The 85,326-nt window shown below is 46.7% G+C and carries 87 protein-coding genes (1 of these 87 cut by a window edge); 47 read left to right on the top strand and 40 right to left on the bottom strand.

What is annotated here, in order from left to right:
• Positions 1–86 precede the first annotated feature (86 nt).
• The 5 genes from BEL05_RS06345 (at position 87) to BEL05_RS06325 (ending at position 2,557) form a co-directional block, all read left to right on the top strand.
• A complete protein-coding gene (locus tag BEL05_RS06345) occupies positions 87–290 on the top strand; it encodes a hypothetical protein (protein WP_217629848.1) in 204 nt (67 codons plus the stop codon).
• Positions 291–324: 34 nt separating this feature from the next.
• Positions 325–870, top strand: coding sequence for a hypothetical protein (locus tag BEL05_RS06340; RefSeq protein ID WP_069670633.1), 546 nt, complete (start codon positions 325–327; stop codon positions 868–870).
• 33 nt (positions 871–903) lie between these two features.
• A complete protein-coding gene (locus BEL05_RS06335) occupies positions 904–1,533 on the top strand; it encodes a hypothetical protein (protein ID WP_069670632.1) in 630 nt (209 codons plus the stop codon).
• Positions 1,502–1,987, top strand: a complete 486-nt coding sequence (locus BEL05_RS06330; protein WP_245686953.1) for a DUF2937 family protein — start codon at positions 1,502–1,504, stop codon at positions 1,985–1,987. Before BEL05_RS06335 ends, BEL05_RS06330 begins: the two co-directional genes overlap by 32 nt.
• A 96-nt stretch (positions 1,988–2,083) precedes the next feature.
• Positions 2,084–2,557, top strand: coding sequence for a peroxiredoxin (locus tag BEL05_RS06325; protein ID WP_028763700.1), 474 nt, complete (start codon positions 2,084–2,086; stop codon positions 2,555–2,557).
• A gap of 65 nt (positions 2,558–2,622) precedes the next feature.
• On the opposite strand, the gene BEL05_RS06320 is transcribed toward BEL05_RS06325, so the two are convergent.
• From BEL05_RS06320 to ompR, 5 genes are all read right to left on the bottom strand, one after another.
• Positions 2,623–3,474, bottom strand: coding sequence for a hypothetical protein (locus BEL05_RS06320; protein WP_069670630.1), 852 nt, complete (start codon positions 3,472–3,474; stop codon positions 2,623–2,625).
• Between the two features lie 85 nt (positions 3,475–3,559).
• The gene (locus BEL05_RS06315) at positions 3,560–5,527 is read right to left on the bottom strand and encodes a methyl-accepting chemotaxis protein (RefSeq protein ID WP_069670629.1); all 1,968 of its coding nucleotides are present in this window, start codon (positions 5,525–5,527) and stop codon (positions 3,560–3,562) included.
• 96 nt (positions 5,528–5,623) lie between these two features.
• Positions 5,624–6,361: a response regulator gene (locus BEL05_RS06310; RefSeq protein WP_028763697.1), complete on the bottom strand. Its 738-nt coding sequence runs from the start codon at positions 6,359–6,361 to the stop codon at positions 5,624–5,626.
• Between the two features lie 195 nt (positions 6,362–6,556).
• Positions 6,557–7,867: a two-component system sensor histidine kinase EnvZ gene (gene envZ, locus BEL05_RS06305; protein ID WP_069670628.1), complete on the bottom strand. Its 1,311-nt coding sequence runs from the start codon at positions 7,865–7,867 to the stop codon at positions 6,557–6,559.
• Positions 7,868–7,900: 33 nt separating this feature from the next.
• Positions 7,901–8,626 carry an osmolarity response regulator transcription factor OmpR gene (gene ompR / locus BEL05_RS06300; RefSeq protein ID WP_028763695.1) on the bottom strand — a complete coding sequence of 242 codons (726 nt, stop codon included), beginning with the start codon at positions 8,624–8,626 and terminating at the stop codon, positions 7,901–7,903.
• 404 nt (positions 8,627–9,030) lie between these two features.
• Between ompR and greB the strand changes: the two genes are divergently transcribed.
• From greB to BEL05_RS06285, 3 genes are all read left to right on the top strand, one after another.
• Positions 9,031–9,525 carry a transcription elongation factor GreB gene (gene greB / locus BEL05_RS06295; RefSeq protein ID WP_028763694.1) on the top strand — a complete coding sequence of 165 codons (495 nt, stop codon included), beginning with the start codon at positions 9,031–9,033 and terminating at the stop codon, positions 9,523–9,525.
• Between the two features lie 331 nt (positions 9,526–9,856).
• Complete coding sequence (locus tag BEL05_RS06290; RefSeq protein WP_069670642.1) at positions 9,857–12,202, top strand: Tex family protein; 2,346 nt, start codon at positions 9,857–9,859, stop codon at positions 12,200–12,202.
• Positions 12,203–12,416: 214 nt separating this feature from the next.
• Entirely contained in the window at positions 12,417–14,399 is a 1,983-nt protein-coding gene (locus BEL05_RS06285; protein WP_069670627.1) for an LTA synthase family protein, read from the top strand.
• Here BEL05_RS06285 and BEL05_RS06280 read toward each other — a convergent pair.
• Positions 14,396–14,890 carry a hypothetical protein gene (locus BEL05_RS06280; protein WP_069670626.1) on the bottom strand — a complete coding sequence of 165 codons (495 nt, stop codon included), beginning with the start codon at positions 14,888–14,890 and terminating at the stop codon, positions 14,396–14,398. The genes BEL05_RS06285 and BEL05_RS06280 overlap by 4 nt on opposite strands.
• A gap of 58 nt (positions 14,891–14,948) precedes the next feature.
• Positions 14,949–15,725 (bottom strand): pimeloyl-ACP methyl ester esterase BioH, encoded by a 777-nt coding sequence (gene bioH / locus BEL05_RS06275; RefSeq protein ID WP_069670625.1) that lies wholly within the window; start codon positions 15,723–15,725, stop codon positions 14,949–14,951.
• A 241-nt stretch (positions 15,726–15,966) separates the two neighbouring features.
• Between bioH and BEL05_RS06270 the strand changes: the two genes are divergently transcribed.
• A complete protein-coding gene (locus BEL05_RS06270) occupies positions 15,967–16,497 on the top strand; it encodes a ComF family protein (RefSeq protein WP_245686952.1) in 531 nt (176 codons plus the stop codon).
• Positions 16,498–16,515: 18 nt separating this feature from the next.
• Here the strand turns inward: BEL05_RS06270 and BEL05_RS06265 are convergent, their stop codons facing one another.
• The 7 genes from BEL05_RS06265 to hslR all read right to left on the bottom strand — a co-directional run bounded on the left by BEL05_RS06265 (position 16,516) and on the right by hslR (position 22,698).
• The gene (locus BEL05_RS06265; protein ID WP_028763689.1) at positions 16,516–16,998 is read right to left on the bottom strand and encodes an MgtC/SapB family protein; all 483 of its coding nucleotides are present in this window, start codon (positions 16,996–16,998) and stop codon (positions 16,516–16,518) included.
• A 137-nt stretch (positions 16,999–17,135) separates the two neighbouring features.
• The gene (locus BEL05_RS06260) at positions 17,136–17,336 is read right to left on the bottom strand and encodes a helix-turn-helix transcriptional regulator (protein ID WP_028763688.1); all 201 of its coding nucleotides are present in this window, start codon (positions 17,334–17,336) and stop codon (positions 17,136–17,138) included.
• Complete coding sequence (locus tag BEL05_RS06255) at positions 17,333–17,758, bottom strand: hypothetical protein (protein ID WP_069670641.1); 426 nt, start codon at positions 17,756–17,758, stop codon at positions 17,333–17,335. Before BEL05_RS06255 ends, BEL05_RS06260 begins: the two co-directional genes overlap by 4 nt.
• A 233-nt stretch (positions 17,759–17,991) precedes the next feature.
• Entirely contained in the window at positions 17,992–19,194 is a 1,203-nt protein-coding gene (locus BEL05_RS06250; RefSeq protein WP_069670640.1) for a dicarboxylate/amino acid:cation symporter, read from the bottom strand.
• Between the two features lie 394 nt (positions 19,195–19,588).
• Positions 19,589–21,130: a phosphoenolpyruvate carboxykinase gene (locus BEL05_RS06245; RefSeq protein ID WP_028763685.1), complete on the bottom strand. Its 1,542-nt coding sequence runs from the start codon at positions 21,128–21,130 to the stop codon at positions 19,589–19,591.
• Between the two features lie 207 nt (positions 21,131–21,337).
• Positions 21,338–22,198, bottom strand: a complete 861-nt coding sequence (gene hslO, locus BEL05_RS06240) for an Hsp33 family molecular chaperone HslO (protein ID WP_028763684.1) — start codon at positions 22,196–22,198, stop codon at positions 21,338–21,340.
• Between the two features lie 107 nt (positions 22,199–22,305).
• The gene (gene hslR / locus BEL05_RS06235) at positions 22,306–22,698 is read right to left on the bottom strand and encodes a ribosome-associated heat shock protein Hsp15 (RefSeq protein WP_139151833.1); all 393 of its coding nucleotides are present in this window, start codon (positions 22,696–22,698) and stop codon (positions 22,306–22,308) included.
• Positions 22,699–22,960: 262 nt separating this feature from the next.
• On the opposite strand from hslR, the gene gspC reads away from it, so the two are divergent.
• From gspC to BEL05_RS06175, 12 genes are all read left to right on the top strand, one after another.
• Positions 22,961–23,878, top strand: coding sequence for a type II secretion system protein GspC (gene gspC, locus BEL05_RS06230; protein ID WP_028763682.1), 918 nt, complete (start codon positions 22,961–22,963; stop codon positions 23,876–23,878).
• A 25-nt stretch (positions 23,879–23,903) separates the two neighbouring features.
• Positions 23,904–26,024 carry a type II secretion system secretin GspD gene (gene gspD / locus BEL05_RS06225; protein ID WP_028763681.1) on the top strand — a complete coding sequence of 707 codons (2,121 nt, stop codon included), beginning with the start codon at positions 23,904–23,906 and terminating at the stop codon, positions 26,022–26,024.
• Positions 26,017–27,588 (top strand): type II secretion system ATPase GspE, encoded by a 1,572-nt coding sequence (gene gspE, locus BEL05_RS06220; protein ID WP_028763680.1) that lies wholly within the window; start codon positions 26,017–26,019, stop codon positions 27,586–27,588. Before gspD ends, gspE begins: the two co-directional genes overlap by 8 nt.
• Before the next feature lie 3 nt (positions 27,589–27,591).
• Positions 27,592–28,812: a type II secretion system inner membrane protein GspF gene (gspF, locus tag BEL05_RS06215; protein WP_069670622.1), complete on the top strand. Its 1,221-nt coding sequence runs from the start codon at positions 27,592–27,594 to the stop codon at positions 28,810–28,812.
• Positions 28,813–28,879: 67 nt separating this feature from the next.
• The gene (gspG, locus tag BEL05_RS06210) at positions 28,880–29,314 is read left to right on the top strand and encodes a type II secretion system major pseudopilin GspG (RefSeq protein ID WP_069670621.1); all 435 of its coding nucleotides are present in this window, start codon (positions 28,880–28,882) and stop codon (positions 29,312–29,314) included.
• A 15-nt stretch (positions 29,315–29,329) separates the two neighbouring features.
• Entirely contained in the window at positions 29,330–29,908 is a 579-nt protein-coding gene (gene gspH, locus BEL05_RS06205) for a type II secretion system minor pseudopilin GspH (RefSeq protein ID WP_028763677.1), read from the top strand.
• Between the two features lie 90 nt (positions 29,909–29,998).
• Positions 29,999–30,370 carry a type II secretion system minor pseudopilin GspI gene (gene gspI / locus BEL05_RS06200; RefSeq protein ID WP_028763676.1) on the top strand — a complete coding sequence of 124 codons (372 nt, stop codon included), beginning with the start codon at positions 29,999–30,001 and terminating at the stop codon, positions 30,368–30,370.
• The gene (gspJ, locus tag BEL05_RS06195) at positions 30,351–31,100 is read left to right on the top strand and encodes a type II secretion system minor pseudopilin GspJ (protein WP_069670619.1); all 750 of its coding nucleotides are present in this window, start codon (positions 30,351–30,353) and stop codon (positions 31,098–31,100) included. The genes gspI and gspJ overlap by 20 nt, the downstream gene beginning before the upstream one ends.
• Positions 31,093–32,091, top strand: coding sequence for a type II secretion system minor pseudopilin GspK (gene gspK / locus BEL05_RS06190; RefSeq protein WP_394229749.1), 999 nt, complete (start codon positions 31,093–31,095; stop codon positions 32,089–32,091). The genes gspJ and gspK overlap by 8 nt, the downstream gene beginning before the upstream one ends.
• Positions 32,092–32,181: 90 nt before the next feature.
• Positions 32,182–33,369, top strand: coding sequence for a type II secretion system protein GspL (gspL, locus tag BEL05_RS06185; protein WP_069670618.1), 1,188 nt, complete (start codon positions 32,182–32,184; stop codon positions 33,367–33,369).
• Between the two features lies 1 nt (position 33,370).
• Positions 33,371–33,847, top strand: coding sequence for a type II secretion system protein M (locus tag BEL05_RS06180; RefSeq protein ID WP_028763672.1), 477 nt, complete (start codon positions 33,371–33,373; stop codon positions 33,845–33,847).
• Positions 33,848–33,869: 22 nt separating this feature from the next.
• A complete protein-coding gene (locus tag BEL05_RS06175; RefSeq protein WP_028763671.1) occupies positions 33,870–34,628 on the top strand; it encodes a type II secretion system protein N in 759 nt (252 codons plus the stop codon).
• 76 nt (positions 34,629–34,704) lie between these two features.
• Here the strand turns inward: BEL05_RS06175 and BEL05_RS06170 are convergent, their stop codons facing one another.
• Both BEL05_RS06170 and rsmD read right to left on the bottom strand, forming a co-directional pair.
• Positions 34,705–34,980, bottom strand: coding sequence for a DUF1145 domain-containing protein (locus tag BEL05_RS06170; RefSeq protein WP_069670639.1), 276 nt, complete (start codon positions 34,978–34,980; stop codon positions 34,705–34,707).
• A gap of 59 nt (positions 34,981–35,039) precedes the next feature.
• Positions 35,040–35,615 carry a 16S rRNA (guanine(966)-N(2))-methyltransferase RsmD gene (rsmD, locus tag BEL05_RS06165; protein WP_037428352.1) on the bottom strand — a complete coding sequence of 192 codons (576 nt, stop codon included), beginning with the start codon at positions 35,613–35,615 and terminating at the stop codon, positions 35,040–35,042.
• A 248-nt stretch (positions 35,616–35,863) separates the two neighbouring features.
• Here rsmD and ftsY point away from each other — a divergent pair, with 248 nt between their 5' ends.
• From ftsY to rpoH, 4 genes are all read left to right on the top strand, one after another.
• The gene (gene ftsY, locus BEL05_RS06160; RefSeq protein WP_069670617.1) at positions 35,864–37,483 is read left to right on the top strand and encodes a signal recognition particle-docking protein FtsY; all 1,620 of its coding nucleotides are present in this window, start codon (positions 35,864–35,866) and stop codon (positions 37,481–37,483) included.
• Between the two features lie 121 nt (positions 37,484–37,604).
• The gene (gene ftsE, locus BEL05_RS06155) at positions 37,605–38,297 is read left to right on the top strand and encodes a cell division ATP-binding protein FtsE (RefSeq protein WP_028763667.1); all 693 of its coding nucleotides are present in this window, start codon (positions 37,605–37,607) and stop codon (positions 38,295–38,297) included.
• A 10-nt stretch (positions 38,298–38,307) separates the two neighbouring features.
• Positions 38,308–39,273 carry a permease-like cell division protein FtsX gene (ftsX, locus tag BEL05_RS06150; RefSeq protein ID WP_028763666.1) on the top strand — a complete coding sequence of 322 codons (966 nt, stop codon included), beginning with the start codon at positions 38,308–38,310 and terminating at the stop codon, positions 39,271–39,273.
• Between the two features lie 227 nt (positions 39,274–39,500).
• The gene (gene rpoH, locus BEL05_RS06140) at positions 39,501–40,358 is read left to right on the top strand and encodes an RNA polymerase sigma factor RpoH (RefSeq protein ID WP_028763664.1); all 858 of its coding nucleotides are present in this window, start codon (positions 39,501–39,503) and stop codon (positions 40,356–40,358) included.
• 267 nt (positions 40,359–40,625) lie between these two features.
• Here the strand turns inward: rpoH and BEL05_RS06135 are convergent, their stop codons facing one another.
• The 6 genes from BEL05_RS06135 to BEL05_RS06110 all read right to left on the bottom strand — a co-directional run bounded on the left by BEL05_RS06135 (position 40,626) and on the right by BEL05_RS06110 (position 46,800).
• Positions 40,626–41,168 (bottom strand): hypothetical protein, encoded by a 543-nt coding sequence (locus tag BEL05_RS06135; protein WP_028763663.1) that lies wholly within the window; start codon positions 41,166–41,168, stop codon positions 40,626–40,628.
• A 150-nt stretch (positions 41,169–41,318) separates the two neighbouring features.
• Entirely contained in the window at positions 41,319–42,728 is a 1,410-nt protein-coding gene (gene menE / locus BEL05_RS06130) for an o-succinylbenzoate--CoA ligase (protein WP_139151832.1), read from the bottom strand.
• Position 42,729: 1 nt separating this feature from the next.
• Positions 42,730–43,773: an o-succinylbenzoate synthase gene (menC, locus tag BEL05_RS06125; RefSeq protein ID WP_069670615.1), complete on the bottom strand. Its 1,044-nt coding sequence runs from the start codon at positions 43,771–43,773 to the stop codon at positions 42,730–42,732.
• Positions 43,770–44,570: a 2-succinyl-6-hydroxy-2,4-cyclohexadiene-1-carboxylate synthase gene (gene menH / locus BEL05_RS06120; protein WP_245686951.1), complete on the bottom strand. Its 801-nt coding sequence runs from the start codon at positions 44,568–44,570 to the stop codon at positions 43,770–43,772. Before menH ends, menC begins: the two co-directional genes overlap by 4 nt.
• The gene (gene menD, locus BEL05_RS06115; RefSeq protein ID WP_069670614.1) at positions 44,552–46,255 is read right to left on the bottom strand and encodes a 2-succinyl-5-enolpyruvyl-6-hydroxy-3-cyclohexene-1-carboxylic-acid synthase; all 1,704 of its coding nucleotides are present in this window, start codon (positions 46,253–46,255) and stop codon (positions 44,552–44,554) included. The genes menH and menD overlap by 19 nt, the downstream gene beginning before the upstream one ends.
• Positions 46,256–46,371: 116 nt before the next feature.
• Entirely contained in the window at positions 46,372–46,800 is a 429-nt protein-coding gene (locus BEL05_RS06110) for an Lrp/AsnC family transcriptional regulator (RefSeq protein WP_069670613.1), read from the bottom strand.
• Between the two features lie 158 nt (positions 46,801–46,958).
• On the opposite strand from BEL05_RS06110, the gene yjeH reads away from it, so the two are divergent.
• A complete protein-coding gene (gene yjeH, locus BEL05_RS06105; RefSeq protein WP_069670612.1) occupies positions 46,959–48,221 on the top strand; it encodes an L-methionine/branched-chain amino acid transporter in 1,263 nt (420 codons plus the stop codon).
• Positions 48,222–48,258: 37 nt separating this feature from the next.
• Here the strand turns inward: yjeH and BEL05_RS06100 are convergent, their stop codons facing one another.
• Positions 48,259–48,870, bottom strand: a complete 612-nt coding sequence (locus BEL05_RS06100) for an energy transducer TonB (RefSeq protein WP_069670611.1) — start codon at positions 48,868–48,870, stop codon at positions 48,259–48,261.
• A 273-nt stretch (positions 48,871–49,143) separates the two neighbouring features.
• Here BEL05_RS06100 and BEL05_RS06095 point away from each other — a divergent pair, with 273 nt between their 5' ends.
• Positions 49,144–49,860: a methyltransferase domain-containing protein gene (locus BEL05_RS06095; RefSeq protein WP_081730675.1), complete on the top strand. Its 717-nt coding sequence runs from the start codon at positions 49,144–49,146 to the stop codon at positions 49,858–49,860.
• 15 nt (positions 49,861–49,875) lie between these two features.
• Here BEL05_RS06095 and BEL05_RS06090 read toward each other — a convergent pair whose 3' ends face one another.
• Both BEL05_RS06090 and BEL05_RS06085 read right to left on the bottom strand, forming a co-directional pair.
• Positions 49,876–50,331 (bottom strand): tellurite resistance TerB family protein, encoded by a 456-nt coding sequence (locus BEL05_RS06090; RefSeq protein WP_028763648.1) that lies wholly within the window; start codon positions 50,329–50,331, stop codon positions 49,876–49,878.
• A 95-nt stretch (positions 50,332–50,426) separates the two neighbouring features.
• Positions 50,427–50,945, bottom strand: a complete 519-nt coding sequence (locus tag BEL05_RS06085; protein WP_069670610.1) for a DUF2780 domain-containing protein — start codon at positions 50,943–50,945, stop codon at positions 50,427–50,429.
• A 164-nt stretch (positions 50,946–51,109) separates the two neighbouring features.
• On the opposite strand from BEL05_RS06085, the gene BEL05_RS06080 reads away from it, so the two are divergent.
• The 3 genes from BEL05_RS06080 to BEL05_RS06070 all read left to right on the top strand — a co-directional run bounded on the left by BEL05_RS06080 (position 51,110) and on the right by BEL05_RS06070 (position 54,688).
• Positions 51,110–51,823 (top strand): hypothetical protein, encoded by a 714-nt coding sequence (locus tag BEL05_RS06080; RefSeq protein WP_028763646.1) that lies wholly within the window; start codon positions 51,110–51,112, stop codon positions 51,821–51,823.
• Between the two features lie 90 nt (positions 51,824–51,913).
• Positions 51,914–53,338, top strand: a complete 1,425-nt coding sequence (locus BEL05_RS06075) for a DUF4145 domain-containing protein (protein ID WP_028763645.1) — start codon at positions 51,914–51,916, stop codon at positions 53,336–53,338.
• 69 nt (positions 53,339–53,407) lie between these two features.
• The gene (locus BEL05_RS06070) at positions 53,408–54,688 is read left to right on the top strand and encodes a hypothetical protein (RefSeq protein WP_245686950.1); all 1,281 of its coding nucleotides are present in this window, start codon (positions 53,408–53,410) and stop codon (positions 54,686–54,688) included.
• On the opposite strand, the gene BEL05_RS06065 is transcribed toward BEL05_RS06070, so the two are convergent.
• Both BEL05_RS06065 and BEL05_RS06060 read right to left on the bottom strand, forming a co-directional pair.
• Positions 54,678–55,025, bottom strand: a complete 348-nt coding sequence (locus BEL05_RS06065) for a hypothetical protein (protein ID WP_028763643.1) — start codon at positions 55,023–55,025, stop codon at positions 54,678–54,680. The genes BEL05_RS06070 and BEL05_RS06065 overlap by 11 nt on opposite strands.
• Before the next feature lie 152 nt (positions 55,026–55,177).
• Positions 55,178–56,158, bottom strand: a complete 981-nt coding sequence (locus tag BEL05_RS06060) for a LysR substrate-binding domain-containing protein (protein ID WP_069670609.1) — start codon at positions 56,156–56,158, stop codon at positions 55,178–55,180.
• A 118-nt stretch (positions 56,159–56,276) separates the two neighbouring features.
• On the opposite strand from BEL05_RS06060, the gene BEL05_RS06055 reads away from it, so the two are divergent.
• Positions 56,277–57,479, top strand: coding sequence for a multidrug effflux MFS transporter (locus tag BEL05_RS06055; RefSeq protein WP_069670608.1), 1,203 nt, complete (start codon positions 56,277–56,279; stop codon positions 57,477–57,479).
• A gap of 86 nt (positions 57,480–57,565) precedes the next feature.
• Here BEL05_RS06055 and BEL05_RS06050 read toward each other — a convergent pair whose 3' ends face one another.
• Positions 57,566–58,543 (bottom strand): hypothetical protein, encoded by a 978-nt coding sequence (locus tag BEL05_RS06050; RefSeq protein ID WP_069670607.1) that lies wholly within the window; start codon positions 58,541–58,543, stop codon positions 57,566–57,568.
• Between the two features lie 255 nt (positions 58,544–58,798).
• Between BEL05_RS06050 and BEL05_RS06045 the strand changes: the two genes are divergently transcribed.
• Entirely contained in the window at positions 58,799–59,401 is a 603-nt protein-coding gene (locus tag BEL05_RS06045) for a tRNA-uridine aminocarboxypropyltransferase (protein WP_069670637.1), read from the top strand.
• Positions 59,402–59,591: 190 nt separating this feature from the next.
• Here BEL05_RS06045 and BEL05_RS06040 read toward each other — a convergent pair whose 3' ends face one another.
• Positions 59,592–61,697, bottom strand: coding sequence for a putative bifunctional diguanylate cyclase/phosphodiesterase (locus tag BEL05_RS06040; RefSeq protein ID WP_069670606.1), 2,106 nt, complete (start codon positions 61,695–61,697; stop codon positions 59,592–59,594).
• 353 nt (positions 61,698–62,050) lie between these two features.
• Here BEL05_RS06040 and BEL05_RS06035 point away from each other — a divergent pair, with 353 nt between their 5' ends.
• Positions 62,051–62,350, top strand: a complete 300-nt coding sequence (locus BEL05_RS06035) for a hypothetical protein (protein ID WP_245686954.1) — start codon at positions 62,051–62,053, stop codon at positions 62,348–62,350.
• Between the two features lie 8 nt (positions 62,351–62,358).
• Positions 62,359–63,003 (top strand): class I SAM-dependent methyltransferase, encoded by a 645-nt coding sequence (locus BEL05_RS06030; protein ID WP_069670605.1) that lies wholly within the window; start codon positions 62,359–62,361, stop codon positions 63,001–63,003.
• Positions 63,004–63,019: 16 nt separating this feature from the next.
• Here the strand turns inward: BEL05_RS06030 and BEL05_RS06025 are convergent, their stop codons facing one another.
• Complete coding sequence (locus BEL05_RS06025; protein WP_175427324.1) at positions 63,020–63,727, bottom strand: flagellar brake domain-containing protein; 708 nt, start codon at positions 63,725–63,727, stop codon at positions 63,020–63,022.
• A gap of 245 nt (positions 63,728–63,972) precedes the next feature.
• On the opposite strand from BEL05_RS06025, the gene BEL05_RS06020 reads away from it, so the two are divergent.
• The 3 genes from BEL05_RS06020 to BEL05_RS06010 all read left to right on the top strand — a co-directional run bounded on the left by BEL05_RS06020 (position 63,973) and on the right by BEL05_RS06010 (position 67,410).
• On the top strand, positions 63,973–65,304 hold the full coding sequence (locus tag BEL05_RS06020) for a M16 family metallopeptidase (RefSeq protein ID WP_069670603.1): 1,332 nt from the start codon (positions 63,973–63,975) through the stop codon (positions 65,302–65,304).
• On the top strand, positions 65,301–66,749 hold the full coding sequence (locus BEL05_RS06015; RefSeq protein ID WP_139151830.1) for a M16 family metallopeptidase: 1,449 nt from the start codon (positions 65,301–65,303) through the stop codon (positions 66,747–66,749). Before BEL05_RS06020 ends, BEL05_RS06015 begins: the two co-directional genes overlap by 4 nt.
• A 175-nt stretch (positions 66,750–66,924) precedes the next feature.
• Positions 66,925–67,410, top strand: coding sequence for a hypothetical protein (locus tag BEL05_RS06010; protein WP_139151829.1), 486 nt, complete (start codon positions 66,925–66,927; stop codon positions 67,408–67,410).
• Here BEL05_RS06010 and BEL05_RS06005 read toward each other — a convergent pair.
• A complete protein-coding gene (locus BEL05_RS06005) occupies positions 67,400–68,449 on the bottom strand; it encodes a GGDEF domain-containing protein (protein ID WP_069670601.1) in 1,050 nt (349 codons plus the stop codon). The two genes, BEL05_RS06010 and BEL05_RS06005, sit on opposite strands and share 11 nt — an antisense overlap.
• A gap of 214 nt (positions 68,450–68,663) precedes the next feature.
• Positions 68,664–69,131 carry a tRNA (uridine(34)/cytosine(34)/5-carboxymethylaminomethyluridine(34)-2'-O)-methyltransferase TrmL gene (trmL, locus tag BEL05_RS06000; RefSeq protein ID WP_028763630.1) on the bottom strand — a complete coding sequence of 156 codons (468 nt, stop codon included), beginning with the start codon at positions 69,129–69,131 and terminating at the stop codon, positions 68,664–68,666.
• Between the two features lie 159 nt (positions 69,132–69,290).
• On the opposite strand from trmL, the gene BEL05_RS05995 reads away from it, so the two are divergent.
• On the top strand, positions 69,291–70,223 hold the full coding sequence (locus BEL05_RS05995) for a LysR family transcriptional regulator (protein WP_069670600.1): 933 nt from the start codon (positions 69,291–69,293) through the stop codon (positions 70,221–70,223).
• Between the two features lie 205 nt (positions 70,224–70,428).
• On the top strand, positions 70,429–71,022 hold the full coding sequence (locus BEL05_RS05990) for a cysteine dioxygenase family protein (RefSeq protein ID WP_069670599.1): 594 nt from the start codon (positions 70,429–70,431) through the stop codon (positions 71,020–71,022).
• A gap of 315 nt (positions 71,023–71,337) precedes the next feature.
• Here the strand turns inward: BEL05_RS05990 and BEL05_RS05985 are convergent, their stop codons facing one another.
• From BEL05_RS05985 to BEL05_RS05975, 3 genes are all read right to left on the bottom strand, one after another.
• Entirely contained in the window at positions 71,338–72,213 is an 876-nt protein-coding gene (locus tag BEL05_RS05985; RefSeq protein ID WP_083250311.1) for a glycine betaine ABC transporter substrate-binding protein, read from the bottom strand.
• A 113-nt stretch (positions 72,214–72,326) separates the two neighbouring features.
• Positions 72,327–72,770, bottom strand: coding sequence for a VOC family protein (locus BEL05_RS05980; protein WP_028763626.1), 444 nt, complete (start codon positions 72,768–72,770; stop codon positions 72,327–72,329).
• Between the two features lie 104 nt (positions 72,771–72,874).
• On the bottom strand, positions 72,875–74,011 hold the full coding sequence (locus BEL05_RS05975; protein ID WP_069670598.1) for an alkene reductase: 1,137 nt from the start codon (positions 74,009–74,011) through the stop codon (positions 72,875–72,877).
• Positions 74,012–74,123: 112 nt separating this feature from the next.
• On the opposite strand from BEL05_RS05975, the gene BEL05_RS05970 reads away from it, so the two are divergent.
• A complete protein-coding gene (locus BEL05_RS05970) occupies positions 74,124–75,035 on the top strand; it encodes a LysR family transcriptional regulator (RefSeq protein WP_069670597.1) in 912 nt (303 codons plus the stop codon).
• 272 nt (positions 75,036–75,307) lie between these two features.
• Here the strand turns inward: BEL05_RS05970 and BEL05_RS05965 are convergent, their stop codons facing one another.
• The 4 genes from BEL05_RS05965 to BEL05_RS05950 form a co-directional block, all read right to left on the bottom strand.
• Positions 75,308–75,886, bottom strand: coding sequence for a lipid-binding SYLF domain-containing protein (locus BEL05_RS05965; protein ID WP_028763623.1), 579 nt, complete (start codon positions 75,884–75,886; stop codon positions 75,308–75,310).
• Between the two features lie 125 nt (positions 75,887–76,011).
• A complete protein-coding gene (locus BEL05_RS05960) occupies positions 76,012–78,075 on the bottom strand; it encodes a S9 family peptidase (protein ID WP_028763622.1) in 2,064 nt (687 codons plus the stop codon).
• A gap of 80 nt (positions 78,076–78,155) precedes the next feature.
• Positions 78,156–79,046 carry a hypothetical protein gene (locus tag BEL05_RS05955; protein ID WP_028763621.1) on the bottom strand — a complete coding sequence of 297 codons (891 nt, stop codon included), beginning with the start codon at positions 79,044–79,046 and terminating at the stop codon, positions 78,156–78,158.
• Between the two features lie 84 nt (positions 79,047–79,130).
• Positions 79,131–79,520, bottom strand: coding sequence for a nitrous oxide-stimulated promoter family protein (locus tag BEL05_RS05950; RefSeq protein WP_028763620.1), 390 nt, complete (start codon positions 79,518–79,520; stop codon positions 79,131–79,133).
• 337 nt (positions 79,521–79,857) lie between these two features.
• Between BEL05_RS05950 and BEL05_RS21020 the strand changes: the two genes are divergently transcribed.
• The 6 genes from BEL05_RS21020 (at position 79,858) to BEL05_RS05915 (ending at position 83,945) form a co-directional block, all read left to right on the top strand.
• Entirely contained in the window at positions 79,858–80,616 is a 759-nt protein-coding gene (locus BEL05_RS21020; protein ID WP_069670596.1) for a hypothetical protein, read from the top strand.
• A gap of 227 nt (positions 80,617–80,843) precedes the next feature.
• Positions 80,844–81,131 carry a hypothetical protein gene (locus tag BEL05_RS05940; RefSeq protein ID WP_028763618.1) on the top strand — a complete coding sequence of 96 codons (288 nt, stop codon included), beginning with the start codon at positions 80,844–80,846 and terminating at the stop codon, positions 81,129–81,131.
• Complete coding sequence (locus BEL05_RS05935) at positions 81,128–81,427, top strand: DUF3630 family protein (protein WP_028763617.1); 300 nt, start codon at positions 81,128–81,130, stop codon at positions 81,425–81,427. Before BEL05_RS05940 ends, BEL05_RS05935 begins: the two co-directional genes overlap by 4 nt.
• An 8-nt stretch (positions 81,428–81,435) precedes the next feature.
• Positions 81,436–82,428, top strand: a complete 993-nt coding sequence (locus tag BEL05_RS05930; protein WP_175427323.1) for a serine/threonine protein kinase — start codon at positions 81,436–81,438, stop codon at positions 82,426–82,428.
• Positions 82,429–82,553: 125 nt separating this feature from the next.
• A complete protein-coding gene (locus BEL05_RS05925; RefSeq protein ID WP_028763615.1) occupies positions 82,554–83,165 on the top strand; it encodes a thiol:disulfide interchange protein DsbA/DsbL in 612 nt (203 codons plus the stop codon).
• Between the two features lie 567 nt (positions 83,166–83,732).
• The gene (locus tag BEL05_RS05915; RefSeq protein WP_028763614.1) at positions 83,733–83,945 is read left to right on the top strand and encodes a DUF1107 domain-containing protein; all 213 of its coding nucleotides are present in this window, start codon (positions 83,733–83,735) and stop codon (positions 83,943–83,945) included.
• A 23-nt stretch (positions 83,946–83,968) separates the two neighbouring features.
• Here BEL05_RS05915 and BEL05_RS05910 read toward each other — a convergent pair whose 3' ends face one another.
• Positions 83,969–84,175, bottom strand: a complete 207-nt coding sequence (locus BEL05_RS05910) for a cell division protein ZapB (protein WP_028763613.1) — start codon at positions 84,173–84,175, stop codon at positions 83,969–83,971.
• Between the two features lie 588 nt (positions 84,176–84,763).
• On the opposite strand from BEL05_RS05910, the gene BEL05_RS05905 reads away from it, so the two are divergent.
• Positions 84,764–85,326, top strand: partial view of a DUF1223 domain-containing protein gene (locus tag BEL05_RS05905; protein ID WP_069670593.1) — the 5' portion only. It continues 214 nt past the right edge of the window; 563 of the gene's 777 nt are visible here — the first part of the coding sequence; it begins with the start codon at positions 84,764–84,766; its stop codon lies beyond the right edge, outside the window.

The raw sequence follows: 85,326 nt of genomic DNA, 5'->3' as shown, positions 1-85,326 counted from the left end.
TGACCGAAGCACAACAGCTCATGTTAATAGTCCAGGATGAAGTGCAGCTCGATGTGAAGAGTTTTTAGATAATAAAGATATCGGCTTTGTGCCGTGAACAGATGTTAGCCGAGATAAAAATCCACATCTTCCCGTTCACTAAATACGGCATCATGGTTGAGGGTAAAGAGATAAAATTGATGCCTGGAATGGCGGTGACCGCCGAAGTGCAAACGGGCAAGCGACGAATCATCGAGTTCTTTATGGCGCCGTTACTTAGATACCGGCAAGAGAGTATTAGGGAGCGTTAAGTATGAATTTCAACAATAACCTATCGAGGCGGCCATGATCGGCATTTTAACATTTATTTTTCTAATTTTTTTCGTGTTTTTTGTCCGTTGGTTTGCCAAGTGGTGCACTGAATTTGTGCCCGATGGCCCAGCGAAACGTTATAGCTTTTGGGGCGTGATAGCAGCATGTATGTTCATCCTCTTAGGCGATGAGGTCATAGGTGGTATTCAATTTGGTTACCTATGTTATGCAGGTCCCGGACTGGAAGTGTTAGTGGATGATCTTGAGGGACGAAAGGTAAAAACAACCTCCGAGAGGACAGAGCTCAATCTGACCCCAATAAAAATAACTGAAAATCTATATACAACTTATGACGTTGACACTAACGAGGTTGTCTTTAAATCGGTTGGGTATAACGGTTATGGCGGCTGGTTAGCGCATTGGATACATTTTAATAGCTTTAAGGATCCTTTCCTATTTGATGGTTACTGCGGGCTTGGTAGAGAAAAAAGGAAATTGATCGAACTGCATAATATGACAGATGTAAATTACACAAACCCTGTTGGGCAAAGTCTAGCGGAATTAAGAATTAAGAATTAAGAATTAAGAATTAAGAATAAGGGACTATAAATTATGAATATTACGGAAGCCTTCAAGAATGCATTACTTGCTGATGCGACTTATGCCATAAAGGGAAGTATAGCGACTGAACCAAGTACTTTATTGTCAGAACTTACCGAACGACTCGGTTCAAGCTTGGCCCACTATGTTGTCGATAACTTTGACATCGACTTCAATTCAATTATCAATACCAGCGAAATTCTCGGCTCAGGATTCGATGCCAGTGTCTGGACTGAAAAGGCCTCAGGTAAAACTACAGGTAAAACCTATGTGGCACTGCGAGGTACTGATTTTAATATACAAGACTTACTCACAGATAGTTATTTAGCTTTATCTGGCGGTGCACAAGATCAAATTGCCAGCATGGTTAACTGGTGGTTAGCCAGCACTACCCCAATTGGTGAACAAGCTCTTCAGATTAAATATCAGGTCACAACGACAACCAATTTCATTAATTGGGTGGAAGCACCATCGATTGAGGGAACAGGGACACTTGCAGGTGTTAACAATATTTCAGTGACCGGCCACAGTTTAGGCGGCCATTTGGCTTCGGCCTTTACCCGTTTATTTGGCGGCCAATGGAATATTGAGCATACCTCAACCTTTAATAGTGCCGGTTTTACAGGTTCCCGCTTTTGTTGACCAATATGGGCAACGTTTGCAAGCACATACCATAGAGGCCAAGCATAGCTTAGCGGAGTTTCAGCGTGATGCCGACCGTTTCTTTGATGGTGATATAGAAAAGCTGATTAGCCATTACCAACAAAACCCCGATGCGGTGATTAATGCGGGCGGTGAGAGTATTCATACAATTTACCTACGCTATCAACACTTAGACAGTGCGCTCAAGCAGTTTAATCAAACCGCCTACAGTGGCTTTCGGCAGGTGGCATTTGAGCCGTTAGCGGATATACGGAGCGAAGCGTGGCACAACTTTACCCACACTATTATGCTCGACAGCCGTGCGATGACTATTGGCTTAATGCTTGGGCTTTTACTGGCTATGCTGTGTGAATTGCTTTTGGTGGGCGCGGGTAAGTGTTGCGTGAGCGTGTATCGAGGCGTATTCAAGCCTAACGCCACCATCGAGGGTTAAAACAGAGAGTATCCACATGGTTAGTCAGTGTTTGTGGTGTTCATTTAGGGCTATGCTGTAACCCATTATTGATAATGTTACGTTAAGGATTGAGCAATGATCGAACAAGGACAAAAATTACCCGCCGCTACTTTAGGTCAGCTGACTGCAGATGGCATGGTCAACCATGATGTGAACGAACTGTTTGCCAATAAAAAGGTGGTGCTGTTTGCCGTGCCTGGCGCCTTTACCCCTACCTGCTCAGAAGCACACTTACCTGGTTTCGTGGTGCTTGCCGATGAATTTAAGGCCAAAGGGGTGGATATTATTGCCTGCGTATCGGTTAACGATGCCTTTGTGATGAAGGCGTGGGGCGACGCACAAAATGCCAGTGAGTTGATGATGTTAGCCGACGGCGATGCCAGTTTTACTAAGGCACTGGGGTTAGACATGGATACCGCCGGCTTTGGTGGGGTACGTTCACAGCGTTATGCTATGGTGATCGACAATGGCCTAGTCACGACCCTTAATGTTGAAGCGCCTAAAAGCTTTGAGGTCAGCAAGGCAGAAACCGTGCTGGCGGCGTTATAATTGGATTGATGTAAAAAAGGGAGTCTAGGCTCCCTTTTTTATGACGAATGCCTAAGAACAAGGCTTTAGAAGTAATGCACATATTCCATAGCGACACGGTACAAGGTGTCTTCAAAACCTAACAGGTCGACTTCGTAATCGCGGCTGATATATTGGCTAGTGAAGTGAAGCAAATTGTTCTCGTTGGCTAGTGGTGTCACCACCCCAAACGTGACTCGGTCCATGGTATAAAACTTATCAGCATCATAAGCCCAACGCCCATCGTAGCGGCTATAATTGGCGATAAGCTGAACACCTGTGTGGCCAAAGGTATAGCTGTTTTTCCACTCAAAAAAGTAGCCCATGCCTTGGCGTCCAAGCATCTCTTCGCCTTGTCCCATCTCTTCGCGTGGCCAATCGTCATCTTTCTCCTCTTCACTATACGCTAAGCCTAAAATCAGCCCGACATCGTAGAAGTTGGTTTGGCCAAAGCGGCGGTCCAGTGACAGGCCTGCAACGGCCAGTTGCTCAAACTCTTCTAGTTGCTGACTATTGTAGTGACCTTCGTAGCGGGCATGTATGCTAAGCAGGTACTCATTGTCTTGACCAAAGCTAGTGAAAGGGCGTTGATAGTTAAATTTGAGATCGGCAGAGTTACGAAATCTGTCTTCATCATATTTTTCAGAGTCGCGTTCATAGTAGTAAGTACCACGCACTCGAAAGTAGTTTTGATCGAGTTGATAGCTGTTGTTGTACCTGAGGTCATCCCAAATCAATGATATGCCACCGCCGCGTGACATTGAGCTAAATGCTGAATCTGGGTAGGATTCGAGACCTGCAATAATCGACGCTGCAAAAGGTGATTGTTCAGTTGAGGCAAATGCGGTGGTGCTCAAGCCTGCGAGAAGAAGGCTAGCAAAGAGTTGAGTGATTTTCATAAGGGATCCATCCGATGCAATTGTTATGATCATGCGATGATTATTCAAGCATATTAACACACTGCACGTTTAACATCAGGTGAGATTACGCTGCCTGAATTAATCTACTTTCATCTTTATTAACAATGCCTAAACTAGATTCGATGTCATCGACGCCTTGGGCTACTTCATTGGCGATCACCTCGCTTTGCGCTGCCGTTTGCAGCGCGTGGCGTTTAAGGCTCTCCATCGCCGTGGATAGGGCGTCTAAATGGTGCACTTGGTTGGTGCTATAGTCGCTGCCCTGTTTGGCCGTTTCTGTCATCTGTTGTGCTTGTTGCTGCACCGTTTGGGTAACCTGCCACAGAGTTTGTGCGCCTTGGGTCTGTTTTTGACTGGCATTTTCAATGCCTTTGACGCTGTTTTCTAGCTCACCGTTGGCGTGAGTTAACTGGCTCAGAATGGCCATGATCTCTTTGAGAGATATTTGGGTGCGTAGAGACAAACTGCGTACCTCATCGGCCACCACCGCAAAACCACGCCCCTGCTCACCTGCTCTGGCGGCTTCGATGGCTGCATTAAGGGCGAGTAAGTTGGTTTGTTCTGCGATGTTGCCAATGACGTCAATAATGGTTGATACATCACTGACCGAAGTACTTAAGCTTTGCAATGAGGTATGACATAGGTTTACCGCATGTTGGGTTTCTTCGGCTGCATACAATACCGCTTTGACCTCGGTTTGACTCGCCAACATCTGTTGCAACGTTTGCTGCGCGTTGGTTTCAACTTGGCGAGAGAGTTGGCTAACATCACGGGCTAATGTACGGACCTCTTCTGTTTGTGATTGGGCGGTGTCGACAATGCTCACTGTGATATCACTGCCTTGAGTTAGCTGAGTGATTCGCTGCACCAGCTGTGATAACGAAGCTGAAATAGCAGCAATTTTTGAACGTTGGTTTTCATCTTCAGCTTCAAATCGATCAAGCAGATTATTGAAGTGTCCGGCGATTTGTCCCGTTTCACAGCGTCGTTGTATGGTTAAGCGGTCACGGTTATTTGATTCGCTCAAACGCATAAAGGCCGTGTTTAAATGTTTGAGTGGCTTAACCACGCGCTGTTGTTGTAGCAGCAGATAGACTAAGGCAAAAAAGGCGAGCAGGCTCACGACCGTATATAAGATGTGTTGTAGGTTTTGTTTGAGGTGCTGATTTTGCGCCTGTTGAGCCAAACCTAGAGTGAGTAGTTGCTGTTCTACATCGGTAATGGCAGCCATCATGGCCGTTTGCGCTTGTTGGTTGCTTAGCAATAGATTATCGGTATTAGCGACCTCTTTGCGGTAGCGGGTGGTTAACGAGAGCAGCTCCGAGTAGTCGTTCTCGCCGATTTCAATCTGTTCTTCCTCTTCATCGCCTAAGGCAAATTCATCGGCGGCGACGATTTCGTATAGACCCAATAGTGGCAAATTGGCCAGCTTGTCATGCCATACCTCCAGTTGGTCAAGTTGCGTGCTTAATAGTGATTTTAAGCGTTGGTCTTTAGCTATTAAGTAGCCATCAGTGAGTTGAGAAAGTTGGTATACCAAAGGTGGCAGTTCGCGTGTTAGTGCCAGATATTGCAGGGCTAATTTGGGGTGTTGCTTAAGGCCTAAGTTGGCATATTCGGATAGTTGCTGATTGATGCTGAGCATCTCAGATTCCGCATGGGCAAGCAGCTGGCGAGGGTTACCAGCCAACTTGCCTGCCGCGCGAAATTGGCTATCGAGGTGGCTGATAAACTGTGCGATAGATTGTGAGAGTTGTACCGCGTCGTGATGAGAGATTTGGCCGATCTGCTGTTGAATGTCACTCAGCTGGAGTTTGGCATCATTGAGTTGTTGGCTGTTACCTGAAGTTAAATAGCCTTCGAGTTGGCGCCTTATCTCCACTAAAAAACGTTGCTGCGCCACAGACAATAAAGCGGTTTCCTGCTCTATGAGTTGCCGTTGTTGATTACTCCATATAACCACGGATGCCAGTAAAGCTGCCAGCAGTAATAGTGTGGCTGAAGCCCACAGCGATAACGTTGAAATTTTCATCATGACGCGCCAAGTTCCATTTTGCGCCAGCGTATTACGTCAAGGTTGCAGTTTAATGACAAGGGTCAGCTTGTCATGTTGACGGCTCGGTTAGGTTTAGCTCGCCATCGCTTTGCGCTTTATGCTATCGGGTATAAAAACGTAACCTAGACCCCATACCGTTTGGATAAAGTCTGGGTTCGTGGAGTCTATTTCAATAAGGCGTCGCAGGCGTGAGATCTGCACATCGATAGCGCGATTGGAGCATAGGTGCTCGCGGCCACGGGTCAAGGACGCCAGCTTTTCTCGAGACAGCGGCTCGGTGGGATGTTTAGCAAAAACTTGCATGATGGCAAACTCACTACTGGTTAGTGCTATGACGTTTTTGCCGCGATACATCTTGCGAGTAGAGAGGTTGAGAGTGAACTCGCCAAAATGGATCTCGTCGCTATTTTGCTTCGGAGTCAGGTTAACCCTAGGTGCTTTACGGCGGATCACCGCGTGGATTCGTGCCAGTAATTCACGTTGATTGCAGGGCTGCGGTAAAAAGTCATCGGCACCTATCTCCAAGCCTATGATGCGATCGATTTCATCACACTGGTTAGATTTGAGGACGATGGGAATATTGTTGTTGGCTTGTCGGAGTCGGCGACAGATAGCCAGCCCATCTTCACCATTGAGTTTGAGTTCGAGCAGTAATAAATGAAACGTGTCTTGTTCCAGCATACTGTCCATCTGTTTTCCATTGCTGGCACAAAAGACTTCAACACCTTGCTGGGTAAGATAAGCGCTAATCTCTGTTCTCGTATCGATATCGCCATCGACGATCAATACCTTAGATGATAACTCTACCATAAAGCATTCCTTTGTAATGGTCCGCAACTGCTTGCGTGATGCAAGTCATTCCTGATTGACTTGCATTGTGACTGATATCTCTATGTCATAGTTATGCCATGTGTAATGAGATATTAGTGTTGTAACATTTAGCAATGGGTAAATCAATAAATCATTATTTAACAGTTGATTAGCGTTTACTTATTCCTTTATAACTTATTCTAGGGGTAACCAAACTTGTGCGTGCAAACCACCTCCTTGGCGGTTGGTCAGTACCACTTTCCCCTGATGGCGATCGACAATCCGTTTGATTATCGCAAGGCCTAAACCTGAGCCAACACTGCCACGGGCGGTATCACCTTGAGTAAATGGCTGGAATAGATTGGGGATTTGCGCGCTTGGTATGCCGGGGCCATTATCTTCAACGCTAAAGCCGACTCGGCGTCCATCGTAGTAGGAACTGAGTTTGATCCAGCCATCACCATAACGGAAGGCATTTTCCACTAAGTTACTTAAAATGCGTTTAATGGCAACTGCTTGCATAGGGATCTCGGGGCAGTCAGCTAATTCAACAACTATCTGCCCCTCTCGGTTTGCTTCAGCTTGTGCCACATCTTCAATGAGTGCGTTGATCTGTCCCTGTTCACGTACGCTCTCCTGATCTTGCCTGATGTAGGCAATAAACTGATTGATAATGGCGTCCATATCTTCGATGTCATGGACTATGCCATCTTTTAGATACTGGTCTTCCTCAACCATCATCTCTGATGCTAAGCGAATACGGGTGAGAGGGGTGCGCAGATCATGGGAGATGCCAGCCATTAACAGTGCGCGGTCTTGCTCTAACTGCTGCATGCTCAGAGACATCTGATTGAAGGCATTGGTCACTTCGATAATTTCAGTAGAACCACTGGCTGGGAGCGGTTCTGGGTAGTCCCCGCGAGAAACGGATATGGCGGCACGTTGTAGCCGTTTGAGTGGCTTATTTTGCTTGCGAGCAAACCACCAACCGCCCGCGACACTGAGCGCGCCAATGACCATTAAATAAAGGGTAAGCGGCGATAAGCCAAATTCGTTAAACCCAGTGAGGGGAACCTTTATCCATACAGAGGGCGCCTGCGGGGGACGGATCCAAATTTCAAACTCTTTCCCCTGAGCGATGCGAACTTCAGCTTTTCCACCTAAGTGCTCCGACATTTGTGCTGACAGCAAGCTGTAATAAGTGGCACGTTCAATACCCGCTTCACGAGCTTGCTTTAGGTTGTAGATCTCCATGCCGTCGTCACGCACTTTTGCATTCAGCGCATCGACCATGGTTAAGTGCTCGCGGCCTACATCGATGCCATCGACAAACAGTAGCTTAACTTGGCGGGCAATCAGTTGGTTTATTTGTTGATAGGTAGGCTGAATAAAATAGACTGCCACCGAAAGGTAGGAGACCAGCTGATTCACCAGCAACAAAGAGCCAATCAGTAATACTGTTTGGCTAAATGCGCTGCGTGGCAGAAATCGTTTTAACCACTTCATTTATCGCGTTCCGACGCCTATTGGACGATGTGATTATCGACGTGCGGCACCATCTGGCACAAACACATAGCCGAGTCCCCAAACCGTTTGAATATAGCGAGGGTTAGCAGCATCTTTTTCGATAAGTCGGCGTAGACGTGAAACTTGCACATCGATGGAGCGTTCGAGCGCAGAGTAGTCGCGGCCACGAGCAAGGTTCATTAATTTGTCGCGCGAGAGTGGTTCTCTAGGGTGGCTTACTAAGACCTTGAGAACGGCAAATTCGCCACTGGTCAAAGAGATCGCCTCTTCACCATGATACATTTCGCGAGTCGCTAAGTTGAGGGTAAATTCGCCGAAACTAATCTCCTCCTCTTGCTGGGTCGGTGCACCTGGAACTTCTGGGGATTGACGACGCATAACCGCCTTGATTCTGGCCAATAGCTCTCGGGGATTAAAGGGTTTCGGCAGATAATCATCAGCGCCTAACTCTAAGCCGATAATACGGTCTACTTCGTCACCTTTGGCAGTTAGCATTACAATGGGAATGGTGTTGCCATTTTGACGTAAGCGGCGACAGATAGATAAACCATCCTCGCCAGGCAGCATGAGATCTAATACCAGTAAGTGAAAGTTTTCACGTTCGAGTAATCTATCCATCTGCTCGGCATTAGCGGCACTTCGAACCTGATAACCCTGTTCCATCAGGTAACGCTCTAGTAAGGCTCTGAGCCTCATATCATCATCGACGACGAGAATCTTAGAGGTTTCTTGTCCCATGCTTTTTATCCCTTATTTCAGTGCGAGAGGCCAATAAAAGCCCCCCCAACTTGCTGATATTCATTATTAATTTTATATGCTCGCTTAATATAGCTGTTTTGCCGCTTAAAAGACTAGCGCAACTTTTTGTTCGCGAGGCAAATGAAACAAATTTTACATCCTGATGCATTATTTAATGCACTGAAAATTATAGCTTATTATCCAAATGTTTCCTGAAAAAAGCTAAATTGTAACTAAATCGGAATTGAATAAACCGATTGTAAATCGTGATTTGAAATTGAATCTGCTCAGGTTTGCGGGGGATTCGCCTGCTATTGCACCGCTAGGCTATTGTCTTTATCAGTGTGCTATAGGTATTATCTGGCCACGAATGGCAAGCAATACCGCTGCAATGCAAGAGAGTCATGTCAGAAAATACTAAAGCTATGCTGATCACCCGTGAAGGGTGGCAAACGCTCGACAGAGAGCTGAAATACTTGTGGAAAGAGTACCGCCCTGAGATCACTAAAAAGGTCCAAGAAGCGGCGGCGCAGGGTGACCGTAGTGAAAATGCGGATTACACCTATAACAAGCGGCTACTAAGACAAATTGACAGCCGGGTGCGTTACTTGGTCAAACGAGTAGAGGATTTACAGATTGTTGATTATTCGCCTCAGCAAGAGGGGAAAGTGTTTTTTGGTGCTTGGGTGGAGTTAGAAAACGAAGCCGGTGATCTGGTTCGTTATCGCATTGTGGGTAAAGATGAGCTGGACACTAAGCTTGGTTATATCACTATTGATTCTCCAATGGCTCGCGCTTTGATTGGCAAACAAGTTGACGACGAAGTCGTGGTGAGAACGCCTGCTGGCAACAAAGAGTGGTACGTCAATAAGATTCAATATAAGGCCTTTGACACCTAAGCCACTTATCTTTTTTAACTTATATAGTCTTTCGCTTTGGGCTTAATAGCGCTCGGCCATTGATGTTGAGCAGGGCAGACGGCATTAGGTCGAAGTGCCGCCTCTTATCAAGCCAGCGACGCAGAGCAAAACCTGCAAAAGCTCAAGGGTCGCACAAGTTTCCGAAACCGGCTGACGAAAAGTGGCAGCAATGTTGCCTTAAAGCGGTCGCTATCATTGATAACAGAAAGCCTGTATTAACAGGCTTTCATCATTTTTGAGAGGGCAATAGCGTACAACTTCGGCTATGCCTGTGTTATCTTTGGCGACACTGAAATCTATCAATCTAGGCATGACGTATTCTATGCACAATATTGCACAAATCATCGCTCAGGAACTCGACGTTCGCGAGCAGCAAGTGACCGCAACCATTACGCTATTGGATGACGGCGCAACAGTCCCTTTTGTGGCGCGCTATCGTAAGGAGGTCACAGGTGGTTTAGATGATACCCAGTTACGCACACTCTATAGTCGCTTGGGCTACCTGCGCGAACTCAATGATAGGCGCAAGGTGATTCTGTCTAGCATTGACACCCAGGGGAAGTTAACACCCGCATTACAGGCTGCCATTAACGGTGCCGACAGTAAAACACGTCTTGAAGATCTGTATCTTCCATTTAAGCCGAAGCGTCGCACTAAAGGTCAGATTGCGATTGAAGCGGGTATTGAGCCATTAGTCGATAGGTTATTGAACGACCGCCAAGCCAATATTGAGGCTGTTGCCAGCGAATTTATCAATAAAGCTGCCGGCTTTGATGATTACAAAGCCGTACTCGACGGCGCGCGCTTTATTCTGATGGAACGATTTGCCGAAGATGCAGAGTTGCTGCAAAAAGTACGTCGTCACCTAACGGGCTGCGCGGTACTGGAAAGCCGTTTAGTCAAAGGCAAAGAGAAAGAGGGAGCTAAGTTCAGAGATTACTTTGAACACACTGAAAAGTTGACCCAAATTCCATCGCATCGTGCATTAGCTATGCTGCGCGGTCGTAATGAAGGGGTGTTGAGTATCAGTATGAATGCCGACCCCGATACTGAGGCTAAACAGGGCAGTTATTGCGAAGTGATTATCGGTGAACACTTTAACCTCAAACTGACTGATAGCGATGTCGATCAATGGCTTAAGCAGGTTGTGACTGCTACGTGGCGGATTAAAGTTGCGTTGCAGATGGAGACTGAATTTATTAGTAAGCTTAGAGAGCGTGCCGAATCTGAAGCGATAAACGTATTTGCGCGTAATTTGGGCGACCTGCTTATGGCGGCACCTGCGGGGGCTAAGGCGACATTAGGTTTAGATCCTGGCCTTCGTACTGGCGTGAAAGTGGCTATTGTTAATAACACCGGCAAGTTGGTGGCTCATTCCACTATTTTCCCTCACGCGCCACAAAATCAGTGGGAGAAATCACTGCGCACTCTGTCTAATCTAGTCAAAATGCACAAGGTTGAGCTGATTGCGATTGGTAATGGTACCGCCTCGCGTGAAACCGATAAGCTGGCCGGTGAGTTGATTGCCACTGTGAAAGCAGAGATGCCACACCTGACTAAGATCATGGTGAGCGAAGCGGGGGCATCGGTCTATTCGGCGTCTGAGTTAGCCGCGGAAGAGTTCCCTGAGTTGGATGTCTCTATTCGAGGTGCGGTGTCTATCGCACGTCGCCTGCAAGACCCTTTGGCGGAGCTGGTTAAGATTGAGCCTAAATCAATTGGTGTGGGCCAATATCAGCATGATGTGAGCCAGAGTCAGTTGTCCCAGTCGCTTGAGGCCGTGGTCGAAGATTGCGTAAATGGCGTAGGTGTTGACTTGAATATGGCCTCAATGCCACTGCTGGCACAAGTGGCAGGATTAAATAAAACCTTAGCGCGTAATATCGTCGAGTATCGTGACCAGCATGGGCAATTCTCTAGTCGTAAGCAGCTGCTCAAGGTTGCCCGTCTCGGGCCGAAAGCGTTTGAACAAGCGGCGGGGTTCTTGCGTATTGCTGATGGTGATAACCCACTCGATGGCAGTGCTGTTCATCCTGAGGCTTATGCGTTGGTTGAATCTATTGCCAAGGCACAACAACAAGCCGTTGATAGTTTGATCGGCAACAGCGATCTCTTAAAACAAGTCGATGCCAAAGCCTTTGTTACAGAGGCGTTTGGTTTGCCAACTATTACCGATATCTTGGCTGAGCTAGATAAACCTGGACGCGATCCACGTGGTGAGTTTAAAACCGCCGTATTTAAAGAGGGCGTGGAGGAGGTGAAGCACCTCAAGCCTGAAATGATCCTAGAAGGAGTGGTGACTAACGTTACTAATTTTGGTGCCTTTGTGGATGTTGGGGTGCATCAAGATGGGTTAGTGCATATCTCATCACTTACCGACAAGTTTGTTAGCGATCCCCATACCGTGGTTAAAGCGGGTGATGTGGTGAAAGTCAAAGTGATGGAAGTCGATGTTGAACGCAAGCGGATTAGCTTAAGTATGCGCCTCGATGAGAAGTTGTCAGATAAAGCCAATTTGCCAAGACCTGCCCAGAACAAAACTCATAAAGGTGGACAAGGTAAGCCGCAGAAGTCTTTTAACAAGCAAGCGAAGGCGCCAGCCAATGCGGCCATGGGCAATGCGTTTGCCGATGCATTCGCGAAATTGAAAAAGTAGGGCTGCCAGAAAAGTTAAAGCCGAGTCATGATGACTCGGCTTTTTTGTCTCTCATCGTGGTGAATGAGTCTTGTCCGTTCTTCTTTTTAGCTTTCCTTTTACAATTTTAGAACTTCTTGTTTGTTTCTATGTCAAACTGTCACAGACAGTAACACCAATAAAAAAGTGCTCCGTCTCGAGAGCGTAAAATAACAAATATATTGCTAGGAAAATCATGAGTAAATTAGCATTTAGTTCTAAATTAGGGCCATTTCGTGCCATTATTTATTTTGGCTTGATAGCACTTGCTATCACCACCTTAAGCCGCATTGGCTTAGGTGTTTGGCAGGCCGATCGGGTTGCAGCGGTTGATGGTTGGTCCCATCTGTTGATTCAAGGCTTGCGTGTCGACTTTGCGACACTGTGCTGGTTATGGGGTGTCGCGGCACTAGGCACCGCAATTTTTAGTGGCGATCACTTCGTTGGAAGACGTTGGAATCAGTTGCTGAGAGTCTGGCTGACCCTTGGGCTGTGGTTAATGGTTTTTTTGGAAATTTCAACGCCCTCGTTTATTGAAGAATATGGCTTACGTCCAAACCGTCTCTATATCGAATATTTAATCTATCCCAAAGAAGTTATCTCTATGCTTTGGGCTGGACGTAAAGGCGAGCTGCTTTTAGGTTTTCTGGTCAGTAGTGTCACCTTGTGGGGCGGCTGGAGATTAAGTGGCCACTTACTACGACATGTCACTCAGCCACGTTGGTTATGGCGCCCTGTTCTCGCACTGCTAGTGATTGTTATTACCTTATTAGGGGCCAGATCGAGTTTGGGGCATCGTCCGCTGAACCCCGCTATGGTTGCATTTGCCGATGATCCACTCGTTAATAGCTTGGTGATTAACTCCTCCTATTCACTGTTTTTCGCTATCGATCAGATGAGCAATGAAGATAATGCCGCTAAGGTTTATGGCAAGCTTGAGAAACAACTGATCATTGATACGGTTCGCAAGGAGAGTGGCCGTCCACTTGAGGCGTTTACCTCAGAGACCTTGCCGAGTGTGACGTACAACCCGGCGACTTATCAGGGCAAGCCCAAAAATCTAGTGATTATTTTACAAGAAAGTTTAGGGGCGCGTTTTGTGGGTCACCTCGGCGGGTTGCCTTTGACCCCAGAAATTGATGCATTAGCGCAACAAGGTTGGGCCTTTGACAACCTCTATGCCACCGGCACGCGTTCGGTACGTGGAATTGAAGCGGTTACCACTGGGTTTACCCCCACACCAGCGCGTTCGGTGGTCAAGCTAGGTAAAAGCCAAACTAATTTCTTTACTATTGCAGATCTGCTTAAGCAACGCGGCTATGAAACACAATTTGTTTATGGTGGCGAGAGTCATTTTGACAATATGAAGAGCTTTTTCTTAGGCAATGGCTTTAGCAATATTGTGGATGAAAAGAGTTATAAAAACCCAGAGTTTGTTGGTTCTTGGGGGGTATCGGATGAGGACTTAATGCGCCGTGCTAACCAAGAGTTTGAACAGTTCCATCAGCAAGGTAAGCCGTTTTTTAGCTTAGTGTTCAGTTCGAGTAATCATGATCCATTTGAGTTTCCTGATGACCGTATCTCTCTTTATGAAGAGCCAAAGCAGACACGTAATAATGCGGCTAAGTATGCGGACTACGCTGTGGGTGAGTTCTTTAGGTTAGCCAAGAATGCCAACTACTGGAAGGACACCATTTTTGTCATTGTGGCTGACCATGACAGCCGTGTGGGCGGTGCCGATTTGGTGCCGATATCACGCTTTAGGATCCCTGGTATTATCTTAGGTGATGGCATTACTCCTAAAAAGGATGAGCGAGTGGTTAGCCAGATCGATCTGGCCCCCACTTTACTGTCACTGATGGGCGTCTCGGCTAGCTATCCTATGTTGGGGTACGATTTAACTCAGGTTGCTGACGATTGGCCTGGGCGTGCGTTAATGCAGTATGACAAGAATATGGCCTATGTACGGGGAGATAATGTGGTGATCTTACAGCCTGATCGCGCCCCTTCTGGGTTTAAATATGATTTCGCTTCACAGAAGCTATCGCACAATGAGCAACCAGATGAGATGAAGCAGGCGGCACTGGCTTGGGCACTGTGGGGCAGCATGGCTTATCAACAACAACTCTATCAAACTCCACCGTTGGCACAGCCTACAGAGCAAACGACCTCGCCTTAGATAAAGGTCGATAACGCAGGTTCGCCCTTGGGGTGAGCCTGTTGCTGATAGAAGTGTGACACATGAGCGGCGACCGTCTCATAAAATGAACTGGATTGTTCTGGCTGGGTAGTCGGTGCCTTAGTTAGAACTGGGCGAGGTTCGGCTTGTGGGCTGCGAATATCTCGCCGTGCAAGTGCAGGTTTCATCATCAGTGGTCGAATGATGGCTGGTGCGGCTTGTTGCGCCTGATTTTGCTGCTGTTTACCCTCTTGCTGTTGTTGACCCGCTCCCTGCTGTTTGGCCTGCACCTTTTCATTGAGCTTTGCTTGAATATGGGCTTGATCGGCGCTGCGCTCATTTTGCGGATTAAATGAGCGCTCTTCATGGCTTTTAGCCAGCTGCGGGGCGGGGATGATAGGTGGTCGCTGCTGACTTTCTACCCGTGCAGAGTCGGTCGCGGCATTGGTTGTCGCGATGGGGACCTGAGGATAGTTGGTGACCACTAACATAGTTTAACTCCAGCTGTAATGCTTAAATAATAAACAATTTTTCAACTAAGTTAAAGTGCTATCTAGGCAAGGTTGCCAGCCAATCAGTCATACCGGTTACAAATTCGCGCTTGTGTGAGAAAAACGGCGCATGAGAGGCTTTAGGCAATACCAGATCGCTAAAGGCTGCCTTAGTTGGCATCAATGGCTGTACTCGACGTGAGACCAACCCGTCTAAGCGTCCCCATACTCGAAACCAAGGCAGTGTTAGCTCATTGAGCTGCGGCCTTAAGTCGACATCGGTCAGCATGGCTAACCCTTGTTTTAACGCAGTTGCATCGGGTAACGGTTTTGCCATCACCAGATCCCTGAGTTGCTTGATATCTTGCTTGGCTGTTTCACTACCCATGGCTTGAATCGCCAAAAAACGCTCGACCATTTTACCTAAGTCGCGGTCTAACTGGTTGCCAAATTGCTCTAAAACCTGTGGTGGAATACCTGGCCAGCCCTCATCATCTCGAGCCATAAAGCAGGGTGATGAAGCGATAGTGACTAGCGCCACGACCTGCTTGGGATAGCGCAGCGCTGCACGGGTGGCGATTAAGCCCCCTAGTGACCAACCTACCCATATTGCCTGCGACGGAACCTGCGCCATAATGTAGTCAACCCAAGTATCTAGGTCTCCCTCTATGGCTGAACTGTTACCAAACCCTGGCAGATCCACATAGTGAATTTGGTAGTTTTGCATTACATCATGGAGCGGATTAAACACGGCACTGTTAACGCCCCAGCCATGGAGCATGACGATTGGTCGGCCTTGTCCTATAGTTTCAATATGCAAGGATTGCTGAGTCACTAAAATGCCCTTATCTAAATGGAATTTATCTTGGTGGAAACGTTGGCGACAACTGCCGCATGTTGTACACACCTTATTGCTCGCTAGTCTACCTAATCGGTGTTTGATCTGCCATCAGCAGGTGAACCCTCCTCATCACGGGATCTGTCATATCAGCTTGACTGCCAGCCTCTATGCCGAGCCGACCTGTCTTGGCTGTGGGAGAGCCCTAGTGATACAACAGCGCTATTGTGGATCTTGTATGGCAAATGCCCCGTTGGTGGTTGTGGCGCCATGCAGTTATCACGATGGAGTGGGTGAATATGTTGCCGCGATGAAGTATCAAGGGCAATTTGCAATACTGCATGCGTTAGTGACTGCTTTAATAGAGCGTCTTGAGGCGCTTGAAGCTGAAGGGATAGTCGAGCGGCCTCAAGTATTATTACCTGTGCCGTTACATTCAAGCCGCTTACGTGAGCGTGGGTTTAATCAAGCTTGGATTATAGCCAAGACTTTGAGTCAGCGGTTACAGATTCCGCTTGTCGATGATGCCGTAATGCGGGTGGCTAATACCCGTCCACAGGCGGGATTAACGGGTAAACAGCGACGTAGAAACCTAGAGGGAGCTTTTACATTAAAGCGTCACTTTCACTACCAACGCGTGGCAATTATTGATGATGTGGTCACCACAGGAACCACTGCCAACGCACTAGCCAAACTGTTTGAGTCGCGCTATATCCATGTACAAGTGTGGTGCCTCGCAAGGGCGGAAGCCCCACACTTGCGTGATTAGCAGCGCGCTCATCCTAGGCTAGTAGCCGTTACGTCGCCAGTTACGGTACTTGGTATGCACGCCGCGCGTAAAGGCTGAAGAGTATTCTTCGAGCAGATCGACACCATAAAGGATAGATACCACTATGAGCGAAAGTTTAATGGCTATCCAAGGATCGATCACGGCAATGCAGACACCGATGGCAGCCAAAGACCATATCGCTGCCGCAGAAGTGACGCCTACGACAACTCCCTCTTTCGCTAACATGACCCCTGCACCGAGGAAGCCTATTCCCGTCACCACTTGACCAATAATCCTTGAGGGATCAGACATGCTGGTGGCGACTGACATTGATGCGGTAATAAATATATAAGTACCTAATACAATTAGCGATGAGGTTCTAATACCGACGGGTTTTCCACGAAGCTGTCGTTCCAAACCGATAATAATACCGCAGGCAATAGCACAACCTAAAGACTCCCAGGTAAAAGGAGCGATTGTAAACAAGGTGTCAATATTCATGCCGGTAAAACCCTATAGAGTGACCAATATAACCGCTCACTACACGGTCTTGTCGCGATGAGAGAGCGGGAAAATTTTCGGCGATTTTAGTTTAAAACATTTAGCTGTCAATAGGATTTTGAGTCGTTGGAGTGCAATTACATTGACTGACTGTCATCGAAAATCTCTTCGATAGGCAGTTGGAACAATTTGGCTATTTTAAAGGCTAGCGGCAAACTGGGATCGTACTTATCTTTTTCTATCGCATTAATTGTTTGTCGTGAGACGTCGAGTTGGCCAGCAAGATCGGCCTGGGTCCAGTTGCGCTGAGTGCGCAATAGTTTGAGTTGATTCTTCATCCGTAACGTACTCTGCCTGAGATAATGCCTACCATATAAGTGATGGCGAGGGTGACGATTAAATAAGAGGCTTTGAGATCGGGAAGGATATTAGCGATGTCCAGTACCGAATATGATGAAAAGCCAACGATCGTCACGCCCACCGCTAACGCCAGTGCATCCAGCTGTATTTTGCGCTCCATCTCATCGAGTTGGGTTAAAAAGCGCTTGAAGGCCAGTGTCATCAAGATACCTATGCTGCTGTGCAGGATAAACAGGGTGGCAATTAACCAAGTGGCTGGTACCGGTGTTAGCTTTAATAGGTAAGTGGTCAACACTAAGCTCCCCGCCCACATTAGTGCCAAAAGGTTAACTTTGTTGGCATTTTTAATATCTCTGGCTGGCAGTCCTTTGGCACAAATTGCATCGAATATGTTTTTCATCATAACGTCCCTCTTAGTGGCTTTAAAAGTAAAGCTTATTTGACATTAAAGGTAGTGTTTAACTAAACTCGTGTCAAGTGTGTTTTACATAAAGATTGGTTTGCTTTACATTTTTTGGTAGCAAAAGTAGCGTGGCATCTTAGCGGGAGAGCGGCAGCTTATTGTGGGAGTTATGCTGTGAGGAAACTGGGTGGACACGTATTCGCTAGCGTCCACCCAGTGTTTAGCTGTCATTATTTGCCTTGAGTATATTTATCCATGATGAGGGCACAGGCGGCGTCACCCGTGATATTGAGTGAAGTTCTGATCATGTCAAAGATACGGTCGAGTGCGAACAAAAGAGGTAAGCCATCGATGGGAATTCCTGCTGCAAGCAGTACTGCCACGACTAAAAATGAAGGGCCAGGTACACCCGCTTGGCCGATTGCCCCTAAGGTGGAAGTGAAAACAATTGCGGCATAGGCTGTAATCGAAAGATCGATGCCATACATTTGTGCAAAAAACATAGCGACTAGGCCGTAATAGATAGCGTTACCACTCATGTTTATGGTTGCACCAAGCGGCAGCACAAAAGAGGCAGTGGCTTTAGAAACTTTGAGCTCGTTCTCGCAGGTTTCCATATTAACTGGCAGTGTTGCCATCGAGGAAGCCGTAGACAGCGCCATTACCTGAGGCTTTTTCATGGCTGAGATGAATTGCTTGGCACTAACCTTAGAAAATAGCTGTACTATCAGTGGGAAGAAGAGAAAGCCGTAAATTAAAATGGCTGCCACAAAGACGGCAAATAACTTAAACACTACTTCTAAAGCATCAAAGCCAAAGGTACCAACAGAGTCTGCCATCAGGCCAAATACCCCAATAGGAGCAATGAGCATCACGCAGTTAATCATCCATACAAACGCATCGACGATAGTGTTAAGCGTAGCGAGGATGGGTTTAGCTCCGTCACCCTTTACTTTGGTGAGTGCGATACCGAAGAAGATACTAAATACCAATATTTGCAGTATGTTACCCCCGGTTAACGATTCAAACACATTGGTGGGGATCATGCCGATAAAGGTATCCATGACACCGGGTAGCGCACCATGTTCATTGGTGACCACCATCAAATTTTGACCCGAATGGGCGCTAAATTCTATGCCGCTACCAGGTTTAAATAGGTTACCCATGAACAATGCCAATGAGACTGCGATGCCTGAGGTGACAATAAAAAATCCAAACGTGCCGATACCGATTTTTCCAGCTGACGGGCTGTCGCCAAGACTTGCCGCACCAGAGATGATGGACACTAACACCAGCGGGATGACTAACATCTTGATTAGGTGAATGAAGATGGTGCCGAGTGGTGCAAAGATGCTGGCATCTTCCCCCATGATAAAGCCGACCAGAGCACCGATGATCATGGCGATCACCACCTGTACGCCGATATTGCGCATGAGTTTGTTCGTTTTATTCGCCACGTTGGCCTCTTAGTTAACTGAGCAGTGAATTGGGTAAAAGTATAGGGTTAAAGTTGATGACTTTGGCGGCGTTAAACTAGCATGTTGCCGATATAGAAATTGTGAATAGGTGCGGATCCTTCATTTAATTATGGTAAAGATCGGTTTTATGCTGAATTTATTATGCTATTGATAAAAAAATGGCGTCAAAAATAAAGATTGCTCAATATGCATGGTGCTTAAGGGGGAGGTATTATGGAATCGGCAAAAATGCTCTATTAATGGTCAAAAAATAGTGATCAAAAAAATCCCAACCAAGTAAACTTGATTGGGATTTATAACACTCGTTAACCTTGTTTCAGGTCATTTAGCCTTGATGTTGATTAAGAAGTTAAGCCTTAGGGCCTGCACTCTTAATTGCATCAGAAACATCGTATTTAACGAAATTTGCCGCAAACTCTTCTGCTAGTTGCTGGGCATACTTGTCATACTCTGCTTTGTCAGCCCAAGTGTTTACAGGATTCAGTAAGTTGCTATCAACACCTGAAATAGTCACAGGGACTTCGAGGTTAAGTTTGTCGATATGCACGGTCTCAACATCTTTCAACTCACCACTAACGATAGCATCGACAATTGCACGTGTAGTTGGGATATCGAAACGCTTACCCACACCATGTGGCCCCCCGGTCCAACCTGTATTCACTAGGTAAACCTGACTGCCAAACGATTCTATACGCTTCATAAGTAGTTCAGCGTAAACACCCGCTGGACGTGGGAAGAAAGGCGCGCCGAAACAGGTTGAGAAGGTAGACTGAATAGCAGAGGTTGACCCCATCTCAGTTGAACCGACTTTAGCTGTATAACCCGACAGAAAGTGGTAAGCCGCTTGCTCTTTGGTGAGCTTAGACACTGGTGGTAAGACACCAGATACATCACAGGTTAGGAATACCACTGCATTTGGCTCGGCGCCACGGTTTTCCTCTTTGCGTTGAGCGATATGCTCAAGCGGGTAAGCGGCACGGCTGTTTTCAGTTAGGTCAGTGTTGCTGTAATCAGGTACACGATTGTCATCCATGGTCACGTTTTCTAGCACGGTGCCAAAACGGATTGCATCCCAAATGACGGGCTCATTTTTCTGACTAAGGTCGATACATTTTGCGTAGCAACCGCCTTCGATATTAAATACGCCACCAGGTGCCCAACCATGTTCGTCATCACCGATAAGGAAACGCTTAGGATCGGCTGATAGGGTCGTTTTACCTGTGCCAGATAGACCGAAGAACAAGGTGGTGTCGCCATCAGTGCCTACGTTTGCCGAGCAATGCATTGGCAATACGCCCTTTGCTGGCAATAGGAAATTTTGCACTGAAAACATAGATTTTTTCATCTCGCCTGCATACTTCAAACCTGCGAGAAGCACTTTACGGTCGGCAAAGTTGATGATAACGGTTGCATCAGAGTGAGTGCCATCACGTGACGGGTCACAAGTGAAACCTGGTGCGTTCATGATCTGCCAGACAGGCTTGTTTGCCGCGTTAAACTGCTCTGGTACGATAAACAGGTTGCGGGCAAATAGCTGATGCCAAGCCGTCTCTGTGGTTACATTAATTGGCTGATAGTGCTCTATGTCGGCACCCACTTCTAGTTCAGAAACAAAGGTTTCTTTGTCTGAAAGATAGGTTTCAACTCGATCCCAAAGTGCGTTAAAGGCATTCATTTCAAATGGCTTATTTACTGGGCCCCAGTCGATATCATTTTCTGAGCTTGCTTCTTTGACGATAAATCTATCATTGGGTGAGCGGCCTGTGCGTTCACCGGTTTTTGCCACTAATGCACCATTCGCCGTTAGCTCTCCTTCGCCACGAGCGAGTGCAAACTCAATGAGTTGTGCTGTTGAGGGGTTTTTATGAGTTTGCTTAGATCCATCCGCCATCTGTAAGGTCTCCATCTTTTGAGTAGGTTAAGTTACCGATCTATGCCAGCTTGTTATTGTTTTTTCTGCATGCTAGGAGCAGAGCCGTGATTGTAACGTAAGCGCAACGGAATGTGTGAGGAAGATCGTGAAATTAGCTAAAAAAAGAGGGTGCTCACAGGCACCCTCTTAATGGTCTAGTTTGACAGCGTCAATAATGGCGCGTCGTTACTGCTGGGTATCAGAGGTCGGAGCGTTATTAAATAAGGCTTCAACATCAATAGAATCAAAGCTATAGTTGCTGTTGCAATACTCGCATCCCATATCAATTTTGCCTTGTTCTGCCAAAATTGAGTCAAGTTCAGCTTTTGCGACCGTACGAAGTGCCTGACCGCTACGTTCACGCGAGCAGGTACAAGAAAACGTGACATCAATGGGATCGAACAGGCGAACCTCTTCTTGATGATACAAACGATGCAGTACCTCTGTGGCGTCAAGCTCAAACAACTCTTCAGCTTTAATGGTACTCGTGAGCTGCTCTAGGTGCTCGAACTCTGCATTGTGGTCGCTTTCACCTGGTAGCACTTGTAGCAACATCCCCGCGGCTTGCTTGCCATTAGCAAATAAGCGAATCGCTGTGGGTAGCTGCTCTGATTGGGCAAAATATTGCTCTAAACATTCAGCTAAGGTGGGTTTGTCTAGTGCAACTACACCTTGGTAGCGCTCACCATTGGTGGGCGTTAGAGTGATCACCATGTGACCTTGACCCATGAGCTGAGCAATATCGGCATCGGCTGGAATATCACCATCCCAACGAGACACACCGCGCAACTGCTGCAGGTTGTTACCGTTAATCACTGCGAGTGATACTGGGCCAGTACCTTGTACCTGAACACTGATATCACCATCGAATTTCAATGTCGCGGTCAGCAGTGATGTTGCCGCCATCAACTCACCTAACAGGCCTTGGATTGCTGCTGGGTAAGTGTGGGCCGCAAGGATCTCTTGGTAGCTTTTTTCAAGTTGAACGATTTGACCGCGAACATCGGCATTGTCAAATAGGTAACGGTTTAATGTATCTTTACTCATTTCAGTCTCACGGTTACATTTTGTAGACGCCGATTTTTCAGCATCAATTAAATTGCTATATGGTGTTTAGTGGCCAATTTTTCAACGGCTATACCGCATTAAAATCACTAACTTTCTTTAAAACGGATCAGCTGACGACGCTGTTTCTTATCTGGCTTGGTATCTGGCGCTGGGTTATTCAGCACGTTTAAACGTCTGGCTTCGGCATAGGTGGCTCTTTTGGCGATGCTTTCACTCGTTTCTTCATACAAGGTTTGTGCGATAGTCGCCTTGTGACGTTGTTCGGATAACAGCTTAATGACGACCTCTCTGTCGTCATGCCCCTGTCTGAGCCTAATGACGGCATTGACCTCAGCCTGTTTACTCGACTTGGCTCGTTGACCGTTATAGTGTACTTTTCCGCCATTGATCATCTCTTTGGCGATGGCGCGAGTTTTATAAAAGCGCGCTGCCCATAACCATTTATCTAAACGAACTGAAGAGGGGGGTTCAGATCCCATGGTTATTACCTCTACTTAAGTGTATAAAGATGGGTGAGTTCACATGCTGGGCAATAAGTTCCCTGTATCACGGTGCAATCACCTAATATAGCGACCGACTTCACACCCTTTTTAGGCGCGTAAAGTTAGCATATTTAGCCCTTATAGGCCAATTTAGCTAGTGTTATGGGCTTGTTGCCGATAGCAGGGTAGGTTAGCATGAGTCACAAGTTCCTAAATTATCATAATCAGATTAGAGACCTGTATAGAGGGTCCACATAATATGGATTTATTAGACAAAGTTATATCTAAGGCTGCGGCCATCCCGCACAAGCCTTTGAGCGCCGCAACTTTTTGGCTAGGACTAATCGTTGCTATTTATTTGTTGGCGCAGATCACATGGAAGTTAGTGCCTGTTTCGGATACGCCGCAGACCTGGCAAGCTAATCCTATTTCCAGTAGTTCATCTGAGCAGGTGAGCCTTTCTGCATTGCAAAGTCTTGCGCTATTTGGCAAGGCGGACCTCAATGGCGGTAAGCCTAAAGTTGCGCCTGTCGAAGACAAAATTATCGATGCACCCAAAACGTCACTCTCTATTCAGCTCACGGGGGTCGTGGCATCTACCTCCGAACAGAACGGTTTAGCTGTGATTGAGTCTAGCGGTAGCCAAGAGACGTATGGCTTAGGCGATAAGATTAAGGGCACATCGGCTTCGCTTAAAGAGGTGTATGCCGATCGCATTATTATCTCTAACAGCGGGCGATATGAGACCTTGATGCTTGATGGTCTTAAATATGAGACTCAAAGTCAGGCTAATCGTCAGTTACAACAAGCCAAGCGTTCGCGTGGTGTCGAGCAAATTGATCAACGAGACAATCAAGCTGTCGCCGAAGAGCTACAGAGCTCACGTGATGAGTTACTTGCCGATCCAAGTAAAATTACAGACTACCTTGCTATTTCACCGGTTAACAGCGGTGGAGAATTACAGGGGTATCGTTTAAACCCTGGCAAGGATAGAGAACTATTTAAACAAGCTGGCTTTAAAGCCAACGATTTAGCAAAATCAATCAACGGCTATGATCTGACTGAAATGAGCCAAGCATTGGAAGTGATGGCGCAACTGCCAGAATTGACCGAGATCTCCTTGATGGTAGAACGAGAAGGTCAACTGGTTGAGATCATGTTTAGTTTGCCGCAATAAAAAGGGTTTTAGGGGAAGTCATTAAATGAATAATAACAATATTCGCCGCAATCTTATCGCTGGCGTTGTGATGGGGGCGTCTTTGCTGGCACCGCAACTTGCGTGGTCTGAGCAATATGCGGCTAACTTTAAAGGTACGGACATCCAAGAGTTTATCAACATTGTTGGTAAAAATTTGAATCGCACCATCATCGTTGACCCAACGGTTCGCGGCAAGATTAACGTGCGCAGTTACGACTTACTTAATGATGAGCAGTATTATCAATTTTTCCTAAACGTATTGCAGGTTTATGGTTATGCGGTTGTCGAAATGGACAACAACATCATCAAAATCATCAAAGATAAAGATGCTAAAACTTCAGCGATTCGCGTTGCCGATGATGACGCGCCAGGCCTTGGCGATGAGATGGTAACCCGTATTGTTGCTCTGTATAACACTGAAGCAAAACAACTCGCACCACTGTTACGTCAACTTAATGACAATGCTGGGGGCGGTAACGTAGTTAACTACGACCCTTCCAATGTCTTGATGATTTCTGGCCGTGCAGCTGTAGTAAACAAGTTGGTTGAGATTGTTCGCCGTGTCGACAAGCAAGGTGATACCGAAGTACAAGTGGTGCCACTTGAGTTTGCTTCTGCCGGTGAAATGGTGCGTATTATCGATACGCTTTACCGCTCAACTGCCAATCAGTCACAACTTCCAGGCCAAGCGCCTAAAGTGGTTGCCGATGAGCGCACTAACGCCGTGTTGGTCAGTGGTGATGAAAAGAGCCGCCAACGTGTTGTTAGTCTAATTAAGAAGCTCGATGCTGAACAGGCCACAACAGGCAACACCAAAGTACGCTACTTGCGTTATGCCAAGGCAGAAGATTTAGTTGAGGTGTTAACTGGCTTTGCCGAAAAGTTGGCGAGCGACCAAGATAGTGGGCAAGCTCAGGGGGGCCGCAGCAAGCGCCGTAATGAGATCAATATTATGGCTCACGCCGATACCAATGCCTTGGTGATCAGCGCTGAACCGGATCAGATGCGTACCATTGAGAGTGTCATTAACCAGTTAGATATTCGCCGCGCGCAAGTATTAGTTGAAGCCATTATTGTCGAAGTCTCTGAAGGCGATGATGTAGGCTTTGGTATTCAATGGGCGACCGAAGCAGGTGGCGGTACCCAGTTTAATAACTTAGGTCCAACTATCGGTGAGATTGGTGCGGGTATCTGGCAAGCTCAGCCTACAGAAGGTGATTATATTCGGGATCCGATCACTGGTGAGTATGATAAGAAAAATCCAGATAAAAAAGGTGACATTACACTACTTGCTCAGGCGTTAGGCAAAGTCAATGGTATGGCGTGGGGCGTGGCGATGGGTGACTTTGGCGCGCTGATCCAAGCTGTGTCGAGCGACACAAAATCAAATGTACTTGCAACGCCTTCTATCACCACCTTGGATAACCAAGAAGCCTCATTTATCGTTGGTGACGAAGTGCCTATTCTGACAGGTAGTCAGAATTCCAGTAACGGTAACAGTAATCCTTTCCAAACGGTTGAGCGTAAAGAGGTGGGCGTAAAACTTAAAGTCGTACCACAGATCAACGAAGGCACCACAGTTAAGTTGACCATTGAGCAGGAAGTCTCTGGCATCAATGGTAAGACAGGTGTCGATGTCACCTTTGCGACTCGTCGTTTAACCACGACTGTCATGGCCGATTCAGGTCAAATCGTGGTGCTAGGTGGCCTAATTAACGAAGAAGTACAAGAGAGCGTGCAGAAGGTGCCTTTCCTCGGTGATATTCCGGTTATTGGCCACTTGTTCAAGTCATCTTCAAGCGGTAAGAAAAAGAAAAACCTGATGGTGTTTATTAAGCCGACCATTATCCGTGACGGTATCACCATGGAAGGCATTGCTGGCCGTAAGTACAACTATTTCCGCGCGTTACAGCTTGAACAACAAGAGCGTGGCGTTAACTTGATGCCAAGTGCCGATGTTCCGATTCTGGAAGAGTGGAATCAAGAAGCGTACCTGCCACCAGAAGTGAATGACGTGCTGCAGCGTTATAAAGATGGCAAAGGGCTAGATACGCAGATGCGTGAGACTGACCCTGCACTCAAGCATATTTCTGACAACAAACAGCAAGATGCGACCGATGAGTGATCTTCAAGCCGCTCAGAATGATGAGTTAGCCCAAGTATCGAGTGAACTTGGGTTAGCCTCAGAGGCCGAATCCGATGAAGTTTTTCACTCAAGTAGCCGTGAGCGCTTGCCGTTTGCGTTTGCCCACAGATTTGAATTGGTGTTAGACAAAACCCAAGATGGTGCATTAACACTGTATCACACGGCGACAACGCCATTGGAGGCGATGTTAGAGGTTCGCCGTTATACGGGGCAGGAATTGGCATTAAGCCAACTTGACGCGAATGTGTTTGAAGCCAAACTCACCCAAGTTTATCAAGCTAACTCTTCTGAAGCGCAACAGCTGATGGAAGATATTGGCAACGAGATGGATCTGTTTACACTGGCTGAAGAGTTACCACAAACAGAAGATCTGCTCGAGGGGGATGATGATGCACCGATCATTAAATTGATCAACGCCCTACTGTCTGAAGCGATCAAAGAGGAAGCGTCTGATATCCACATCGAAACCTACGAGAAGCAACTTGTGGTGCGTTTCCGTGTTGATGGTGTACTCAAAGAGGTGCTTAAACCTAACCGTAAGCTGTCGTCGCTCTTGGTCTCTCGTATCAAGGTGATGGCACGTCTGGATATTGCAGAGAAGCGTGTGCCGCAAGATGGTCGTATCTCATTACGTATCGCTGGTCGTGCGGTCGATGTGCGTGTCTCGACAATGCCATCGAGCCATGGTGAGCGTGTGGTGATGCGTCTGCTGGATAAAAATGCCGGCAACCTTGACCTCAAACAGCTCGGTATGACAGATGCCATTCGTCACCAGTTTGATGAACTTATCCGTAAGCCGCATGGTATTATTTTGGTGACCGGTCCTACTGGGTCGGGTAAGAGTACGACCTTGTATGCTGGGTTGACTGAAATTAACTCTATCGACACCAATATTCTGACCGTCGAAGATCCCATTGAATATGAGTTAGCCGGTATTGGCCAGACACAGGTGAATACTAAGGTTGATATGACCTTTGCCCGTGGTTTGCGTGCAATCTTACGTCAAGATCCCGACGTGGTGATGATTGGTGAGATCCGTGACTTAGAAACAGCTCAAATTGCTGTACAGGCTTCATTGACGGGTCACATGGTGATTTCGACACTGCATACTAATACAGCCTCGGGTGCGATTACTCGCCTACAAGATATGGGTGTTGAACCTTTCTTGGTCTCATCGAGTCTATTGGGTGTGTTAGCGCAACGACTGATCCGGACCTTATGTCCTAAGTGTAAGACACCACACACACCCGATGCGCGTGAATGTGAACTATTAGGCATAGAGCCTGATGAGGCACACACCATCTATCGTGCCAATGGGTGTTCAGCTTGTGGAAACAATGGCTATCGCGGTCGTACTGGTATCCATGAGCTCTTGGTGGTCGATGATCATGTTCGTGAATTGATCCACACTGGACGCGGCGAGTTAGCGATTGAAAAACATATTCGTCTGTCTGTGCCCAGTATTCGTCATGATGGTATGAGTAAAGTGCTTGCAGGGGTGACTACCCTAGAAGAAGTGCTGCGCGTTACTCGCGAGGAGTAAATCATGCCAGCATTTGAGTACAAGGCATTAGATGCCAAAGGTAAACAGCAAAAAGGGGTTGTCGAAGCTGATACGGCGCGTCACGCTCGTGGTCAGTTGAGAGAGCAGCGGCTAATGCCGCTTGAAATCACGCCTGTTGTTGAAAAAGAGTCTAAGACTAAGTCTGCCAGCTTCAGTTTCAAGCGTGGCATATCGGTGGCCGACCTTGCATTGATCACTCGCCAAATCGCCACACTTGTGGCGGCGGGCTTGCCTGTTGAAGAAGCATTGAAAGCGGTCGGTCAGCAGTGTGAAAAAGATCGCCTTGCTAGCATGGTTATGGCAGTCCGCTCTCGTGTTGTCGAAGGTTATAGCCTTGCCGACTCAATGGCAGAGTTCCCTCATATTTTTGACGATCTCTATCGCGCCATGGTGGCCTCCGGTGAAAAGTCGGGCCATCTTGAAGTGGTATTGAATCGTTTGGCGGATTACACAGAACGTCGTCAGCAGTTAAAGAGTAAAATGACTCAGGCGATGATCTATCCTGTGGTACTCACAGTGGTCGCGATCAGTGTGATTGCTATCTTGCTCGCGGCGGTTGTTCCTCAAGTTGTCGGCCAGTTTGAGCATATGGGGCAAGAGTTACCTTGGACTACCCAATTGTTGATTGCCTCATCTGACTTTATTCGTGACTACGGCGTGATTGTGCTGGGAGTTATCGTCGCTCTGTTTATTGCAGCGAAACAGCTGTTGCGTAGTCCCGCTAACCGAATGAAATTTGATGCGGCTATGTTGGTGATGCCCGTGATTGGCCGCGTCAGCAAAGGCCTTAATACTGCGCGCTTTGCCAGAACATTGAGTATTCTAACGGCCAGTTCGGTGCCACTACTGGATGCCATGCGTATTGCCAGTGAAGTATTGATGAACGTGAAAGTTAGAGCTGCGGTCGAAGAAGCCACAGCCAGAGTGCGTGAGGGAACCAGTTTGGGGGCGGCATTAGCCAACACTAAACTTTTTCCACCAATGATGCTCTATATGATCACCTCAGGTGAAAAAAGTGGTCAGCTGGAGCAGATGCTAGAGCGCGCTGCAGATAACCAAGACAGAGAGTTTGAGTCTAACGTTAACATCGCCTTAGGGGTGTTTGAGCCATTATTGGTGGTCAGTATGGCAGCAGTGGTACTGTTTATTGTATTAGCGATTCTGCAACCGATTTTAGAACTAAATAACATGATCAGTGGTTGATGTATTGCATCAAATCACAGGGTTCTAACGCTCAGGCGTTGGGGCATTTTTTATAGAGGAAGTATTAATGCAAGTAAGAAACAAGCAAAAAGGTTTTACCCTATTAGAAGTGATGGTCGTTATTGTAATTTTAGGGATCCTTGCTTCTATGGTTGTACCTAATCTTATGGGTAACAAGGATAAAGCTGACCAACAGAAAGTGGTATCTGACATTGTTGCATTAGAAAATGCGCTCGATATGTATCGTTTGGATAACAGTATCTACCCGACCACTGAGCAAGGGTTAGAGGCTTTAGTACAGAAGCCAACCATCTCACCTGAGCCACGCAACTATCGTGAAGATGGTTACGTGAAACGTCTTCCGCAAGATCCATGGAGAAATGACTACTTACTGTTGAGCCCTGGTGAACAAGGTAAAATTGATATCTTTAGTGCGGGCCCTGATGGCCAGCCAGGTACCGAAGATGATATCGGTAGCTGGAACCTACAAGACTTCCAATAAGTAGAGTCTGAGTAAATGAAGATGTCACGGCAGTTTGGTTTTACCCTAATGGAAGTGCTACTAGTGGTACTGATAATGGGGTTAGCTGCATCTGCGGTGACCTTTACAACAGGTGGAGCCGATAAGCAGCAAGCGCTTGAGCGTGTTGCCCGCCAGTTTATGGCATCCACCGAGTTGGTGTTAGATGAAACCGTACTAAGCGGCCACTTTATCGGCATTGTCATCGACAAAGATCATTATGAGTTTGTCTTTTATGATGAGGGCAAATGGAAACCGTTACAGCAAGATAGATTACTCGCTGCTCGTGAAATGGAATATGACGTGCAGATGCATCTTACTCTAGAGGGGATGCCATTATCGCAAGAGGACGAGGAGCAAGACTCTTGGTTTGATGAGCCGCTTATAGAGCCATCGGCTGAAGACAAGAAGAAGTTTCCTGAACCACAAGTGATGTTGTTTCCTAGCGGTGAGATGAGTTCTTTTGAATTGGCGTTTGTCAGTAAAGATGAAAGGGGCAATGAGATAGAAGCCTTGGTGATTGGCGATGCATTAGGGCGTTTGACTCTGGGGAGAGACGATGCATTTGATGATTAGGTTATTAAATGTCAAAACGTTACCAACCATAGTGACCACTAAGCGGCTTGGACAATGTGGCATGTGTCGTTTAAGCATCGAGGTAGTGGTGTGAAGCACAATCTACAGGGCATGACATTGTTGGAAGTGATCGTGGCGTTAGCTGTTTTTGCTATTGCCGCGGTCTCAATTACTAAGAGTCTTGGCGACCAAATCGCGAATATGCCGATATTGGAAGAACGCACCTTGGCTCAATGGGTCGCCAGCAACCAGATGGTTGATGCGCGCCTTGAAGGCAAGTTTCCCGAGCTGGGTAAAAAAGAGGGCAGCGTCGATTTGGCCGATAAAGAGTGGTTTTGGCGTAAAGAGGTGATTAAAACCACCGATGACAACTTTCGTATGATACGTATTAGTGTCAGTGATGATGAGCGTTACGGCCGTATCATTGCCCAGGTCAGCAGTTATGTGCTCAAAACAGAATAAGCGTTTACAGGGGTTTACCCTGTTAGAGATGCTCGTGGCAATTGCCATTTTCGCCATGCTAGGACTCGCAGCAAACTCAGTGTTGCATACCGTGATGCAAAATGATGTCGCGACCGAAGAGTTTGCAACTAAGCTCAAATCGATGCAGCAAGGTTTTGGGGCATTAGAGCGCGATTTTGGCCAGATGGTCGCCCGCACACCGCGATTATTAGAGGGTGGACGAGGTAATACCGTGTTGCAGACCGGATCGGACCTGTTTGATTCGGAGTCAGAGGCGATTGTGTTTTATCGTATTGGTTGGCTCAACCCCGATGGTATTTTGCCGCGAGGCAGTTTGCAGTCAGTCGCCTATGTGGTGCAAGACAATAATTTAGAGCGTTGGTACTTTCCCTATCCTGAGCCCGAGTTTGGCGCTGAGCCAATTAAAACCATCGTCATTAGAGATGTGTTATCGGTGGAATACTCCTTTTTTGTCGAAGATAAATGGGAGCGTAAGATTGACGCCACCTCTTTGCCTAAAGCCATTGCGATGGAGGTTGAGGTCGAAGGTTTAGGTAGAATACAACGGAAGTTTTTGCTGCCATTAGGTGCCAGTGTCGCTAAGAGTGACGATAGCGACGGCAATAACAACGACAAAGGCGACGAGAACAACGACGGGACTAGTGACACCGACAGCAACTCGAATGATGACGACGAGAATGGTCGTAAGAGGGGAGACGGTGTTGATTAAATCTCCTCAAAAGCAGCGCGGTGTTGCACTGATTGTCGTACTGCTTATTGTGGCGATGATTGCAATCATCGCCACCAATATTAATAGTCGTAATCAGATATCAGTGCGTCGTACTATCAATTTGGCACAATATGATCAAGCTTATTGGTATGCGATTTCGGCCGAAGAGTTAGCTAAAAAAGTATTGAAGCAAGATCTAGATGATGCCGATGAAGGCAAGGTGCATCGCCAGCAATATTGGGCGCAAGCCGATGTGGTCTTTCCCGCTGAGCTCGGAGAGATAGGCGGGCGAATTAGCGATATGCAGGCATGTTTTAATATTAATGCCCTATCGATAGAGACCAAAGAGGTTGAAAATGGTCAACCTAAACTGCCACTTGCAGCCACCCAATATAAAGGACTGCTTGTTGCACTGGGGATGGATGATTTCTCTGCGGAGCGATTAACGCACACCCTTAAAGATTATATTGACGAGGATACGGTCGCCAGCCCATTTGGGGCAGAGGATGCGGATTATGAATCGCGCACTATTCCTTATCGAGCGGCCAACACCTTAATGAATCATCGCAGTGAACTGCGTGCGGTGATTGGCTATAGCCAAGATATTTACGTTAAGCTTGCTCCCTATATCTGTGCAATCCCAGGGAATGACAGACAAGTATTGAATGTTAACACCATTGAGGTTGAACATGCGGCGCTGTTGGCGGGGATGTTTGACAATAAGATCAGTGTGGGAGAAGCAGAAAGCATTATTAACCAGCGTCCTGGCGATGGTTATGACAGCATTGAGGATTTTTGGGCCAATGGCTCTATCTCTAGCCTGCGCACTGAGAAGAATTTGGAGTCGAGTTTTAGCCTGAAAAGCAGCTACTTTTTATTGGAAGCTGGAGCCAAGGTTGATGGCGCTACTTTTCGCATGGAAAGTGTGATGCGAGTGGCTGGTGGCAATCAGCTTGATATCTTGACGCGCCAATATGGCGGCCAGAAATAATCAGCTTGTTGGTGCCGTTAGGCACAACAGGTTATGTAGAATAAGACAAGCTCATTGAGAGCAACTTAATGAGACTTGTGGAGAAAGACATTGAGTGAACGACTATTTATCCGTTTAGGAAGAAGCATAGAGGACAGCTGCTCTTGGCTAGTGTGGTCCGAGCAAGAGCAAGAGATCATCGCATCAGGAGAACTCGCGGATGCCAAAGCTTTGCCGACCTTAACTGAGCGAGCGGGTAATCGTCCGGTCGACATCTTAGTGCCATCTTCTGCTATTACGTTAACGTCGGTGCAGCTGCCTGAGAAGGGTCAACGCCAAGCGGTCAAAGCATTACCCTTTATGCTGGAAGAGAACCTCGCCGAAAACGTTGATGAGCTGCATTTTGTCACGGGTCCTCGCAATGGCGAGTCCCTCAGCGTGGCGGTTGTTGCCCATGAGCAGATGCAAAACTGGCTGAGCTGGTTAAGCGATGCGGGCATTAAAGCCAAGCAGGTAGTACCTGATTGTTTGGCCTTGCCATTAGCGCAATGCCAGTGGGCGGCGATGAAGTTTGGCCAAGACTACTTGTTGCGTACCAGCCAAGGCGGTGGTGTATGCCTTGATGCCACTTGGTTTCAAGCCACCCTGCCTAAATTAGCCGCCAAAGAGCAAGATGAAACCATAACCTTAGCTAGCTATAGTGATTTTGATATCGACGGCGTTGAAGTCAAGGCTCAGCCTTTAGATCTACCTATGTTAGTTTTGGCTAAAGGCATACTTAATGCGCCTTTAAATTTACTGTCTGGCGTTTACACACCAAAGCGTGAATATGGCAAACACGTATTATTGTGGCGCAATGCTGCCATTGTCATCGGTATTGCGATTGTGCTGTCGCTGGTCAATAAAGGGCTAAACATTCATGAAATGAATGTCGAGCGTGATCGTCTACAAGCTCAGAGTGAAGCGATTTTTAAGCAGGTTGTCGGCAGTTCTCGTGTCGTCAATGTGCGGCTGATGGAAAGTCAGTTACGCAGTCTGCAAGGTTCAGGCGGTGGTACGGCATTTTTCACTATGCTGGATGGATTGAGTGGCGCATTTGCTAAAGTGCCGGCATTAAAGCCGACCAGTTTGCGCTTCGACAGCGGCCGTAATGAACTGCGCATGCAGATCACCGCTAAGAGTTATGCACAGATAGAGCAGTTTAAAGAGATTGTTGCAGCACAGTTCGCGGTTGATTCTGGTGCCATGAATAGCAGTGACGATGAAGTGACTAGCACCTTAACCCTGAGGAGCAAGTAAGATGGAAAACATTAAGACTTGGTGGAATGGGTTAATTCTGCGCGAAAAGCAAATGGTGTCTGTGGGTGGTGTCGTGTTAGCGATAGGGATCCTTTATTGGGGGATTTGGGCACCGATTAGTGGTGCTGAAGCCGATGCTGAACGCGCACTACAGGCGCAACAAAATACCTTAAGTTATGTTAAACAGACTGCCAATAAGATAGCGGGTTTGAAGCAATCGGGTGGTCAAAAGGGGTTTTCGGGCAGTTTAAGTGCCGCGGTGACTCAGTCGGCAAAAGCCTATGGGCTTGAGATCACGCGAATGCAGCCGCAAGGCAAAAAAATTCAGGTGTGGATGGACGAAGTGCCGTTTGATTCACTCTTGGGTTATTTGAGTGACTTAGTGCAAAAGCAAGGGCTGTCGCTTGAAAATATCGATCTAGCTCAATCCGATACACCAGGTTTGGTGAAAGTTCGTCGTATTCAGTTGTCGCAGTAATTAGTGGTTTTAAGGTGTCGTTGTGAGTCTAGTTAAAAAAGTATTAATTGGTGTCGCGGTTTATCTGGTTTTTTTAATCGCCTTGTTTCCCGCCAGCCTAGCCGTTAAATTGGCGCCGCTGCCCAAAAATATCGTGATAAGTGGTGTGTCAGGTACCATCTGGTCAGGCAATATTGATGCACTAACGGTGCAAAAACGTCAGTTGGAATTGATTCAGTGGCAGTTAAGCCCATGGGGGCTGCTGTTAGGTAAAGCTAACCTAGATCTTGTAATTGGTAATCGGGCGAGTGTCGCGAATGGCAAGGGGTTCGTATCACTCTCTATGTCAGGTGTCGATGCATCAGACTTAAGATTTGAAGCCCCCAGTGATTTCTTAATCGGTAATGCGCGTTTACCTTTTAGAACGAAAGTCGACGGCCACTTTAGCCTGATGGTACAAACACTAGAGCAAGGCTTACCTTGGTGTGAACAGCTAGTAGGTAAGTTGTTTGTCCAGGGGTTGCAGGTCAATAACCAGTTTGGTCAATATCCACTTGGTGATATGGCGGTGGGCTTAAGCTGTGTCGATGGTAATATAAAAATTGCCTCTGATGAAACCATGAATCCACTAGGATTGACGGGTCATGCGCTGCTCAAAGCGGATAAGCAGATTCAGGTGACCGCGAAGGTGAGAGAAACCGACGCACAGCCAAACGATCTTAAGCAGGCGCTAAGTTTCCTTGGTAAAAAAGATAGCCAAGGCTACTACCCTATAACTTATCAAGGCCGTCTACCGATATAATAGTAAACAGGCTCCCATAAAAAAGCACCGATCTCGGTGCTTTTTTGTTTTCAGTTGAGAGCCGAAATTGTTGCTATTACTTCTCAGATGCCAGTACTTGTTGGCGATAGTCGAGTAGGCTAAATACACCAAACAGCAGCACTTGCAGATAGGCCGCTTTACTAAGCGGGAGCAGGCTTTTAAAAAGCGTGTGAAAAATCAATACCTGTAGGCTGTGCATCACCACAGTGATGGCGAGCAAAATCGTGAGTAATAAGCCAATATTTCCCTCTACCGGCGCCACAAGGTTATAAAGCATCACTCCCCAAGCAAATAGCGTGACGGCTTTACCCGCTAAAATTATAAATTTCATCATCTACTCTCTTTTCACAACCATTGCGAATTTTATACAGATTGGCTCAATAGCGTGGTTTATGCTTGATATTGATACAAACGGTAGATCACTTGACCTGCCTTTTTCTCTTTTAACTGCACCCAATTATTGGGGACCCTAATGTGTGATAACTCACTCTCTGTCTCAACATATATTTGAGCATTATTGTTAAGCCACTGATTACTATCGAGCAGCACAACACTTTGTTCTGCTAGGCCTTTACGAAATGGCGGGTCGATAAACACAATATCAAACCGATCGTCAGGCGGGGTTGCTAATAAGGCTAAGGTATCCCCTTTGATCACATCGGCATGTTCGCATTTTAGGGTCACTAAGTTCTGTTGCAACTGTTTGGCAGCGCTGGCTTGAAGCTCAAACACTTTGGCATATTTGGCATAGCGAGACAGGGCTTCTAAACATAATGCACCGCTGCCGCCGAAACAGTCGAGCACGCGGGCCCCCACAAGATCGCCTGCTAACCAATTAAACAGCGTTTCTCTGACGCGATCTGTTGTCGGACGTAATCCTTCTAAATCTTGAATCGGCAAACGACGTGAGCGCCACTGTCCTGCAATGATACGAACTTGTCCGCTTGATGGTTGATTTTTAGCCATCTCATACCTGTAAATGTGGTGAAATTAGGGGCGCGTTTTAGCCTGCCAAGAGAAAGTGATAGACTGTAGCGCTAGCTTAAAGTCACTATTTTAACTCAAAGCAAGCTCCAATGGTGCAACGCCCATGGAATAAGCATAAAAATGGTGCGTTTTTCTGCATATTTGAGTCCGCTATCTGGTTATAATGACGGGCGCAAAATGACTTTATACCGAATTTTAAATCAGTTAGTTGAGTACTGGTATTACACATGGCAAAGAAAGGTTTTTTTTCCTGGTTCCGTAAAGACAAATCGAAAGAGGAAGTCGCGGCGCCAGAAGTTGAAGTAGGTGATTCATCGGACGCTCCTGCGACTGAGTCTGTTAAAAGCGAACATGATAATGGCGGCTTGGTCGCCGAGCAGGCCGAGCAGGCAGAGCAGGCAGAGCAAGCGCGTTTAGCTGCAGAGCAGGCCGAGCAAGCCCGTTTAGCTGCAGAGCAGGTCGAGCAAGCCCGTTTAGCTGCAGAGCAGGCAGAGCAGACCCGTTTGGCTGAAGAACAGGCCGAGCAAGCCCGTTTGGCTGCAGAGCAGACCCGTTTGGCTGAAGAGCAGGCAGAGCAAGTCCGTTTGGCTGAAGAACAGGCCGAGCAGGCGCGTTTGGCTGAAGAGCAGGCCGAGCAGGCGCGTTTGGCTGCAGAGCAGGCCGAGCAAGCCCGTTTGGCTGCAGAGCAGGCAGAGCAAGCCCGTTTGGCTGAAGAACAGGCCGAGCAGGCCCGTTTGGCTGAAGAACAGGTCGAGCAGGCCCGTTTGGCTGCAGAGCAGGCCCGTTTGGCTGCAGAGCAGGCAGAGCAAGCCCGTTTGGCTGCAGAGCAGGCCGAGCAAGCCCGTTTAGCGGAAGAGCAGCAGGATGTTGCGAATGAACAACAGCCTGAGCCACAACAAAAGCCAAGCAAAGAGGGTTTTTTTGCCCGCCTTAAGCGTGGTCTAAAGCGTACAAGTGAAAATATTGGTAGCGGTTTTGTTGGCCTATTCAAAGGCAAGCAGATCGATGATGATCTCTTTGAAGAGTTAGAAGAGCAGCTGCTGATCGCCGATGTTGGCGTTGAAACAACCACGCGCTTGATTAGCAGCTTAACTGAGCAAGCTAGCCGCAAGCAGCTTAAAGATGGTGAAGCCCTCTATGAACTGATGCGTGAAGAGATGCAAAAGACATTAGAGCCAGTCAGCATCCCATTAGTGCCTGAAAACAGTGAAGGGCCTTTCGTTATTTTGATGGTGGGTGTCAACGGTGTCGGCAAGACAACCACTATTGGTAAGCTTGCTAAGCAGTATCAAAAACAGGGTAAGTCTGTCATGTTAGCAGCTGGGGATACTTTCCGCGCTGCGGCAGTAGAGCAGCTGCAAGTGTGGGGACAGCGTAATGATATTCCTGTTGTCGCACAGCACACTGGCGCAGACAGTGCGTCAGTATTGTTTGATGCGCTGCAAGCGGCTCGCGCACGTAATGTCGACATTTTGATTGCAGATACAGCGGGTCGATTGCAAAACAAAGCGCACCTCATGGACGAGCTGAAAAAAGTGGTCCGAGTGATGAAGAAGCAAGATGAGTCGGCACCGCACGAGGTGATGTTGACCTTAGATGCAAGTACTGGTCAAAATGCGATTAGTCAAGCGCAGCTGTTTAAAGAAGCCGTAGGTGTAACAGGCATCACCATCAGTAAATTAGACGGTACGGCAAAAGGTGGTGTTATCTTTGCGATTGCTGATAAGTTTGGTATACCTATTAGACACATAGGTGTGGGCGAGCAGATTGATGATCTACGTCCATTCGATGCAAAAGACTTTGTCGATGCACTCTTTAGCCATGAAGGTGATGAGTCAGCGTCATAATGGATATTCGCCCACTAAATGAGGGCGATATGTTGATGCAAAATGCATAACTTTAGTGCCAGTTAAATTAACGATGTGTGCTATGTATTAGTGAGATTGGTATCACTGAGATTGGGTATTTATGATTCGATTTGAGCAGGTAAGCAAAGTTTATCCAGGTGGACAGAAGGCGCTCACTGATGTGAGCTTTCACTTGAAGCGTGGAGAGATGGCGTTTTTAACTGGTCATTCAGGGGCTGGTAAAAGTACCCTGCTTAAATTGATCACCGTGATTGAGCGTGCCAATGCTGGTCGCGTATCAATCAATGGTCATGATATTGCCGCTATTCGTCCTAAAGATGTGCCTTACCTTCGCCGTGATATCGGCATGATTTTCCAAAACCACCATCTGCTAATGGATCGCAGCGTCTTTGACAATATTGCTCTACCTCTTGTGATAGAGGGGTTTGCGCTACATGAGATTAAGAAACGCGTATTGGCTGCGTTAGATATGGTTGGCTTATATGGTAAAGAGCGCCATTATCCTATTATGTTATCTGGTGGTGAGCAGCAACGCGTTGGTATTGCTCGCGCGATTGTAAATAAACCACCACTGCTGTTAGCCGATGAACCGACAGGTAACTTAGATCCCAAGTTGTCGATGGATATTCTTCGTTTATTTGAAACCTTCAATGATGCGGGGACCACAGTGCTGATAGCTACCCATGATTTAGGATTGATCGCGCGAATGAAGTACCGCACGTTAACCCTGAAGCAGGGACGAGTGTTAGGTGGGGACGAACTAGCGACTCACACACCGTTTGCGACGACTTAAGGAGCCTGGTATGAGTCAAAAGCCTCAATTGGTGCGCAGCAAGTTACCGTTTACTGGTAGAATTGTGATGTTCTTTATCCGCCACATTCAACATGCCATGGGAAGCATGGGGGAGTTATGGCGTAATCCTGTGTCATCGCTAATGACCATGGCCGTCCTCGGTGTCAGCCTTAGTTTGCCCGCCGCATTGCAGGTACTGGTTAAGAATGCGGAAACGATCACTCAATCGTGGAACAGTGCTGCCGAAATCTCGTTGTTTATCGATGAAGGGCGCAGTGAACGCACAATACAAAGCCTTATCAGTCGGATTAGTGCCTACTCGGAAGTCAGCGAAGTTAACTATATCAATCGCGATCAGGCTTTAGAGGAGTTTCAGCGTCTATCTGGGTTCGGCGAGGCTTTGGCTTACCTAGATGAAAACCCGTTGCCAGCGGTCGTGATGGTGACTCCTAGTATCAAATATGCCAGCCCAAATGGGGCGCGTGAGTTACTTAAAAAGCTCGAACTTGAGCCGGAGGTAAGTTTTGGCCGCCTCGATATCGAGTGGCTAGAGCGCCTGCAAGCGGTTGTGCGTCTACTAGAGCGAACGGTATTGGCGATAGCCGCCTTATTGGTGTTGGCTGTGGTGCTAGTGATAGGTAACACTATTCGTTTGGCCATTATGAATCGCCGTACTGAGATTGAAGTGATGAAGCTGGTGGGCGCAACAGAAAGCTTCATTCAGCGACCTTTTCTTTATACTGGTATCTGGTATGGGATTATTGGTGGAATTTTGGCCTGGGTGATTATCAACCTACTGGTTTGGTATCTCGATGGCGCTTTAGCCCAGCTGTTAGGTTTATACGGTAGTAGCTTAGAGATGCAGTCGCTAACATTAGTAGAATTGGGGCAGTTAGTGATGCTTGCATCTTTCTTAGGTTGGCTCGGCTCTTACCTTTCTGTGCGCCAGCACTTGCGCGCGATTGAGCCCTCTTAACCAAGTCAAAATCAGCTTGATGAACTAATGTTCATTTGCAATGTCTATAATTTTGGTTGAAATTAGTGACTGTTCGTTTGCATCTGTTGACATAGACTGGCAGATCACCGATAGTTCATCAGCTTGTCCTTGTATAACAGCGTTTATCATGCGGACACGCGCCCAGTACTCTGGGCGACAAGCGTTAAAATGAGTTAAATTTTTAGAGATAAGAAGTAGGAGCGTTAATGACAAGTCAAACGCAATCAATGGCACTAGTTGTCCCTCAAAGCAGTGGTAGTTTAGAGGCTTATATCCATTCTGCGCACAACATTAGCATGTTGGAGCCACAGGAGGAGTATGAGTTAGCGAAGCGCCTGCAAGAGACTGGTGACATTCAGGCTGCGAAGCAGTTGATTATGTCTCATCTTCGTTTTGTTGTTCATGTCGCTAAAGGTTACTCTGGTTACGGTCTCCCACAGGCAGATCTTATCCAAGAAGGTAACATTGGCTTGATGAAGGCGGTGAAACGTTTTGATCCTGATGTTGGCGTACGCCTTGTCTCATTTGCAGTGCATTGGATTAAAGCTGAAATTCACGAGTACGTGCTTAAAAACTGGCGTATCGTTAAAGTTGCTACAACTAAGGCGCAACGTAAGCTTTTCTTCAACCTTCGTAAAGCAAAGAAACGTCTTGGTTGGTTTAGCGATGAAGAAGTGACTATGGTCGCTGAGAACCTAGGTGTATCGAAAGCCGATGTGACTGAAATGGAATCACGTATGGCGGCGCAAGATCCAGCATTTGATCTAGCAAGCGACAACGATGACGATCAAGATTACTCACCAGTTCATTATTTAGAAGATCACTCTTCAGATCTTGCTTCTCAAGTTGAGAATGACAACTTAGAAGCCGATAACCAGACGCGACTGTTGGCAGCAATCAAGACCCTTGATGAGCGTAGCCAACACATTTTACAAGCACGTTGGTTAGATGAAGAGAAAACGACCTTGCAAGAGCTCGCGGCAACTTACCAGGTGTCGGCAGAGCGAATCAGGCAGCTTGAAAAGAACGCCATGAATAAGCTCAAAGGGCGCATGGAAGTTTAATCTGCCTATTGCAAATAAAAACCTGCTATCTAGCAGGTTTTTTTATGTCTAGCGTTTAGCTCTTTCATCTGTCATGCCAATTAATGTCAAGGTATGGTCGCTGAGCCAGAGTTTAGCGATTCTGAGGCAAGGCCCTAAATTGCTCCTTCATTAAGGGTATTCACAAGGTCCCTGTTGATTGCAACGAGTGAAGAACATAGCCACTCTACGTTTAAGCTGGTTAACACTGCATCAAAGGCGCAATAACTCGCTGAGTAGATCACTCTCTTATACTGATTGGTTAAGCCCCATATTACGATTGGCTTGGCGCTGTTGGCTGCGAGCCGCTTCAAGCTGAGTATTTATTGTTTTTAATAAATTGCATAGTTGCCTGCTATGGTCGCTGAGCATATCGTCATCTCGCTGTTCATTTTGAACCTTGTCGGCAGGCAAGTGACTGTTTGCATTGCCACTATCTCTTTCTTGGAGTTCGGTGCTCCATTGGTTGGCTATTGCTAATATCAGGTGCTCAGATTGTGTCAATTGGCCTTGATTTAACTCTTTAACAAACAGTAATCGACTCGCTTCAAATAAACAATGTAGGGTTAGCTCAGAGGATAAAACTTGCTCTGAAGTATTATCCATGGGCGGCAACCAAATTGGTTGGCCTTGGGTAAAAACTAAAGCCGCTACAGAATGAGTTACCGTGCTTAATGAGGTTGCACCTGCAAAAAGTTGCTGCACGTTAGTTGAGTGCAACAAGCTTAAATTTAGCCTGTGTGCCAAGGTCGCTTTCGTCCATTGCTGACCGAGAGATCGTATTAGTGTCATCGCTATTCTATCAATGAGGAGAGCCATTAATTGGCGCTGCCAAGATTACATCGGTGGCATTATGCCTCCGGGGTTAGGGGGCTACAACTATTACCTTAAAGGTTTGTGACCTATTCAGGTCGTTGTATCCCATATGACTTTGCAAGTGGTTTAGGAGCTCTCTTTATGATGCAATGCAGCTTGTATAATTTGCTTGCGAGATACTTTAAGGCTAATGGTTTCCACTTCTGGCCAAGGCAGGTAATACCTTGGGCGTTTGAAGCGCGCAAGTGTTTGGCTGATAAAACTCTCTAGCTCAGCTTCGTCTGGCATTGTACCTTGCACGATTGCGGCGGGTAGTAGGCCAAATTCGCTATCTTTCATCGGAAATACGATAGCATCGCTAATCATCGGGTGGCGCTTAAGGGCTGCTTCAACCTCTTCGGGCTGAATATTTTCTCCGCCACAAATGAACATATTATCTACTCGGCCAGTGATCACTAAATCGTCTTGTTGATCCCAGTAGCCGAGATCTTTAGTGGCAAACCAGCCGTCTTTATCTAATTCTCGCCGTAGTCCACTTTGTCCATCAAAGGTTAGATAGCCGAGAAACAAAGTATCGCCTTTAACGTAAATAGCATGGTCGACAATTTTCAGTTGCCGATTGGGCAGTAGCTTACCGCTACTTCCTTTGGTGGTGGCTAGGCCTGTCGTAATTTGCGAACTCATTTCAGTCATACCATAACTGGTATAGGCGTTAATATTGAGTGGCTTAAGTTGTTCGAGCAGGGTAGAAGAAATAGCGCCCCCCCCGAGTAATAGGGCTTTAATGTTTTGCAGCGCATTGGCATCTTGACGCAATATTCTAACCAGTTGAGTCGAAACGAGTGATAGATGGGTCAATTTTATTTCGCTCAGTTGCTCCACCATGTCGACACCTGTCATTGCAATAGTGAGCGCTGCGCCAGCCACTGCGCAGCGATTCACAATGGCTAATCCGCCTATATGGAACAATGGCAGTGACAGTAGCCAGTTGTCGTCTTGGGTTAACTCGATAAGCTGGCTTGAGCCTTGTGCACTGGCAATGTGGTTAGCTAAACAATGCACGGCGGCTTTAGGTTGACCACTGCTGCCAGACGTTAAAATGGCATTACAGGGCGTATCTAGGTTGACTGTTGGCGCTTGGGAGGAAGCATCAGTACTGAAGTCTAATACGATACAAGTGTCAGGACATTTTGCACAAAAATCTGCAGACGCCCAGAAATGGCTAAGGCGATATAACACTGCTAGCTCGGCGATCTGTTGCTGAGGAAAACGGCCCGAGAGCGGACAAAATAGCACGCCAGTATCGATACATGCCCAATAGAGAACAATTAACTCAACCGAATTATTGTCTATACATGCTAAACGATCACCTTCTTTTAGGCCTTGTTGTTTAATCTGGCTGGCTATTGCACAGACTTTTTGGCTTAATTCTAAGTAGGTGAGGCAGATATATTGCTGGCCATTCCACACATAAATAGCGGTTGCGTTTGGCGTTTGCTGAGCGCATAAATGCAGGGGGGACAATGTTGGGGTCACCTTAGATCTCCGCCTCAAGATGGCTGAGCAAGGTCAACTCTTCAGCGCTCAAACAGCGTACTTTACCGCTGCTGACAATCAGATCGCAATTAAATGCGGACAAGGTATCGAGCCCTGGCGGTTCGTCAGGGGTTAATGCTTGGCTCAACACTCGCAGTGCATCAATGCCTAAGCTAGTCTCTAGGCTAGAACTCATGATGGTTCTTACACCATGAGAATGTGCCGTATCGATAAGTGCTTGCAAGTGTTCAATGCTGCCAATCAACATGGGCTTTAATATTAATGCTGTTAACCCCGGTAACATCGAAAATTGATAATTGGGATCATTTAGGCTCTCGTCTAAGGCGTAAGGAATACCTATAGCGTTAAACAGATGTTGATTGTCAGTCGCTTTTTTACAGGGCTCTTCTATATATTCCACGGCATCTAGTGGTAAGCAGGCACAAAACTCTATGGCCTGTTCTAGCTCAAATGCTTGGTTAGCGTCGAGTCTCAATTTAAGATCTGGGCGAATGGCAAGTACGTGATGGATCAGTTGGATCTCATCTTCCATTGAGGTTTGACCCACTTTAATTTTAACGCGATGAATAGAGGGGGCTAGTTGGCTCACTCGCTCAGTTAGATACTCAATGGGTTCATCTTGGCGGCGATAGAGTAAAGGAATTGAGTTGTGAAGATTGTGTCGACTATGGCTGAGATGCCCCTTCAGCTTGGCATGGAGCAAGCTGAGTCCAAAGGCCATGGAGGGAAGGTTTGTTTGCTCAGCAAGATCTAATAACTTATCGATTGGCTGATTGATCAGTGACTCCATCGAATCGAGTAGACACTGACTGACCTCCTGTAGACTCTCTTGGCTAAACCCACCTAATGCTTGCCCATCGATATCAATGCCTGACAGGGGCGCAATCTCTACTGAATGCTGTTGGTCGCCACTTGTCGCCTGTAATACCAAGCCTTCGCGAGTGTCGATTCTATGCTTGCCTACTGGCAGTAGTTTGTCCAAGGGGAGCTGGTAACGCAGCAGCGTTAGGCTAGTAAGGTTCATTGAGTATCCTGTATGAGTTGCTGGATAAGCCGTTCGCAAAACGCTTGCCCATTAGCTAAGTGCACATTGTGACCCACGTTATCGAAGTGGTGCAGTGTGATGCTTGCTTGCTGTTGCCATGCTTGTGCTAAGTTTGAGAACTTACTGTCATCTTTTCCGACAAAATAATGCCATTTTATTGCTGATTGATTAGGAATATTTGACAAATCTTGCTGCAAACCGAGAGAAGTTGCTAAATAAATTGCGCCTAATGCGGCTGGATTATTATGTTGGCGACGTTCGATAAGTCTACTTCGAGCTACCTCCGATAAGTCTGCAAAAACCCCTTGTTGATACCAGCGTGCGAGAAATGTTGAAATAGGGCAAGTTGTTAGTAGCTGATGCCATTGTTGATCGCTTTGTAAGCGTGCATGTTTTTCAGCTTCGATGGTTAAACCTGGGTGGCAAGACTCTAGCGTGACACTGAGTAATTGTGCTGGAAATAGTTTTGCTAGGTGCAGGGCAATGCGACCACCTAGCGAATAGCCAAGCAAGTGAAACTTATCGATATGAATACCTGCTAAGGTTTGTTGGATCAGCTGTGCAACTTGTTCAAAGCCTGGAGAGACTAGCTCGATGTGAGGGCTGGCTCCGTGTCCAGGGAGATCGATACAGACACAGTGGAAATGCCGACTCAGTCTAGGCATTAAGTCGTGCCAATCTGCCTTGTCCCCGAGAAACCCATGCAGCAACACTAAGTTAGGCTGGTTTGAGTCTCCATAACACCTCACGGCAAGCATTAGCTTTGCTTTATCCATGAGGCGAGGCGGGCAATTTGTGTACTGGCTTGGTCTTGGGCAACGGTCACTTCAATGACTGATGCACCAGGATGGGCAATGGCATCACGGTATACCTCATTAAAACTGACAATGTCATCAACTTGATTATAGGCTAAACCAAACATAGCGGCGGCGTAACCAAACTCAAAACCGTGGGCGAGTCGATAATAGTCATTGCGCAGTTTCTCATCTGGAACGGGCAGTAAGTTAAAGATATTGCCGCCATCATTATTGAGCACCACGATCACCAACGGACTCGTTAGTTGTGCTGCAATAGCTAACGAGTTCAGGTCGTGCAGTTGAGAAATATCGCCAATAATCAGCGTTGTCGCCTGCTTATTGTGAGCCGCGACACCACAGGCGGTAGCCAATAGACCATCAATTCCCGATGCTCCACGATTGGTGTAAACCTGAGCCGAAGTACTGGAGATAGGTGCGTACATATCATAGAGCCTGATTGGCAAACTATTTCCTATGAACAGTTTCTGGTCAGTTTGTGTTGCAATGCTACGTATCACTTGGGCTTCGCCAAATTCACCATTATCGATCTGTTGTTCAAACAGCGTAGCGAGTCTTTCATTGAGTGTGGTGAGGGAGGCTGACCAGTTTGCCTGCGATGAACGTGGCCATGGCAAATTACTAAAGGCACTGATAGAACATAACCACACCTGCTTAGCGGTATGACTCGGATCTAAGCGCTGCTGCCGAGGTAATACTTGCCAGTAGCTTTTCCATTTATGTTCGCTAAGAAATGCTATGAGTCGTTTTGATAATAGCCGCCCACCAAATACCAAAACCTTGTCAGCCTGCTCAAGTAGAGAGATAGCCTTAGGTTGCAATAGTAGCTGATCTATATTGCCTATGGTGGCACAGTGCTGACGCAGTTGTGATTGTGCATCAGTGAGTATTGGCCAACCGAGCTTCTGTGCCAATTCGACAATCAACTCTGGTTTTTCATGGGCTGCTAAGGTGCCAGCAACGATCACGCCTTTGCCGTGCACAAACCTAGCTAATGCATCGGCTGTCGGCGCACTCTCTAACTTAGGTTTGCCATATTGGGTATAAGGCTGTGAGACATGTTGCCAATTGCCTAAGGTGCTTAAATAGTCTGAAAAATCCGCGCTCATGGTCTGCGGATAAAGCGGCTCGCGATACATACAGTTGATGTGTACCGGCTGAGATTGATTGGCAATAGCATTGTCTAGCGTGGTTAATAGAGCCTCTGGACGAATACTCTGATCGGGTGTGGGCAGGTTTACCTGTTGAGCATAATTACCAAATATCGCAGGCTGAACGATGGCCTGATTGGCACCGCAATCAAGCAGTTCTGGTGGCCGGTCTCCTGAAAGAACGATTAACGGGACATGAGTTAACCAAGCTTCTACGATTGCAGGATAAAGATTGGCGACAGCGGTACCAGAGGTGGTGATAATAGCTACTGGCGCGAGGCTCGCTTTGGCTAATCCTAATGCCAGAAAGCCTAAGCCGCGTTCATCAAAATGCAGATGCTGTTTTAACTTGGTCTGCTTTGCCGCTGCCAATGTTAAGGGGGTAGAGCGAGAGCCTGGAGCCATACACACATGCTGTACGCCCAGACGTGCTAGCTCTTCAAGTATGAGCGAGCCCCAAAGGAGATTTAGTTCGGCTGTTTTTTCAATCTGCATAGTAGCTTGGCCAAGAGAATGATTGTATTAGTTTATCTTGAACTTAATAGTAAGGGAAACTGGCCTCATAAACTGTTACCGAGCGCAGGCTTATTGCGCTTAAATAAGCTTTGGCATTAGCCGCGATTATCTATCCACTCACTCATTACCACATGGGTTTTTATTTTGATGATATCGGTTTGTGCATCGATATATTCACGAATCTCATGCAGTCGCCGCATTGAGTCGGCTTGAACATAAACGAGCAGGTCCATGTCGCCGGTGATACCCCGGCAAGTGACCACTTCAGGTATGGATTGAAACACGTGTACCACATCGGCACAGCGAGGACAGCGATGCTGGATCTCAAAATAGGCTGACACTCCCTCTTTTTGAGATTCGCTTAAAAGTACTTGATAGCCACGAATAATGCCTGTGTATTCAAGCTTTTTTATACGTTCAGAAACGGCGCTACGTGACAGACTTACTGTGTCAGCAATACTGGAGATACTTTGCCTAGCATCTTGGCGAAGCGCGGTGATAATAGCTTGATCGAATTTGTCCAATATTTGCTCCCTGTTACTGTTGCCGACACTTTGGCTGTTTTAGTGAGTATTACCGTTAAAATGACGGGTTAAGTCTGATCATCGTCGGAAACCTATGACAGTTTGTATCATAGGCTAAGTCTATACTAACGCTATTGATAACCCTAGTAGATAAGAAGATGAACCCGATTCAAGGAACTATAGGTCGTTGGCAAGGGGCTGGTTTAATGGCCACCACTTTGTTGGGGACTGGCGTATTTATTTTGCCGCAGATGACCATAGCAACTGCAGGCAGTGGTGCGTTATTGGCATGGATACTACTCACCTTAGCCATTATTCCGGTCACGTTAGTATTTGGACGTTTAGCAGGGGTTTTTCCTCATGCCGCGGGGCCAGCTTACTTTGTTGAGAAAGCATTTGGCCGCACGGCTGGCAGAACGATAGGGCTGATCTTTTTACTCGTTGTTCCGCTGGGAGCGCCCGCAGCTATCTTGATGACCTTCCAGTTTGTCAATGAGCTGGTGCCATTATCGGGTTGGAAGCAGGTAATGACGGAGTTGTTTTTGTTGCTTATATTGTTGGCGTTGAACCTTAAAGGTATCCAAGTTTCTGCCAAGCTACAGTTTGGGCTAACACTGGCGATTGTTGCTGTTGTCGTGGTGATGTTTGGTGCGGGCGGGGCACACTTAAGCGATCTGGAGTTGGTAACGTCGGTCAGTGGCACTAACGTTACACTAATGATGGCGGCTGCGGGTATCGCTTTTTGGAGCTTTCTCGGCGTCGAAGCGATGACCCACCTTGCCAACGATTTTAAAGACCCTAAAAAAGATATGCTCCCTGCCATGATGCTGGGAACCGTGCTGGTTGGCTTGGTTTATGTGGCTTGCACTGTGTTGCTATTGTTTGTTCCACCCACTGATGGATTGGCAATGGTCGCTGCCTTTGATCGACTACTTGGTGGTTATGGTGCGCAGATCATTGGTGTGTTGGGGATAGCGGGTGGCCTCTCAACAGTCAATGTGTATACCGCCAGTGTGGCAAGACTAATCTGGAGCTTTAGCCGCGAAGGTGTGTTGCCGCGTTATTTCGACCAGCGCAATGAACATCAGGTGCCAGTTCGTGCACTGGTATCTGTGCTAAGTGTCATGGCCTGTGTGATTGTATTAACCTATCTATCAGGTCAAGAGCTAGAGCATTTGATAGCTTGGACCAATGGTGTATTTGTCATCATCTACTTCGCTTCTATGATGGCCGCCGCCAAGTTGCTCAGTAAGCGCTATTTGCCTCTGGTCGTTTGTGGAGTGTTGTTTTGTGCCATGATGGCTATCGCATTAGGTGCAAGCATGCTTTATGCCTTAAGTCTGGTTGTGATACTGGCCCCGTTACTGTGGTGGCAAAAGACCCATCATACGCGCAAGCAAGTTAGCTTGATTAACTCCTAAAAAAATGCCCACTAACAAGTGGGCATTTTTTTAGGAGTTAGACCTGTTGGTCTATCTTGAAATCCAATTGTACCTGCTGATTGGGCTGGTGGACGGCTTCACCATTTTCAAATTTTGGTTTGTATTTCCACTTCTTTACCGCTTCAATTGCCTCACGATTAAAAATGCGCTTAGGCTTAGCTTGGATAATTTTGATGTTCTCTACTCTACCCGTACGGGAGATGTCGAAACCGACGACTACGTAACCCTCTTTACCGTCTTGGGCCGCAGATACGGGATATTGTGGAGAAACTTGAATCATTGGATAGGCATCAGAATTATCATTGCCACGGTTGTAGTTGCGTGACGGAGTATCAAGTCGTGGCATCTCTACCGGAATGACATTAAAGCCATTGTTTTCACTGGCTGGCTCGCTGCGCCGGATTGGTGGAACGACGATAGGGTCGTGAGGTTTTATCTCAACCACTTTTTCAACCACTTCAGTCTCTTTGGGCGTGAAGCTCAGATCGATGTCTGGCATTGCTATGGCATAGGTTTGTTGTGGGTGCTCTGTGTCAATGAGCTTCGCCATAAAGGCAAATAATGACAGGGTGATCACTGCACCAAATAGGGCAATAGTGGTTCTTTTTATCAGTGAAGTTGGTTTCATAATCGTATCCTTACATTATGTACTTGCCTTAAAAATAGCGAGATAAACTTGACTACTTTGTAAGCAAATATGAAAACACCCTATTAGAGTTATCACTGTTTTTTAGCGTTGGCTAATAAAAAATCAATATTAGCGAAATTGAGATATATTAACTTACATCTTCATAACCTAGCGTTTACATTTTTGCGCTATCCTAAGTCGAAATTGGTATATTGGAGCGTGATAATGAGGCATTTTTGGGCTGTTTTAATCTGTGTTGTTGGAGGGAGTACCATGGCTGCACCAAGCTATGCACAGTTGCCAGAGTCAGCTATCGTTGCAGCGATTAGTGCGGAAGATCGGCTTGCTCGTGATCTGTTGCGAGATAGCACTCGACATCCACAGGCCGTGCTCACTTTCTTTGACGTCGCACCTGGTCAGCGAGTGCTGGATCTATTTTCTGGAGGTGGTTACTACAGTGAGCTGCTGGCTCGAGTCGTAGGCGAGGAAGGTAGTGTCGTGGTGCATAATAATCAGGCTTATTTGCCTTATGCCAAACAGGAGTTATTGGAGCGGGATTATGCGACGCGCATGGATAATGTCGAGTTGCTCATCAGTGAAGCTGATGATTTAACTTTAGCGCCTAGCAGCTTCGATCGTATCTTTTTCATCTTAGGTTTTCATGACATGTTTTACCAAGAACCTGGCTGGCCTAGGATAAACAGTGAACGATTGCTGGCCCACCTGTTTGCGAGTGTGAAACCAGGCGGCTTAGTAGCGATTATTGATCATGATGCGCCGAAGGGGAGCACTGTCGATACTGCACAATCATTGCATCGACTAGCAAAAGAACACGTAATGCGCAGCATGCTGGTGGCTGGGTTTGAGTGGGTTGGGAGTTTGGCGGTATTGGAAAACCCAGATGATGCGATGCTTGTGTCAGCTTTTGATCAGTCGGTTAAAGGAAAGACAAATCGTTACGTGCTTAAATTTAGGCGTCCAAAAATTTAAATCCATCGCTACCAGTTATTCACCTAGGGCGTTAATTGCCGCATTTCTCATTTGAATCAATTCGCTGTGTTTAAGGTAGAGTAATTCTGCGGTACGGCGAATGATTTGATCTTCATAGCGACAAAGCTGCCCATCGGCATAGGCCAACTTCCACATTGCTAAGATCAGTTTTTGCTTCTGCTCTATGGTGCACTGTTCATTAATTTCATTGGTGAATTCATAGAGAGAAGTGGCATTACCTTGTATCGATTTGGCTTCATCGATTAATGCTTGCGCTTCGGTTAGCGTGAGTGCTAATGCAGAGGTGAGTAGATCAGGTAATAAGCTGGCTTCTTCATCATTAAGTGTTTGATCAGCGTAAACGACTTCTAGCAGTAAACTGACTGCTGCCAGTTTAAGGTGTTTGGCTTTCTCTTCAGGCGTTACCGCTTGTGCATGTGATGTTAAAAACTGCTTTAGTTTTGCGATCATAGGGTAACCTCTTATTTCGTTCAATATTGGTTAGAGCCTGATAGCGCTAAAGAGTTCATCTCTTCAGGGAAAGATGAACTCTTTTTCATCTCTGATTAAAGGATTGAACCTAAGCCTTGCATCAGTAGATCTGTAGTGCCTTCGCCTGCATTGGCATCGAGATACCCTTTAACGATATCCACCATAGGCTTGGCGAGTTCTTTTGAAATCCCCAGCTTTTCAAACGAATCGTATACTTGTGCGCCGCCTTGTAACGATGAGCCTAAGTCGCCAGTTTTAGACAGTAATCCAGACATGCCGGAATCAGTATCTAATGCAGGTGCTGCTCCCAATAAGGTGTCTATGCCAGGAATCGCACTGGCGATTGGCCCAAAACTATCACTGCCTAAGGTCGATTTGGCTAGCGTCAGTAAACTACCTAGGCCACCTTCTGCTTGGCCTTGGTTAAGACCGAGTTGTGACATCACACTGCCCACGAGATCATTATTCTCGGTTTGCGTGGTTTGAGTTTGTGTTTCCTCTTTCTTGGTGAGGTCATCAAACCAACCTGCATTCACAGGTGCATTAAGTAAGAGTGTGGTGAAAAGTAAGGTTAAAGCAGCGGATAATTTCATTATTTGCCATCCTATGGTTACAACATCCAATTTTGAACGTCATTCTAGCTTATATGTGTGCAAATTTTGTATCTATTTTTAGACATGTGTTGTGCATTAAAACTCAAATTTCGGTATCCTGTCGGACTTACTGTGTTATTTAAACTTATCTAATGGAAAGGCACATGTCATTGTCAGCGATTTTGACCGAAGCATATAACTTCTTTCGCAATCATATTAGCCAGTTAGCAATTTTAACTGTTCCTATTTTGTTCATACAAGTTGGGATCCAGCTATGGTTAGGGATGGAAATCAACAATGCAGATTTAGAAAATCCGCAATTTGGCGCACCACACATGGTTGCCATGATGGTATTGCTGTTGGTTTTTTCTCTGCTTATTGCCTCATTGACGCTGTTTATGGAGGTCAGATCTCACGGCCATGAACCGTCAGCGGGGATGATCCTTAAAACCAGTCTTAACTTTGTACCTGGTTTATTGCTCGCAGGGGTCTTTTCAGGCCTGGCGATTCTAGCGCCCGTGATGCTGTTTGCCGCTTTCGGGCCGCTATGGTTAATTGGTTTAGTGATGAGCATCTATGTGTTTGCGCGTTTGGCTTACGTTAACTTTATGGTGGTTGTTGAACGTTTAACGCCGCTGGCAGCGATTAAAGGTAGTTTTAAGTTTAGTGGCCCCATTGCCTTTAAAACACTGTTGGTGTTGATGCTTTATATTCCACTGTCTTTGATTGGTGGCACACTGTCTCAACTTGCACAATCGGTCGGCTTACCGCTGATGCTGGTTGTCGAAGTTGCCGTTGCCTTCTTTGGTCTCTTTGTGAACGTTGCACTATTTCGTCTCTATATGGTGTCACGTCCAACAGTGGATGAGCAGGTTTAATACCCACTGCCCACATTTAAAAATGGTGGGCACAAGTTGTACCCATAGGGCCTAAATAGGCCCTCATTTTCTTTTTACGGAGTCTGTATTGTGCTGACCGATATTGAGTTTGTCTGCCAATTTTCAACGGATCTCGGTGAAGATTATCGCATCGCCAAAAGCTATGTTCGCGACGTGCCGACTCAGGCATTGCTGCATATCCGAAGCTTTACTCATAAGTTAACGGATGCCTTAGCGCAGGCCAACGGCGTGGTGTTCGATAGCCCAAATCTTTATGACCGTATCGAGGCGTTAAACGCCCAGCGAATCATTAATGTGAGGACCACCCGTGCTTTGCATCGTTTGCGTGGCGACGGCAACCGTGGTGCCCACCCTGAAAAATATCACCTCACCGCTGATGCATTACAAACCTTAGCTGAACGCGCTATTGAGCGATTACTCAAGCTGGTTGATGACCTTTATCCGCTAATGCAGGGGGCTGACACTCCATCTTATATGTTTGAGCCTTTTGATTCATTTGCGGGTAGAGATCTTTGCTATCGTGCCGTGATGGAACATGATGCTCAGGCTCAATATCTAGTTGGCATGTCGCTGAAAACCCGTGCCTTGATGCAGCGAGAGCAAGAGCAAGCCTTGGCAGAAAAACAGGATGGCGTGCAATCAGTCAACCGTAGCGATGAAAGCTTTCGTCAAGCAGCGCATTGGTTCGAACAGGCTGCCGAACATCTGCCCGATGCCCTGTATGAGCATGGTGTTAGTTTAATTCATGGCTACAGCGGCGAAGCCGATGTGGCAGCGGGTGAAACCCATATCATAAGCGCGGCAAAGGCGGGTGTGGCCAATGCGATGGCCTTATTGGGTTATTTCTACTTAGTGGGTGGTGCATATATAGAGGTTAACCAAGTTGAAGCACTGCACTATTTGCAAGCAGCAGCAAGATTAGAGCAGTCAGAGGCGATGGCAAACTTGGGTGTGCTTTACTATCAGCAAGCTGACTACGGCCAAGCCTACCATTATATATCGAGCGCAGCGCAAGCGGGATTTCCTCATGCGCAGTACCATTTGGCCTTAATGTTAGCGCGCGGGGAAGGTTGCCAAGCTGATGCCTTAGCGAGCGAACAATGGATGGCAGAAGCCGCGGAGCAGGGGCAGCTCGATGCCATGCTCAATCGTGCGCAACAGATGTTGAATAATGAAAATGCGTTAGGCAATGACTTTAGTGTGGCAGAGCGTTATCTGCGTGAAGTGGTTAAGTATGGTCATAGCGTTCCGGCAATGATAGAGCTAAGTATCGCTTTGGCTGATGGCATTTTGGGGCGGATTGATGTGGTTGGCTCTGCAACCCTGCTTAAGATGGCCAGAGAGCGCGCCGACGAGCGTGAAGCCGCAGTGATTACGCCACTATGGCGATCGCTAGCGGAGCAAGTTGAGAAAGTATTACAGATGACAGATGCTTCAGATGAACGGCTCGCTTTGCACAAAGCACAAGAGATATTAGCAGAACCGAAATGTTAAGCTATGTTTGCATGCAATATACAATGTAGGGTAAGTTACTCCGTCATCTTATGATTTCCTGGAGTCATTTTGTCATTAGTCACCTTTATTAATTGTCCGATTTGTCAGCAGTATGATTGCAGCCATCACTGTGTGGTACGCAATAGTCAGGTCGATAACCTTGCTCAACAATATGTCACTTTAGTGCTAAATGTTGGGCTTCATCAGCCGCTTTATGTCGATGCCTATTATGGCCCAGAAACGTGGCGGCAAGGGCTCAGTTTACAGCCTCTGCCACAACTGCGCGAAACGTGCCAATCATTGTGTGTTGAGCTTGGCCGTATCAGTACCATGCCGCTGAGCCACACCTTGTCTGAACGTGTCTCTTTTCTTGCTAAGCAACTTGATTCAGTTGCAGTTTTCTTGCGTAGCCTTAGCGGTGAACCGTTAAGTTTTACAGAGGAATCTCTAGGGCTTTATGATGTTCGGGCACCTAAATATACTTTAGACAGGTTTATCGAATGCCGCGATCAGTTGGCTAAATTGGTGCCAGGTGATGGCGACTTAACTGCTCGTTTTACGGCGTATCGACAGCAGTTTATTGTGCCATCAGAGCGCGTTGCCGCGGTATTTAGTGCCGCAGTCGAGCGAGCCAGAGCATTGACGGCGATGCATATTGATCTGCCTGAGAATGAACGTTTTAGTATTGAATACGTCACCGATAAGGTCTGGACCGCCTACAACTGGTACCAAGGCAGTTGCAGCAGTTTGATTGAGCTCAACCAAGATCAACCATTGTATTTAGAGCGCGCGTTAGAGTTGGCGAGTCATGAAGGTTATCCGGGCCACCATGTATTCAATCTGCTGCAAGAGCGTGATTTAGTCAGTGGCCGTGGTTGGTTGGAATACGCTATCTATCCTCTCTATAGCCCTATCTCTTTTCTCTCTGAAGGTAGTGCCAATTATGGTTTGAGCCTGCTGATGTCGCAGCAACAACGGCTTGAGTATGAGCGAGATGTGTTGATGCCTCTGGCGGGAATAGAAGGTGATATTGTTCAATATTATCAAATAATGACGTTATATAAGCAGCTAGCTTATTTGGATAATTTGGTTTGCCAACAGTTGACCGATGGCGAGATAGACGATGTTCGCGCGGCAGAAATGTTAGTGGAATTCGGCTTATATACCGACTCAAAGGCAAAGCAGCGCGTCGCTTTTTACCGCAGTAATCGCAGCTATGTGATCAACTATAACTATGGCGAAGATTGCGTGAGGGAATGGGTTGAGAAGGAGCCTGATTCAAAAAGGCGATGGCAGCGTTTTGAGGCCTTGTTGAAAAGGCCTCGCACGGCGTCAGGGTTTACTCGTTAGGATTATGTTCGAAAGTACGCCCTGGTCGGTTGCTGGTACTTTTGAATGGGGCTTGACGGTCAAAAATAGAGTGACCATCGGCGGCAGTCGGTTCTGCATGATGTTGAAAGCCATTTTGTGCTTGAGTTTGTTGACGAAATTTAGCCAACTGACGCTTTAAAAATACGCGACCAAATAGACTCAAGGTGATAAAGCTCAACGCGCCGATAAGGATAACGAAAGGCAGCGCTAGCAAGACCAATGTCATCACAACTAACCCTATCACAAAGGCTAACCAGCCGCGTGTGCCAGAGAATCTATGCTGGAAAGGCGTTTGCTGAAATTGATGATAAATCATAGTTTCTCCAAGGTTAGGGACTGATTCGATTCTGCACATTCTGGCGACGGAGATCACGTTAATTTAGGTTAATCTTCGCCTGAAACTGTAACTGAATGTCTCGTCCCTTAAAGGGGGTCAGTGGTAACTATGATAGCCGATGTAACATTAACCTAGGCTGAACCATAGCCATCTTGCTGATTAAAAGCTTGCGCGACACTCTTACAGATCGTCTCTCTTATCCACTTATGTCCAGGTTCATCGTTGTTCCTTTCATGCCACAGTAAGACATACGCTAACGGAGAAAACGCCATGGGCAAGGGTAACTCTATTAAGGGGTATAACTTCTGAGCATGGCCCGCAAAGCTTGATGGTAGGGTAAAAATCAAATCGCTATGAGCGCAAACACTGGCGGCACCATAAAAGTCAGGGACTGTGGTGCTTAAGCGGCGTCTATGTCCCAAATTGGCTAAGTGATAGTCTAATGCCCACCACTCGTTGCCCTCACACCTAACTTGCACGTGTGACATCTCTAAATAGGTTTCTAAATCCCAGCGTCCGCCATTGATCGCTGCCAAAATAGGGTGGTCATCACGTACCAAACACACCTGATGATCTTTGAATAGGGTTTGATGGGCGATGCCTTCGGGCAGACGGTCTATGATTAAATCTGATTGTGGATTTAAGTCTCGGCCAGTGATTCCAAAATCTATCTGTCCTTGCTGCAAGGCGGGAAGCGACTTCTCCATCCACAAATAGGAGTCCAGACGCAAATTGGGCGCGTTGTTAAGTAGCGGCCCAATAAAATAGGGAATTAAGGTTTCATAGGCACTTTCTACCATTGAAAACGAAAATTGACGTGTACTGCTAGCTGGAACAAAGCTAGGAGGCTGGGTCAATTGATAGAGCCCCTGCAGCATATTGGGAAGTTGAGCACTGAGTTGGACAGCATGCGCGGTGGGCTTTAACCCATGGGCGGTGCGAATAAACAGGGGGTCGCCAAGGGTGTCGCGTAGACGATTCAAACTTTTACTTAAAGCGGACTGGCTGACGTGCAAACGGCTCGCTGCACGGGTGACACTGCGCTCCTCTAGCAAAACTTGTAACATGACTAGCAGGTTGAGGTCGATGCGGGCAAGATTGTCGAGATTCATAAGATATTCCTATATGGAAATTCGCTTGTGACATTATACCATTTCTATTCATAACAGGTGTCTATTACAATAGCCGTTATCGTCATACCGCCCAATACAAATAATATAAAGAGAACCCATGCGTCGAAATCTGTTACCTATCCTGATGATGATGGTGGTGCTTAGCCCACTAGCAATCGATATCTATCTGCCCTCTATGCCAACCATGGCGGCAGAGTTTGCTGTGTCAGCGAGTGATGTGCAATCGACCTTAGTGCTGTTCTTGTTTGCAATGGGTGTGGGTCAAATTTTGATTGGCCCTCTGGCCGATCGTTATGGTCGTCGTCCCATCGCAATGGGCGGCATACTGCTTTATATCGCCAGTAGTATTTTGGCTGCGGTGGCTATGGAGTTTCATTGGCTGCAAATCGCCCGCGTACTGCAAGGGTTGGCGGCTTGTTCAACCTCGATTGTGGTGTTTAGTGCAGTGCGAGATTGTTTTACGCCTAAAGAGGGGGCGCGTTACTACAGCTATCTTAATGGCGTTATTTGCGTGATCCCTGCGTTAGCGCCGACATTAGGTGGCTTATTGGCGTTGCAGTTTGGCTGGCGCTCGACCTTTGTGTTTATGATGCTATACGCTATCGTAATTATGGTGATTGTGGGCTATCGGTTACCCGAAACCCGTCCCGCTAATACGGTGACAACTGGACCTCTGTATCGCTGGTCGCGCTATAAACCTGTTTTGGTTGAGCCGCATTTCCTATTCTACGCTTTTGCTTGTATGGCAGGTATGGCATCGATTCTTAGCTATGTCTCTTATGCGCCAGTTTGGTTGATTGAAAACATAGGTGTATCGGAGCTGACTTTTAGTGGACTTTTTGGCCTCAATGCAGTGGTGAATATTATTGCTTGTTTTGCCGCGCCCGTGATCATCGCTCGTCTGGGCAACCGTCCAACGGTGATTGTCGCGCTTATTGCGCTACTTGTGTCGGCGATATTAGAAGTGGTGGTTCAATTGATGGGGCCGCAAACAGGCCTAGCCGCTGCCTTTAGCTTTATGCTACCTATGATGTTGTTGTGTGTGGGCTTTGCCTTGTTACTCGGTCCAGCAACCAGCATGGCTCTGTCGGCATTTGGTGAGCGAGCAGGTACAGCAACGGCCATGTTAGGTTTTATTCAGATGAGTGGCGCATCCTTGCTTGCAGGGCTTATTCAGCAGACCGATTTGGCCGCACCTTATGCAATTGCTGTGGTAATGGGCAGCTTAGCCATTATCTTGCTGGCGATGATGGCCATGAGCCGCTTTGATGGCTGGCATCAAGAGCAGCATGCACATTAATTATATGGATGACGCCCAGTTATCTGAAGCCTAATACCCTTTTAGCCTGCACTGTTTGACCATAGTGCAGGCTTTTTTGTGTTGATTTAGAAGCGCGCGTTAGCCGAGATGCCGATCAATATGCCATCATCGCCACTATCACTGTTTAAGCCAAACTGCTTAGCAGCTGAGAATTTGGCCGCAAAAGTGCCTGATATTTGCCACCAGTAGGAGGTTGATAGGGCGTAGATATTATCGCTGCTGCCACCATTGCTTTCATCGCTTGTGTTATTGGAAATATAGTGAGTACTGCCATCAAAATCATGCCACAGGTAGCTAGCACCAACTGACCAGGCTGGATTGATATACCAGTCTGCAGTTAGATTGAGTTGATTTGAGGTGGATTCAAAGTTGTAAGAGGCATTCGTAAGATTATTGAGAGTGGAAATGTATTCACCTTGTCGCTCAATACGATTATAGCTGGCTTTTAGATCGAGTCCTGAGAAGCTTTGCATCGCAATAAACGTACGAATATGGGCACCATACAGGGTTTCATCGTAGTCATTGGCTATCGTGATTTCTTGTGGCCATTCTTCACTATTCCAGCTTGAGCTGCCATTATTGTCGTAGATAAAGGCAACTTCTGAAGCCTCGTTAAAGTAATAACCTATTGTCGCGCCATAGCCTTTATTATCACCTTCGGTGGTGCTTATATTATCCCATTTGTTGTCAACATCCGTGTATCGATAGTTGGCGCCGATAAACCAGTTAGAGGGCAACACATAAGCCCCATCTATGGCATACATAGTTGTATTGTTGTAAGTGTTAGGCTGCGCCACCATAGCGCCAATATTGCTGTGTTGAGCAAGAAAGCCTGCTAGTGCATAGGGCCCTTTTTGTGCATCGACAGGGGTAAAATAAAAGCGATAATCTAAGCTCCAAATGCCATCACCAAAATCCTCACTGTGTGTACCAAAATTCACATTGGCGTCATGTTGAAAGGTGTTGCTGGTTGCTTCAGCGGCGACCAGTTGAAAGCTGCTAATACCGAGCAGTATTGACAGGGTGCATAGATTCTTTTTCATTGTAGTTTCTTCTTCCTTGTATGAGAGAGGCAATAGGCAACGACAGAAATTGAATCTTGATGATTGGCCTTCCTGGTTGTGAGTATCAATTGCTGACCTCTCGCTATCCTAGCGACAGAAATGTACCATCTATGATGATAAATGTAACGATGATGTTGCATTTTAAGTGGTGCAAAAGCTTGTTTGCATCGCGGCTGATTTAGTTTAGGAATGGTTATACAATAGGACTAACTATTGGTAACCCAGATTAACGCCGTGAGTCGTCCAAATTGCCCTCAATGTTTATACGCTGCTAACGCCTGCTTGTGTGCCAAGCTGCGCCGGATGTCAACCGAGGTAGAGGTCATCGTTTTACAAGATCCGACTGAGGTGAATCACGCCAAAAACAGTGTCAAATTGATGCGTTCGGTACTGCCTAACCTACAGGTCGTTGTGGGAGAGACCGCCGCTGACTTTTCGGCGCTGCGTGAGCAATTAGCCAGCACCAATAAGGCCATTTTCCTGCTCTACCCTAGCGAGCAAAGTCAATCCTTATCGGCCCAGACGACATCTGATAACGTGATCTTATTGTTGCTTGATGGAACATGGCGCAAGGCGTACAAATTACTGCAACTTAATCCGTGGTTATTAGATTACCCAGCAGTGCATCTGGATTTGACAGAGGCCTCCCATTATACCATCCGCAAGGCGAAACGTGAGGACAGTCTGTCGACATTGGAAGCGACAGCCATGGCGATTAAAGCGGTAGAGCCAAGTACAGACGTTGCGCCGTTAACGGATGCATTGGCCGCATTAGTTGAGCAACGCCTACAGGCTATGCCCGCATTGGTCAGAGCACGATACAAGGGTTCAAAATAGCTTTTGTGTAAACTTGTGATGCATATCAGAGAGTACTGAATAAACACACGTGATGGATCACGATAATCGTTTTTGAATTAGTGTCTAATAAACTCAGTCACTTGGAGACAAGTGGCCAGATAGCTGTGTCAGCACACTGTCCATGCAGGGAGTCAGTGTTGCTGTTTTGCGAGCTGGCACAGCTATCGGTCTAATTATCAAAATTGGCCGAGTTAAACTGTTCAGCGCTCTCCGGGTGACCAAAGAAATACCCTTGACCAAACCCTTTGCCCATAGCGGCTAGAATCTGTTTCTGTTTGAGTGTTTCAATCCCTTCGACTACAAATTGAATGTTAAGCGCCTGGGCTAATTGAATCATCGCTTGGCACAACTCTTTACCTTGTGGCTCGCTGAGTCGTTTGGCAAACCCAGCATCAATCTTCAAGGTATCAATAGGTAGACTTCCAAGCTTACTCAAGGAGGATAGTCCCGCACCAAAGTCATCTATAGCAATCCGCACACCGATAGATTTGAGTTCGGCTAATGTCGATTTCACTCGCTCTGGTTGCCGTAGTAAGGCCGATTCGGTGATCTCGAGTACTAAGCTGTCAGGTGCCAGCTGGCTCTGTTCCAATGCATGATGCACATGCTTGATAAAGTCAGGGTGTTCCAGCTGCAGAGGCGATACATTTACGCAGGCTTGTAGTTCACTGTGATGTTCTGTGCGCCAATTCGCCACTTGAGTGCAGGCCTGCACTAAGACCCACTGCCCCACAGGGATCAATAAACCGGTTTCCTCTAAATAGGGAACAAACTCACTGGCGGGTATGATAGTGCCGTCAGATTGCTGCCATCTTAGTAATGCTTCTGCCCCTATGACGCTGTTACACTCGAGGTTGACGATCACTTGGTAGGCAAGTTTAAACTGCTTGAGGCTATGAGCATGACGCAAGTCGCTTAGTAACTTGAGCTTTTTCTCTGCTTGGCGGTGCATGTCAGCATCATAAAACAGCACGTGGTTAGGGCTCTTTTTAGCGCAATACATTGCTGTATCTGCCAAACTTAATAGCTGTGACGCTTGGGTGCTGTGCTCGGGAAAGAGGGCGATACCGACGCTGGAGCCCAAATAGAACTTTTGTCCGTCAATTTCAAATGGTGCATCAAAAATGCCTAACATCTGCTGAGAGAAGGCTTCGACTTCAGCGCGATCATGGCAATCTTGCAATATGAGCGTGAACTCGTCACCACCTAGGCGCGCAATATCGGCCTTTTCAATACAGCTGGCCTCTAATCTTGCCGATACCAGTTGCAGTACCTTGTCGCCAGTAGCATGTCCAAAACAGTCATTGATATTTTTAAAACCATTTAGATCCATAAACATCACAGCACCCAAAGTACCTGGAGCGTTACGCGATTCAATGAGTGCTTGGTTTAAGAGCTGTTTCAGGTGATGACGATTAGGGAGACCTGTTAAGGTGTCAACCATGGCTTGTTCGGTGAGCTTTGATTCTAGCTTTTTCTTAGCGCTGATATCACTAAACAGGGTGACGTAAAAAATGTCTTGATCAACCAGAATTTTTCGACAGCTTTTCCATGCGGGGAAATGAGTACCATCAGAACGTTGCTTAACGGTTTCACCCTGCCAACTACCTCGTTCAGCTAAGCTGAGCTTATAACTGTTATCGTTATCTAATGTGACCTGGTGTAGGCCTATGCTTTCTGGTTTTTTATGCAATAGTTGGTCGGCGCTATAACCACATATACGGCACATCGCCTTATTGACCGCAATAATTTCATGCTGATGGTTGGTGATATACACCGCCTCGGCACTGTCTTGTAAAATCGTCGACAATAATTGCGAAGGTAAGTTTTCAAAACCGTTAGAGATATTTGTCCGTGCGCGGCTGCGGCGATTGACGGGTTCAAATAGCGCTAAAATAGCCTGTTCTTCGGCGAGCATTACTGGATATAAGGTCACCTTGGTAGGTAACTCTGTGCCGAGTTGGCTCATGTGTAACCAGTTAAAGTGGACGACTTGGCCCTGATTGGCTTTTTGGATGAGTTGCTGGGTATATTCGACGCTATTTTTGCCAGAAGATTGAATACGTGGCGAGAAATCATAAGGCGTTGCATTGATAAAGCTATCTTCTTGAGTTTGAAAATAGCGGATGACGCCTTCATTGGCACCAATAAAGGCGTAACCTTTAAGGATGGCTAAGTATTGAGTTTCTGGTTCGACTTGCCACTGTGCGAGCTGTTGCTCCACACTTGGCAACGTCGTTGATAGCTGACTCAGTAATTTGACCCAATGGTTCATCCACGCCTCTCCGTGCTAAAACTCGCGACATTGAACAATATGCACTGAGTAGCCAACTGGTTACCAAAGATGTTGCAAAATTGCACTTGTGTTAAAAGTACCCTTATTTTTATACATACTCAAATGAGCAATGCATTTTTTGCAATAAATTACCGATATTTACCTGGTAATTGCCGCTAAAACGCCGTTGATGGTAATTCTGTCGCCATAAGTTTGGCTTACGGTGGCGGTATCGCTAACCAAACGGTGATATTATGCTGCTCAAGGGTTAATGGAGGGAGAAAGCCATGGGTAGGATGACGAGACAACATTGTTACTTAGCACTGGGCCTTTGCTGTGTATTGGGGCTGGTCATGCCCCATACTGTTACTGCCAAAGAACATAAGACCTTAACTCAAAAAGCTGATGATTCGCGCCAACTCTCTCGTCAGATAGAGCAAGAGCAACTGGACAAAGCGCGTCAAGCTGCAAACGATACCAGCCAACGTGAGCAAGAGGTGCTTAAGCGCCAAGCTGATGGTGATTGGGAGGTTGAGCAGCGAGATAAAGCGCAAAAGCAGTTTAATGAGCGTGAAAGCCGCGAAGAGAAGTACCTGCGTGAGGCCAAAGAGGCCGCCGCGAAAGCGCGTAAAATCCCTAAGCCGACTAAATAGGAAAATTTGTGAGCGTTTGCCCTTTATGTCATAGCGACAGCTTGTTGAGTTTTGATCAAGACAAGCACAGAGAGTATATGATTTGTGCCGTGTGCGATTTAGTGACTGTGCCCGATCAATATCTATTAAGCGAAGCCGATGAAAAGGCGTTTTACGACAATCATCAAAACAGTAGTGATGACATGGGTTATCGCCGCTTCCTCTGTCGTACTTGGACCCCATTACTGCCGCGCATTAAACCGGGACAGCATGGGCTTGATTTTGGTTGTGGGCCGGGGCCGACGATAAGCGTAATGGCCAGCGAAGTCGGTATCGCTATGGAAAACTATGACCTTTACTATTTCAATCGTCCATCTCTGTTAGAGAAAACCTACGACTTTATTACCATGACCGAAGTGATTGAGCATGTTGCCGACGCTGATGCACTGTTGCGGCGTTTGTCTGCCATGCTTGCCAAGGGTGGAGTACTGGCGATCATGACCAAGCGGGTGCTAGGAAAAGAGGCCTTTACTCGCTGGCACTATAAGCACGATTTGACCCATATACGCTTTTATTCGGTCAAAACGTTTGAGTGGATAGCGCAGCATTTTCAGCTGCAACTAGAGGTTATTGATAACGATGTGGTGTTCTTAACTAAGCAGTCCGCGGCTTAGTCAACATGTTTACCTGTTAGCTTTTAGGTTGCTGCATTAAGTGACTCAGTACCACTTTTTGCACAAACTCCTCGGCGTCGACATCATCGTCGCTATTGATGGAAAAACCATACTGGCATTCGTTGCTGTCATCACCGGGAAGTTGAATATTCTTAACGGTAATTGGCATGGCTATTGTCTCTAGTGATTGCTCAATTTTGACCTGAAGCTGTAAGGCCTGGTCGGCATCACATCCCGGAATAAGGTTGCCCACATAGGCGCCGCCCTTAATCGAAATATCATGTAAATTGCCACTAGAGATCGGCTTACTCTCGTAGCCATCAGGTTTGAGTGCATGCAGTGACGCGCTAACCATAATGGGGATGCGTGAATGTTGCCTGAGGGCGACACTCTGCAGTTGGCTGGGATAGTCGATAATCAACCATCGACCCGCATGATTGAGTAGTGTCTTGATTTTGCTTCTAAAGGCAATGATATTCGCTTCAGGATCATCGCTATTGATGATACGCACAATTACCCCTTGTCCTTGGGTGATAAACTCTTTTGCCGCTAGCCAGTGTCTGTCGCTACCTAAAGCAAAGATCACCGCGTTGTCAGGATCGATGCCAATAAATCGGGTGCGAAGCCTGATGGGCTGAGTGGGGGTCAAGATCTGCAGTTGAGCTTCGGTATTGCAGCTCATACGATTTAGGTAATTAAAATTACCGTCATTGCTATTTGGCACCCAGCTTCTCCTTGTGGCGGCCATAATTCACTGTGCTTACAGGTTAGTTTAGGTTAATCAGCATGGCATATAAGCAATAAGTTACAATTAAGTCTGTGGTTTGTCATCACAATAGACTTGATCTTATCGCCATTATCGCCTCTTATACCCATTCCAGTAACAAATGTTGGCTAGCAGCTTGTTAGCTTGAATACTGGCAAAATTCTTGGATAAATTTTTATCTGCTCACATAGAGGGAACGACAGATGATGCGAAAGATAATCGCACTGTGTATCTCCATTGGCGTTAGTTTGACCTCAATGGCTACTCAGGCAACAACAGCGGAAGATATAAAAAGCTTCACGCTGGATAATGGTATGAAAATTATGGTGCTAGAGGATGCGTCAATTCCTAATGCCAATATGTACCTTTTTTGGAAAGTGGGCTCGCGTAATGAGGTGCCAGGCATAACTGGGATTTCACATTTTTTTGAGCATATGATGTTTAATGGCTCCAAAAAGTACGGCCCTAAGATGTTTGACCGGACCATGGAAGCCGCTGGTGGTGCTAATAATGCTTACACGACCGAAAACCTCACCGTCTACACAAATTGGTTTCCTGCTAACGCGCTAGAAACCATTTTTGATCTAGAAGCCGATCGTATCGCCAACCTTGATATAAATGCCGAGATGGTGGAAAGCGAGCGTGGGGTTGTGGCGTCTGAGCGCACTACCGGGCTTGAAAACTCAAATTGGCGTACCCTGCAAGAAGAGATCAAAGGCGCTGCGTTTAGAGCACATCCTTATAGCTGGTCTGTTATTGGCCACGAATCAGACATTGCTGCATGGACGTTAGACGACTTAGTGCAATACCACAAAACCTACTATGCCCCGAACAATGCTGTCGTGGTGATTGCTGGTGATGTAAAACTGGCTGAAGTTAAAGCCCTAGCCAATAAATACCTTGCACCTATCCCTGCGCAGGCCCCGCCACGTGAAGTTAAAACCGTCGAGCCGCTGCAAAAAGGTGAGCGACGTGTGTATGTACAAAAGGCTTCAGTGAGCACGCCTAATGTGATGTTGGCGTATCATGTGCCAGCGACATCAAGTGATGACTACTACGCGCTCGATCTGCTCTCTTCTGTATTAACGACAGGTAATAGCTCGCGCCTCTATCAAGGCCTTGTTGAGAAACAAGTGGCTATCGAAGTCGAAACCTATATGCCAATGAGCTTTGACCCTAACTTGTTCTACGTTATGGGTGTGGCAAATCCAGGCATCACGGCGACAGAGCTTGAGAAAGGCATGATTGCCGAAGTGAATCGTATTGCCCGCGAAGGTGTCACTCAGCAAGAGTTAGACAAAGTAAAAAATATCAAGCTGATGAACTTCTACCGTGCCATGGAAACGATTAACGGCAAAGCAAATACCTTAGGGACTTATGAGCTTTACTTTGGCAGTTTCGATAAGCTATTTAATGCTCCAGAGGCTTACAACAAGGTTACACCTGAAGATGTTCAACGTGTAGCCCAAACCTATTTACGTCGCGCCAATCGCACCGTTGCAGTACTGGCGGCTACAGAGGAGAGTGACGAATGAGACAGTTAATGACCCACCTACCTAAAAAACTAACTCAGTTAGGTACTGCTTTGGCAGCGGCTGGCGCGTTTGCATTAACAGGGTGTGCGACCACCACTGCACCAACGACAGTGGACACTGGTAGCTTTAAAATGCCTGCCTACGAGCAGTATCAGCTGGATAATGGCTTAACCATCTACTTGATGCCACAACGCGAAGTGCCACTCATTACCGTTAACGCGGTGGTCCGTGCGGGGGCCGTAAACGATACCACCTCAGGTGTGGCTAGTATGACGGCGCAATCTCTGCTGCTGGGGGCAAATGGTAAGTCAAAGTCAGATATTGAACAGATGGTCGATTTCCTCGGTGCGTCTATCGGTGCCGATGCTGGCAAAGAGGGCAGTTATATTGGTGCCGACTTTATGGCAAAAGACCTCGACAATATGTTGCCGCTGCTACGTGACGTTATCATAGCGCCAGATTTTGACAGCGCTGAGTTTGATAAGCTGCGTCAACGTGAAATTGCTGGTTTGGCGCAAGCCAAGGAGAGCCCGCGCAGTGTCATTAGTCGCTATTTCGACAAGATGATCTTTGGTGAGCATCCTTATGGAAATCCAAGTTCAGGTACGCGCACCTCTTTGGAGGAGCTTAATGTTTCGCAGTTAAGAGCGTTCCATAAGAGCTATTATCAGCCTGCTAACAGTGCCATTTCCATCGTGGGTGACTTCAATAGCCAAGAGATGAAAGCCAAGGTCGCCAAGCTTTTTGGTGATTGGGGGGCGGGTGAGTCGATAACGCCGGTTAACTTATCTGCGCAGCAGCCCTCGCTAAGTGCCAGTAAAGTGTTGTTGGTCAATAAGGGTGATGCCATTGAAACTACCTTCTTGATTGGTGGTAAAGGGATCTCGCGTGATAATCCTGATTATGTCGGTCTACAGGTGGTCAATACTATCTTAGGCGGTCGTTTTACCTCTTGGTTGAATGATGAACTACGTGTGAATGCCGGTCTCACCTACGGCGCTCGCTCTGGCTTTACCGCTTACTCTCAAGGTGGCGTGTTCAGAATCAGTACCTTTACTAAAAGCGAAACCACTAAAGAAGCTATCGATCTTGCTCTGAAAACCTATGCACGTTTATGGGAAAAAGGTATTGATCAAGCAACCTTAGATTCGGCTAAGGCCTATGTGAAAGGGCAGTTCCCGCCAAAGTTTGAGACCAGTGGTCAGATGGCTGAGTTACTTGCCGACATGTACGTTTACGGTTTCGATGATCGCTTTATCAATGATTTTCAAGCAAAAGTTGATGGGCTAACCTTGGCGGAGACCCAGCGTCTTGTGAGCAGCTATTTTCCTCAGGAAAACCTTCAATATGTGTTGATTGGTAACGCTGAGAAGATTGCAGAGGTTGCCGCACAATATGGTGACGTCACTCAGGTTGAGATTAACGAGATTGGCTTTGGTCAGTAATCCTCACCTTGGATTTAGCTAACCTAAAGTGCTAATTAAAAACCGCAAAGCAGCCAGTTTTGCGGTTTTTTACGGTGGCGTTTCTTACCTAAGTCAGCTAAGTTTAAGTCTCCACTTTGCATCGATAATCGTGAAATAATTGAAGACCTTATTGTTATGCTTGCTGATCCTTTGCGTGGATGTTTTTAGCAAACCGTTGCATGCCAAAAAGATTGAGTTAGCCCCATTTTGTCAGGCGTTAGTTGGGCATTGGCAGGGAGAGGCATCTCGGCCACAAGGTGTGCCTAAAGCGATAACAATCGATGCTATTTGCTCTGCCGATCATCGTCAGCTGATTATCTCTGTTAGTGAACATGCCAGCCATAATTTGAGTGAAACTTGGTGGTTTCGGCAAACGGATTTTCAAGTTGAGCTGATCTATTTTAACGGTGTCGATGACGATAAACGTCAGCAGTTTTCCCTGTATCAAGAAGGAGAGGGATTCTCTTTACTCGGCAAAGGTATGGTTAAACAGCGACCAGCGCTAATACAACTGCGCTTCGACCCCAGCGACACTGGCTGGCTATGGTTGCAAAATGTGCAGTATCTGGATCACGACGATGATGGCTATCAACTGTACCGAGCGTTAGCGTTTACTCCCGCTGGAGGCGTTAAGCCTTAGTGGGGCAATAGTTGCTTAAAGGTTGATGCATTTTTATCTGGTTCCGCCCACTCTCTTTAGCGTCGTACAAAGCATGATCGGCATGCCTCATCCAGTTATCGTCATCGATATGGGCGAGCGCCATACTGATGCCAATACTCACCGTTATTGGGTAGTTATCAATAATTACCTCTTTCTCAATAATTTTACGTATTTTTTCAGCGACTTGTTTGGCCTTATGGCTATCAATGTTGTGCATCAATAACAGGAACTCTTCACCACCGACTCGGAACAAGAGGTCAGTCTCTCTGATATGTTTAAAAAGCAATTGCGTGACACGTTTGAGTACCATATCGCCAGTACTGTGGCCAAAGGTGTCGTTTATTTTTTTGAAATGGTCGATATCCAGCATCAAGATCCCTGAGTCGATATCATTGCGCTGCTTCTGCGCGAGACAACTGCTAAGGTGGCTGCCGAGTTGACGTCGGTTAAAAGCATTGGTCATGGGGTCACGAATCGATTCGTTAATCAAGTTTTGCTTGAGACGGTTGATATGTAAAATGATCAGCCCAGAAATAATGATGGTTAACGCCAACGCGACGCTGGCCCTAATAGCTGATGCGCTGTCGGTTTTAATAAAGGCTTCAAAGGTGACAATGGCTAAGATAATGCCGTTGAAAGTGAGTGAAGAGCGAAATGGCAGAATATAGATAATCGAAATCACCATAGGAAACGCCCAATAGATGGCACTTGCTCCTATTTGATTGATGGTAATCCCAAGGCTAGCCACCAGAATGGTCATCACCGCATTTTTATTAATGGGAAGTACTTGGCCACGGTGCAGGGCTAGTACATCGATAATCACTAATAAAATAAACAGGCCTAACAAACACGCTAACAGGTAGTTCTCAACCAAGATGTTTTTGATAGCCAGTGGAACAAACATCACACAGACGATAGTGAGAATCACAAACAGGGTTTTTTTACTGCCTTGCAGTAAAAAGGCTGCGTCGTTATCTTTTTCGCTTAACGCATGCTGGAGTCGCTTTATTTTGCCCATAACCTCTCCCTCTGCTGGGGCGAAATTATAGTTGTCACATCAACGCCTCCTTGAACACTTTAGCTGGTTTATGGCGTTAAGTTCTACAAATATAGGGTTTGGGAGTAAGTTTTTAGGGGGATTGACTAATTGTTTGACGTTTTTGTGGGGTTACGTTTGGTAGTCAGCCTGAAAATGTTAGGTGTTCAGGCTGACGCTGAGACGGCTACTGACGTTAGCTTAATGCGCCTTCATACCCAATTTGACGCCATGCCTCATAACTGATGATAGCAACCGCATTTGATAGGTTTAGACTGCGGCTGCTTGCCGCCATGGGGATCCTTAGACGCTGTGACGTGGGTAAGGACTCGATAATCTCTATGGGTAAACCACGGGTCTCTGGGCCAAATAACAACACATCATCTTTCTCGAAGCTGAGTTCGCTGTGAGGTCGACTGCCTTTAGTGGTGCACGCCATGATGCGTTTACCAGCCATCACCTCTAAAAAGCTGGCGAAATCCTTATGGCGTGTTACGTGAGTGAGGTCGGCGTAGTCGAGCCCCGCGCGACGCAGCTTTTTCTCTTCGAGGTCAAAACCGAGTGGTTCGATAAGGTGAAGCTGGCAGCCATTGTTGGCGCAAAGTCGGATAATGTTTCCAGTGTTGGGCGCTATCTCTGGCTCATAAAGGGCAATGTGGAACATAGTGGCTTACCTTAGTATTGGGGAGCGGCGATTATACGGCAAAAGTCACCGCTGGAAAACGTCACTGTGAGTGGGATCGTGATTATCACCATCGCTATCAACATCGTCTCCATTTAGGTTTATATTGCCAGTAGCGGTTATTAATTCGATGAGATAGGTATGGAGCTGGCTAAACTTTCACGCATTAGCATGAAACACTTAATTACGTTACACGTGATGCTGGACACCTTGAGTGTGACAGACAGCGCTCGGCGGCTTTGCCTTAGTCCCTCATCTGTCAGCAAGACGTTAAGCCAACTGCGTAATAGCTTAGACGATGAGCTATTTTACCGAAGTGGTAATAAGTTAGTGGCCACGCCAGTGGCTCGCCGACTTGGCCCGAGTGTGCATCAAATCATTAATGACATGAATCAGATGGTCAGCCAAGAGACCTTTAATCCTGCCCTGTATGAGGGCAGTTTTTCATTGGCCATGCGTGAAAGTACTTTTGAATTACTGGCGGCGAAATTAACAGCCAAGGTGCTGAAAATCGCCCCCAATATTCGCTTAACCATCTGTGCAAAGGAGGGGATAGGGTTTGATGGGCTAGTACGAGGCTCGTTAGATTTCATTGTACTTCCCCATGATCGCAGCCAGCCGCCCATCACCCAGCAAGATTTGGTATGGGAAACCCTAATTGATGATCAGATGGTGTGTTTAATGAATTCGACCCATCCGCTGGTAGGTATAGAGACGATCACCATGGCTGACTACTTAGCTTTTAGCCACGTAGGAATAAGCGATGCAGATTTAAATATTCCCTTTTTTGAGATGCAGTTGGCCCAACAGTCCTGTCAACGTGCCACTCCTGTTGTGGTTCCCGATTTTGGCAGTGCGGCGTTAATGTGTCATCACAGTGAACTGCTGTTTACCTGTTCACGCCACTGGGCCAATAGTGCATGTCAGGCTAAAGGATTGGTGGTCCGAGCATTGCCCTTTGACTATGGCAAGGTCGCTTACAGTTTGGTTTGGCACCGTCAGAGTATGAATGATCCGGCCTCACGTTGGTTGCATCAACAGATTGTTGAATGCAGTCGAGCGGCTTTTGAGTGAAGGCCTATGACATTTTATTTTTAGCGTCTGCGCGAGCTGGTTTGGGCTGAGTGATGTATCTCCTCGATTAGACTGCATTTGATGTCATCGGGTTGTTTCTTGGCAACCACCTTTAGTTGTGATCTTGTATCGACCTATTGCCTATTTATTGGTGTGTTCAAATCACCTACGCTTGTTTGAACACCAGTCTATAGAAGATGATGTAATGGAAAATAGCGCTAGATTGCGGACGTTTATTCAGTCGTTCACCCAATTAATTGAGCAAGCCGATAATGACGAGGAGCGTATCTTTGTCGATGGTAAAAAGCTGCTCTCATCGCTTATTGATCATGATGATTGGTTGCCAGAGGCGTTTGCCAAGCCGAGTGTAGAAAGGTATCAGCAGTACTTGCTCTATTGCGATCCGTTGGAGCGTTTTTCTTTGGTGAGTTTTGTTTGGGCGCCGGGGCAAACCACCCCTGTGCACGACCATACGGTGTGGGGTATGGTTGGCGTTATGCGTGGCGCCGAGCTCTGTGAGGAATATGAGCGAGACCCTGCAAACGCTCGCTTGCGTGCAATGGGTTCACATCATTTGCCCACAGGTAGCGTTGATCTTGTCTCACCGCGCCTTGGCGATATCCATAAGGTATCAAATGCCCTTAAAGATAGTGTGTCGATCAGCATTCACATCTACGGCGGAAATATCGGTGCGGTAAAGCGTCATGTGTATGACGCAGAGACAGGGAAGAAACAGCCGTTTATTTCAGGGTATACCAGTAAGGTAATACCTAACATATGGGATCGTTCTGTGGAGTAAGGTTTGGAGTTTTAGCGTTTTGCTGCGTGGGTATTGGCGAAGTGTGTTTGAAGGTCGAACCTTCAGTGGAAGTTAATTGCTTGCAGCAGAACTATCTGTACATTCCTCGCCGGACACGCGATCGATAATAATTAAGGTGATAAACACACGATACCCATATCACCTTGGCCAAACACGACACACTTAACATTGGCGCTTCCCTGCGCTACAGTTTATCTATTTGTGTGCTAATTGGTTAGTGCCAGACAAGAATTTTCGTTAGATTTTGAACAAAAGCCTAAGGGCTTGCACAAAGTTAATCATAGTGTTTCTAGCTTATGAGGGGTTAAGCAATGGCGCTAGCCAAGCAGCCAAATGTTGAGGGTTAGCCATTAACCAGTTTGCCGCTGCCTCATCTTCACTTAATCCTTGTCGATTAGCGGCATAATCAAGTTCAGCAACAATCTGATTCGACAGTACGATGTTATCAAGCACTTGAATCTGTGTTGGCGAAAAATTAAGCGTCAATGTTTGCTCATTAGCCAGCAACACAGCGTTGTCTTTACCTCCCAGCAACCCTTTTGGGTCTTGGAGATCACGTATAGGGTATTGGTGATGTAAAAATTGCGGGTGCCAAAGCGGGACAACCACCCAATCATTGACGGCAGTGGCAGCTTCAAAAGCGGCGACACAATCGGCTTGCGTTCCCGTTCTAAATTGATAACCTGCCGCGGTTAAACCGTATTGCGTCATGATGTCTTTGGAAAAGCGGGTGATACCCGCGCCTTCACCAATTCCTTGGATGATCGGCCGCATACGTTGTTGAACTTCAGGTTTTAGTAAGTCTTCAATGCTAGCGACTAGTTCCACTGGCACGTAATCTGGCACCCCCCACAATGCATAGGCTTCATAGTGGAGGCCGAGTTGTCGAGTGGAGATCTGCTCTTCAACATGTTGTCGATACATTCCATGGCTATGGGGTAGCCAGGCGGAACAGATCATATCAACTTTGCCGTCCCCTAGCTGATTAAAGTTAGCCTCATGCAGTGCATAGCTTGGTTGCACCTCTTTGCCCATTATTCTTATCACATGGGCGACTACAGCTGCGGTGACTCGGTGGAAACTTAAATCCGTGACCCCCATGCGAATGACTTGCTTATCCTGTGTGCTTTCGTTACTTAGGCCTGTACTTCTCTCATTCATTGAATTCATTGCTATCACGCCTTAATTAAATAGTGAGTCAGTGGCCAATTGATCCAACGTTGGCCTCTGTTTCGTTGTTGGTTGAAGGAGCGCTCCTTCGTTATAGATTGTCAGCTTTATGCCTAAAGCGTTGAATCTGTTGTCGCTGCCCCAGCTGAGGCGTTGCGCTGTGTGAGGGGGAAAATCACTTCCACAGTGATGCCATTGGGATCTTGTAGAAATAACTGATGCTCCCCAATCTCAGGTACGATTCGTTCTTGAAACATGATTTCGAGTTGAGACAGGTGCTGCTGCATTTGGTGTAAGTCACTGCCGCGAAAAGAGAGATGATCAATGCGCCCAGAGCCATAGCCGTTTGTGCTGCCACCTAAATAGGTGTCTAGTGCCACAGTGCCAGCTTCGACTAAATGCAGAATGGGCTTGTCCGCGGCATAGAGCCAATGCCCAGCAAAACCAAACGGCGGACGCCAACCTATTTGTAAGCCAAGGACAACTTGAAAAAATGTGCGCGTGTCATCGAGACGTGAGGTTCTGATAGTAAAGTGATCCAACCCGATTATATTCATGTTTTTACCCTCTGGTTTGCCAACTTAACACTGGCTATTTCGGTGCCTATTGCGTCGGCAAACCATTAACGGAGACAGGTATAAGCCGTATCGATCGCTTCTTTCTACGCTACTTCGTCGTTATCAGCAGAATTAAGAGGCGCTAACGCCTCGCTATAGGCTGGATAGTCGGTATAACCTGCAGCACTGCCGCCAAACAAAGGACCTTTATCAAATGCCGATAAAGGTAATTGATGCATCAAACGGTCAGGTAAATCAGGATTAGCGATAAAGGGACGACCAAAGGCGACCAAGTCTGCATAACCCTTGTCAATAACGTCGTTGGCGCGAGGCACATCGTAGCGACCCGCAACGATAATGGTGCCCTTAAATACGTTTCTAAGCGCTATCCTAAAGGACTCAGGTATCTGCGGGGCGTCATCCCAATCGGCCTCTGAAAGGTGCAAGTATGCAACCCCTAATGCTGATAGATGCTTGGCCGCTAACAAAATGGCGTTTACAATTTCGGGGCACGCCATATCTTTAAAGGTCACATAAGGCGCGAGGCGAATGCCTATTTTATGGGCGCCAATTTTTGCACTTACGGCTTGAACTATTTCAAGTAATAAACGGATACGGTTTTCTACCGAACCACCGTAGGCATCCGTTCTGTGATTAGAGTTGGTGCGTAGAAACTGGTCAATCAGATAGCCATTACCACCGTGGATTTCGATACCATCAAATCCAGCTTCTACCGCATTGACCCCAGCATTAACAAAATCGGCAACCACGCGGTCCATATCGGTTTGCTGCATCGCTCTAGGTACTGGGCAATCTACCATGTGTCCATCAGGATGTGCTTCATCGACAATCCACACTTGAGTGTCAACGGGAGCAATAGCCGAAGGCGCAATTGGGGCATTACCTTGCTGGAAAATAGGGTGTGACACGCGGCCAACATGCCAAACTTGATTGAAGATTTTTCCACCAGCTTGATGCACTGCATGGGTGACCGTTTTCCACCCTGCTATTTGTGCCGCAGTATAGATGCCGGGCGTAAATGAATAACCCTGACTGTCATCGGATATCTGCGTCGCTTCGGTGATGATTAAGCCTGCGGAGGCGCGCTGAGCATAATATTGCGCCATTAATTCATTAGGTATGTTGCCTGGTTGGGTAGTGCGAGCCCGAGTCATAGGGGCCATTACGATGCGATTATTTAAGGCTAGTGACGCCAATTGGTAAGACTTGAAGAGATTCATTACATACTCCGAACCAGAAATTAAGATGAAATATCAATAGTGCTATTGTGTATTAGTTAACCCATGTTGATAATAGGGCTATTATTTAAATCATTTTCAAAAATAATTTGATATGTATCATCTAAATGATCTGCAATTGGCGCTGCGTATCGCAGCATTAGAGAGCCTGTCGGCGGCTGGCAAAGAGATTGGTATGACTCCGGCCGCAGCGAGTGCGGCGCTGCAAAGGTTAGAGAAAAAACTAGGCTGTCAGTTATTTGCCCGCTCAACGCGGCGTTTACAACTCACAGAAGAGGGGCGGATTTTTCTCGATTCAGCTAAACCTGCATTGGCGTTGCTCAACACTGCTAGCGCCAATTTAGCCGAACACAGGGGAGAGCTTAAGGGCGAAGTGCGTCTCGCTCTGCCGTCCGATATCGGCCGTAACCTTATTCGAACCTGGCTTGATGAGTTGATGGACAGTGCCCCTGAATTAACTGTGCAGCTCTATTTTGGCGATCACATGACCGACTTAATCGATCACAATATCCATTTGGCATTACGCTATGGGCAGCTTGACGACTCAAGCCTTAAAAGGCGGCAGCTGGCCATGACGCCTCGGGTATTAGTTGCTTCCCCTGAATATCTGACGCAGCATGGCACCCCAAGTTCGTTAAATGAGCTTAGCCAGCATGCAGTGCTCATCTTAAATCGGGGGGGGGAGCCATGGCAAAAATGGAAATTTAATCATGATGGTGCGCCAGTTGATATTGAGGTCAAGGGCAGGCATTTTTGTAACGATGGTGCAGTGATCCGTGATTGGGCATTGGACGGCAGAGGGATTGCCTACAAGAGCTGGCTAGACGTCGCACAGGATGTGACTCAAGGCAGGCTAACCCTTATATTAGCCGATAAAATGGCACTGCCAATTCCATTGCAATTGGTGTACCTACAAACCGACTACCCTAGCCATAAAATCCGTCGCACCATTGAGTTTTTGGCAGAAAAACTTGGCCAGTTTACCAGTCATTACCCATTACCTTAGGATTCATCATGTTAGCGCTTATTATCCTAGGCTCGTTGCGCTCAGGGTAATGAAGCTCAACGATACAGTGACTCCATTTATATGCTAATTGGTTAGCATTAGACTGCAAGAAAGGGGAGTTCATTCACCTCCAGTGATCAAGACATTGCTGCAAGTAATTCAAAGTCTGAAGGTGAACGCTAATCTGCCCCGCTTTCGATGACGTATTGGCTGAATTAGGACGACGTTAAAATAGAAGGCAGGAAGCCATCTGGCTCCCTGCGAGATGGGAGTTATTTTGGGTCAAACGTGAATGACTGCCCTGCAAGCGCCGCTTCATACATTAAACCGCCTTTGGCGGCGGTAAAAATTGCCATGCCGTTAATATAGGCGGCACTAGCGGCTTTATTGCTTCCTGATTGGCCTGCACCGGCAGAGTTACCTGTTGTACCGACTTGGGCATTAGCGCCAACGTTAATGGCCACTGCTGATGCAGTAGCACCAAACTCAAAGCTACCACTGGTGAACTCTTCATAGGCTTTGGCATTTTTAAAGAAGATGATTTCGCTGTAGGCTTGGCCGCCTAATTGAAAACCAATAGAGAGCTGCGACAAACTGGTGTCGCCGGTATGGACGCCACCTTTATAAACCCGGCCTTTACCGTATGCGGCGCCAATGCCGATACCGCCTTTACCTACTGTTGGGAAGATGGCGTAGCCATAAGCGCTATTAAAGAATTTTTGTGTGTCGGGGGCTTTTTGGAAATTTGCTATGGTTTCGCTATAGCTGTCGGCGGCCAGAGTGGTTTGGCAAAATAGTAATCCAACTAACACACAACAGCTGGTGGTAAATTTAGATAAGAAGGTTTTCATGAGGCTCTCCATTTCATTCAGTAGCATTACTTAGCATACGCCTAGCAATAGAGAAGTTGAATGAATATTGCATAAAAAAGCACCTAAAAAGGTGCTTTTTTCATTCTATGTCAGCTGAGGTTCAGTTACTCGGCGGCTTTACCTAGCACATAGTGTTCAAACCACTTTTTATCCCAGTCCATCTTGGCTGCTCTATGTTGATACTTGCTTAAACCGTGACCCTCGTTGGGATAAACCACTAGCTCAACAGGTACATTAAGATAATGCTTTAAAGCGCGATAAAGCCCTTGAGCATGGCCCACGGGAACGCGCTGATCGTTCTCGCCAATGTGGATAAGGGTAGGTGTCTTAATTTTGTCGGCATGGGTCAATGACGAACCGTGGGTGTACGCCTCTGGTTTTTCCCAAGGTAGGCCCTCCATAAAGTTGACGACATGGCCTGGAGTATCTTCAAGCATCCACTGCAGACGTTGATCAAATACGCCAGCGCCAGAGCTGGCCGCTTTAAAGCGATTGGTGGTGCTGATTATTGCGTTGGTAAGATACCCACCGTTACTCCAACCCATTACCGCCATCTTGTCGCCATCGACAATGCCTTGTTCGATAAGGTGATCGACACCCGCCATAATGTCGGCTACTTCAATGTCGTGTTCTTTACCCACTAAGTCGGTAAGGAATTTGTCGCCATAGCCGGTCGAACCACGATAGTTAGGCGATAGCAGTGCCCAGCCGTTTGCGGTAAAGGTTGAGCGACCATAAGAACGGTGCTGTAACGCATAAGGTGTCGCCGACGTCGGGCCACCGTGAATTTGGACAATTAATGGTAGTGGGCCATCGCCTTTTTTATAGCCAGCCGGTAGGTCGAGAATACCTTCCACTTGTGTTCCGTCTGGCGCGGTCCATTTGGCGATTGAAATCTGCGGTAATATCCAGCTATCAACCTGTGGGTTAATATTGGTGATGCGCTTATATTTGGCTTTTTTACTGACGGCATCGGCAATAAATAGATCACCAAAGTGCTCTAAGCTGTTGTGGCTAAAGGCCAGCTTTTTACCGTCTTGGCTAAAACTGTAGCTACCTATGACTAGGTCTCCCTGAACAACGGTACGGGTATCACCTTGCTTGTTATCATCTATTTCGCTGCAGAATAGCTTCACGCGAGCATGATCGGCACCGCGATAGCAAATCTCATTGCTGTTAGGGCGCCATTTGATATCACCCGAGTTAAGGGTAATATCACCACTGCGTGCCACTTCTATGACGTTGTCGTTTTTAGGTGTTGCTACAAACAACTTACCTGGGTGGCCGTCGAAATCGATTCTAAATGCTAACTGTTGGTTGTTGTCGCGCCAATCAAGCCCGAGCAACCAGCCATAAGGTGAGGGAGCGTTGTCGCGCCAAGCGCTATCTGACAGAACTTTGTTGCTAGCGGTTTTGGTGTCAAACACCTCTATATCTGACCAACCTTCTAAGTTAACCAGTTCGTTGTCTGTGGTCGTAATACGGGCAATTTTACTGGCATCATCATTGACGCTAAATTCCCATACCACTTTGTTGTCATCGAGAATCAAGCTTTGCTGATAGTGCGCTAAGTCTAATTTATACAGCGGATTAGTGGTGACTTTACCATGGCCATATTTAGGTGTTGAATGCGTTGTACGCATACTCGCCCAGATATCCTTGTCTGTGGTGGTTTTATTGCCTAGAAAGTATAAGGCCTTACCATCTTGACTGAGTTGGAACGCATTAACCCCTTCGACCTCTTTGGTCATCGGCACACTTTCACCGCTGGCCGTGGTGAGCCTAAACACTTGCGATTTTCCGTTATAAGGGGCTTTTTTGTCTTCTTGAGTTTGTTTGCCTAAGTAGTAGACATACTCCCCATCTGGGCTCCACTGTGGGCTCGACTCGCTCTCGTTGGTGAAGGTCAGTCGTTTGGTGTTACGAGACTTGGTGTCGACTAACCAGAGATCTTTTTGCGCTTTATCTAACTCTTTGTCCCAGCGTGACTCTAACCAAATCGCTTGCTTACCATTGGGGCTTAGTTGTACATTCCCCATGTTGCCAATGCCGAAAAAGTCGTCGTTGGTGATGGTATGAGTTCGCTGCATTGCGAACGTGTTGCTGCTCATGCCAAGCAGCCCAGTGGAGATCACCGCAAGCACGGTGAGTTTGTTTACCCTTCCCATCTTGATCCCTTCTGTTGTTGATAAGCTTAGTTTTTATTTTGTTTAAAACACCCGCTACATTACCGCAAAAATCGACGGGCTTAAATCTGTTCGTTTTTTTTATCGCTTTGGTGGATTTGTTGTAGGTAGTTGAGCTCTTCACTATCGAGGAGTTGAACGCTGGATTTTTGTGACACATTGGTGCGTGTCGGGGAGGTTAATTTACCTCGAATAAATGCCGCCGTGGTGATCTGCTTTAACCCATATAGTGCTAGTAGATAGATAGTGAGCAACAGAAATAAGCGTGTAGCGGCCTGTGCGGTAACACTTACCGTATCGCCAAAGTAAAAAGGTAACAGCACTAACACTGTTCGCACCAGCCAGTTACTCATCATGGCTAAGGTTAGCGCCAGTAACCAACGAAACTTAATATCCTTGAGGTTGTCCTGATGGATGCGCCGCGCCTTGCCTTTAAATTGCTTTAACAGTCGCAGAATCAGCACGAAGTAGATAATCGTTTGAAGGCTTAATAATGCTGGTTGGATAGAGCCTAATAGGGTGACATGGCTCATAAACTCTTGCGGTACACTGGCGACTTTAAGGTGGAAATCAGCGTTAAACAGAAACACTAAAGTATTGAGCAGGGCGAAGGCTAGTGCAGGATAAAAATGCCGCGACAGGCTGATATTGCGCTTGATGTTATGCAGACTGCGGTAACAGTAGAGGTATAACATCGGCATAAGTAAAAAGTAGGCCGGAATAATCAATATAAACACAAGTTGCAAGGGAATGGGGGTGTTGTGTTTGGCGATAAGCCCAGTTAAAAAGTAGAGTGCCAGTAAGCTAAATATTGCGCCCAATAGTTTGTGATTGTTATTGCGGTCACGATAGATATAGCGGATATAGATCCCCAACCCGATGCAATGCATTGCACCAAGTAAAGAGAGCCACCAATACCCTTCATATAAGAAGTCGTTGTAGGTCATATCCATATGGGGTCATTGTTGACGCAATCGTGGTTGTGGCGCAAGAAGATTGTGTTATTTTTCGGCCGCCGATGACGTGTAGTGACGATGCTACTTCTGTTTACCTAGTCTGGCATGACGGTTTGAACTTGCTGCGGGTGGTTTGCCCGGCACAGGGGCGCGTTCAGATAAGAGGTGTTGAATTGCCATGATGGGGTGGGGCAATAACATTCTAGGCCCTGCGAACACCATGATCTCTCTCGCTTTGGCCTTTAACTCTGGCTTGTAGCAATGTACTGGGCATTTATTACAGGTTGGCTTTTGCTGTCCGTAGGGGCAGCGATCTAACCTTTTGTGGGCATAGTCTAAAAAATCGCTGCAGGCTTGGCACTGGGCGATATCACCTTTTGCGTCGCAGTGAGCCTTACAATAGATATGCACCATGGCTGAAATTGTTTTGAATTCCCGCAGCAGTTTACCGCTTAGCAGATCTGACGCCATAGAGTACCTGACTAGTTAACTAGGTTTTAAATTATAGTAACGCTGTGATTGAGTGAACACAAAAAGGGATGATGGTTTTATGAAGATGCGCACAAAATAGTGCTTTAATTATTACTGAGAAGCGAACGTTCAGAATTGGCTGGTTTGATGATAACGGGGCATAAACAGTGGCAAAAAAGTACATAAAACGGCTATTTTTTGATACCCGATCGAAAAAGAGGTATAAATAATTGATTTATAGCAAGAGAATCGATTATTAATATCGGTTACTATCTGTACACACAACACATACAAAATCGAACCTAAAATGGGTGAGATAAATCAACGGTGGATGATAATGAAATTTCTAGGCATTATTTTACTCGTAGCAGTAGGGATATACCTTTACCGACGCGCGCAGCGACTTGCACAAGAAGAGCAGCAAGAAGCCGAACAACCGGCCGAAAAGATTGTGTCGGATGCCACTGTTGATGTAGCAGCTAGCGAGAGCGAGGCGGTGAAAGAGGAGGTGTCTACGCCTGTTGATGAGGGGATCACCTTTGAAACTGCCGATACCGTTGCTGAAGTTGTGGTTGAAGAGGCGGCGGTAAAAGCTGCTGCAGAGCCAGAGCCAGAGCCAGAGCCAGAGCCAGAGCCAGAGCCAGAGCCAGAGCCAGAGCCAGAGCCAGAGCCAGAGCCAGAGCCAGAGCCAGCATTTAAAATGGTAGCCGTGACTGATGAGTCATGGGCCAATGACAAACTAGCCAAAGCATTGGCTGAGTATCGCAGCGAGCCAACAGCAGAAGCTAAGCACCAGGCGTTACTGATAGCGGTTGCCGAGTGTTACAAACAGCGTAAACAGAGTGAATATCGTGAGTATGGCGCTGCACTTGCGCCCTATTATCAATCTTTGTTTGCCGCCCTTTCGACTAAGGAGAGTGAGAAGGGAGCAGGCTTTATGCAGCTTGCTACCTTACTCAATGATTGCGGTGATTTTGATGGCGCGCTGGGTGTTTGCCAGACTGCGATAGGTTATGGCTTGAGTGATGGAACCGTGACAGGCTTTGAAGGGCGTATGACGCGTATTGAGAAAGCCAAGGCGAAAGCGCAGCAGTAATTACATAGACCCTAGTGTAGAATAGCGATATTAGTCGTGAAAAAAGGCGAACCGAGTTTCGCCTTTTTTATGTCTGGAACATTTATGCCCATTTACCATGGATGGAAATAAATGGGCGTTATGTCTGGAACATTTATGCCCATTTACCATGGATGAGTCAGATGTCCGTTTAGACACAAAATAGTGTGTTGATACACATAGATTGGCAACCCATTTTTGGAGGTGTTATGCGTACTTTATTACTCGGGGTTATCTTAGTTGGGTTAACGGCGTGCACTCAGTCGCCGCAATGGACACTGTTTTATTACCCCGATCAAGCACAGGTTTCCGAGGGCGCGTTAGCGCCATATATTGCCGGTTACTACGAGAAAGCCGAGCAATGTATTGCTAAAGGGGCAGGTATGGTAAAGCTGAGTCAGTCAGGTGTTGGGGCGTATCAATGTGGATACCAATGCACTGACAATGGCGCAGGCGATGTGCAATGTGAGCGATTCGAACAGACGACTGTCTTATGAAGTGCTTACTAGATGCGGCATCGAAAAGCCTTAGCATTCGTGACACGATAGATTTCGACCGCTTTGAGTTGTTTGCTGAGCCCTTGGTTCTATCACTCGACTGTCGAATCATTGAGCGTCATTGGGGGGCTGATAGACATCAGTGGTTGTTAGAGTTTGAAGGCACTTTGCTGCAGCTCAATTATGAGTTTTATGGTGATAGCTGTTGGCTATCGGTAGAGCGCAGCGAGGATGTCGAGGTGCTTGAGTATCTAGAGACATTGTTGAGCCAATCACGATTGAGTAAAGCATTATGAGTGACATGATGCACAGTTCAGCTTTTCACTATCAAGCGTTAACGCCTGACTTGATCCTCGATGCCATCGAGTCTTTAGGTATCTATCCTGAAACAGGTTTGTTGGCGCTCAACAGTTATGAGAATCGGGTTTATCAATTTCGTAGTGATAGACAGCAGCGTTACGTGGTGAAATTTTATCGACCAGAGCGTTGGAGTGATGCACAGATACAAGAGGAGCATGACTTTTCTGCTGAGCTTGCCGAACAAGAGATTCCCATCGCGACGCCAGAGATTATTGATGGCCGCTCGTTACATCACTATCAAGGATACCGTTTTGCACTGTTTCCATCGATGGGTGGCAGAGCCTTTGAGGTAGACAACTTGGATCAGCTTGAAGAGGTTGGCCGTTTTATTGGACGTATTCACCAATATGCCAAGTGTAAACCGTTTCAATATCGAGAAACCCTCTCTGTACAGCTGTTGGGTGACGAATCATTGCAGTGGTTAAAGGCGTCTGGCCACGTGCCGCCGGGTTTAGAGACCGCTTACTTCACCATTGTTGAACAGGTGCTAGCCAAGTCGAAACAGCTATGGCAAGCCGTTGATACACCGCTGATCCGCTTGCACGGCGACCTACACCCAAGCAACATTCTATGGACCCCGGATGGCCCAGGTTTTGTCGACCTTGATGACGCAAAAATGGGCCCCGCTGTGCAAGACTTATGGATGATGTTGGCCGGCGATGCCTCTGCTCAGCGACTCCAGCTTGAGGTGTTACTCGAGAGTTATGAAGAGTTTTGTCAATTCGATGCGCGTCAGCTTAAGTTGATTGAACCGCTACGCGCCATGCGGATGATTCATTACAATGCGTGGTTGAGCCGTCGCTGGGAAGATCCCGCTTTTCCAATGAATTTTCCTTGGTACGCCGAAGAGAAGTATTGGGAGCAGCAAATATTAGGATTTAAAGAGCAGTTAGCTAAGCTCGATGAGCCGCCGCTGAGTCTATTACCGCAGTATTAGTGCCACCGAGTGCTTATTTTGTAACACAAAAATGAACTAATGCGCTTGAGGTAGACTCCAAAGCACATTATGTTATGGTCAAAATTCTTATAGAAATGGTGTATTAACACCGACAAGGAATCATTATGAAAAAAGCTTTATTGGTCGCGTTTGCATTATTGATGGCGCCTATGGCCGCCATGGCTGTGGACTTCAAAGAGGGTGTTAACTACACGGTAGTGAGTGAAGGCCCAGGCACAGCTAAGCCTGAAATTGCAGAGTTCTTCTCTTTTTACTGTCCTCATTGCTACAACTTTGCTAAGGCTCAAGTGCCGCAAATTAAAGCGAACCTGCCAGAAGGTGTTGTGTTTAAGCAAAACCACGTAGAGTTTATCGGTCGTGAAATGGGTACCGAAATGTCACGTGCATTTGCGGTTGCGCATCAGCTTAAAGTTGAAGATAAAATTGAGCATGCACTGTTTTCAGCTATTCACGATAAGAAGCAACGCTTCGTTAGTCGTGATGATATCCGTCAGGTGTTTATTGCGAACGGTGTTGAAGGCAAAGATTTCGATGCGGCGGCAAACTCGTTTATGGTGAGTGCGCAAATGGCACAAATGAAACGAGCTACCGAAAATGCTAAGTTGTCGGGGGTTCCAGCAATCGTGGTTAATGGTAAGTACCGCGTTGAAATGGGCTCACTAAAATCTTTTGATGAGTTAACACAACTGACTGATTACCTTACTAAGCTAAAGTAATACGATTTAGAGCTCATCAGTATGCGAGTTATTGATCTGGATAGTCGTTGAATAAAAAAGGAGCCATAGGCTCCTTTTTTAATGGTTTAACTTATCGGGCGGAATATACCCGCTAGATTGAATTTTTGCGACATATGACGAAATGGATTTACGACTTAGGATGGCAGGTCAGAGTAAGGATTATCTTCAGCTTCAGTTACTCAATGTGCCAGCGGGTTTAGAGGCTTACCATACTTTGAATGCTCCTAAATGGTCAGGGTTTTTATGCTGTGGGTATGACATCAAGCAAAAAAAAACCGCATTCCCGGTCGCTTTGGAAATACGGTCATTGAGCCATATAGCTCTATTTACCCTGAGTAACTTTGCTAATCTACCAGTGTGTCAAAAAATTGGCAAGTGACATTTTTTTGTTGGTGGTTAGCTATTAGTCTGATAGACAAATAGTTTTTTAAAAGTTATGGGCTCAGTTGCACTTTTTTACAAAAAAACAATAAAAGCGATGCAACTAACATGGTAAAAAGTGTGTCCAAACTAACAATAATAAAAAGTAGGGTTTTTGGAGGTCATATGAGAATTTTTCCCGTGTATGCACCCAAGCTCATCGTCAAGCATGCCAGAATTTTTGTATCAGGCGTGGTTTGGGTGAAAGATCTAGGTCGTTTAGAGTTCGATAAGGGAAGGTTTTTATTGCCGCGGCAAAGTTTGCCTCAGGTAAAGCAGGCGATTGTCGAGCTAAATCAGATGATTGAATTGCAGCATAACGAAGCGAAGACGGCTTAGGTCTTCGCATTCAATCCGCGAGATTATTCGCTTACTTCATCATTCAGCAGGCCAACAAGTCCAGTGACTTTCTCGTTCCACGAGTTAAGGTCTTGGCTTAATTGTTGGTTCTGCTCACTCAGATTGTTGTTCTTCTGCTTCTCTTCTTCAAGCTCCATTTTTAGTAGCTCAATGGTTTCGAGTGCAGCTTGGATTTTTGTCTCCAGCTTGGACAGTAGTTCAAGGCTCATCGGGAGTCCTAATAGTTTCTGGATGGGTGTTTGATTCTATCAGTGCCGTGAATAGAGTGGATAGCTAATTTGTGCTAATTGAATAAAAAAACGTCGATTAACAGATTAAATTTGTTTTATTTGTCATCAGTAGTAAATAACCCACCTTTTTGCTCTCAGTCTTTGGTGCTAATCCCTTTATTTAGCTCCATCGGCTGCGGGTTGTTGGGTTATTTGAATGCTTGTCAAACAGTGCTCATTCGCTGAGGTTGTTTATCTCAACACGGCTAAATCCAGCATCTACATCGGTAACAGTGAAGGGGAAGTCTGCTCACTTTTAATCTGCGCTATTGGTGCCCCACAGTTTCACAGCAAGCACTCTGGTTTACTAGGGTAACGTTTCAGTGCCACGAGTATTGCCAGAGTGTTTGAGCCATCACTCAGCGCTATTGCTAATAACTTGGATGTAGGCTAATTCGAGATGGTTGTCAGTATGGCATGTCATCGTTTAGTACGTTTGCAGTGGTTGCTCCAACAATTTTTGCAGTAATGGATGAATGCAAAGCCAACCAGAACGGGTCTTACTATAACAAATCGTAGGAGCGCCAGATGCCAATCAGTCAAATATTTTCAGCCTTGGTCGGCTTAATGTTTACCGCCAACGCTTTTGCTGGGCAAACACTGGATGATTTTGCTAAGCGTAGTGAGGTCAGACAACCTGTGATCATAGAGTTATATACCTCTCAAGGATGTAGCAGTTGTCCTCCAGCTGAGACCTGGTTGTCAGCATTTTCATATGAGCCTGGGCTTTGGCGTGACTACTTTCCGCTCGCATTCCACGTCACCTATTGGGATTATATTGGCTGGAAAGATCCCTATGGGCAAAGGGCATTCAGTCAGCGTCAGTATGACCATCTTAAGAAAAAGCATATTAAACAAGTGTATACGCCTCAATTTGTGATTAATGGGGTAGAGTGGAGAGGTTGGTTTGATAGAGTGTTAGGTGAGGTGTTGACGCTAAAACCACGATCTGTCGGCGTACTCGATGTGAATATATTGGGTAAACAGTTGCGTGCAACTTTTACATCGATATCAGACTCATCTGAGGTTGCACGTTTGCATTTGGCGTTGGTGGGGGCTGGGATAACCACGGACATTAAGCGTGGCGAAAA

The organism is Shewanella colwelliana (genome assembly GCF_001735525.1).
Classification (GTDB): domain Bacteria; phylum Pseudomonadota; class Gammaproteobacteria; order Enterobacterales; family Shewanellaceae; genus Shewanella; species Shewanella colwelliana.
The sequence above is the reverse complement of the archived record's forward strand: the minus strand, read 5'-3'. Positions and strand labels throughout refer to the sequence as shown.

Coding starts and splice junctions, on each gene's coding strand:
- BEL05_RS05940 (WP_028763618.1), top strand. CDS start 80,844: ATGCGTACTTTATTACTCGGGGTTATCTTAGTTGGGTTAACGGCGTGC.
- greB (WP_028763694.1), top strand. CDS start 9,031: ATGTCAGAAAATACTAAAGCTATGCTGATCACCCGTGAAGGGTGGCAA.
- ompR (WP_028763695.1), bottom strand. CDS start 8,626: ATGGGACAAGAAACCTCTAAGATTCTCGTCGTCGATGATGATATGAGG.
- BEL05_RS06065 (WP_028763643.1), bottom strand. CDS start 55,025: ATGATTTATCATCAATTTCAGCAAACGCCTTTCCAGCATAGATTCTCT.
- BEL05_RS06050 (WP_069670607.1), bottom strand. CDS start 58,543: ATGAAAAAGAATCTATGCACCCTGTCAATACTGCTCGGTATTAGCAGC.
- gspD (WP_028763681.1), top strand. CDS start 23,904: ATGAATAATAACAATATTCGCCGCAATCTTATCGCTGGCGTTGTGATG.
- BEL05_RS06290 (WP_069670642.1), top strand. CDS start 9,857: ATGACGTATTCTATGCACAATATTGCACAAATCATCGCTCAGGAACTC.
- BEL05_RS05970 (WP_069670597.1), top strand. CDS start 74,124: ATGTATCATCTAAATGATCTGCAATTGGCGCTGCGTATCGCAGCATTA.
- hslO (WP_028763684.1), bottom strand. CDS start 22,198: ATGAGTAAAGATACATTAAACCGTTACCTATTTGACAATGCCGATGTT.
- BEL05_RS06325 (WP_028763700.1), top strand. CDS start 2,084: ATGATCGAACAAGGACAAAAATTACCCGCCGCTACTTTAGGTCAGCTG.
- BEL05_RS05930 (WP_175427323.1), top strand. CDS start 81,436: ATGCACAGTTCAGCTTTTCACTATCAAGCGTTAACGCCTGACTTGATC.
- BEL05_RS06310 (WP_028763697.1), bottom strand. CDS start 6,361: ATGGTAGAGTTATCATCTAAGGTATTGATCGTCGATGGCGATATCGAT.
- BEL05_RS05935 (WP_028763617.1), top strand. CDS start 81,128: ATGAAGTGCTTACTAGATGCGGCATCGAAAAGCCTTAGCATTCGTGAC.
- BEL05_RS06285 (WP_069670627.1), top strand. CDS start 12,417: ATGAGTAAATTAGCATTTAGTTCTAAATTAGGGCCATTTCGTGCCATT.
- BEL05_RS06260 (WP_028763688.1), bottom strand. CDS start 17,336: ATGAAGAATCAACTCAAACTATTGCGCACTCAGCGCAACTGGACCCAG.
- BEL05_RS06340 (WP_069670633.1), top strand. CDS start 325: ATGATCGGCATTTTAACATTTATTTTTCTAATTTTTTTCGTGTTTTTT.
- BEL05_RS05975 (WP_069670598.1), bottom strand. CDS start 74,011: ATGAATCTCTTCAAGTCTTACCAATTGGCGTCACTAGCCTTAAATAAT.
- gspG (WP_069670621.1), top strand. CDS start 28,880: ATGCAAGTAAGAAACAAGCAAAAAGGTTTTACCCTATTAGAAGTGATG.
- BEL05_RS06255 (WP_069670641.1), bottom strand. CDS start 17,758: ATGAAAAACATATTCGATGCAATTTGTGCCAAAGGACTGCCAGCCAGA.
- BEL05_RS06245 (WP_028763685.1), bottom strand. CDS start 21,130: ATGGCGGATGGATCTAAGCAAACTCATAAAAACCCCTCAACAGCACAA.
- BEL05_RS06085 (WP_069670610.1), bottom strand. CDS start 50,945: ATGAAATTATCCGCTGCTTTAACCTTACTTTTCACCACACTCTTACTT.
- gspH (WP_028763677.1), top strand. CDS start 29,330: ATGAAGATGTCACGGCAGTTTGGTTTTACCCTAATGGAAGTGCTACTA.
- BEL05_RS06265 (WP_028763689.1), bottom strand. CDS start 16,998: ATGAATATTGACACCTTGTTTACAATCGCTCCTTTTACCTGGGAGTCT.
- BEL05_RS06055 (WP_069670608.1), top strand. CDS start 56,277: ATGCGTCGAAATCTGTTACCTATCCTGATGATGATGGTGGTGCTTAGC.
- BEL05_RS05925 (WP_028763615.1), top strand. CDS start 82,554: ATGAAAAAAGCTTTATTGGTCGCGTTTGCATTATTGATGGCGCCTATG.
- BEL05_RS06170 (WP_069670639.1), bottom strand. CDS start 34,980: ATGAAATTTATAATTTTAGCGGGTAAAGCCGTCACGCTATTTGCTTGG.
- BEL05_RS06060 (WP_069670609.1), bottom strand. CDS start 56,158: ATGAATCTCGACAATCTTGCCCGCATCGACCTCAACCTGCTAGTCATG.
- BEL05_RS06280 (WP_069670626.1), bottom strand. CDS start 14,890: ATGTTAGTGGTCACCAACTATCCTCAGGTCCCCATCGCGACAACCAAT.
- BEL05_RS06320 (WP_069670630.1), bottom strand. CDS start 3,474: ATGAAAATCACTCAACTCTTTGCTAGCCTTCTTCTCGCAGGCTTGAGC.
- BEL05_RS06095 (WP_081730675.1), top strand. CDS start 49,144: ATGGCTGCACCAAGCTATGCACAGTTGCCAGAGTCAGCTATCGTTGCA.
- BEL05_RS06250 (WP_069670640.1), bottom strand. CDS start 19,194: ATGCGCAATATCGGCGTACAGGTGGTGATCGCCATGATCATCGGTGCT.
- BEL05_RS05955 (WP_028763621.1), bottom strand. CDS start 79,046: ATGGATATGACCTACAACGACTTCTTATATGAAGGGTATTGGTGGCTC.
- ftsY (WP_069670617.1), top strand. CDS start 35,864: ATGGCAAAGAAAGGTTTTTTTTCCTGGTTCCGTAAAGACAAATCGAAA.
- BEL05_RS06315 (WP_069670629.1), bottom strand. CDS start 5,527: ATGAAAATTTCAACGTTATCGCTGTGGGCTTCAGCCACACTATTACTG.
- rpoH (WP_028763664.1), top strand. CDS start 39,501: ATGACAAGTCAAACGCAATCAATGGCACTAGTTGTCCCTCAAAGCAGT.
- menC (WP_069670615.1), bottom strand. CDS start 43,773: ATGAACCTTACTAGCCTAACGCTGCTGCGTTACCAGCTCCCCTTGGAC.
- menD (WP_069670614.1), bottom strand. CDS start 46,255: ATGCAGATTGAAAAAACAGCCGAACTAAATCTCCTTTGGGGCTCGCTC.
- BEL05_RS06035 (WP_245686954.1), top strand. CDS start 62,051: ATGCCCCATACTGTTACTGCCAAAGAACATAAGACCTTAACTCAAAAA.
- BEL05_RS06080 (WP_028763646.1), top strand. CDS start 51,110: ATGTCATTGTCAGCGATTTTGACCGAAGCATATAACTTCTTTCGCAAT.
- BEL05_RS06090 (WP_028763648.1), bottom strand. CDS start 50,331: ATGATCGCAAAACTAAAGCAGTTTTTAACATCACATGCACAAGCGGTA.
- BEL05_RS06180 (WP_028763672.1), top strand. CDS start 33,371: ATGGAAAACATTAAGACTTGGTGGAATGGGTTAATTCTGCGCGAAAAG.
- BEL05_RS05915 (WP_028763614.1), top strand. CDS start 83,733: ATGAGAATTTTTCCCGTGTATGCACCCAAGCTCATCGTCAAGCATGCC.
- rsmD (WP_037428352.1), bottom strand. CDS start 35,615: ATGGCTAAAAATCAACCATCAAGCGGACAAGTTCGTATCATTGCAGGA.
- gspF (WP_069670622.1), top strand. CDS start 27,592: ATGCCAGCATTTGAGTACAAGGCATTAGATGCCAAAGGTAAACAGCAA.
- BEL05_RS05995 (WP_069670600.1), top strand. CDS start 69,291: ATGGAGCTGGCTAAACTTTCACGCATTAGCATGAAACACTTAATTACG.
- BEL05_RS06270 (WP_245686952.1), top strand. CDS start 15,967: ATGGCAAATGCCCCGTTGGTGGTTGTGGCGCCATGCAGTTATCACGAT.
- menH (WP_245686951.1), bottom strand. CDS start 44,570: ATGGATAAAGCAAAGCTAATGCTTGCCGTGAGGTGTTATGGAGACTCA.
- gspJ (WP_069670619.1), top strand. CDS start 30,351: ATGTGCTCAAAACAGAATAAGCGTTTACAGGGGTTTACCCTGTTAGAG.
- BEL05_RS21020 (WP_069670596.1), top strand. CDS start 79,858: ATGAAATTTCTAGGCATTATTTTACTCGTAGCAGTAGGGATATACCTT.
- hslR (WP_139151833.1), bottom strand. CDS start 22,698: ATGGGATCTGAACCCCCCTCTTCAGTTCGTTTAGATAAATGGTTATGG.
- BEL05_RS06015 (WP_139151830.1), top strand. CDS start 65,301: ATGAGACAGTTAATGACCCACCTACCTAAAAAACTAACTCAGTTAGGT.
- gspC (WP_028763682.1), top strand. CDS start 22,961: ATGGATTTATTAGACAAAGTTATATCTAAGGCTGCGGCCATCCCGCAC.
- BEL05_RS05990 (WP_069670599.1), top strand. CDS start 70,429: ATGGAAAATAGCGCTAGATTGCGGACGTTTATTCAGTCGTTCACCCAA.
- ftsE (WP_028763667.1), top strand. CDS start 37,605: ATGATTCGATTTGAGCAGGTAAGCAAAGTTTATCCAGGTGGACAGAAG.
- BEL05_RS05965 (WP_028763623.1), bottom strand. CDS start 75,886: ATGAAAACCTTCTTATCTAAATTTACCACCAGCTGTTGTGTGTTAGTT.
- BEL05_RS06135 (WP_028763663.1), bottom strand. CDS start 41,168: ATGACACTAATACGATCTCTCGGTCAGCAATGGACGAAAGCGACCTTG.
- envZ (WP_069670628.1), bottom strand. CDS start 7,867: ATGAAGTGGTTAAAACGATTTCTGCCACGCAGCGCATTTAGCCAAACA.
- BEL05_RS05980 (WP_028763626.1), bottom strand. CDS start 72,770: ATGAATATAATCGGGTTGGATCACTTTACTATCAGAACCTCACGTCTC.
- BEL05_RS05950 (WP_028763620.1), bottom strand. CDS start 79,520: ATGGCGTCAGATCTGCTAAGCGGTAAACTGCTGCGGGAATTCAAAACA.
- BEL05_RS06100 (WP_069670611.1), bottom strand. CDS start 48,870: ATGAAACCAACTTCACTGATAAAAAGAACCACTATTGCCCTATTTGGT.
- BEL05_RS06005 (WP_069670601.1), bottom strand. CDS start 68,449: ATGGGCAAAATAAAGCGACTCCAGCATGCGTTAAGCGAAAAAGATAAC.
- ftsX (WP_028763666.1), top strand. CDS start 38,308: ATGAGTCAAAAGCCTCAATTGGTGCGCAGCAAGTTACCGTTTACTGGT.
- BEL05_RS06335 (WP_069670632.1), top strand. CDS start 904: ATGAATATTACGGAAGCCTTCAAGAATGCATTACTTGCTGATGCGACT.
- BEL05_RS06040 (WP_069670606.1), bottom strand. CDS start 61,697: ATGAACCATTGGGTCAAATTACTGAGTCAGCTATCAACGACGTTGCCA.
- trmL (WP_028763630.1), bottom strand. CDS start 69,131: ATGTTCCACATTGCCCTTTATGAGCCAGAGATAGCGCCCAACACTGGA.
- gspE (WP_028763680.1), top strand. CDS start 26,017: ATGAGTGATCTTCAAGCCGCTCAGAATGATGAGTTAGCCCAAGTATCG.
- BEL05_RS05910 (WP_028763613.1), bottom strand. CDS start 84,175: ATGAGCCTTGAACTACTGTCCAAGCTGGAGACAAAAATCCAAGCTGCA.
- BEL05_RS06020 (WP_069670603.1), top strand. CDS start 63,973: ATGATGCGAAAGATAATCGCACTGTGTATCTCCATTGGCGTTAGTTTG.
- BEL05_RS05985 (WP_083250311.1), bottom strand. CDS start 72,213: ATGAATTCAATGAATGAGAGAAGTACAGGCCTAAGTAACGAAAGCACA.
- BEL05_RS05960 (WP_028763622.1), bottom strand. CDS start 78,075: ATGGGAAGGGTAAACAAACTCACCGTGCTTGCGGTGATCTCCACTGGG.
- yjeH (WP_069670612.1), top strand. CDS start 46,959: ATGAACCCGATTCAAGGAACTATAGGTCGTTGGCAAGGGGCTGGTTTA.